The 115,343-nt window shown below is 62.0% G+C and carries 93 protein-coding genes and 11 pseudogenes (2 of these 104 cut by a window edge); 65 read left to right on the plus strand and 39 right to left on the minus strand.

The annotated features are described in order from the left end of the window. Positions 1–281, minus strand: the 5' portion of a protein-coding gene (locus tag D3H54_RS06135) for a cytochrome P450 (protein ID WP_149383367.1). Its footprint begins 961 nt before the window's first position; the window shows 281 of its 1,242 coding nt (coding positions 1–281); the start codon lies at positions 279–281; the stop codon falls past the left edge of the window. 1 nt (position 282) lies between these two features. Then, the gene (locus D3H54_RS06140) at positions 283–1,467 is read right to left on the minus strand and encodes an amidohydrolase family protein (protein ID WP_149378303.1); all 1,185 of its coding nucleotides are present in this window, start codon (positions 1,465–1,467) and stop codon (positions 283–285) included. A gap of 234 nt (positions 1,468–1,701) precedes the next feature. Between D3H54_RS06140 and D3H54_RS06145 the strand changes: the two genes are divergently transcribed. Both D3H54_RS06145 and D3H54_RS06150 read left to right on the plus strand, forming a co-directional pair. Beyond that, entirely contained in the window at positions 1,702–2,727 is a 1,026-nt protein-coding gene (locus tag D3H54_RS06145; RefSeq protein ID WP_149378304.1) for an acyl-CoA dehydrogenase family protein, read from the plus strand. 2 nt (positions 2,728–2,729) lie between these two features. Then, on the plus strand, positions 2,730–3,848 hold the full coding sequence (locus tag D3H54_RS06150) for an acyl-CoA dehydrogenase family protein (RefSeq protein WP_286199132.1): 1,119 nt from the start codon (positions 2,730–2,732) through the stop codon (positions 3,846–3,848). A gap of 64 nt (positions 3,849–3,912) precedes the next feature. On the opposite strand, the gene D3H54_RS06155 is transcribed toward D3H54_RS06150, so the two are convergent. Both D3H54_RS06155 and D3H54_RS06160 read right to left on the minus strand, forming a co-directional pair. After that, entirely contained in the window at positions 3,913–4,707 is a 795-nt protein-coding gene (locus D3H54_RS06155) for an SDR family NAD(P)-dependent oxidoreductase (RefSeq protein ID WP_149378305.1), read from the minus strand. An 11-nt stretch (positions 4,708–4,718) separates the two neighbouring features. Beyond that, on the minus strand, positions 4,719–5,477 hold the full coding sequence (locus D3H54_RS06160) for an SDR family NAD(P)-dependent oxidoreductase (RefSeq protein WP_149378306.1): 759 nt from the start codon (positions 5,475–5,477) through the stop codon (positions 4,719–4,721). Between the two features lie 143 nt (positions 5,478–5,620). Here D3H54_RS06160 and D3H54_RS06165 point away from each other — a divergent pair. From D3H54_RS06165 to D3H54_RS06190, 6 genes and pseudogenes are all read left to right on the plus strand, one after another. Next, positions 5,621–7,339, plus strand: a pseudogene (locus tag D3H54_RS06165) (thiolase C-terminal domain-containing protein). Between the two features lie 5 nt (positions 7,340–7,344). Further along, the gene (locus tag D3H54_RS06170) at positions 7,345–8,574 is read left to right on the plus strand and encodes an acyl-CoA dehydrogenase family protein (protein WP_149378307.1); all 1,230 of its coding nucleotides are present in this window, start codon (positions 7,345–7,347) and stop codon (positions 8,572–8,574) included. Next, the gene (locus D3H54_RS06175; RefSeq protein ID WP_149378308.1) at positions 8,559–9,689 is read left to right on the plus strand and encodes an acyl-CoA dehydrogenase family protein; all 1,131 of its coding nucleotides are present in this window, start codon (positions 8,559–8,561) and stop codon (positions 9,687–9,689) included. The genes D3H54_RS06170 and D3H54_RS06175 overlap by 16 nt, the downstream gene beginning before the upstream one ends. Then, positions 9,667–9,924: an acyl-CoA dehydrogenase family protein gene (locus D3H54_RS06180; RefSeq protein ID WP_286199133.1), complete on the plus strand. Its 258-nt coding sequence runs from the start codon at positions 9,667–9,669 to the stop codon at positions 9,922–9,924. Before D3H54_RS06175 ends, D3H54_RS06180 begins: the two co-directional genes overlap by 23 nt. An 88-nt stretch (positions 9,925–10,012) precedes the next feature. Further along, positions 10,013–10,801 carry an enoyl-CoA hydratase gene (locus tag D3H54_RS06185; RefSeq protein ID WP_149378309.1) on the plus strand — a complete coding sequence of 263 codons (789 nt, stop codon included), beginning with the start codon at positions 10,013–10,015 and terminating at the stop codon, positions 10,799–10,801. Between the two features lie 401 nt (positions 10,802–11,202). Beyond that, positions 11,203–11,637: a pyridoxamine 5'-phosphate oxidase family protein gene (locus D3H54_RS06190; RefSeq protein ID WP_149378310.1), complete on the plus strand. Its 435-nt coding sequence runs from the start codon at positions 11,203–11,205 to the stop codon at positions 11,635–11,637. 240 nt (positions 11,638–11,877) lie between these two features. Here D3H54_RS06190 and D3H54_RS06195 read toward each other — a convergent pair whose 3' ends face one another. The 3 genes from D3H54_RS06195 to D3H54_RS06205 are packed head-to-tail and all read right to left on the minus strand — an operon-like array spanning position 11,878 to position 14,843. Next, positions 11,878–12,804: an alpha/beta hydrolase gene (locus D3H54_RS06195; RefSeq protein ID WP_149378311.1), complete on the minus strand. Its 927-nt coding sequence runs from the start codon at positions 12,802–12,804 to the stop codon at positions 11,878–11,880. Continuing rightward, positions 12,804–13,640 (minus strand): SDR family oxidoreductase, encoded by an 837-nt coding sequence (locus D3H54_RS06200; protein WP_149378312.1) that lies wholly within the window; start codon positions 13,638–13,640, stop codon positions 12,804–12,806. Before D3H54_RS06200 ends, D3H54_RS06195 begins: the two co-directional genes overlap by 1 nt. A 9-nt stretch (positions 13,641–13,649) precedes the next feature. Continuing rightward, positions 13,650–14,843: a thiolase family protein gene (locus tag D3H54_RS06205; RefSeq protein WP_149378313.1), complete on the minus strand. Its 1,194-nt coding sequence runs from the start codon at positions 14,841–14,843 to the stop codon at positions 13,650–13,652. Between the two features lie 102 nt (positions 14,844–14,945). Between D3H54_RS06205 and D3H54_RS06210 the strand changes: the two genes are divergently transcribed. The 6 genes and pseudogenes from D3H54_RS06210 (at position 14,946) to D3H54_RS06235 (ending at position 20,350) form a co-directional block, all read left to right on the plus strand. After that, positions 14,946–15,149, plus strand: a complete 204-nt coding sequence (locus tag D3H54_RS06210) for a ferredoxin (protein WP_149378314.1) — start codon at positions 14,946–14,948, stop codon at positions 15,147–15,149. Between the two features lie 72 nt (positions 15,150–15,221). Next, positions 15,222–16,349, plus strand: coding sequence for an amidohydrolase family protein (locus D3H54_RS06215; protein ID WP_149378315.1), 1,128 nt, complete (start codon positions 15,222–15,224; stop codon positions 16,347–16,349). Further along, positions 16,346–16,657 (plus strand): hypothetical protein, encoded by a 312-nt coding sequence (locus D3H54_RS06220; protein WP_149378316.1) that lies wholly within the window; start codon positions 16,346–16,348, stop codon positions 16,655–16,657. The genes D3H54_RS06215 and D3H54_RS06220 overlap by 4 nt, the downstream gene beginning before the upstream one ends. Positions 16,658–16,666: 9 nt before the next feature. Continuing rightward, positions 16,667–18,183 (plus strand): annotated as a pseudogene (locus D3H54_RS06225) (class I adenylate-forming enzyme family protein). Continuing rightward, positions 18,176–19,345, plus strand: coding sequence for a thiolase family protein (locus tag D3H54_RS06230; protein WP_149378317.1), 1,170 nt, complete (start codon positions 18,176–18,178; stop codon positions 19,343–19,345). Before D3H54_RS06225 ends, D3H54_RS06230 begins: the two are co-directional and overlap by 8 nt. A 12-nt stretch (positions 19,346–19,357) precedes the next feature. Next, positions 19,358–20,350 carry an LLM class flavin-dependent oxidoreductase gene (locus D3H54_RS06235; RefSeq protein ID WP_149378318.1) on the plus strand — a complete coding sequence of 331 codons (993 nt, stop codon included), beginning with the start codon at positions 19,358–19,360 and terminating at the stop codon, positions 20,348–20,350. On the opposite strand, the gene D3H54_RS06240 is transcribed toward D3H54_RS06235, so the two are convergent. After that, positions 20,325–21,410, minus strand: a complete 1,086-nt coding sequence (locus tag D3H54_RS06240; RefSeq protein ID WP_286199134.1) for an NHL repeat-containing protein — start codon at positions 21,408–21,410, stop codon at positions 20,325–20,327. The two genes, D3H54_RS06235 and D3H54_RS06240, sit on opposite strands and share 26 nt — an antisense overlap. Here D3H54_RS06240 and D3H54_RS06245 point away from each other — a divergent pair. The 12 genes from D3H54_RS06245 to D3H54_RS06300 all read left to right on the plus strand — a co-directional run bounded on the left by D3H54_RS06245 (position 21,400) and on the right by D3H54_RS06300 (position 34,199). Next, positions 21,400–21,591 (plus strand): hypothetical protein, encoded by a 192-nt coding sequence (locus tag D3H54_RS06245; RefSeq protein ID WP_149378319.1) that lies wholly within the window; start codon positions 21,400–21,402, stop codon positions 21,589–21,591. The two genes, D3H54_RS06240 and D3H54_RS06245, sit on opposite strands and share 11 nt — an antisense overlap. 11 nt (positions 21,592–21,602) lie before the next feature. Beyond that, positions 21,603–22,877, plus strand: coding sequence for a cytochrome P450 (locus D3H54_RS06250; RefSeq protein ID WP_149378320.1), 1,275 nt, complete (start codon positions 21,603–21,605; stop codon positions 22,875–22,877). After that, the gene (locus D3H54_RS06255; protein WP_149378321.1) at positions 22,877–23,809 is read left to right on the plus strand and encodes an alpha/beta hydrolase; all 933 of its coding nucleotides are present in this window, start codon (positions 22,877–22,879) and stop codon (positions 23,807–23,809) included. Before D3H54_RS06250 ends, D3H54_RS06255 begins: the two co-directional genes overlap by 1 nt. 460 nt (positions 23,810–24,269) lie before the next feature. Further along, positions 24,270–25,013, plus strand: a complete 744-nt coding sequence (locus D3H54_RS06260; RefSeq protein WP_286199255.1) for an MlaE family ABC transporter permease — start codon at positions 24,270–24,272, stop codon at positions 25,011–25,013. A gap of 19 nt (positions 25,014–25,032) precedes the next feature. After that, entirely contained in the window at positions 25,033–25,878 is an 846-nt protein-coding gene (locus D3H54_RS06265) for an ABC transporter permease (protein WP_149383370.1), read from the plus strand. Positions 25,879–25,887: 9 nt separating this feature from the next. Beyond that, positions 25,888–27,165 carry an MCE family protein gene (locus D3H54_RS06270; RefSeq protein WP_149378323.1) on the plus strand — a complete coding sequence of 426 codons (1,278 nt, stop codon included), beginning with the start codon at positions 25,888–25,890 and terminating at the stop codon, positions 27,163–27,165. Further along, positions 27,165–28,190, plus strand: a complete 1,026-nt coding sequence (locus D3H54_RS06275) for an MCE family protein (RefSeq protein WP_149383371.1) — start codon at positions 27,165–27,167, stop codon at positions 28,188–28,190. Before D3H54_RS06270 ends, D3H54_RS06275 begins: the two co-directional genes overlap by 1 nt. Further along, positions 28,190–29,278: an MCE family protein gene (locus D3H54_RS06280; protein WP_149378324.1), complete on the plus strand. Its 1,089-nt coding sequence runs from the start codon at positions 28,190–28,192 to the stop codon at positions 29,276–29,278. Before D3H54_RS06275 ends, D3H54_RS06280 begins: the two co-directional genes overlap by 1 nt. Beyond that, the gene (locus tag D3H54_RS06285) at positions 29,275–30,720 is read left to right on the plus strand and encodes an MCE family protein (protein WP_149378325.1); all 1,446 of its coding nucleotides are present in this window, start codon (positions 29,275–29,277) and stop codon (positions 30,718–30,720) included. The genes D3H54_RS06280 and D3H54_RS06285 overlap by 4 nt, the downstream gene beginning before the upstream one ends. Continuing rightward, positions 30,717–32,063, plus strand: coding sequence for an MCE family protein (locus D3H54_RS06290; protein WP_149378326.1), 1,347 nt, complete (start codon positions 30,717–30,719; stop codon positions 32,061–32,063). The genes D3H54_RS06285 and D3H54_RS06290 overlap by 4 nt, the downstream gene beginning before the upstream one ends. Beyond that, a complete protein-coding gene (locus D3H54_RS06295; protein ID WP_149378327.1) occupies positions 32,063–33,655 on the plus strand; it encodes an MCE family protein in 1,593 nt (530 codons plus the stop codon). Before D3H54_RS06290 ends, D3H54_RS06295 begins: the two co-directional genes overlap by 1 nt. Positions 33,656–33,683: 28 nt before the next feature. Continuing rightward, a complete protein-coding gene (locus D3H54_RS06300; protein WP_286199135.1) occupies positions 33,684–34,199 on the plus strand; it encodes an Rv2253/PknI dimerization domain-containing protein in 516 nt (171 codons plus the stop codon). A gap of 749 nt (positions 34,200–34,948) precedes the next feature. Here the strand turns inward: D3H54_RS06300 and D3H54_RS06305 are convergent. After that, positions 34,949–36,202, minus strand: coding sequence for an IS30 family transposase (locus D3H54_RS06305; protein ID WP_432246501.1), 1,254 nt, complete (start codon positions 36,200–36,202; stop codon positions 34,949–34,951). A gap of 792 nt (positions 36,203–36,994) precedes the next feature. On the opposite strand from D3H54_RS06305, the gene D3H54_RS06310 reads away from it, so the two are divergent. Next, positions 36,995–37,816 (plus strand): GGDEF domain-containing protein, encoded by an 822-nt coding sequence (locus D3H54_RS06310; protein ID WP_286199136.1) that lies wholly within the window; start codon positions 36,995–36,997, stop codon positions 37,814–37,816. A 251-nt stretch (positions 37,817–38,067) separates the two neighbouring features. On the opposite strand, the pseudogene D3H54_RS31675 reads toward D3H54_RS06310, so the two are convergent. Both D3H54_RS31675 and D3H54_RS06325 read right to left on the minus strand, forming a co-directional pair. Next, a pseudogene (locus D3H54_RS31675) lies at positions 38,068–38,828 on the minus strand (Mce/MlaD family protein); the annotation flags it as partial. A gap of 524 nt (positions 38,829–39,352) precedes the next feature. Further along, positions 39,353–40,546, minus strand: coding sequence for an AlbA family DNA-binding domain-containing protein (locus tag D3H54_RS06325; RefSeq protein WP_149378331.1), 1,194 nt, complete (start codon positions 40,544–40,546; stop codon positions 39,353–39,355). 264 nt (positions 40,547–40,810) lie between these two features. Between D3H54_RS06325 and D3H54_RS06330 the strand changes: the two genes are divergently transcribed. From D3H54_RS06330 to D3H54_RS06365, 9 genes and pseudogenes are all read left to right on the plus strand, one after another. Further along, positions 40,811–41,503 (plus strand): hypothetical protein, encoded by a 693-nt coding sequence (locus D3H54_RS06330; RefSeq protein WP_210419655.1) that lies wholly within the window; start codon positions 40,811–40,813, stop codon positions 41,501–41,503. Next, complete coding sequence (locus D3H54_RS06335) at positions 41,500–43,479, plus strand: hypothetical protein (RefSeq protein ID WP_149378332.1); 1,980 nt, start codon at positions 41,500–41,502, stop codon at positions 43,477–43,479. Before D3H54_RS06330 ends, D3H54_RS06335 begins: the two co-directional genes overlap by 4 nt. A 42-nt stretch (positions 43,480–43,521) precedes the next feature. Then, on the plus strand, positions 43,522–45,576 hold the full coding sequence (locus D3H54_RS06340; RefSeq protein WP_149378333.1) for a hypothetical protein: 2,055 nt from the start codon (positions 43,522–43,524) through the stop codon (positions 45,574–45,576). Between the two features lie 149 nt (positions 45,577–45,725). Continuing rightward, positions 45,726–46,463 (plus strand): TnsA-like heteromeric transposase endonuclease subunit, encoded by a 738-nt coding sequence (locus D3H54_RS06345; RefSeq protein ID WP_286199137.1) that lies wholly within the window; start codon positions 45,726–45,728, stop codon positions 46,461–46,463. Then, on the plus strand, positions 46,460–46,969 hold the full coding sequence (locus tag D3H54_RS31680) for a hypothetical protein (protein ID WP_286199138.1): 510 nt from the start codon (positions 46,460–46,462) through the stop codon (positions 46,967–46,969). The genes D3H54_RS06345 and D3H54_RS31680 overlap by 4 nt, the downstream gene beginning before the upstream one ends. Then, positions 46,966–48,534, plus strand: coding sequence for a TnsB C-terminal domain-containing protein (locus tag D3H54_RS06350; protein ID WP_286199139.1), 1,569 nt, complete (start codon positions 46,966–46,968; stop codon positions 48,532–48,534). The genes D3H54_RS31680 and D3H54_RS06350 overlap by 4 nt, the downstream gene beginning before the upstream one ends. Continuing rightward, positions 48,531–49,666 (plus strand): annotated as a pseudogene (locus D3H54_RS32330) (ATP-binding protein). Before D3H54_RS06350 ends, D3H54_RS32330 begins: the two are co-directional and overlap by 4 nt. After that, the gene (locus tag D3H54_RS06360; RefSeq protein ID WP_168214792.1) at positions 49,663–51,327 is read left to right on the plus strand and encodes a TniQ family protein; all 1,665 of its coding nucleotides are present in this window, start codon (positions 49,663–49,665) and stop codon (positions 51,325–51,327) included. The pseudogene D3H54_RS32330 and the gene D3H54_RS06360 overlap by 4 nt, the downstream one beginning before the upstream one ends. 350 nt (positions 51,328–51,677) lie before the next feature. Then, positions 51,678–52,343: a helix-turn-helix domain-containing protein gene (locus tag D3H54_RS06365; protein ID WP_149378335.1), complete on the plus strand. Its 666-nt coding sequence runs from the start codon at positions 51,678–51,680 to the stop codon at positions 52,341–52,343. 107 nt (positions 52,344–52,450) lie between these two features. On the opposite strand, the pseudogene D3H54_RS06370 reads toward D3H54_RS06365, so the two are convergent. After that, positions 52,451–52,741 (minus strand): annotated as a pseudogene (locus D3H54_RS06370) (integrase core domain-containing protein); the annotation flags it as partial. Positions 52,742–52,788: 47 nt separating this feature from the next. Between D3H54_RS06370 and D3H54_RS06375 the strand changes: the two are divergent. Beyond that, the gene (locus D3H54_RS06375) at positions 52,789–54,183 is read left to right on the plus strand and encodes an IS30 family transposase (RefSeq protein ID WP_149378336.1); all 1,395 of its coding nucleotides are present in this window, start codon (positions 52,789–52,791) and stop codon (positions 54,181–54,183) included. A gap of 7 nt (positions 54,184–54,190) precedes the next feature. Here D3H54_RS06375 and D3H54_RS06380 read toward each other — a convergent pair. Further along, positions 54,191–55,065 (minus strand): annotated as a pseudogene (locus D3H54_RS06380) (IS3 family transposase); the annotation flags it as partial. Between the two features lie 259 nt (positions 55,066–55,324). Between D3H54_RS06380 and D3H54_RS06385 the strand changes: the two are divergent. Both D3H54_RS06385 and D3H54_RS06390 read left to right on the plus strand, forming a co-directional pair. Then, the gene (locus D3H54_RS06385; RefSeq protein ID WP_149378337.1) at positions 55,325–56,461 is read left to right on the plus strand and encodes a TniQ family protein; all 1,137 of its coding nucleotides are present in this window, start codon (positions 55,325–55,327) and stop codon (positions 56,459–56,461) included. A gap of 179 nt (positions 56,462–56,640) precedes the next feature. After that, positions 56,641–56,816: pseudogene (locus D3H54_RS06390) on the plus strand (transposase); the annotation flags it as partial. Between the two features lie 16 nt (positions 56,817–56,832). Here the strand turns inward: D3H54_RS06390 and D3H54_RS06395 are convergent. Continuing rightward, the gene (locus tag D3H54_RS06395; RefSeq protein ID WP_149378338.1) at positions 56,833–57,888 is read right to left on the minus strand and encodes an IS110 family RNA-guided transposase; all 1,056 of its coding nucleotides are present in this window, start codon (positions 57,886–57,888) and stop codon (positions 56,833–56,835) included. A 233-nt stretch (positions 57,889–58,121) separates the two neighbouring features. On the opposite strand from D3H54_RS06395, the pseudogene D3H54_RS06400 reads away from it, so the two are divergent. The 5 genes and pseudogenes from D3H54_RS06400 to D3H54_RS06425 form a co-directional block, all read left to right on the plus strand. Further along, a pseudogene (locus D3H54_RS06400) lies at positions 58,122–58,982 on the plus strand (IS3 family transposase); the annotation flags it as partial. A gap of 555 nt (positions 58,983–59,537) precedes the next feature. Then, positions 59,538–60,164, plus strand: a pseudogene (locus D3H54_RS06410) (transposase); the annotation flags it as partial. Between the two features lie 106 nt (positions 60,165–60,270). Further along, positions 60,271–61,581, plus strand: a complete 1,311-nt coding sequence (locus D3H54_RS06415) for an IS256 family transposase (protein WP_432246577.1) — start codon at positions 60,271–60,273, stop codon at positions 61,579–61,581. 63 nt (positions 61,582–61,644) lie between these two features. Beyond that, a pseudogene (locus D3H54_RS06420) lies at positions 61,645–62,070 on the plus strand (IS30 family transposase); the annotation flags it as partial. Between the two features lie 230 nt (positions 62,071–62,300). Beyond that, entirely contained in the window at positions 62,301–63,383 is a 1,083-nt protein-coding gene (locus tag D3H54_RS06425; protein WP_286199142.1) for an IS110 family RNA-guided transposase, read from the plus strand. Positions 63,384–63,905: 522 nt separating this feature from the next. On the opposite strand, the gene D3H54_RS06435 is transcribed toward D3H54_RS06425, so the two are convergent. The 5 genes and pseudogenes from D3H54_RS06435 to D3H54_RS06455 form a co-directional block, all read right to left on the minus strand. After that, complete coding sequence (locus D3H54_RS06435; RefSeq protein WP_286199143.1) at positions 63,906–64,937, minus strand: thiolase C-terminal domain-containing protein; 1,032 nt, start codon at positions 64,935–64,937, stop codon at positions 63,906–63,908. 189 nt (positions 64,938–65,126) lie between these two features. Continuing rightward, complete coding sequence (locus D3H54_RS06440; RefSeq protein WP_149378342.1) at positions 65,127–65,576, minus strand: Zn-ribbon domain-containing OB-fold protein; 450 nt, start codon at positions 65,574–65,576, stop codon at positions 65,127–65,129. Between the two features lie 54 nt (positions 65,577–65,630). Beyond that, entirely contained in the window at positions 65,631–66,824 is a 1,194-nt protein-coding gene (locus D3H54_RS06445) for a cytochrome P450 (protein WP_149378343.1), read from the minus strand. Positions 66,825–66,901: 77 nt separating this feature from the next. Then, positions 66,902–68,160: pseudogene (locus D3H54_RS06450) on the minus strand (acyl-CoA dehydrogenase family protein). 82 nt (positions 68,161–68,242) lie between these two features. Beyond that, positions 68,243–70,726, minus strand: a complete 2,484-nt coding sequence (locus D3H54_RS06455; RefSeq protein ID WP_149378344.1) for a CoA transferase — start codon at positions 70,724–70,726, stop codon at positions 68,243–68,245. A gap of 95 nt (positions 70,727–70,821) precedes the next feature. Between D3H54_RS06455 and D3H54_RS06460 the strand changes: the two genes are divergently transcribed. The 3 genes from D3H54_RS06460 (at position 70,822) to D3H54_RS06470 (ending at position 74,554) form a co-directional block, all read left to right on the plus strand. Beyond that, the gene (locus D3H54_RS06460; RefSeq protein ID WP_149378345.1) at positions 70,822–71,463 is read left to right on the plus strand and encodes a TetR/AcrR family transcriptional regulator; all 642 of its coding nucleotides are present in this window, start codon (positions 70,822–70,824) and stop codon (positions 71,461–71,463) included. 1 nt (position 71,464) lies between these two features. Continuing rightward, entirely contained in the window at positions 71,465–72,841 is a 1,377-nt protein-coding gene (locus D3H54_RS06465; protein ID WP_149378346.1) for a phosphotransferase family protein, read from the plus strand. A 192-nt stretch (positions 72,842–73,033) separates the two neighbouring features. Beyond that, on the plus strand, positions 73,034–74,554 hold the full coding sequence (locus D3H54_RS06470) for an aldehyde dehydrogenase family protein (protein WP_149378347.1): 1,521 nt from the start codon (positions 73,034–73,036) through the stop codon (positions 74,552–74,554). Positions 74,555–75,007: 453 nt separating this feature from the next. Here D3H54_RS06470 and D3H54_RS06475 read toward each other — a convergent pair whose 3' ends face one another. The 4 genes from D3H54_RS06475 to D3H54_RS06490 form a co-directional block, all read right to left on the minus strand. Further along, positions 75,008–75,871: an SDR family NAD(P)-dependent oxidoreductase gene (locus D3H54_RS06475; RefSeq protein WP_149378348.1), complete on the minus strand. Its 864-nt coding sequence runs from the start codon at positions 75,869–75,871 to the stop codon at positions 75,008–75,010. 176 nt (positions 75,872–76,047) lie between these two features. Next, complete coding sequence (locus tag D3H54_RS06480; RefSeq protein ID WP_149378349.1) at positions 76,048–76,245, minus strand: ferredoxin; 198 nt, start codon at positions 76,243–76,245, stop codon at positions 76,048–76,050. Between the two features lie 138 nt (positions 76,246–76,383). Then, the gene (locus tag D3H54_RS06485) at positions 76,384–77,640 is read right to left on the minus strand and encodes a cytochrome P450 (protein WP_168214794.1); all 1,257 of its coding nucleotides are present in this window, start codon (positions 77,638–77,640) and stop codon (positions 76,384–76,386) included. A 1,018-nt stretch (positions 77,641–78,658) separates the two neighbouring features. Next, a complete protein-coding gene (locus D3H54_RS06490) occupies positions 78,659–78,955 on the minus strand; it encodes a hypothetical protein (protein ID WP_149378351.1) in 297 nt (98 codons plus the stop codon). A 654-nt stretch (positions 78,956–79,609) separates the two neighbouring features. On the opposite strand from D3H54_RS06490, the gene D3H54_RS06495 reads away from it, so the two are divergent. From D3H54_RS06495 to D3H54_RS06535, 9 genes are all read left to right on the plus strand, one after another. After that, on the plus strand, positions 79,610–80,428 hold the full coding sequence (locus D3H54_RS06495) for an ABC transporter permease (protein WP_149383377.1): 819 nt from the start codon (positions 79,610–79,612) through the stop codon (positions 80,426–80,428). A 23-nt stretch (positions 80,429–80,451) separates the two neighbouring features. Next, positions 80,452–81,300: an MlaE family ABC transporter permease gene (locus D3H54_RS06500; RefSeq protein WP_149383378.1), complete on the plus strand. Its 849-nt coding sequence runs from the start codon at positions 80,452–80,454 to the stop codon at positions 81,298–81,300. A gap of 12 nt (positions 81,301–81,312) precedes the next feature. Continuing rightward, entirely contained in the window at positions 81,313–82,452 is a 1,140-nt protein-coding gene (locus D3H54_RS06505) for an MlaD family protein (protein ID WP_149378352.1), read from the plus strand. A 5-nt stretch (positions 82,453–82,457) separates the two neighbouring features. After that, positions 82,458–83,474: an MlaD family protein gene (locus D3H54_RS06510; RefSeq protein WP_149378353.1), complete on the plus strand. Its 1,017-nt coding sequence runs from the start codon at positions 82,458–82,460 to the stop codon at positions 83,472–83,474. Between the two features lie 47 nt (positions 83,475–83,521). Then, positions 83,522–84,439: an MlaD family protein gene (locus D3H54_RS06515; protein ID WP_149383379.1), complete on the plus strand. Its 918-nt coding sequence runs from the start codon at positions 83,522–83,524 to the stop codon at positions 84,437–84,439. Between the two features lie 35 nt (positions 84,440–84,474). Beyond that, the gene (locus D3H54_RS06520; RefSeq protein WP_286199144.1) at positions 84,475–85,443 is read left to right on the plus strand and encodes an MlaD family protein; all 969 of its coding nucleotides are present in this window, start codon (positions 84,475–84,477) and stop codon (positions 85,441–85,443) included. A gap of 115 nt (positions 85,444–85,558) precedes the next feature. Continuing rightward, entirely contained in the window at positions 85,559–86,557 is a 999-nt protein-coding gene (locus tag D3H54_RS06525) for an MlaD family protein (RefSeq protein ID WP_149378354.1), read from the plus strand. Continuing rightward, on the plus strand, positions 86,554–87,525 hold the full coding sequence (locus tag D3H54_RS06530) for an MlaD family protein (RefSeq protein WP_432246504.1): 972 nt from the start codon (positions 86,554–86,556) through the stop codon (positions 87,523–87,525). Before D3H54_RS06525 ends, D3H54_RS06530 begins: the two co-directional genes overlap by 4 nt. Positions 87,526–87,566: 41 nt before the next feature. Beyond that, complete coding sequence (locus D3H54_RS06535) at positions 87,567–88,223, plus strand: hypothetical protein (protein ID WP_149378355.1); 657 nt, start codon at positions 87,567–87,569, stop codon at positions 88,221–88,223. A 357-nt stretch (positions 88,224–88,580) separates the two neighbouring features. Here the strand turns inward: D3H54_RS06535 and D3H54_RS06540 are convergent, their stop codons facing one another. Continuing rightward, entirely contained in the window at positions 88,581–88,988 is a 408-nt protein-coding gene (locus D3H54_RS06540) for a hypothetical protein (RefSeq protein WP_432246505.1), read from the minus strand. A gap of 499 nt (positions 88,989–89,487) precedes the next feature. Next, on the minus strand, positions 89,488–90,315 hold the full coding sequence (locus tag D3H54_RS06545; protein ID WP_149378357.1) for a mycofactocin-coupled SDR family oxidoreductase: 828 nt from the start codon (positions 90,313–90,315) through the stop codon (positions 89,488–89,490). A 199-nt stretch (positions 90,316–90,514) separates the two neighbouring features. Between D3H54_RS06545 and D3H54_RS32145 the strand changes: the two genes are divergently transcribed. From D3H54_RS32145 to D3H54_RS06580, 7 genes are all read left to right on the plus strand, one after another. Continuing rightward, positions 90,515–90,961, plus strand: coding sequence for a Zn-ribbon domain-containing OB-fold protein (locus tag D3H54_RS32145; RefSeq protein ID WP_353620053.1), 447 nt, complete (start codon positions 90,515–90,517; stop codon positions 90,959–90,961). Then, a complete protein-coding gene (locus tag D3H54_RS06555) occupies positions 90,958–92,139 on the plus strand; it encodes a thiolase C-terminal domain-containing protein (RefSeq protein WP_149378359.1) in 1,182 nt (393 codons plus the stop codon). The genes D3H54_RS32145 and D3H54_RS06555 overlap by 4 nt, the downstream gene beginning before the upstream one ends. Before the next feature lie 23 nt (positions 92,140–92,162). Further along, positions 92,163–93,467, plus strand: a complete 1,305-nt coding sequence (locus D3H54_RS06560) for a cytochrome P450 (RefSeq protein WP_149378360.1) — start codon at positions 92,163–92,165, stop codon at positions 93,465–93,467. Between the two features lie 93 nt (positions 93,468–93,560). Continuing rightward, a complete protein-coding gene (locus tag D3H54_RS06565; RefSeq protein ID WP_286199259.1) occupies positions 93,561–94,352 on the plus strand; it encodes a maleylpyruvate isomerase N-terminal domain-containing protein in 792 nt (263 codons plus the stop codon). A gap of 2 nt (positions 94,353–94,354) precedes the next feature. Continuing rightward, positions 94,355–95,905: a class I adenylate-forming enzyme family protein gene (locus D3H54_RS06570; protein WP_286199145.1), complete on the plus strand. Its 1,551-nt coding sequence runs from the start codon at positions 94,355–94,357 to the stop codon at positions 95,903–95,905. A 31-nt stretch (positions 95,906–95,936) separates the two neighbouring features. Beyond that, positions 95,937–97,148, plus strand: coding sequence for a CaiB/BaiF CoA transferase family protein (locus D3H54_RS06575; protein WP_149378363.1), 1,212 nt, complete (start codon positions 95,937–95,939; stop codon positions 97,146–97,148). Between the two features lie 65 nt (positions 97,149–97,213). After that, positions 97,214–97,756 carry a TetR/AcrR family transcriptional regulator gene (locus D3H54_RS06580; protein ID WP_168214797.1) on the plus strand — a complete coding sequence of 181 codons (543 nt, stop codon included), beginning with the start codon at positions 97,214–97,216 and terminating at the stop codon, positions 97,754–97,756. Between the two features lie 107 nt (positions 97,757–97,863). On the opposite strand, the gene D3H54_RS06585 is transcribed toward D3H54_RS06580, so the two are convergent. The 9 genes from D3H54_RS06585 to D3H54_RS06625 all read right to left on the minus strand — a co-directional run bounded on the left by D3H54_RS06585 (position 97,864) and on the right by D3H54_RS06625 (position 109,562). Continuing rightward, the gene (locus tag D3H54_RS06585) at positions 97,864–99,039 is read right to left on the minus strand and encodes an aromatic ring-hydroxylating oxygenase subunit alpha (RefSeq protein ID WP_149378365.1); all 1,176 of its coding nucleotides are present in this window, start codon (positions 99,037–99,039) and stop codon (positions 97,864–97,866) included. Between the two features lie 220 nt (positions 99,040–99,259). After that, positions 99,260–99,667, minus strand: a complete 408-nt coding sequence (locus D3H54_RS06590) for a Zn-ribbon domain-containing OB-fold protein (RefSeq protein ID WP_149378366.1) — start codon at positions 99,665–99,667, stop codon at positions 99,260–99,262. Further along, a complete protein-coding gene (locus D3H54_RS06595; protein ID WP_286199146.1) occupies positions 99,664–100,842 on the minus strand; it encodes a thiolase family protein in 1,179 nt (392 codons plus the stop codon). Before D3H54_RS06595 ends, D3H54_RS06590 begins: the two co-directional genes overlap by 4 nt. Then, a complete protein-coding gene (locus D3H54_RS06600) occupies positions 100,839–101,642 on the minus strand; it encodes a crotonase/enoyl-CoA hydratase family protein (RefSeq protein WP_149378367.1) in 804 nt (267 codons plus the stop codon). Before D3H54_RS06600 ends, D3H54_RS06595 begins: the two co-directional genes overlap by 4 nt. Then, positions 101,639–103,084 carry an aldehyde dehydrogenase gene (locus D3H54_RS06605; protein ID WP_149383382.1) on the minus strand — a complete coding sequence of 482 codons (1,446 nt, stop codon included), beginning with the start codon at positions 103,082–103,084 and terminating at the stop codon, positions 101,639–101,641. The genes D3H54_RS06600 and D3H54_RS06605 overlap by 4 nt, the downstream gene beginning before the upstream one ends. A 14-nt stretch (positions 103,085–103,098) precedes the next feature. Beyond that, positions 103,099–105,552: a CaiB/BaiF CoA transferase family protein gene (locus D3H54_RS06610; protein ID WP_286199147.1), complete on the minus strand. Its 2,454-nt coding sequence runs from the start codon at positions 105,550–105,552 to the stop codon at positions 103,099–103,101. Between the two features lie 199 nt (positions 105,553–105,751). After that, positions 105,752–106,507, minus strand: coding sequence for a TetR/AcrR family transcriptional regulator (locus D3H54_RS06615; protein WP_149378368.1), 756 nt, complete (start codon positions 106,505–106,507; stop codon positions 105,752–105,754). Positions 106,508–107,355: 848 nt separating this feature from the next. Then, positions 107,356–108,564 carry an acyl-CoA dehydrogenase family protein gene (locus D3H54_RS06620; RefSeq protein ID WP_286199148.1) on the minus strand — a complete coding sequence of 403 codons (1,209 nt, stop codon included), beginning with the start codon at positions 108,562–108,564 and terminating at the stop codon, positions 107,356–107,358. Positions 108,565–108,569: 5 nt separating this feature from the next. Next, complete coding sequence (locus tag D3H54_RS06625; protein ID WP_149383385.1) at positions 108,570–109,562, minus strand: phosphotransferase family protein; 993 nt, start codon at positions 109,560–109,562, stop codon at positions 108,570–108,572. A gap of 166 nt (positions 109,563–109,728) precedes the next feature. Here D3H54_RS06625 and D3H54_RS06630 point away from each other — a divergent pair, with 166 nt between their 5' ends. Next, the gene (locus D3H54_RS06630) at positions 109,729–110,604 is read left to right on the plus strand and encodes a TetR-type transcription factor C-terminal domain-containing protein (protein WP_149378369.1); all 876 of its coding nucleotides are present in this window, start codon (positions 109,729–109,731) and stop codon (positions 110,602–110,604) included. 164 nt (positions 110,605–110,768) lie between these two features. On the opposite strand, the gene D3H54_RS06635 is transcribed toward D3H54_RS06630, so the two are convergent. The 3 genes from D3H54_RS06635 to D3H54_RS06645 form a co-directional block, all read right to left on the minus strand. Then, positions 110,769–111,497, minus strand: coding sequence for an SDR family NAD(P)-dependent oxidoreductase (locus D3H54_RS06635; protein ID WP_286199149.1), 729 nt, complete (start codon positions 111,495–111,497; stop codon positions 110,769–110,771). A 202-nt stretch (positions 111,498–111,699) separates the two neighbouring features. Next, positions 111,700–112,023, minus strand: a complete 324-nt coding sequence (locus D3H54_RS06640) for a DUF732 domain-containing protein (protein WP_168214798.1) — start codon at positions 112,021–112,023, stop codon at positions 111,700–111,702. Positions 112,024–112,965: 942 nt separating this feature from the next. After that, on the minus strand, positions 112,966–113,262 hold the full coding sequence (locus D3H54_RS06645; protein WP_149378371.1) for a hypothetical protein: 297 nt from the start codon (positions 113,260–113,262) through the stop codon (positions 112,966–112,968). Positions 113,263–113,735: 473 nt separating this feature from the next. On the opposite strand from D3H54_RS06645, the gene D3H54_RS06650 reads away from it, so the two are divergent. Continuing rightward, entirely contained in the window at positions 113,736–114,011 is a 276-nt protein-coding gene (locus D3H54_RS06650) for a hypothetical protein (protein ID WP_149378372.1), read from the plus strand. A gap of 268 nt (positions 114,012–114,279) precedes the next feature. Here D3H54_RS06650 and D3H54_RS06655 read toward each other — a convergent pair whose 3' ends face one another. Both D3H54_RS06655 and D3H54_RS06660 read right to left on the minus strand, forming a co-directional pair. After that, positions 114,280–114,645 carry a DUF4345 domain-containing protein gene (locus tag D3H54_RS06655; RefSeq protein WP_149378373.1) on the minus strand — a complete coding sequence of 122 codons (366 nt, stop codon included), beginning with the start codon at positions 114,643–114,645 and terminating at the stop codon, positions 114,280–114,282. Positions 114,646–114,805: 160 nt separating this feature from the next. After that, a protein-coding gene (locus D3H54_RS06660) for a zinc-binding alcohol dehydrogenase family protein (RefSeq protein WP_168214799.1) crosses the window boundary here: on the minus strand, positions 114,806–115,343 show its 3' portion. 461 nt of this gene lie beyond the right edge of the window; 538 of the gene's 999 nt are visible here — the last part of the coding sequence; the start codon falls outside the window, past its right edge; it ends in the stop codon at positions 114,806–114,808.

Raw genomic sequence — 115,343 nt, forward strand, 5'->3', positions numbered from 1 at the left:
ATGTTGAGGCTGTCGAACCTCTGGCGCATCGACAACGCATCCAGGGTCACACCGTAGGCGCTGCTGAAGGTCTCCCAGTCCCGGTGCGCGGCAACCACATCCGCATTGCGGGAAAGGGCATAAAAGTCCCATCGGTTGCTGTAGTACACCGGCGCCTCATCACGCATCCAGCGGTAGGTGGCATACGGATCGTCGAAGAAGCTGTCGGAGTAGGGGTCGAACTCCATCGGGGCTGAGCCCTCGCGCACGGTGGCTGGTGCGGCGCCTTGATCGGTCGACATCTCAGGCATGCATCCGCATCATGGTCGACAGGGTGCCGCCCATCACCATCGCGACCTCGTCGTCGCTCAGTTCGGGATGGCGGTCGGCGAAGCTCAGCGGGTCGGCCAGACCCTCGGGATGGGGGTAGTCCGAGCCGAAGAAGATGTGGTCGATCGGGACCAGTTTGGCAAGCTCGGCCACGTTCTCTTCCCAGAACGGGTTGAAGTAGATGCAGCGCCGGATCGCTTCCAGCGGATCCTCGCCATAGAGCTGGGGCATCTTCTTGCGGGTCTCGCTGAGGTTCTCCAAAAGCCTGGGCAGCCAGGTGGTTCCGTTCTCCACCATGCCGATCCGGAGCTCGGGGAATCGGGTCAGCAACCCGTGACACGCCAGCGCCGCGACGGCGTCTTCGGCGGGGTTGCGTGCCAGCGAGTAGTAGGACCGGAACGGCGAGGGCTGGAAGGGTCGGAATTCTCCCGAGCCCTCCCAGTCGTTGGCGTATCGGGCGTACCCGCTGTCGGAGGCGTGCATGATGACCAGCACGTCGGTCTCGACGACACGCTTCCAGAACGGATCGAACTCGGGCAGCGCAAATGACCGCGAACCGTGCAGCCCCGGGACCGGCGCCGGCCGGATGAGGACTGCACGGGCTCCACGCTCGACCACCCAGTTCAGTTCGTCGATCGCCTTGTCCACGATGGGCAAGGTGATGATCGGCGTGGTGAAGATGCGGCTCTTGTAGTCGAAATTCCAGGTTTCGTGCAGCCATTCGTTGAGTGCGTGAATGATCGTGTGGGTCGCCTCGGGGTGGTCGCGGAAGCGTTCCTCGACCAGGCTTGCCAGTGTCGGGTACATCATCGACATGTCGATGCCCTGCTCGTCGAGCAGCGCCAGTCGGGGCCCCGGCTCACGCATCGCGGGTGTGGCATCGATCGCCTTGCCGAGGATCTCGCGGTGTGACTTGCCTTCGGGGTTGCCGTTATGGAAGTAATCCTCCTGGGCCCCCGGCGCGGCGACCTTGTCGAACGTCGGATTCGGGATGTAGTCGCTGATCTGGCCCAGCGTGGCGATCTTGGTGCGCCCGTCGACTTCGACGTAACGGACCGCGCCGTGGTACTCCGGCGGCAGGAACTTGGTCAGTGCATCCCGGGTCTCATACATGTGGTTGTCACCGTCGAAAACCGTGAATCCCAACTTGTCTGTCATCGAACTCCTCCTTGTGCCGACCGCCTCTTCACACGATGCGGTGGTTGCGTCCGGTGCCACTCCACCTCAGAGCAGGCCGTGTGCTGTTTTACTCTAGCATCGAGTGCGTTAAAAGAGGATATGCGTTTCCTTTTTTGCTAGGTTGCCCCTTTGATAGAGGTAATGTCGCTTTCCGCACCGCATTCGGCTCGCAGCAGCGAGACAGCAGTGGTGCCCGCATCACGAGGAGGACCGATGGATCTGCGGCTGAGCGAGGAGCAACGCGCGGTCCGGGACACCTTCGCGGCGTTTTTCCGCAAGGAGTCCACGCCGCAGCGGGTCCGCGCGGCCGAGGCCACGGGTTTCGATGAGCTGTTGTGGCGCCGCTACGCCGATTTGGGGGCCCTGGGCATCGGCGTTCCCGCGGACTGCGGCGGCGCCGACGGGGGCTTGCTGGAACTCGCGTTGGTGGCCGAGGAAGCGGGCCGGCGACTGGCTCCCATACCGTTCGTCGAGACCGCAGCCGCGGCTCGGCTGCTCGGTCGGTTGCGGGAAAAGCAGCTGCTGGGGCCGATTTTGACCGGGTCGAGCATCGTGTCAGTGGCACGAGGGCCGGCGGCGGGCCGCCGGTGGCTCATCGACGGGGCGATCGCCGATGGCGTCCTGGCGCTCGACGGGGAATCCCTGCTTTATCTGGCACGGCCCGATGGAGTCTTGAGAGTTCCCCGACGCAACCTGGGCGGTCTTGCCCTCGGGCGCTGGGACACCACGGGGTGTGAGCGCACACCGTTGGTGGAAGGGCCCGAGGCGTGCGCCTTGTTCGCTACCGCACTCGACGAGGTTCGGGTGCTGCGGGCTGCGGCATTGATCGGGCTGGCGGCCGAGGCGGTCGAGATCGGTGCGGGTTACGCGACCGTGCGGGAGGCGTTTGGGCAGCCGATAGCGATGTATCAGGCGGTCGCCCATCCCTTCGCCGATACGCTCGCCGCCCTCGACGGGGCCCGTTTGCTGGTCGCCAAAACGTGCTGGGCCGTCGACGGCGGGCATGCTGACGCGCCCGCGCTGGCCGCGATGGCGTTCGTGTTCGCTGCCGAGACGGCCTATCAGGCGGCTACGCACAGCCTGCATGTACACGGCGGATACGGCTTCATGGAGGAATACGACATCCAGCTCTACTACCGGCGGGCCAAAGCGTGGGCGGCCGCCTTCGCCGATCCGCGCCGCGAGCTGCTGACGGTGGCTGATCGACGCTTTGGATCCGTCTCTCAGGAGGGCAGGTAAGCATGGATTTTTCCGAGCCGATCAGTTGGCGCGAAATCCGGGGGGAAGCTGAGCATTTCGTCGCCACCCATGTGACGCGCGAATCGATTGAGAACGAACGCCGAACCGGCGACGGTGCGGACCGGGTCCTGACCAGGGAGTTGGGCAAGCGGGGATGGATTGCGCCGGGGTGGCCGGTGACGGAGGGCGGTGCCGGTCTCGACCAGTTCGAGACGGCGGTCCTGCGCGATACGTTGCGCCGCGGCGGGGTGCCGATCAGCGGGCCGGGCACGACGATGCTGCCGGCCAATGCGATCCGGGCTGTCGGATCCCCCGAACTGAAGGCGAGGATCTTGCCGGGCGTGGCCGCCGGCGAGACGCTGATCTGCCTCGGCTACACCGAACCGGCCGGAGGGTCGGATGTCTTCGCCTGCGCCACGCGCGCGCACCGGGACTGCGAGACCTGGATTGTGAACGGCCAGAAGATCTTCACGACGTTTGCGCACTTGGCCGATTACTGTTTCCTGCTGACCCGCTCACAGCCGGGGTCGGCGGGTACTCGCGGCCTGACCATGCTGCTGGTGCCGCTGGACTCCCCGGGGATCGAGATCCAGCCGGTGCACACGATGGGCCATGAGCGCACCAACATCGTGTTCTATAACGACGTGCGGGTCGCCGACGCGAATCGGGTTGGCGAGGCGCACGAGGGATTCGCGGTGATGCGGGCGGCCTTGGAAGCCGAGCAGAACGTCGCGCCCGGCTCCAAAACGAGCTGGGTCGCCGCTGACGCGGTGCAGTTCGCCCGCTCCCAGGTCGGTTCCGACGGTGCGCGGCTGATCGAAGATCCGTTGGTTCGTGAACGCCTGGCGCGTATGACGATCGACGCCGAGGTTGCCGACCTGCTTGATCTGCGGGTGGCGTTTCTGGAAGCCGAGGGCGATCCGCCGGGACCGGTGTCGGCGTTGTTCGGTCCCGAAAGCTACGTCCGGGCGTCGGCGGCCGCGATCGACATCGCCGGAATGGCGGGCATGCTGGACTGGACCGACGCTGAAGCGCCGGTAGACGGCAAACTGGATGCGCACTATCGCAGCGCGGTCGCTACCACGATCTACGGGGGTCCAGCGAGGTGTTGCGCAGCCTGATCGTGGAGAACCGGCTGGGCTTCCCCCGGAGCCGCCCCCGCCGGTGACCTGCCAGGAGGGGCGGTCAGGTGAAGTCGCTGCCGCCGTCGACATTGAGGTGCGCGCCCGTCATGTAGCCGTTCGCGCGGGACGCGCAGAAGGCGATCACCGCGCCCACCTCCTGGGGCAGGCCCAGTCGGCCCAGATCCACCGACATGCCGTGACCGCGCTGCAGCAGCCCGAAGGCGGCGACGGTGTCGTCAGGCTCAATGCCGGCCGACGCCAGTACCGGACGGGCCCAGTCCGTCAGGATCGGGCCGGGGGCGACGGCGTTGACCAAGATGCCGTCGGCCGCCAAGCTTCGCGCGAGATTTTTCGTGACGCTGAGCAGCGCGCTCTTGGCGGCGGTGTAGCTGACCAAGCCCGGCGATTGGTGCTGCACCGACATCGCGGTCACATTGACCACCCGCGCCCAGTTTGCGGCCCGCAGCAGCGGCAGCGCCGCCCGAACGCAGCGCACGACCGAGAGCACACCTTGGTCGAACGCATCAGTCCACCCCACGTCGTCGAGGTCCTCGAAGCGGCCAGCCCCGGCCGGGCCGGCCGCGTTGACCAGCACGTTGAGGGAGCCCCAGCGCGTTTGGACCTCGTCGAAAAGGGCTTCCACATCGGAAACCAAGGCTAAGTCGGCCCGCAACGGCAGCACCTCTGGACAGCCGGCGTCGGTCAGCGCACGCGCGGCTTGTTCAAGCCGGGCCTCGTCTCGTCCGATCAGGCCGACCCGGCAGCCGTCCGCGGCCAGACACAGCGCGGTGGCCAGCCCGATGCCCCGGGTGCCGCCCGAAACCACCGCCGTTGCACCGGCGAAACCGAGATCCATAACGGCGTCGCCTACTTCGGGGCGAACCGCTGGCCGGCGTCAAGTCGGATGGCGCCGCCGTTGAGCATCTGGTTCTCGGCGATGGCCACGGCCAGAGCGGCGTACTCGTCGGGGCGTCCCATGCGGCGGGGAAACGCCGCGTCGCGGGTGAGCGCGCCGGCCATGTCGTCGGGAATCCGCGCGGTGATCCCGGTGGCGAACAGGCTCGGCGCGATCGCGGTGACCCGGATGCCGAGGCTGCCGAGGTCGCGGGCCATCGTCAATGACATGCCGGCGATCCCGGCCTTGGCGGCGGTATAGGCGACCTGGCCGATCTGGCCTTCGAACGCCGCGATCGACGAGGTGTTGACGATGACGCCGCGCTCACCGTCGTCGGGTTCGTTGCGGCTCATGTGAAAGGCCTGCCAGCGGTTGAGATTGAAGGTGCCGATCAGATTGAGATCGATTACCGCCCGGAAGGTGTCCAACGAGTGCGGTCCTGTCTTGGCCAGGGTGCGTTGCGACGTGCCGCCGCCGGCGGTGTTGATCGCGATGTGCACGGACCCCATATCTTCGACCGCAGCCTGCAGCGCCTGTTCGGCACCGTCGCTGTCCAGCACGTCGCAGGGATAGAAGGACGCGCCGAGTTCCTCGGCGACGGCCGGCCCGTCGGAGCCCGGCAGGTCCAAGACGGCGACCCGGGCGCCGAGTCCGACCAGCCGCTCGGCGCTGGCCCGGCCCATCCCTGACGCGCCCCCCACCACCACCGCTGTGCTGCCGTTGATCTTCACGCGGAACCCTCACCCCTACTCATTGATCAGATAACTAGTCCTGTGTTGAGATCGCACTGTACATGTAAGTAGAGGCACGCTCTACTATGTGGGCATACGTTGAGTGCCAACAGCGGAGGTGGTCCGCTTGTCTCGGAGGTGTGATGATCGACGCTCGCAGGGACGAGCTGGCCCAGCGGCCGCTGCCGCAGCCGACGCTGAGCAGTGAGAGGTTCTGGTCCAGCGGGGCTGACGGTCGGCTGCGGATCGCTCGCTGCGCCTCGTGCGGCCATCATCACCATCCGCCGCAGCCGATCTGCCCGGAGTGCCGCGGCACCGATGTGGCGATGGTGCCGGTATCCGGACGGGCGACGGTAGCCGGGTTCACCATCAACCATCAGCAGTGGCTGACCCGATTTCCGCCGCCCTACGTGGTCGCGGTGGTGGCCCTCGACGAGGATCCGTCGGTGCGTCTAACGACCAATATCGTGGGCTGTCAGCCCGACGAGGTCACGATCGGGATGCGGGTCCGTGTCGTATTCGAGCACCACGATCAGCTGTGGATTCCCCTGTTCGAACCGGACCCCGAGGCTACCGATGCTGGGCCGGTTCCCGAGCCGCGAAATCTTACCGCCGCGGTGCGGCCGATGGTGTCGGCCAACAAGTTTGAGGACAAGGTGGCACTGACCGGTGTCGGCGCATCGGCGATTGGCCGGCGCCTGATGGTCGATCCGCTGTCGCTGACGATCACCGCGTGCCTGCGCGCCGTCGAGGACGCCGGGTTGTCCCTCGACGAGATCGACGGCCTGGCAACCTATCCGGGCGGGTACGCCGGTGGAATGGCCGAGGGCGGCATTACCGCCGTGGAGGAGGCGCTGCGGATTCGGCCCAGCTGGATCAGCGGCGGCGGCGAAACTCCGGGACCGACCGGCAGCATCGTGTCGGCCATGCTCGCCGTCGCCGCAGGCCTATGCCGCCACGTACTGTGCTTCCGCACCGTATGGGAGGCGACGTACACCGAACTTGTGCGCAGCGGCAAGATCCGGGCTGGCGGCGGACGGGCGTCCGGCATGTTCGAGTGGCGCTCACCGTTCGGTGCGATGTCGGCCGCGAACTGGATCGGCGTGAATGCCTCGCACTACTTCTGGCGGTACGGCGGGGACCGGGCATCGACGCTGGCGCCCATCGCGCTGACCGCCCGGGCCAATGCCGCCCGCAACCCCGCTGGCGCCCATCGCGCTGACCGCCCGGGCCAATGCCGCCCGCAACCCCGCGGCGATCTATCGCGATCCGTTGACCCTCGATGACTACCTCGACGCGCGGATGATCAGCTCGCCGTTCGGCCTGTACGACTGCGACGTCCCCTGCGACGGCGCCATCGCGGTCGTGGTGTCATCCGTCGACACCGCAGCCGACCGGCCCAAAACCTCGGTGCTTGTCGAGGCAGTGGGCACTCAGGTGGTCGACCGAATCTCCTGGGATCAGGACACGCTGACCCACGAACCGCAAGTATGGGGTCCAGCGGCGCATCTGTGGACCAGGACCAGCCTGCGGCCCGACGATGTCGACGTCGCCCAGCTCTACGATGGGTTCACGTTTAATGCCGTCTCCTGGCTGGAGGCTCTGGGCTTCTGCGGCATCGGGGAGGCGGCCGACTTTCTCGACGGGGGCGCAACGATCGCACTCGACGGTGCGTTGCCGCTCAATACACATGGTGGCCAGCTCTCCGCTGGACGCACCCATGGCTTCGGCTTCGTCGCCGAAGCCATCGCGCAGCTGCGCGGGGAGGCCGCCGGCCGCCAAGTCACCGACGCCCGCGTGGCGGTGGTGACGACCGGGGGTGGAACACCCGGGGGGCAATGCTGTTACGGCGAGGGGATTGAGGGCCATGAAGTTAGATCACGATCCGCAGATCGAGGAGTTTCGCCTCGAGGTCCGCACGTTCATTGACGCGAATCGGCCCTCGGTACAGACGATGCGAAAGGCCGGCGTCCGCGCTCCCGAAGCGGATGACATTCCGGCACTTCGCAAGTGGACCGCCCAGCTGTTCGAGGCGGGTTACTACGGTGACGACTGGCCCGCGGAGTGGGGTGGTAGCGCCACGGCGGACCCGCTGCGCGCCACCGTGGTCGGCGAGGAGATGGCTCGGGCGCGGGTGCCCACCCCGATCGGCGCAGGCCTGCTGGCCGCCGCGGCGTTGATCCATTTCGGCAGCCATCACCAGCAACAACGCTACCTCCCCAGAATCCGTGCCGGACAGGACATCTGGTGCCAGCTGTTCAGCGAACCCAGCGCAGGAAGCGACCTGGCTAACCTGACGACCCGCGCCCGCCGCGACGGCGAGGACTTCATTGTCGACGGGCAAAAGGTCTGGACCACCAATGGCCAACATGCCGAACTGGGTTACCTGCTGGCCCGAACCGATCCCGACGCACCGAAGCATGCGGGCATTACCGCGTTCGTGATGGACATGACCAGTCCCGGAGTCGACGTGCGGCCGCTGCGTGAAATCACCGGCACGACCGACTTCAACGAAGTGTTCCTCGACGGTGTACGGATACCAGGGGACAACGTGCTCGGCGCTCCCGGACGTGGCTGGGAGGTGGCGACGACAAGCCTGGTTCACGAACGTTCCAGCGTTGGCACCGCGGGCGTCGTGATGCTGCGCGCCGTCGGTGACGTCGCCGCGATGGCGGGCACATTACAGCTCGCCGGCGAGCCGGCGCTGCGAAACGACGCGGTCCGTCAGGAGATTGGACGTCTGCACGCTGCTGCGCGAGCGAGTTTTCTGCTCGGCCAGTACAACTTGTCGCGCACGATGGCGGGAACCGCCGACCCGGGCGACGCGCCGCTGGCAAAGATTCTCTACAGCGAAACCAATCTTGCGCTGACCGAGTTCGGGCTGCAGTTGCAGGGCACCGACTCGCTGCTGTCCGAGGATGACCCCGACGCGATCGCCGATGGGTGGTGGCAGGACGCCTTCCTGTACTCGAGGGCGCTGACCATCGCCGGCGGCACCAACGAGGTGCTGCGCAATATCGTCGCCGAGCGGTCGATGGGCCTGCCCCGAGAACCGCGGGCGCGTAAACACGTGGAGGTGCTGTGGATTTCTGCCTGAGCGACGAACAACGAATGCTGGTCGACAGCACCCGTCAGCTGATCGGCCGCCTTTCGCCGATCAGTCGGGTGCGCGATATCGCCGACCAGGAAGGGCCTGGGTATGACCCGCGGGTCTGGCAAGCGGGCGGCGAACTGGGTTGGTCAGCGCTGCCGATCCCCGAAGATTACGGCGGACTAGGTCGTGACCTCATCGATGTCGCCTTGATCGCCGAAGAGCACGGCAGGGCTGTCCAACCCGGGCCGCTGGTCAGTAACGCCATTGTTGCCGAGGCGATCTCACGATCGGACAATGACGACTTGCGGGCCCGCGTGCTGCCTCCCCTGGCCGCCGGCGAGGCGGTGGGTACCTGGGCCTTCGCCGAGCCCCGCCAGTCATGGGAGGCGGGCGGCGTCCATGCGACCGCTGTCCACACCGCCGACGGGTACCGGTTGAGCGGCCTTAAGACAGCGGTGCAGGACGCCGATGGTGCTCGCTGGATCCTGGTGACGGCGCGCCTGAACGGACACCTGGGCCAGTTCCTCGTCGAGCGGGATACACCGGGACTGTCGGTACGTCGACAGCGCACCATCGACATCACCCGCCGGTTCGACGAGGTCCGCTTCGACGACGTTGTGCTTCCGGCGTCAGCCCTCGTCACCGCGCCCGCACAGGCGGCGGCCATCGGGCGGCAACTCCGTTGCGGGTCGGTGCTGATCTGTGCCGACAGCCTCGGACTGGCGAGCGCGGTGCTCGACATGACAGTCGAGTACGCCCAGTTTCGAGTCCAATTCGGCCGCCCCGTAGGCAGTTTCCAGGCCGTCAAGCACAAGTGCGCAACCATGCGGATGTGGCTGCAGGCCTCAACGGCCGCCACCTACTATGCAGCGATGGCCGTGGCGGCCGACGCTGATGACGCGTGGGAGGCCACGAGCGCCGCCAAGGCCTATGTCGGGACCGCCGTCGCCAACCTGACCAGCGAAGCGCTGCAAATCCATGGCGGAATCGGCTTCACCTGGGAACACGACCTACACCTGTATCACCGGCGCGCCAAAGCGAATCAGGTCCTGTTCGGCGATCCGTTCCTGCATCACGAGCGCCTGGCGGCGATCGTTGAAGCGTCGGTGGCGTCGTGAATGGAAGGCACCGAATTCCTGGTTGACTTCCGAACAGGCCGCGATGGCCAAGGGTTGCTCGACTGACGCGCAGGTGCGCCTTACCGACCGATGCCTACAACTACCTGGCGGCGCCGGATACAGGCGGCGGGAATGCCCTGTCGCGCGGGCCTATTTGGACTCGCGCGTGCGGACCATCTACGGCGGCACTATCGAGATCATGAAGGAAATCGTTGGCCGCAGTCGTGGTGTGTAGTGGGGGCACGTCTCCGCTGGCCAGCCCGACCACCGGGTACGGACATGACAACGCGCAGTGAGCGCGGCGAGTACAGGAGCCAGATCGAATGTCAACGTCAGATCAAACGACCTATGAGACCATCCTGGTGGCCACTTACGGGCGGGTCGGCACCATCACCCTGAATCGACCGAAGGCCCTCAATGCGCTCAACAGCTTGGTGATGGTCGAGGTCACCACGGCTGCAGCACAATTCGACGCCGACACGGGCATCGGCGCAGTCTTGATCACAGGTTCGGAGAAAGCGTTCGCCGCGGGCGGGGATATCCAGGAGATGACAGGTCTGTCTTTCGCTGATGTTTTCGGCGCGGACTATTCGGCGGCCTGGAGCAAACTGGCGGCAGTGCGGACACCGACGATCGCCGCGGTCGCCGGATACGCCTTGGGCGGCGGGTGCGAGCTGGCGATGATGTGCGACGTGGTGATCGCCGCGGACACCGCGAAGTTCGGTCAACCCGAAATCAAGCTCGGCCTGCTGCCGGGCATGGGCGGCTCGCAACGGCTGACCCGCGCGATCGGCAAAGCGAAGGCGATGGATCTTATCCTGACCGGACGCACCATCGACGCTGCGGAGGCAGAACGCAGTGGTCTGGTGTCTCGGGTGGTCCCCGCCGACACCCTGCTCGCCGAGGCCAGAGCCGTCGCGACCACGATCGCCGACATGTCGCTGCCGGCTGCCCGACGGGCCAAGGAGGCGGTAAACCGCGCCTTCGAGTCGAGCTTGGCGGACGGACTGCTCTTCGAGCGCCGGTTGTTTCACTCGGCGTTCGCGACCGATGACCAGAAAGAGGGGATGGCTGCCTTCACCGAGAAGCGCCCGCCCAACTGGCCACGTTAACTGTGGCGCGTCCTGGGCGATATCAGTGATTGCCCACTGTGTGGGCCGCGGACTGGCGGCCCATTCGGCGACGCGGTCAGGATACTGTGCCGCAGACGACGCTGATGCTGTTGCGCCACAGCGCAAGCCACGGCGTCAGCTCCGGGAACAACGGTGCCAAGACCGCAGAGGCAGTCACCGTTCCCGACGGGACAGTGATGATGCCTCGCGGCGCACATCGTTCGCGCGCCTGAAGCTGTCGCCCGCTGAGAATGCGGCTCGTTTCATCACAGATGCCGCCCAGTCCGGGTATCCTGAGTCTCGATGTCGTTGAATAGCTGCGTAATTCGGGTACCGGGCGCACCGGTCGGCGCCGGACTCGGGCCGCCGATGCGGTCGGCTTCGGCGTGATCTGGAAAGCCATGGATTTCGCCACCTTCCGGCTAAGCGATACCGAGCGAGAGCGTCTTCTGGCAGTACAGACCGAGTGTTCCGTCGGGTGGCTCAACCGCGACGGGTGGCCGGTGTCGGCCTTCCTCACCTACGTGTTTGACCGCGACGCGTTCTGGGTGACTTCCTTTCGCGACCGGCCCCGGGTCAGCTGTCTACTCGCTGACCCACGAAGCACCGTCGCAGTCTCTAGCTCAGGTAAGGATCTCCGTCACGGGCAGATGATCAGTGCCCGCACAACGGCAATCGTGCACGATGACGTGTCCACTGCCGAATGGTTCTACCCGCAGTTCGGAGCAATTTCCGGCCTGGATGCCGCGGTGTTGGCTCGGCAGGATCGTGTCATCATCGAGCTTCGTCCCCACGGGTGGAACAGCTTTGATGCTGACCGAATGCTTCGGCGATAGTCAATCCACGGAGACGATCCGTCCGGCCGCGACCATCAGGGCAAAAACTCGACGGATCAAGGAGCCTGGCGCCCGTTCGAGGTGGGTACCGCGCAGTCGGTCACCTGCTAAGCCAACCTTCACGCGCGGGGTGGGATCCGCGCGGAGCCACGATATGTTGCTGCTGCACCGAGCGGTACGCGGCACTCAACGGGCCATTAGCGGCGCAGGGCCGCTCCTTCGCAGCTGACGAACGGTGTGTCAGGCGAACTGTCGGGCCAGCCAATCGGCGCTGTCGCGGGCAGCGCATTGGGAGACGGCGCAGTCGGTGAACATGTCGAAGCCATGCACTGCGCCGGCGTAGACATGCAGTTCGGTCGACACCCCGGCCCGGCACAGTCGCGCCGCGTAGTCGATAGCCTCGTCGCGCAGGCAGTCGGCGGTCCCCACGCTGATGAATGTCGGTGGCAGGCCAGCGAGGTCGATCGCCCGGGCGGGTGCCGCGTCGGGCGGAACGTCGTCGGTCCGGTAACTCTCGGCCAGATAACTGCGCCACCCGAACTCGTTGGATTCACGGCTCCATACCGGCAGCCCGTCGATCCTGCTCGACGGTGTTTGGCCGCGATCGTCGAGCATCGGGTACTCGAGATATTGAAAGGCCACCGAATGCTGTTCGCTGCCCCGCCATCGCAGTGCGAGAGCCGCGGCCAGTGCTCCACCGGCGCTGCGTCCACCGACCCCGATCCGGCCGCGGTCGATGCCCCATTCGTCGGCGTGGGTGAATACGTAGCGCAGCCCCGCCGCGCAGTCATCCAGCGGCACAGGGTAGGCCACTTCCGGTGCCAAACGGTATTCGGCGCTGACGCACGCGCACGACAGGGAACGGCACCACTCGGTGAGGCGTACGTCGTCCATGTGACGGTTGCCGATCACCATCCCGCCGCCGTGCATCCAAAACAGCATCGGTAGGTCGCCGGCTGCGCCAGCCGGCCGCAGCAGACTCAACCGCACTGCGTAATCGGAGTCCGTCGAGAGCTCGACGCGCTCGATATCAGGTGCTGACACGGGCTCGAAAATCGCGGCCTCCCGCATCGCGGGCAGGGTGTCGGTGGAGAACACGAAGTCCGGCAGATCCCGGACTGCACAACGGATCTGCGGGTCAACGTCCTCGGGACGAAGCCCGGTCATCACCCGACGCCGAGCATGTGCTTGCCCGCGCCGACCAGGCCACCGTCGACGCGGATGTCGCATCCGGAGATGAAGGCCGCCGCGTCGGACTCGAGGAAGGCCACGGCGGCGGCGATGTCCTGGGGCCGGCCAGGCAGCGCCTGCCCGGGTCGCTTCACGGGCGTCATCTCGACCATCACCGGCACTATCGGCTGACGCTGCAGCTCCAGCCTGCCCATCGCGGTGTCGATCAGGCCGGGCGAAAGGGCAATCGTCCGTCCACCTTTCGCACCCCAGGGTGCGGCCAATCGCTCGGCCAGCCGCATCACGCCGCGCTTGGCCAACACATACGCGGTGGCACTGTCCAGCGGGCGCCCCAAGGTCTGTTCGACGGCCGCGAAGAACCCCTCGGCCAGCGGATCGTCGAGCAGCTTCTCCACCGCGGGCTCTACCTCGCTGTAGCCGGCGATCGAGCCGATCAGGATTGCCGAGCTGCCCGGCTCGACCAAGGGAAAAAGGACATCGGTGATGCGGACGCTGCCCGCCAGGTCCACCTCCAATACGGTGGGCCCATCAGCCATCTCGGGAGAGACACCGGCGGTGTGCACCAGGCACCGGAAGCGGCCCACCGCGTGGACCCGCTCGCTTACCGCCGCAGTCTCGGCGGGCGACGTCACGTCGCAGCGCAACGTCTCGACGCTCGCGCCGTCGGCGGCCAACGCGGCGCGGGCAGCCTCGAGCTGATCCTCGTCGAGGTCCACCAGCAGCAGCCGCCCCCGATCGGCCAACGCGTGTGCGCAGGCCAGTCCCATTCCGCCGGCGCCGCCGGTGATCACGAATACGTCGTCAGCTGCCATGACGGGCCCCTACAACCGCTCGATGATGGTGGCGTTGGCCAGTCCGCCGCCCTCACACATCGTCTGCAGGCCGTAGCGGCCGCCTTCGGCTTCCAAATGGTTCAAAAGTGTTGCCAGCAGCCGAGTTCCAGATGAGCCAAGTGCATGGCCCAGCGCGATGGCACCACCGCGGGGATTGAGCCGGTCCGGGTCGGCGCCCAACTCGTGTGCCCAGGCCAACGGCACGCACGCGAATGCCTCGTTGACCTCGTAGGCATCGATGTCCTCCAGCGTCAAGCCACCGCGATGCAGCACCCGTTTCGTCGCCGGGATGGGGGCCGTCAGCATGTACAACGGGTCGTCGCCGCAGACCGCGAAGGCGTGAAACCGGGCCCGGGGACGCAGGCCGCACGACGCGGCCATTTTCTCACTCATGATCAACGCGGCGGAGGCGCCATCGGTGAGCGGCGAGGAGTTGCCCGGCGTGATCCGCCAATCGATCTCCGGGTACCGCGCGGCCACCTCAGCCGAGAAGAACGCCGGCTTCAGCGTGCTCAAGCCGTCGGCTGTGGTGCTGGGCCGGACCGTTTCGTCGACGGCATGGGTGGTGTCGACGCCATCGGTGTCGACGACGGGGATGGTGACGATCTCGTTGGCGAACATCCCGGCAGCCACGGCGGCGGCGGCCCGCTGGTGCGACGTGGTGGCATATGCGTCGAGTGCGTCGCGATCGAGCTTCCACCGGGCGGCCACACGTTCGGCGGCTACGCCCTGCTTGACAAGTCCGTCGGGATAGCGCGCTGCGACGCTTGGCCCGAACGTGTCGGCCCCCGAAGATCCGGTTCCCATCGGGACGCGACTCATCGATTCCACACCGCAGGCGATCACGATGTCGTAGGCGCCGGCCATCACCCCCTGCGCAGCGAAGTGGACGGCCTGCTGGCTCGAGCCGCATTGCCGATCGACGGTGGTCGCGGGAACCGATTCGGGAAACCCGGCGGCCAGCACGGCGCTTCGAGCGATGTTGAAGCTCTGTTCGCCGACCTGCTCGACGCAGCCGGCGATCACATCGTCGATGCGAGCGGGGTCAAGGTCGTTGCGTACGACGAGTTGGCTCAGCACGCGGCCCAGCAGCTCCACCGGGTGGCAGCCAGCGAGCGCCCCGCCCGGTTTGCCCTTCCCGGACGCGAGTCGGACCACATCGACGATTACAGCGTCATTCACGTTGCCTGCCCCTGAGATGTCGGCGGATCAATGCGTAGGCATCATATGCGAAAGACGCCAGTGTGATTGTACAAATTTGCACCTAATGTTCTACTAGAAGGCATGAAGGTGGTTGTGGACCCGTTGCGCTGTGAGGCGAACGCGTTATGCCTGGCTGTTGCCCCGGATGTGTTCGACCTGGTCGAGGGGGAGGATGGCGAGACGGTCCGAATCCTGCTGCCCACCCCACCGCCTGAGCTGGCGGATGCGGTCCACGAAGCGGTCGACGCGTGTCCCAAGCAGGCACTTTGTATCCGCGACGACTGAGTTACTAATTGCGTGGTACGGAAGTTACGTTCTACTCTGACGATGCTGTAGTGGTACTGGAAGGACAAACCTATGCTGCCCGATGACGCGAAGATAATCTCCGTGGACGACCATGTCATCGAACATCCGCGGGTATGGCTGGACCGCGTGCCAGCCAAATATGCTGAGGTCGCGCCCCGCATCGTCAAACTGCCCGACGGCAACGACACGTGGCTGTACGAGGGCGCCCAGTCCGGCAACTTCGCCCTCAACGCGGTGGCGGGCAAGCACCCCCGCGAGTTCGGGATGGATCCACGCAGTTACGAGGACATGCTGCCGGGCTGCTACTCGGTTGCCGACCGCATCAAAGACATGGACGTCGAGGGTGTGTGGGCCCAGCTGTGCTTCCCGAACTTCGGCGGATTTGCCGGCAGCACCTTCCATAAAGCCAAGGACAAAGACTTCGCCAAGCTGTGCATCAGCGCCTACAACGACTTCATCCTCGACGAATGGTGCGCGTACGCCCCGGACCGCCAGATCCCTCTGATGATGATCCCGTTCTGGGACATCGAGGCGTCGGTGGCCGAGATCGAACGCACCGCCGCCCGGGGTGCTAAGTCCATCTCGTTCATCGAGGCACCCCACAAGATCGGGCTGCCGTCATTCCACACTGACCACTGGGACCCCATCCTGCGCGCCTGCGAGGAAGCCGAGCTCCCGCTGTCGATGCACTTCGGATCCGGCGGCATGCCGCAGGGGCTAGCCTCCGACGGTGACTTGTTCATCGGGATTGCACTGTTCGGGCTGAATTCCATGATGGCCACCGTCGATCTGCTGATGTCGGAGGTGTTCTACAAGTTCCCCAACCTCAAAGTCGCCCTCTCCGAAGGCGGTATCGGGTGGATGCCCTACATCCTGGAACGTATTGACTACTCGTGGGGCAGGCACAAGTACTGGTGCAACGTCAACGCCGACAAACTGCCCTCGGAGCTGTTCCGAGAGCACATCTATGGGTGTTTCATCTCAGATCAGTCGGGTCTCGAGCAGCGCCACCGCATCGGTGTCGACAACATCATGTTCGAAAGCGACTACCCACACTCGGACTCGAACTGGCCCCACACCCGCAAGCTGCTCGCCGAGCACCTCGTCGACGTACCGGATGACGAAGCGCGCAAGATCGTCGAGCTCAATGCCCGTACGCTGTACCACTTCTGGGGATGAGCGACCTCACGGCAGGAAAGCGCCTGCGCAGCACCGTCTCGGATGCCGAGGTGATCGTGATCCGACCGCCTCACCGCCCGCTCGAATTGCATTGTGGCGGACATCCGATGGATGCGGTGGATGCCGCATCGACTAGCCCCGCCGCAGTAGGGCACCCCGGCGACGACGTCATCGTGCTCGGAAAACGTTATGTCGACGACGAATCGGGGTTGGAGGTGCTGTGCACCAAATCCGGCACAGGGGTGTTGGTCGCCGAAGGCAGGCAATTGGCCATTAAGGCGCCCAAGGCGCTGCCGGCATCGGATTGAGGGTCGGCGATGAACCTGCTGACGCTGCTGGATATGGCAGCGATGGGGATGCCCGACCGGATCGCAATCGGCCGAACCCGCACCGCTGAATTCGATTTCACCGCAATGACCTATCCGGGTCTGCTCGAGCGTGCCTGCGCTGGTGCCGCGACACTGCGTGATCTCGGCGTCCGTGAACTGGTCTACCTCGGCGTCAACACCGTCGATTTCCCGACGGCGCTGTTTGCGGCCGCCTGGGCCGGTATCCCGTTGGTACCGGTGAACTACCGCCTCAGCGGGCGCTCGCTAACAGAGCTGCTGGCTCACCACCGCGACGCGCTGGTCGTCTCGGACCTTCACCCCCCACCGACGCCCAGGTTTGGAGCGCCGCGCGGTGGCGCACCGCCTGTGCCGGGGCCGCCGACGGCACGCCGCGCTGGACCGACGACGCCGACGCCGTAGCGCTGCTGCTCTACACCAGCGGAACCACCTCCGCGCCCAAGGCGGCCGTGCTGCGCCATCAACACCTGGTGTCCTACCTGCTGGGCAGTGTCGACTTCGGTTCAGCCGCTGAACACGAAGCCGCGTTGGTGAGCGTCCCGCCCTACCATATCGCCGGTGTCTCAAACCTATTGAGCAACGTCTACGCCGGCAGGCGGGTGGTCTATCTGGAGAATTTCACCCCAGAAAGCTGGCTGGATTGCGTACGGACTGAGCAGATCAGCCATGCCCTGCTCGTCCCAACCATGCTCGCCCGCATCGCCGACCATGTGGGCGACGCGGCCACTGCCGAGGTACCGACACTGCGGTCGTTGGCCTACGGCGGCTCGAAGATGCCCGCCCCGGTCCTCGAGCGCGTAATCCGGCTGTTTCCCACGACCGACTTCGTCAATGCTTACGGCTTGACCGAGACCAGCTCCACCATCGCGGTTCTGAGTCCCGATGATCATCGGGCCGCGATCAGCGGAGATGAGCTGGCGCGCGCCCGATTGGGGTCGGTGGGCCGGCTCATCCCGGGAATCGAGGTTGAAATCCGGGGACCCGAGGGAGCGGTGCGCGTCGGCGCGGCCGGCGACATCTTCGTGCGGGGGTCGCAGGTGTCGGGGGAGTATGTCGGCCAGGGCATCGTGCTGGACGACGACGGGTGGTTCGCCACTCGAGACCGCGGATGGATCGACGACGATGGCTACTTGTTCGTCGAAGGACGCACGGACGACACCATCATCCGCGGCGGCGAGAACATTGCGCCCGCCGAGATCGAAGACGTGCTGTTAACCCACGACGCGGTGGCTCAAGCCGCCGTGGTCGGGATACCCGACGAACGCTGGGGCCAAGATATCGCCGCCGCGGTGGTGCTGCGCGCCGGGCGGACCGCCGATTCCGAAGAACTGCGCGACTGGGTCCGGACACGGCTTCGCAGCTCGAAGACACCGGCGCTCGTCGCGTTCCGTGACGCGTTGCCGCACACCGCCACCGGCAAAATCCTGCGTCGTGAACTGCTCGCCGACCTTTCCGAACCTCTACTGCTACGGAGCGACGATGCCTGAAGCACTGATCCTGTCCGCTGCGCGCACGCCGATCGGGCGCGCCCGCAAGGGTTCCCTCACCTCGGTGGACGCCTATCAGCTTGCGGCGACCGTCGTCACCGCGGCGGTGGAGCGATCAACGATCCCGGTCCAGGACATCGATGACCTCATGCTGGCCGAATCGTTGCAGGGCGGTGGTGTGATCGGGCGCTACGTCGCGGTGCAGATGGGCATGACGAATGTGCCCGCCGTCGCCATCAACCGGCATTGCGCCGCCGGCAGCACGGCCGTGCAGTTGGCTGCCGCCACCATCATGGCCGGCATGGCCGATACCGTCGTGGCCGGCGGAACCGAAAGCGCCAGCACGATGCCACGGCTAAGCAAGGTATTACCCGGCGGGTCGGAGCCCACTCGGTGGTCGCCGCCGAGTCACCCCGACGGCCCTGCGGTGCCGGCTTTCGACATGTCGGTGACGATCGGCGAGAACACTGCCCGCCTCTATGGGGTTACCCGTGAGCAGGCCGATGCGTGGGCGGCCCGAAGCCATCAGCGGGCAATCGACGCGATCGCCAACGGGTACTTCGACGATGAGATCATCGGCGTACCAGTGACTGTCGACGACCGCAGGAGCATCTTCGGCACCGATGAACACCCGCGAGCTGGCACAACTCCAGAAAAGCTCGCGGCCCTCGCTGTGCTGCACCCCGAGATTCCGGGGGCAGTGGTCACCGCGGGTAACTCCGCCGGCGTCAACGACGCCGCCGCGGCGCTCGTCATCGGTAGTGGTGAGTTCGCGCGGAGCCATGGATTGGTGCCGCTGGCACGAATCCGTGGTTGGGCCGCGGTCGGTGTGGACGTCGCGCATACCGGGGTCGCCCCGGTGACGGCGATTCCACTGGCGCTCAAGCGGTCTGGTCTGAGCCTGGGCGACGTGGGCCTCTTCGACATCAACGAAGCCTTCGCCACCATGGCTGTGGCGTGTAGCCGCGAACTCGGCCTCGATGAGTCGATCGTCAACGTCAACGGAAGCGGGATCAGCCTCGGACATCCGATCGCTGCGACCGGCGCCAGAATGGTGGTATCGATGGTTCACGAACTCGCGCGTCGCGACGCCGCGATCGGCGTCGTCGCGATGTGCGCCGGCGGGGGCATGGGTTCGGCACTGGTCATCGAACGGCTCTGACCCGGCACCGCCGTGTTCACCCTACGGTTCGATATGCGGGCCCCGCGCACCGGCGCACCGGCCGCCGAACTCTATGCCGCAGCACTGGAGTTGGCGAGTTATGCGCAGAGTCGCGGGGCGTTGGCCGCCATCGTCAATGAACATCACGGGACCGCGGACGGCTATTTGCCCTCGCCGATGATCCTCGCGAGTGCCCTCGCGGCGAGCACCACCACTCTGCCGATCACGGTTGCCGTGCTGCTCCTGCCGCTGTACAACCCGGTGCGCCTCGCTGAAGAGATGGTGGTACTCGATCATCTCAGCAGGGGTCGCGTCAGCTATATCGCGGCCATCGGTTACCGCCCCGAGGAATACGAGATGTACGGAGTGGACTTTCACCGCCGCGGGGCGATCGCCGAAGAACAACTGGGGATATTGCTGCGCGCCAAGACCGGCGAGCCGTTCTGCTATGCGGGACGCCGCATCCATGTCACGCCAACACCGTTCACCGCGGGCGGACCGCGGGTGGCCTGGGGTGGCGGCAGCATCCCCGCGGCCCGCCGGGCGGGGCGTCATGGGCTTGACTTCTTCGGCCAGTCAAGCGATTCCACTCTCGAGGCCGCGTTGCGCGAGGAGGCTCGCGCGCACAGTCAAAACCCTGGCGTGTGTGTGCTGACGCCGCGAGACACGACCACCACCCTGTTCGTTGCCGACGATGTCGATCGCGCCTGGGCGGAATTGGGGCCGTACCTCATGCACGACGCGTTGGGCTACGCCGCGAGCAACAAGGGAAACACCACCACCGCCGGCGTCTCATTCGCGACCACGGTCGAGCAACTCCGGGCGGAGAACCGCAGCCATCGTGTCATCACCGTGCCCGAGGCGGTGGCGATCGTCCGCAGCGGGACGCCGCTTCCCCTGCACCCCCTCGTTGGCGGGTTGCCCCCCGAGATCGGGTGGCGTTACCTGCAGACCGTCGTCGACGACGTCATGCCGGCGCTCAACACCCCTGCACCTTCGGGATGAGCTTGCTGTACCGACCGCCGATCAACCATTCCGACACATAGAGATTACCGTCGGCGTCACAGGCAACGGAATGCGGCGAATTGAATCGGTCGTGCTCAGGCAGATGCGGCGGTACGGGCCGCCCGTCGGTGTCGAGATCGTTGGGCCACCCCGGCCGCTGGGGCCAGCTCTGGGCCGGTGGGCCACTCGCTTCCGCACCGAGGTACCCGACGAAGTTGTCGTGATCATCGACCACGACGAGTCGTCCGTACAGCTCGGCGATGACCAACAGGTCGCCCCATTGTGTGAAATCGCTTGGGCTGCTCAAAAACGCTTCACCGAAGCTGCGCACATATCGTCCGTCCATGTCGTAGACGACCACCCGAGTATTGAGCCGGTCGGCGATGTAAAGCTCGGGTGCCTTGCCGCGCCGACGGTCGATGAAAGCGGCGTGCGGACACAGCAGCGGGCCTCCGGCATCGGTGCCGGTCAACGTCGAGACGTGGTTGCCGTCTTTATCGAAACGGTGAAGCACGCTCGACCCGTAGCCGTCGGCTACCCATAGGTCGCCGCTGCCGCCGAGTCGCTCTTCGTCCACGGCAACGCCACAGGGGCAATACGGGCCCATGGGACCCGCCGCAACGTCAGGATGCACCGGCGGGATCGGCAGTTCGGATCGGATCTGCCCATCCAGGGTCATCTTCACCACCCGGGGCGCGCCCGGATGTCGTCGGACACCCGCGCCGAAAAGCGCACGCCAGTCCGGGTCGTCCTCGTCGGCGCCACAGGTGAATACGAAGCCCGGGTCGCTGACCCACAGCAACTCTTCGCCGCCCTCCTCCACCACCGTGACGCCATGCCCCTCGGTCAGGTCCGTCTCGACGGTGCGCAGGAGCCGACCCGCGGGGTCGAACGCGACCAGCCGCCCGCCGTGGAATCCGATGATCTCGCCGCCGCCGCTGACGACGATGGCGTTGTGGACCCAGCACGAAGCCGATCCGGGGATAGCGGATACCTCCGCCCAGGCACCCAGCACTTCGAACGCGGGAACGGTGTTGGCGTCCTCGCTCGTGATCGACATCCGGGCCTCCTCACCGGCGTGGCCGGCGCAGAACGCCATCCCGCCTGGGCTGTCTTTGACTGCTGCTGAAAGCGTACCGTCATTGCTTCTCACGCAAATCACGTTCTACTATTTGGAAGGTGATCTGATTGACAGATGGCGCGCGGGCGGCGATCTCAACGACTCGGAGCGTGTGAAGTGACAGGAGAGACGATGCCGGTACACGGCGCCGATCTGAAGTTTGAGCCATTTAAACCCGGTCCGCGTGAGCAATTGCCGGCGATCTACGCCGAGTTGCGTGAGCGGTTCCCGGTCTACCGCACCCAATCCAACATCTGGGTGATATCCCGGTTCGACGACGTCAAAGCCGTCCAATCAAATCCCGAGGTCTTTTCGTCGCGGCCCAATCCCTACGAAGGCGACACCACGCCGGATCCGGCTGCCGAGATGAAACCCGAGGTCATCGAGCGGCTGATGGCGTTGGCAGCGGGCATCCCGGTCGATATGAACGAGATGGCCTCGGCCAAGACGATTGCCGCCGCTGACCCGCCGCAGCACACCAGGATGCGCCGCATCGTGAGTCGGGGTTTCACCCCCCCGCGAATCAAGGAGATGGCCACTGCGATCAGCACCATCGTGGATCGCTGCCTGACCGGCATCGCAGACGTGAGCAGCTTCGACGTGGTGGAGCGGCTGGCGGTCCCGTTACCGGTGGAGATGATCTGTCACATTCTCGGTATCGACGCCAGCGAGTACGGCCGTGCCAAACGCTGGTCGGACGGGTTCGCCGCGGCCGCGGGCGGCGAGCTGGCCAGCGCCACCGAGCGCAATGAATTGATGCTCAGCACGATCAAAGAGTTCAGCACATACTTTGTGCCGCTCATCGAGCAGCGGCGCGCAGAGCCGAGGAACGACCTGGTCAGCGCCATGGTGGCGGCGATTGACAACGAATCGTTGAGCAACGTCGAAACACTGATGGTGGCGATCACGATCATGGTCGCCGGCAATGAGACCTCGACCAACCTCATCGGCAATACCGTGGTCGAACTGTTGGCCAATCCCAATCAGCTCAAGATATTGCTGGATGATCCCGCCCTGCTGCCGAATGCGGTTGACGAAGCCAATCGGTTGACTGCTCCGATTCAGTTCGCGTTTCGTGAGGCGACGGCTGAGACCGAGATCGCCGGCACCGCCATACCCAAAGGCGCGATCGTCGCGCTGCACATGGCGGCCGCCAATCGCGATCCTCGACGCTTCGATGACCCCGATCGCTTCCTCATCACTCGGCCAGCCGCGAAAAACCTCTCCTTCGGCCACGGCATTCACTTTTGCCTGGGTGCCCATCTGGCCGGTCAAGAGGTGCGCAGCGCGATCGCCGGGCTGCTGCCCTACCTGGATCGCCTTCGCTTGACCGGCCATCCCCTGCAGCGCAATCCCTCTGCGCTGCTCAACGGATGGCAGAAAGTCGAGCTCGCGTGGGTGTCGTGATGAATCTCGGCCGGCTTGACCCAGTGTTGCGAGACGCCGCTGGCGCCCTGGATTTGCTTCACTTCGATGCGGCGACACTCCCACTCGAACGTGACCGGCTGAACCACGCCAGTTCACGTCGCGCGGCCGTCGACGTGGCCGGTCTCGACATCAGGACGCTTACCATCCACGGCCCGGCGGGGGCGCCGTTGGCGCTTCGCACCTATCGACGGGCCTCGGCCTCGATCGTCGCTCCGATCGTTGTGTATGCCCACAGCGGTGGCTTTGTCACCGGCAATCTCGACACCGATCATGCTCAATGCGTCGAGCTGGTCAGGGCCACCGACTGCCTCCTGGTGTCTGTCGACTACCGGCTGGCTCCGGAGCATCCGTGCCCCGCCGCGCTGGACGACGTCGAGGCGGCGTTCTACTACGCCGTGCGGCACGCACCACAATTCAACGCCGACCCGACCCGCGTCGCGGTGGCGGGACGAGACGCCGGGGCCGCATTAGCGAGTGGCCTCACTCAGCGGGTCTTCGATGCCGAAGGTCCCCGCATCCGTCTTCAGATCCTGCACGAGCCGATGCTGGATCCGGACCCGAGCCGATCACGACGGGAGTTCGCGCGAGCGCCTGGCCTCAGTGGCGCCGCGATGGATCGCGGCTGGGAACACTACCTCGGCGACGCGGCGTCCTCTGCCCGTGACATTCCGGCGCACCGACCGAACCTCGAGGGTTTGCCGCCGGCGTTCATCAGCTGTGCCGAGATCGACCCGTGCCGCGATGAAGCTATCGCGTACGCTCATCGCCTGTTTCGGGCGTATGTCCACACCGAACTGCACGTCTTTGCGGCTGCATTCCACGGGTTTGACGCCGCTGTGCCGGACTGGGAAGTGTCTCGGGAAGTCCGGACCTTGCACGCGCGGAGTCTGCACCGCGCCTTCTCCTACTAACTAATCTGCGCGCTGGCCGCTGTGCTGCCGCGATGGCGAGGGGCGCTGCTTGCGCCCCGGCACCGCCGACCAAGGGAGAGCGGATGGACTTGCCCTTCGCGATCCATGAAATTTGTCGCGCGCGTTAGTGGCGCATGCTCCTGGTGCGCGCCGTTGATACTTGTCAGAAGAGACCTCATGACTACTCAATACGAGAATGACACACTACTATTTTGGCTGATTATGTCCCGCAAATGTGCTGAGGTAGTACGTTTCACGCAGCACCACGTACCGGACAACAGCAACACTCGGCTCGGCCGGGCCGTGATCAGACAAGTAGGAGCACCGATGACCGCGGGACGCCTTGAGGTCCGCTTCAGGTCATCGGTCGAAGCGAGTACGGAGACGCCTTGTGACGGCGAGTAGAGCAGCTGACCGCTGGTCACCCGGCGCTGCCGTCGGGCGAGGCCTCTCCGGGCCGATGCAGGCTGTGGGCGGACTGGCTGCGATGTCGGCCGACGCGGTGAAGTTCGCCTTGCGGCGACCGTTTCAGGGACGTGAGTTCTTCGAGCAGGCGTGGTTCATCGCCAGGGTCTCGCTGGCTCCGACGTTCTTGGTGGCAATCCCGTTCACCGTCTTGATCAGCTTCACGCTCAACATCCTGTTGCGGGAGCTTGGCGCCGCGGACCTGTCCGGCGCCGGTGCCGCGTTCGGTGCGGTGACGCAGGTCGGCCCGACCGTGACGGTGTTGATCGTCGCCGGTGCCGGCGCCACCGCCATCTGCGCTGATTTGGGCTCGCGGACGATCCGCGAAGAGATCGACGCGATGGAGGTCCTGGGCATCCATCCGGTGCAGCGGCTGGTGACACCACGCATGTTGGCCTCCGGGTTGGTGGCACTGCTGCTGAACAGCCTGGTCTGCCTCGTCGGCATTCTCGGTGGCTACTTCTTCTCGGTGTTCGTCCAAGACGTCAACCCCGGCGCGTTCGCGGCGGGTATCACCTTGTTGACCGGTGTCCCCGAGCTGATCATCTCGTGCATCAAGGCCACCCTGTTCGGATTGATCGCGGGCCTGGTGGCCTGCTATCGCGGGCTGACGATATCCGGGGGAGGCGCCAAGGCTGTCGGCAATGCGGTGAACGAGACCGTGGTGTTCGCCTTCATGGCGCTGTTCGTCGTCAATGTGGTCGTAACGGCCATCGGCATCCGAATGACGGCCAAATGACGGACGCGCCGTGGTCGCGATGACCCTCAGAAGCCGCTATCCGCGCGCCAGCTCTCAGCTCGCCAAGCCGGTCGGCCTGATGAGCCGAATCGGTGACCACACCCTGTTCTACGGCAAAGCGATTGTCGGGACACCCTTCGCGGCCACTCACTACCGGCGTGAAATCACACGGCTGATCGCCGAGATCAGCATGGGCGCCGGCACCTTGGCGATGATCGGGGGCACTGTGGTGATCGTCGGATTCCTGACGCTGGCAGCAGGGGGGACCCTAGCGGTCCAGGGATACAGTTCGCTGGGCAACATCGGCATCGAGGCGTTGACCGGATTCTTGGCGGCGTTCATCAACGTTCGAATCTCCGCCCCGGTCGTCGCAGGCATCGGCCTCGCCGCGACATTCGGGGCCGGGGTGACCGCGCAATTGGGCGCCATGCGAATCAATGAAGAGATCGATGCGCTGGAAACCATGGCGATCCGGCCGATTTCGTACCTGGTCAGCACGCGGATAGTCGCTGGCATGATCGCGATCACGCCGCTGTACTGTATCGCCGTCATCCTGTCGTTCGTGGCCAGTCAGTTCGTTACCGTCGTACTCTTCGGGCAGTCGGCTGGACTGTACGACCACTACTTCGACACCTTCCTCAACCCCATTGACCTATTGTGGTCGTTTCTTCAGGCCATTCTGATGGCGCTCGCCATCCTGCTCATCCACACCTACTTCGGCTACTTCGCCACCGGGGGGCCATCCGGAGTGGGCGTCGCCGTGGGCAATGCCGTGCGTACCTCTCTCGTCGTGGTCGTCTCGGTGACACTGCTTGTCTCCCTGTCCATTTACGGCGCCAATGGCAACTTCAACCTGTCGGGGTAGGGGAGCGACGTGACCAATAACCTTGGCCCGGGCCCGATTCACCGCTCGGAGACGGCCAGCGCCGCCGCGCCCGTCGCCGCAGCCGCGGGGCACAGCTTCGGCTCGCGCAGCTACGCCCGCCCAGTAGCCGGATTGGTCACCGTCCTGGCCCTAGGGGTGATCGTGGTCGTTGCCGTCGGCCTGTTCAGGGGCTCGTTCGCCGAGACGGTTCCGGTGACCGTCTTGTCGCAGCGCGCCGGTTTGGTCATGAATCCCGATGCCAAGGTCAAGATGCTCGGGGTGCAGGTGGGCAAGGTCGCCTCCATCGAGGAACGACCCGACGGCCAGGCGGCCATTCACTTGGCGATGGATCCCACGCAGTTGCCTCTGATTCCCGCCAACGTGCTCGTCGACATCACGTCCTCAACAGTGTTCGGCGCCAAGTACATTCAACTGGTCCCTCCCCACACACCGTCGGCGCAGACCATGCAGGCCGGGCAGGTCCTCGACGCAGGGCACGTCACGGTCGAGATCAACACGGTCTTTGAGCAACTCCGGTCGGTGCTGTCCAAGATCGAGCCGGAAAAACTGAATGAGACCCTCGGCGCGATCGCGTCGGCCGTCAATGGCCGAGGTCAGCAGATCGGCCAGACACTGACTGACCTCGATTCTTTTCTTGCCAAGTTGGATCCGAGTCTGCCGAATCTGAGCCACGACATCGCCGTGATGCCGACTGTCACCGCCGCCTACGCTGATGCCGCACCCGACCTCATCAAGACCGTCGACAACTCCACGCGGATCAGCCAAACCGTTGTCGACGAACAACAAAACCTAGACGCGCTCCTGGTCAGTGCGATCGGGCTGGCCGACATCGGCAACGACGTGGTCGGTACCAATCGACAGTCCCTGACTGATGTGCTGCATCTTCTGGTGCCAACCACCGACCTCACGAACCAATACCACGACGGCCTGACCTGCGCGCTGGGCGGTCTGGTGGCGTTCGCGAAGAATCCGCCGCTGCCTGAACCCGGTGCCGAAGTATTGATCAGCTTCGCGCTCGGGGTCGATCGGTACCGCTACCCCGGCGATCTGCCGAAGGTCGCGGCCACCGGTGATGTGCAATGCCAGGGCCTGCCCAACGTGGCCCCCGGAGCGCGTCCACCTTTTCTGGTTACCGACGTGGGCGCCAGTCCCTGGAAGTACGGCAACCAGGGAATCCTGCTGAATTCCGACGGTCTCAAACAACTGTTGTTCGGTCCGATCGACGGCCCGCCGCGCAACAGCGCACAGATAGGACAGCCCGGGTGATACCGAGTGCACGTGCGACGTTCCTCAAGTTCGCGGTCTTCGTGGTCGTGATGGCCGTCCTGACCGCCTTCCTCTTCCTGATTTTCGGCCAATACCGCACCGGTGAAACCAACGGATACTCAGCGGTATTCGCCGACGCGTCGCGCGTGAAGGCCGGAGACTCCGTGCGGGTCGCCGGGCTGCGGGTGGGCACGGTCGACCATGTCTCGCTGCGCCCGGACAAAATGGTGGTGGTGACGTTTGACACCGACCGCAGCGTCGTCCTTACTACCGGTACCCGAGCAGCGGTACGCTACCTCAACCTGGTCGGCGACCGTTACCTCGAACTGGAGGACGGCCCGGGCTCGATGAAGGTGCTGCCGGCAGGATCCCAGATCCCTCCGGACCGCACCGACCCGGCGCTCGACCTCGATCTGCTGCTCGGCGGTCTGAAGCCAGTCATTCAGGGCTTGAACCCGCAAGACATCAACGCGTTGACGACCTCGCTCATCCAGGTGTTCCAGGGCCAGGACGGCGCGCTTGCGTCTCTGCTGTCAAAGACGTCGTCATTCTCAAACGCGTTGGCGGACAACGGTCAAGTCGTTGAACAACTTATCGACAACTTGAACACGGTGGTGGCCACGCTCGCCAAGGATGGCGACAAGTTCTCCGGGGCAATCGACGGCTTGGAGAAGCTGATCACCGGTTTATCGCAAGACCGCGACCCGATCGGTTCCGCCATCGAAGCGCTCGACAAGGGAACCGCTTCCATCACCGATCTGCTGACCCAAGCGCGTCCTCCGTTGGCCGGCACGATCGACCAGTTACATCGGCTCGCGCCGCTGCTCGATCAGGACAAGGACCGCATCGACCTGGCATTGCAGAAGGCGCCGGAGAACTACCGCAAACTTGTCCGCCTCGGTGCATACGGCAGCTGGTTCCCCTACTACCTGTGCGGAATCAGTTTTCGGGCCAGCGATTTACAAGGCAGGACAGCGGTCTTTCCTTGGGTTAAGCAAGAAGGCGGAAGGTGTAGCGAACCCTGATGCTTAAGTACCGCGGATCCAATCTCGTTCGCACCGGATTTATCGGTGTCGTGCTGATCGTCCTCGTCATCGCGGTCGGCCTTCAGCCACAGTCCCTATGGTCGCTGGCAACGGCGGTCAGATACCAGGCGTTGTTCTCCGAAGCGGGCGGACTTACCACCGGCAATATTGTGACCGTTTCAGGGTTCAAGGTTGGCGCGGTGTCGAATGTCGCTCTGTATCACGGGGATGCCCTGGTGACCTTCACCCTCGACGGGACGGTTGTTCTGGGGTCGGACACCACTGCCCACATCCGGACCGGCACGCTGCTGGGTGAGCGGATACTGACCCTGGAGTCCGCCGGCAGCCAAGTTCTGCATCCGTCCCAGGTGATCCCAGTCGGGCGTACCTCCTCGCCCTACTCGTTGACCGAGGCGGTCAGCGACCTCACCAGCAATGCCGCCGGGACTGACACCGATTCGCTGAATCAGTCCCTGGATACGCTGTCGGCGACGATCGATCGTGTCGCACCGCAGCTGGGTCCGACTTTCGACGGCCTGACCCGGTTGTCGCGGTCGCTCAACAGTCGCAATGAGTCGTTGGGTGCGCTGCTCAAAAGTGCCAGCGATGTCACCGGGATCTTGTCGCAGCGCAGCCAACAGCTCAACACGTTGATCCTCAACGCCAACGATCTGCTCGGGGTGCTGGTCGCCCGCCGGCAGGCCGTCATCGAGCTCCTTAGCAACACGTCCGAACTGAGCCAACAACTCTCGGGCCTCGTCCATGACAACGAAAAGGAACTGGCACCGGCGCTGGAGAAACTGAATTCGGTGACCGCAATGCTGGAGAAAGATCGTGACGACATTGCGAAGGCGTTGCCAGGCCTGGCGAAGTTCCAGAGGACACAGGGCGAAGCTGTCGCCAATGGTCCCTTCTATCAAGCGTTCGTCCCCAACCTCTCGCCGGCGGAGTTGCTTCAGCCGTTTCTGGACTACGCGTTCGGGTTCCGGCGGGGCGTCGACGCTGGCCAACCACCGGACAACGCCGGCCCTCGCGCCGAGTTGCAGTTCCCCTACAACGGAATTCCGCAACCAGGAGATCACCCATGAAGTCGCGTAAGCGTGGAACGGCGGCCCTGGCGGTCGTCTTGACGGTCCTTCTCTTCGCCGGCGCTGCTCTGATTGTCCGGCAAACGTTGTTGCGCCCCAGGACCATTACCGCATACTTCACGGCCGCGACCGCGATTTACCCGGGTGACGAGGTGCGGGTCGCCGGCGTGAAGGTGGGTACCATCGCCGCCATCCAGCCCGAAGGTATTCAGGCCAAGATGACGCTGGACATTGACCGTGACGTGTCGGTGCGCGCCGACGCCAAAGCTGTGATCGTCGCCCAGAACCTTGTCGCGGCACGCTATGTCCAACTCACACCGGCCTATCGGGACACCGGCCCCACGATGCCTGATAATGCGGTGATCCCGGTCGAACGCACCGCCGTCCCGGTCGATTGGGACGAGGTCAAGGATCAGTTGATGCGGCTGGCAACGGATTTGGGACCCACGAGTGATGTGTCCAGCACATCGGTTTCCCGGTTCATTGACAGCGCCGCCGATGCGCTGGGTGGAAACGGCGAAAAGTTGCGACAGGCTCTGGTCCAACTATCAGGCGTCGGGCGGATCCTGGCCAACGGCAGCGGCAATATCGTCGACATCATCAAGAGCCTGCAGACATTCGTCACCGCCCTTCGCGACAGCAACACGCAAATTGTGCAGTTCGGTGATCGCCTCGCCACGCTCAGCAGCGTGGTGAACGACAGCAGATCCAACCTCGACGCCGCACTGAGCGATCTGTCGACAGCCGTCGGTGACGTGCAGCGATTCATTGCAGGAAGCCGCAATCAGACCGCTGAACAGATCACGCGGCTGGCCAACGTCACCCAGAACATTGTCGATCACCGGATGGACCTTGAAAACGTCCTACACGCCGCGCCGAACGCGTTCGCCAACTTCTACAACATCTACAACCCCGACACCGGCACGGCGGTCGGTCAATTCGTCTTCAACAACTTCTCCAGCCCGGGAGCATTTTTCTGCTCGGCGATCGGTGCCGTCGAGAACGCCACCGCGCCAGAAACAGCGAAGCTGTGTGCGCAGTACCTCGGTCCCGCCTTACGCTTGCTCAACTTCAATTATTTGCCGCTGCCCCTCAACCCGTACCTCATGAAGTCGGCGAGCCCCACCAACCTCGTCTACTCCGACCCGAGGCTGGTGCCCGGCGGTGCCGGACCGGCCGCTGGCGCGCCCGATCTCCCGCCCGCAGTGTCGGCCTACACGGGACTGAACCCGCCGGGGCCCGCACAGCCGCCGGCGGTGGCTCCAGGCCCATCGGCGCCGCAGCATTTGCCGGCATTTCCCTCGCCCGCGTTGTATCCCGGGGCGCCGCTGCCCGGTCCGCCGAAAACCTTGGGAGAGGTCATCCTTCCGGCCGAAGCACCGAACGCCAGCGGCCCGCAGCCCGGTGCGCCGCTGACCCCGGAAGGGACGCCGCCGTCATGATGGACAAACGATTGGCGCGCCGCCTGGCGGGGGTCGCGTGCACCATCGCGTTGGCAACGACGGGATGTGCTTTTCACGGCGTGAACTCATTGCCGTTGCCCGGCGCGGTCGGGCGTGGCAGTGATGCCCACACCTATCACGTCGAGATCGCCAATGTTGGCACGCTGGAATCGAATTCACCGGTCATGATCAATGATGTGGTGGTCGGCAGTGTCGGCCAGATGAAGCTGCAGGGCTGGCATGCCGATGTCGAGATCTCAGTCAAACCGGATGTGATCGTTCCCGCTAACGCGGTGGCCAGCGTCGGGCAAACCAGCCTACTGGGATCCATGCATCTGGCCCTCAACCCACCGCTCGGGCAACCGCCGACCGGGCAGCTGCAACCGGGCGCCACTATCGGACTGAATAGATCCTCGACCTACCCGTCCACCGAGCAGACGTTGGCGTCACTGGCTGCCGTCGTCAACGGCGGCGGCCTGGGTCAAATCGGCGACATCATCCACAATTTCAACGCCGCGCTATCTGGCCACGAGGACCAGATCCGTGACCTCATCACCCGACTGGACACCTTTGTCGGCATTCTGGACGCTCAGCACGACAACATCATCGCCTCCATTCAGTCGCTCAACCGGCTCGCCACGACATTCGCCGACCAACGTGACGTCATCACCAAGGCGCTGACAAAGATACCGCTGGCGCTCGACGTTTTGAACAAGGAGCGCCCCCGCCTCACCACGGCGCTGGACAAGCTGCGCGTTTTCAGCGATACCACCCGGGGGCTGGTCAACAGTACGCAGGCCGACCTGGTGAAGAACCTGCAAAACCTGCAGCCGACAATCAAAGCGCTCGCTGATGTCGGACCCGATCTGGATACGGCGCTTGCCCAGGCGACCGTGTACCCATATGGCCAGGATTTCGTCGACCGGGCCGTTCGGGGGGACTACGTAAACTTCTACGCCATCCTGGATCTCACCGTTCCGCGGCTCAAACGGACATTATTCGCCGGTACCCGCTGGGGGCAAGAGGGCGCGGCATTGGTGCCGGCGCCGGGCGACCCGTGGTATCTGAACTACACCTACAACCCCCTCGCTACCGGCATCAACCCGCCGCCCGCCGATGCCGCCCCGCCCGGATCCGGGCCCGCGACAGCGGCCGAAGCCACACCGATGCCACCGGTGTCGGAGCCGTTAGTACCCGTGGCTCCACCGCCATCAATGCCGACCACGTCGCCGCCGGGAAGCTCGCCCCTGGACGTCTTCACGGGTCAGCAGAAGCAGCCACCGCTTCCGCCAGTCGAAGGCGCCCCAACTGGGGTCGCGCCAGCTACGAACGCGGGTGGCTGATGCTGACCCGTTTCGTCCGAATCCAGTTGGCGATCTTCACGATTGCCTCCATTGTCGGCGTGTTGGTGATGATCTTCTCCTACCTTCAAGCGCCGACCCTGCTCGGTGTGGGCCGCATCACCGTCACGTTGGAGCTGCCTGCCGCTGGCGGCCTCTATCGCTTCAGCAACGTGACCTACCGCGGAGTGCAGGTCGGCAAGGTCACGGCGGTGAATTTGACGTCGACCGGCCCAAAGGCGACATTATCGCTCGACACTTCGCCGAACATACCGGCTGACCTGCACGCCGAGGTCCGCAGCATCTCCGCGGTCGGCGAGCAGTACGTGGACTTGCGGCCACGCTCCGACGCTGGACCCTACCTGCATGACGGCTCAGTGATCTCGGCCGCTGACACCACGATTCCGCAACCCGTCGGCCCGATGTTGGACAAGGTCAGCGCCCTGATCAACAGCATCCCGCAGGGCAAGTTATCCGGGCTTCTCGACGAGTCGTTCAATGGTTTCCACGGCGTCGGCGACGACCTGGGCTCGTTGTTCGACTCGTCAGCCAAAGTGGTCGGAGACATCAATGGTGTCGCCGAACCCGCCCGCAGCTTGGTGGACGACGCCGCACCGCTGCTGGATTCCCAGGCCGACAGCACCGACGCCCTCAGGACCTGGGCGCACAGCCTGGCCGGCATAACATCGCAGGTGGTGACCGACGACCCGCAGGTGCGGACGCTGCTGCAGACCGGGCCCGGCGCCGCCAACGAGGTATCTCAGTTGCTCAACCAGGTAAAGCCGACGCTACCGGTATTGCTGGCGAACCTGACCACCCTCGGACAGATCGCGGTGACGTATCACCCGTCGCTGCAACAGCTATTGGTGTTGTTACCGCCGTCAGTGGCGTCCACGCAGGCATTCGGCCTGTCCCGGAACAACCCGACGGGGTTTCCCATGGGCGACTTCGCTGTCAGTCTCGGGGATCCACCGGCGTGCACGGTCGGGTTCCTGCCACCCTCACAGTGGCGGTCTCCGGCCGACACCACCACGGTCGACACTCCTGATGGGCTGTATTGCAAACTGCCCCAAGACTCTCCCATCGTGGTCCGCGGTGCGCGCAACTACCCCTGCATGGGACACCCCGGAAAGCGCGCACCCACCGTCGAGATCTGTGACAGCGACAAGCCGTACGAACCGCTGGCGATGCGCCAACATGCCACCGGGCCGTATCCGCTGGATCCGAACCTGATAGCACAGGGCGTCCCACCCGATGATCGAGTCACCCTCGGCGATCACATCTTTGGTCCGATCGACGGAACGCCGATGCCGCCAGGAATGCCCCAGCCGCCGTCGGCGGCGCCTGTCGGTCCACCGCCACCGGCTGATGTGCCGTCGGCGCCGGCCGCGGCACCGCCGCCGACCGGAGCTGACGGCAGTGCGCCGGCCGTCGCGCCGAGCTCATTCGTAACCGGCTCCGAGCCATCGGTCGGCATTGCCGAGTACAACCCGCGGACCGGCATGTACGTCACACCCGAAGGGCAGGTTTATCGGCAGCCGGACCTCGTGGCAGGTGGGGCACCCAAAACATGGAAGGACTTACTGCCCAACTAGATTCGACCTATGTGTGGAGGATGAAGTGATGCACACACATCGTGTGATCGCCGGAACAGCGGCCTTCATGGCGACAGCCATGACCGGCCTCGGCGCGCCGCCGTCTGCCCGCGCGTCCCAAGATGGCCTGGCACTCAACGGAACCTACATCGTTACGGCTAACGGCGACTGGGCGAAGACGAATGACTCCTACCACAACGAGGCGACCGTCAGCAGCACCTGGACCATCACATCGAGTTGCTCCAACCCTGTCGACTGCAGCGGCCAAGTGACCAGCGACCAAGGCTGGACCGCGCCGCTCATCCACAATTCCGACGCCTGGATCGTCGACCGCGACCTCCCGAACTGGGAGCCGTGCGCAGACGGCACCGCCGCCCCTGGCCACCAGAGGTACCGATTCTGGCCCGTCGACGCGACGGGATACGTGGCCACCGGGTCTCCGACGTTAGGCGGCGAGCAACGAACGACCGGACCGAGTGGGGCTTGTGGCATCAACCAGCTGCTTGTCATCAGAATGCCGATCAGACTCGACAAGGTCGACTAGGACGATAGGTGTCTGGCGGCACCTGGCAGCGCTTGTGCCGGCGCTAGCTGGCCAGCCATCGATGTCGATGATGCGGCTTTGCGACCCGCCGCAGCTCGCTACCAGTGCTGGCGTTTCGGCACAGCCGTGCATGCACGGCTACGCCGCCCGTGTTCGGCGGCGGGGAGTCGGGCAAAGAGGTGACGCGCAACAGCACTAAAGCTGTTGGACGACAAGCTTATTGGTTCTCACCCAAGCAGCTTGCTGCCTCACACGCTGGGGGAACCGCACGCGGAGCCACAAGTTGGCATTGAGGATCAAACCGGGTGGGCCCGATGCGAGGTCACACTCGAATTACCATCCGCATCAAAGGTAAACCTAGAGCATCGACCCGCCACAGCCACAGACGCGGGGCGTCAGGGGTAGTCCCGCGGCGCCGAGAATGCTGGTCTCGCCGGCCCGAATGCGGGCGCTCGGAGCGCTGACGGCGAGTCGTCGCCACAGGTCCAAGGGGAGGCGCGAGCTTCGGTGCGGATATCGCTGTGCGACAGTGGATTCGACCTCGGAGCGGACACGTCTACCCGTCGACGCCCGACGCACTACATGGCTTCGGCCATTGATCGGTCAACGGTGTCGAATCGCCATGTACGCCACATATTTTGATGCCTAAGGCACACGGTAGAAATCGCTGAAGACTCGCTCTAAAGGTGCCATTCCGGGCTGTTGACGACGGTTGAAGACCCGGCCAGTCGCGGCGGGGTGGGTTCTAGTCAACGTCGCAACACCGACGGACCACTGGAGGCTAGCAGGGCAGCGAATAGGTCGGCGGGGCAACGGTCTTGGAGGACCATACGGGGACGGTGGTTGAGTTCGTTCTCAACGGCGAACAGGTGCTCCGGTGGATGGTTGACGAGGGTGACACCCTTGGGGAAGTAGTCACGCAGCAGTCCGTTCGTGTTCTCGTTGCTTCCGCGTTGCCAGGGCGATCTGGAGTCGCAGAAGTAGACGGGTGCGCCGAGCTTGTCGGTAGTGGCCAGGTGGCGCGCCATCTCGGTGCCCTGATCCCAGGTGATTGATCGCATCAGCGCCGTTGGCAGATCCTGCATGCGAGCCACCAGGCCGGCGTGCAGGGAGTCGGAGTCGGCGCGGGGCAGATGCACCAGCCGCAGCATCCGGGTCTGACGTTCGACCAGAGTGCCGATCGCCGAGAGGTGGTTGTCGCCGATGATGAGGTCGCCCTCCCAGTGACCAGCTTCAGACCGGTCGATCGCGGGGAAAGGCCGATCTTGGATGGTCAGCATCGGCTGCTGGAACCGCGGCCGCCGGCGCCGCTGGCACTGGTGGGCTCTGCGGTGATCCCGACCGGTGCATAGCGGTGAACGTCGGTGCGGAGCCAACCGCGAGGGTCGCAAGAAGCGCGAATTCGGTTGATAGACAGCCTGATAAATACTCTCATGGCACAACCACATCGATCGATCATCAGGAAAGCGGAGGCGCAGATGACGGCTGATTTGCTGCGGGCTCCAACGCTGACCAAGCAGCTCGGTGACCACACTGCTGAGGCGATCGTTGATGTCGACACGGCGTCGGTGGTGACGTACGCGACGCGCGGTGGCTCGCCGATGGGCATCGAAGGGCTGGTATCCGCGACCTGCCAGCGCGTTGCGCCGTAGCTCCCTGGAAATCGTCGACGCCGATCGACCGAGCCGCTCGGCGATCACGCGTAGGCTCAGCCCGCAGCGACGCAGATCGGCGATTTCGATGCGCTCGTGCTGGGAAAGATATCGCGTACTGATCTGGCGGACCGCGAGCCGATCTAACGGCGGAACGAACCCGACCTCGACGCCGTTGCGGTAGACCTTGTGCCCACGCGACCAGTTCGTCCCTGAGGACCGCGACACACCAACTTCGCGGACCGCAGCCCGGACACTCCAACCCCTAGCCCGCAGCTCCATGAACCGCTGACGCTTGGCCGACTGCGGACGACGCCCCGGCCCCTTCTTCACCCGACGCGACGATGCCAACACAACCTCCAGAATCTAGAGAAGTGTTGCGACCACGCCTAGAAACCACCCCGTCGCTTCTGGCCTACTTTTCGACCGTCGTCAACACGGGCATCGCAACGAGGCGACACTCTGGGGATTGGCGCTCGGTGGGCAATGCACACCGGCGGACGCGAGCGCGCGACGACAGCAGAAGCAACAGGTGCACGCGACTTTGTCGGGCCTCAGTGAGGTATCTCGCGAGGTCTCGATTCCTAGGCGTGCCATCGCAGGAGGTGGAACATTCAGTATCGCCGCGTTCAGATCAGCGTTTGTGGCTCGCAGCACCGGTGTCGAACGCCGCTGCCCCCGCAGCGCACGCCTAGCAGCGGCGGCTCCGCAATGACTCGAGGTTGTCCGCCGTCACGGTCACCGAACCGCAAGATCATTCGATGCGACCACGTAGCCCAGCAAACTTTGTTAGTTTCATGCCACCTGGCTTGGTCCCCCTTAGCAAAGGCAGCTCCGCTTGTCTGCCGGGCCCTGAGAGGATCCGCGATGCGGCGAATCGTCCGGTGGTGGCGCCAGCCTGACCATTTCGACTGGCTTAGTGGCTACCTCCACGCACGTGATCTGACGCGGCCCACCCAAACGATGATGGTCATCGTCTCGCTGTGCCTGGCCCTGATTCCGGTGAACGAACTCTGGGGTCCGCCCGCTGTCAATCAGGCTGTGGCGATCACGTTCGGTGCGCTAGCCGGTCTGGCGGGTCTGGGCTTCGCCGCACTATGGCAGACGCGCTGGCCCACCCGACGCCAGTCCATCGCCTTCGCTATGACCGTCAGCGCCTGCATCGGATTCGGGTGCCTGATCCAGGCCAACCCACTGATCGCCGTCATGGCGTGCACGGCTCCGGCTCTAGCGGGTGGTTACCTTGCCTTCTTTCATACCGCCCGGTTCATGTTCACTAACTTCATGGTTGCTGTCGTGGCCGGGAGTGTTGCCGCGACCCGGCTCGCCGCTTCGGGTGAGGTCCTGCTCGCAATCTCGGCCTACATTCTGGTCGTAGGGTTGAATCTGGCGGTTCCGCTCGCGATCCAGATCGTCGTACACGCACTGGGCATCGACCTGCTGGAATCCGATCGAGATCCGTTGACTGGCCTGCTCAACCGCCGTGCCATCGAGCATGCCGTTGTGGGCATGCTGATCGCGCGACGCGACGCCGACGCCTATCTGGCAGCGGCGGTGATCGACCTCGACCGGTTCAAAGCCATCAACGACACCAAAGGCCACGCCGTCGGCGACGCAACCCTAAAGGCAGTCGGAGAGGCTCTACGCGACAACAGCGGGCAAGGCGCGGTCATCGGCCGGATCGGCGGCGAGGAATTCATTGTGGCCGACATTGCTACGCCCGCTACAGCGCGCGCGCTGGCCGAGCGTCTGTGCGTCGCTATCGCATCCGTTCCGTTGCCAGTCACCGCCAGCATCGGCACCGCCGTCGTCGCACTACAGGGTGTCGATAGCACCGATTTCACCGAGCTGTACAACCAGCTGGTCGCAGAAGCCGACACCGCGATGTACACGGCCAAGCGCGGCGGTGGCAACCAAGCCCACCATCGTGGCCTGACGACGTACCACCGCCGCCCAATCAGCTAGAGCCCTGCCCATCGCGTCCATTCACTCCACGTTGCGCGACAGTGACGTCGCCCTGCGAGGGGAGACGGTTTATAGATAAATGGCACTGCGTTGCTCCAGGTCGCCCCAGCGCTAAACTAACCTAGTTAGCTACGTCAATGATGTGGCCCCAACGACCCATCGCGCCGTCACGAGGAGCTGGACGCGCGCCAGTGCAATGCGATCGCTTCCGATGTTCACGCCACGCCTTCCGTAGATGAGGACATCGTCGATCAGTTGCTGGGCGGCACCATCATCGACTGCCAAGTCTGCGGTCCGGGTCCGTTGTGGGCCAGATTGCCTTGGGTGTAGACCTTTCCGTCGGGTCCCACGTAGTCCCCGGTGGTCGGGTTGTACTGGGCGACAGCGATCGGTGGCGCCGAACCGGGCGGGATTGCCTGCGGTGCAGGCTGTTCAGCGCCCGGCGGCAACTGAGGAACTCCTTGTCCGGTCGAGGTGGCGTTGGGGTCGCCCTTCCAGTTGTAGCCGTCGTTGAGGGGCACGTAATTCTCGTTGCTCTCGCACATCTTCACCGTCGGCGCTCGTTTGCCCGGGACCGTTTCGCACGGAATGTTGGTGCGATGCTGGCCAAGTTGGCCGCCAGGAGCGGCAGGGTCGGCTGCACCCTGTCGAAGAGCGCACGCATCTCGTCGGCGGCCGGGGCTCCGTTTCCCAGGGTTCCGGCCACCGCCGCGTCGTTATCGCGCAGTTGCTGTGTGATGCTCGCAAGATGAGATGACCACGCATGCACTGAGTTCGACGTGTCTGTCTGGGTGTCGAGGATTGGACCGACGTGGTCGACGAGGTTGGTCAGGTCGTCGAGGTTCTGCCGGGCGTCGGTGGCGAGCGCGGTCGAGCCCTTGACGAATCGTGAGATGTCGGGGCCTAGTCCGCTGACCGCGGCGGACGCCTCATCGATCGTGGTGCGCAGGTTGTCTTGGGGGATCGCCAGCAGTCCGCGGTTGGTGGCATTGAGCAGACTGCTGCACGTGGGATAGTCACCGTCGCGATCGCAGATGACGGACATCTTATCGGATACCGAACCAACGGAGCGACGGACCCAGACCTTCTTCTCTGGCCAAACGCAGTGACGCACCAAGAACTTATGGGTGCTCGTGACGTCGGCGGGCGGTCGCCTGGAATGCGTTTCTCTACAGGACAGCGATCAAGATCTGCACAACCGTGTGGTTCTAGGATCCGCCACGAAAAATGGAATTTGGCGTCCGCCATCTTGAGTGGAATTTTGGAAAAGCTCAGGTAGAGGCGACGGCATCCGCCACGAGAAAGTGGAACCTACAGAGACTGTAGGTTCCAAATTTCCGTGGCGGATTCCAAAACAAGATGGCGGATTCTGGCGGATCCGCCACCGACATTGGAAATTGCCTAGTTCGTCTAGCTACTAGCGGGTGCCTCTATGCCGTGGTACTGCACGGAGGCGTCGCTGCAAATCCCTAAACCAAGGCGATCCATCGGACCGGTCGGCGGAGCGCCTCGTCGAAATCATCGTCACAACGGGGGTTATCTCTCTGGCGGCAGCTCACCACGCCTAAGCAGCGCCCGCCCGGCAGCCAGCGCCGAGTGGATCATGGGGGCAGTAACAGGGATTGACGCTTCGCCGCGCCGCCGGACGATGCTGATGAAGGTTCCTTCTTCGTTGCCGTCTACGATCGCTCCGTGTACGAGAAACGGCTTAAGTTCTTCAGGCTGGGCGGGCACGATGACCAAGAGAAGTCCCAGATCACCGCATCCAATGGACTCGATTGACAGGCGATCAGGCGGGGGATAGAGCCGATGCTCGATTGCCTGTTGATAGCGTCGGATAAGACTGCCGTTCAGCGGGACTGGGCAAACACGTTGAATTATTTCACCGCCGGGGATCTTCTTCCCGGCCATGCCTACCACCAGGATTCCCCCGAGCTCGGAGTTCGCGAATTTCGCAACCGATCGAGCCAACTTGATCTGCCCGACTCCCGTATCGAGGTCAAAGTTTTGGCTTTTAACCTCCAGCCACTGGCTCTCTGACTGGCCGACAAGCGCACGAGCGTGGCCCGCCCGAAGGAGGTTGACGGCGGTTTCCTGGGTAAGCCGTCGGGATTGGTTGAACGCGTCGATAAGCGCGATTGCGTCTTCGCCAAGCCGATAAAGATCGTCGAGCTTTCGCCCTCGAGCGTTGATTTTCGCGACCCCACTCCACCACCACGGTGGGGATCGGTTATGTGCATTGAACTCGACCTCGACCAACTGGGTGCGGTTACGATCGAACAGAGGCGCGAGTATTTCCGCCAATATCAACGAGCCAGCGGCGAATTCGTCGAAGTACACCTCGTCGTCTGGCCCTTGTCTCGGATCGACTGCGTGAATTTCGTCCCAAATCCATTCGCCTGTCGAGAACATGAAAGAGATAGCTAGTGTGTCGTCGACAAGGCGGAATGTGATGGGTTCGATTGGGCTGTCTTCCTCATCAAAATAGGCCTCGTCGTCCATACTCAGCTCAAGCGTTGGATCCTCGCAACCAGCACGAACCTCGCGCCTCATCACACGTTGAAGTTCGCTGGCGGAACAGCCGGTGAGGTCTGAGACTCGAGCCACAAAAACGTTTGTGTATACGCCGTTCTCTCGGAGCTTGTCCCCGAAATACCAGCCCTGGCCGCCAGGATCGCGCCGGATTCCGACGGGACTTCCTTTACCAGCATCATCATTGCTCGCAACCACGGCATCATCATCGCCGGTGTGGAACGCGCGTGGGAGGGCTTCCTTTGCCTTGACAAGTTCTGCCCGGAGAGTCCGCAACCACCCCGGGTCGCCGCTATCCAGATCGCCTCCAAAGGTGTATCTACGAGACGGATTCTTCGCCGGCCAGTGTGTTTGCTTGATATTGGGACGACCGAGCCAGGCGGATGTGTCAGCTCGCCGAAAGCAGAACGCGTGCGGCGAACGCTTTACCTAAATCGGGTGCGGAGGCTTAATGTAACCGTCGTGGACGGGGACGGCGGGGGCCGAGGCAACGCAACTAGTCGTGAGCAGGACGCGGTTCGACTTCTTTTGTTAATCGATGGCGCGGCGGAGGCCTTGCCGGGCCCGATTCCCGACGACGAAGCGTTGGCTGACGCAGTTGGAGTCGTCGAGGGGCAAATGCGATTGCAGAAGCTCGACTTCTGGCTCCGAAGCCCGGATTACCTAGCCGACGAATTGCTCAACGATTACGAAAGAAGTGGTGAGCCGCGACTTCTCGAACTGGCGGCACAGATCTTGGACTCCGAAGAGCCGGAGGTGCGTCGATATCCCATGCTGCGCCATCATTTCGGCGCCTATGAGCCGCTGGATGACGCTCTGGCGGTCCTGCGCAGTGCAGGGTTGATCGTGAGGCGTCGGCGCGGGCAGATCGGCCACACCTCGCGCCACGATTATTACTTGCTCAACCGTGGCCGTGAAATAGCTCAGACGGTTGTTGCAGAGGCGCCGCCATTTCGCTATTACGTGGATCGAGTGCAGTTGGTGCTTGACCTCGCTGATGGGCGTGGAGGGAATGACTTGAAGACGCGTCAATACCTCCAGCTGGAGTACGCGACCACCGAGCGAGGGGCGCGCATCGGCAGTATCAGCGCACGCGCTCGCGAGCGACTGTCCCAGCTCCGTGAGGGTTCCACAACTGGAGGGGCACACTTGTGACGAAGCAGGAGGCGAAAGCAACAGGGCAGGTCGGGTCGCTGGTTGGCCGGATCGCTGCTGTGGCGCATACGTCGGAAGATGACGTCCTGGAGGTCTTTACGACCTACGGAATCCCGTTGACTTACCCGCCATCCCGGCCTCGGCGCATCCGCGTTCACCGCTTGCGCCTCCACGGAGTTCGTACAGGCTCCGGTCACGACGGGACTTTTGATCGCACGTTCGTCTTCGATAACGAGTTCACTGCGTTGGTGGCTTCCAACCTGCGCGGGAAGACCAGCGTGCTGGAGCTGATCACCTGGTGTTTGAGGGGATCGCCGCGCGACAGGTTGCAGGCGGATGTTCGCCGGTGGTTGTCGGGAGTCGAGCTTGATGCGACTGTTGCGGGCCAGGCTCTCGGATTCCGACTGTCGCTGCAGGACGGAAGTTTGACTCAAGGAATCGTGCTGACTGCCACGGACCTCGATGCCCTCGGCAATCAAGCCTCGGTGTTGATCGACACCCAAGAATCAGACGACTTCGCCGCGCAGGTCGCGACGTTCATGCTCGATCGCCTTGACCTGCAACCCGTTGTCAATTCGGTCAAGAAGGGGGAAGACGACGTCGGCACGCAAACACACGGTTGGCCCGCATACTTCTCCGCGATAAACCTGCCGGCAGGCCCCGACAAGCCGCTCGTCGGCGAGCAGTCTATGGGTGGCTTGGCTGGCCGATTGCTCCAAGTATTCCTCGATCTACCGGCGGCCGCTGTCCTCACACGGGTGAAGGCCGTACGCGACGTCTTGGAGGCCGAGCAGGATGCCCGCGGAGAGCGCACCCGTGTGGCCACCGAGCAGCGGGCTGCAGATCGAATGCGCGCACAAGCGGCACTCAGCGCGGCCGAGGAGGAGCTCTCCCGACTTGTCGAGAGGTCACCTGGCCCTTCGTTAACCGACCTGGCAGATAACGCAAGCCGGTCTGCCCGAGAAGTCGCCGACGCTCAAGACGAACGGGACGAGCTAAATGGCATCTTTCGAGAAGCTCGACGACAGCGACAATCCGATGAGAAGACGTTGAACGATCTAAGGGAAAATGAGGTTGCGAGGATTTTGTTCCACGGACTGGATCCTCGCGCGTGCCCTCGATGTGAAACTCCAATCACGAAGCAGCGCCGCGAGACTGAAGTCAGTTCCCACCGTTGCGCGGTGTGTACAACCGAGGTTGTTGGCGAAGCAGAGGACCCTCAGGAAATCGTCGAGGAGGCTGCGGCACGGCTAGAGGGCAGCCGTGCCGCGGAGCATCGGGCGAAGGAAGACCTCGAATCAGCTGAGTCGAATCTGCTGCGGCTCACTCAACAGTTGGCAACGGCGCAGGAACAACTGCGGGCTGACGGGACCGCTGGCACAGTACGTGAGCGCGTGAACGCAGAACTCGAGGTCGCCCGATGGAACGGTGCGCTCGAAATGTTGCCAGAGGCCCTAGGGGCGGGCAATGGGGAGCCGGATACCGTTGTGAAGGTCCTGGCCGCAGCGGACAAGGTCCTAGACCAAGACAGCAAGGTCGCAGCTTCTGATCTGCTCGCTGAATTGAACACTGAGATAACGGAACTTGGTCATCGATTTGGTATGACAGCGCTCGAAAGAGTGGAGATCGACCGAGCTGCCCGATTGAAGATCATCAAAGGCGGTGGGGCGCAGTCGTATTTTGGTAAGCAGACCCCGGGTGAGCAGGTACGACTACGAATCGCCGTCGTTATTGCATTGCTGCGCATAGGTGCTCGAAGGGGGATCTCGACCCATCCTGGCTTGATCATGCTCGATAGCCCGAAGGCCGAAGAGGTCCAGGACCTGGACGCGACGGCACTCTTTTCCGAATTGGCGCAGTTGGCAACGGATAACCACATCCAAGTGTTGATCACTACGGCCGACTTCGACGTCAGCCAAGCTGCATTGCCTGCCGACTATTTGATAGCGGCCGACGAAGGCGTTCCGCTGTGGTGAAAACCCCGAGCTCGCAGCCACTTTCGCTCAACGGACTCTGATATGACAGGCCTGACCGAACATCTGCGGGACGCGGCGGCTGCGGGCCTGCTGCCCGAGCTCACCGATATCCGCGCGGAAGGTGCCGACGAGGAAGCTCGTGAGATCGCGGCGGGCCCGTACGCTCCAATCTTGGCAGAAGCACTGGCTGCGGCGATGGAGATGGGCCTAGACGAGTGGCACCTAGCTATCGCGAGATTCATCGACGCACTGCCATATCAACGGAGCCTGCTCGCGCTGGCCGGCAGCGTGGATGCACTTCTTGGAAGCAAGCGGATCCTCGAGACGTATGGACCACAGGTGTCCAACGCGCTTCTGCACGACCTCACCACGTTGATCAGCTCCAAACCTCTGCTCGCCGCAGGTCGCTTAGAAGGAGCAGTCCGTCTTGCGATTGCTGGGGCTAGTCCGCCGTTCGCAGTGCTCAGTCACCTGACGGAACTGCCGAAATCGATACCAGAAGAGTTCGCCGAACGTCTCCCTCGGTTGGTCGGGGCAGCCAGCGATTGCTGGGCGAGTAATGATGTCATCGCCGCGGCGCTGCACGGCGCATTGGAAGAGTTGCGCCACGATCCTGCCGCTGGAATAGACGCCGTGTATGAATTGGGTTGCTGGGGAATACGTTCCGCACTCAATGCGGAATCCTTGCCGTCGGCAATGCATGCATTAACGACCGCCCGGGCGGATTTCACAACTGTCGATGCCGCCGAGGAAGGCCGCCATGACGCGCAGACGTATGCTGCCGCATGTGACGCACTGCTTGCGTTCGCGGCTCAGGATAAGGCCCGGATGGCGGATGCTAGTGGACGACTTGATGAATCGCTGAGTCAGCGGAGTGCGTGGCTCAGCGGGATGCATGCGCCGGCCTGGCTGCAGCCCAGACTTGCTGCGGAACTATCGTGGCGACGACTGGTACTGCTACTGCAGGCAGCAGCGAATCGCTTGGACGAAATCGTCTGGCTCGATGTCTGGGAAGCACTTTCCACTGTTCTCGATGCCTATGCACAATCACGGACAGCACGCCCACTACCCGGCTTGCTTGCGTCACCCGGACTGGCAGCCGTCGTCGAGCCGACGATCGAGAATGCGCTTCTGGAAAAGCAAAGCCTGCTCGCCGCATTGCGGCGTGTGTGCGTTGAGGTGCCGAGTGCGGACCCACTACCCTTTGATCGAGCTACCGCCGATCAGCTTCTCGGTCGAATCGAGGTCGTTGCGGCACGATCGCGCGAAAGCGAATCTGTTACAACAGAATTGGACGGCGACAAGGACGATGACGACGAACCCGTCGACTCGCCTCGGCTGTACCTTCTTGCACCGTCGCTCGTTCATGTCCTTGGTGCGGCACACGCCGAGGACCTCGCAAACGGATTGACCGACAGCAAGCTTCGGTTGTTGGAAGGCGTTGTACAAACGAGGGAACTCGCCCGATCGCGAACCTCGCATCCGGTCCTGGATAGCCTTCTCGACGACTTGCTTCAGCAGATGGCACAGTCACCGGACTTTGTTGGTGAGACACGAAAAAGCTTTGGTCTGCTTCTGGAGCAGACTCTGTTGTTTCTCCTTAGCCGCGCTGACCTCACAACCAAGACATGGGGACTGGGGGAGAAGATTAAGGACTATCGGCGAGTGCTAGAAGACGGTGACCCGCGGCCTGTTGAGGCTGATCTGCAGTACGACTTCCATCAATGGCTCCAAAGCGGTCCATTGAGTGGATTGGTCGCGGTAGAGCGGAGTGATATCGCAATCGGTCGCGCGGACGTCATTGTCACCTTTGGCACCGTTCGATACCTCACCGAGATCAAGAGAGAACTTACCGCTTCGGATCCGAACGATCTGGAAGAAAAGTACCTTCACCAAGCTGCCGAATACGGCAATACAAACGTGCCTTTCGGGCAACTGCTCGTGCTTGACCTGACCCCACACCCCGACGGCACGCTGAGGCTTGACGAGTCGGTATGGCTAGCCAAGCACTGCCCGGCTGGCGCCACTAGAGAGCGCATGGTGGTAGTCGGAGTCGTTGCAGGCAACCGCCTGACTCCCAGCGGTCTCTCCACGTAGCTACCCGTTGGCCGTCGCGGAAGGTCACTCCTCTATCTCTCGCTAGATGGACCGGCAGAAAGGGCGGCGCACGATTTCTCGATTCGGCGACGTTCCGTCACGTGTGGTGCCACTCTCGATGAAGAGCAGTGATGCTCTTGGAGCACGTGATGTCGGTTTGTGTGGATGTCGACGTATCTTCCGCGGTGATCGCGTTTCGGCCCGCCGCGGGGGAAGAGCGGTGTCTGCCGGCCGGTCGTGTGCCTGCGTCGGCGTTGTTGGCGGCGAGTCCGTGGCGGACGTTTCGGTGGTATTTCGGTCAGCGGCACTATTCGGGGACGTATTGGTCGTCCACGACAGGTGATCACGTTATCTATGAGTCGCGGCTGGAGCTGTCGTGTCTGATCCGCGCAGACTTCGAGCCAGATGTACGTGCGATGGTCGCTCAGCCATTCTTGTTGAGCGCCGACGTCGGAGGTCGGCTCCGTCGGCACATTCCGGACTATCTGTGGGACACCGTCGATGGCCCGGTAGTCGTGGACGTGGTGCGCGCGGAGCGACTGGCTCATCCGGATGTTGAGGCGTTGTGCGCGTGGACTAGCGAAGTCATCAGCTCGCTTGGCTGGGATTACCAGGTGGTGTCCGAGCTGGCGCCAGTGCGGTTCGCGAATATCCGCTTCTTGGCGGGCTTTCGGCGCGACTGGTTGGTGTCTTCAGAATTGCGCGAGACGGTCCGGCTGGCGATACCGGTATTCATCGGTCATCCAATTGCACACGCGGCGAGCGCTTTCCCGGAACTCTCGCCTCCGCTGTGTCGCGCTGCGGTCTTGAACTCGCTATGGCGCCACGAACTGTCCGCTGGCCTCGATGAACCGTTGAGTTCGTCGACGATATTGGAGAGGCCATGAAACCTGCTGCGGCCGACGTGCGGATCGGCACCCGGTTTGTGTACGACGGCGAGATCGCGGAAGTGGTCGAATTGCACTACGCGCGGGGTGATGTGGTGCTGGCGACGAAGGATCTCCGCACGGGAACGTTTCGGCGAATCGCTCTGAAAGAGTTGATGTTTTCAGATCAAGTCCGCCTGCTCGGCGACGACCTGAATCCTGAACTATCCGACTATACGACCCCGGCGGCCGTGGTGTGGGATGCGGCCTCGGAAGCCGAACGATGTGTTGCTCGTGAGCGTGCGGCGCATGTACGCGAAGTGCTGACCGGCTATCGCTCGGGCAATGCGCGGACCGCTTCAGCGTTCGAGCCGCGAGCCGCGTACCGGCTCAATACTGCTCGTACCGAGCGCATTGCTGCCAAGGCCCGTGAATTGCATTGCGGATTCCGCACGGTCGAGCGGCCCGGATCATTGCGGACCGAGCTCGTTTCGCAGTCTTCGAGCGCATCGCGCTCGACATCATGATCGAACACACTGACTCATCCCGTCCCAGCAAGCAGCACATCATTGCCCAGGTACGAGCCCGCATCGCCGCTACCTATGGCCCCGGCGTGATTCGGCTGCCCGGAAAGTCCACGGCCTACACAATTCTGGACAACCTCGAGCGACGCCATCCGATCTTTCATCATTCGTCAAAACGTAACCGGGACATCGCTGCTCGACCGCTTGAGGCCTACGGCATGCTGCGCCCAGCGCGGCCGGGGGAGTACGTGTTGATGGATACCACGCGCCTGGATGTGTTCGCGATGGACCCGCAGACGCTGCGGTGGACGAGCGTGGAGTTGACGGTCGCGATGGACTGGTATTCGCGATGCATCACCGGATTACGGCTGACCCCCGGGGCGGCGAAGGCCTTTGATGCCGCCACTGTGCTCTATCAATGTCTGCGGCCGGCTCCGGCGGGGCGGGGTTGGCCGGCTGAGGCGGTGTGGCCGCCGCACGGGATCCCGAAATCGGTTCTGATCGACGCCGAGGCGTTGGATGCTGAGAGTGTCTTCGCCGCGTCACCGGCGATCGCGCCCGAGACCGTGGTGGTCGATCACGGCAGGATCTACGTAGGGGAGGCGTTGACCAGTGCGTGCCGGCAAGCGGGGATATCGATCCAGCCGGCCAGGATTCGCACGGGGCGAGACAAGGGACCGGTGGAGCGGTTCTTCCGCACGGTTCGGGAGGGGTTCTCGCAAGAGCTGCCCGGCTACAAGGGCCCCGACGTGTACTCCCGTGGGCTGTCACCGGAAACAGAGGCCTACTTCTTCCTCGACGAGCTCGAAGCGCTGATGCGGGAGTGGGTGGCGTGCGTCTATCACCGGCGCCCCCATGACGGAATCGGAGAACCGGGGCTGTGGTCGTTGGGCATGTCACCGGCGCAGATGTTTGAACACGGCATCGCTCGGGCCGGCTATCTGCAGGTGCCCCGCGATCCCGACCTGGCGTATCGCTTCCTGCCGGTGGTGTGGCGCACCATCCAGCACTACGGCGTGGAAGTCAACGGCCGGATCTATCGGGGCCGCGTGCTCGTCGACTACGTCGGCAAGAAGAGCCCCTTCACTGAGCAGAAGGGCAAGTGGCCGTTTCAGGTCAACCCCGATGACATCCGCCAGATCTTCTTCTTCGATCTCCACCACACCCGAACATGGCACCCACTGCTGTGGACACACGCATCCCTGTTGACGGCACCGATGAATGAGGACGGCTTGGAGTTCGCGCGCCGGCTCGCCAAAGCAAGACACCCCGTGTTCGACGATCAGTTGGCGCTGGCGGAGCTGTTGGAACGACGCAATCTGAGCCAGGGCCGGACCCCAGCGGAACGTCGCGCCGCCCTGCGGGTGTGTCGCGAACAGTCCTCTCTGGAAACCGATTTGGCCGCTGCGATCAGTGTCAGCGCGCTTCCGACCGCACAGCGGGTCCTGGCCGGCATCGACCCCGCCCAGGCAGCCGCTGATGAGGCCGCATCCATCGGCGACGATCTCGATGATGTCCCGTTCGCTGCCGCCGACGGCGTGTACGACGACACCCTGGAGGACCTGTGACCACCAAGACGGCGGCGCCGCCGCCGGTGTCCCATCTGGACAACCTCACCCTGGCGCGGAAGGAAGGCTGGGGTGACTTCGTGCACGCGCCTGCGCGTGTGCGCCCGGAATCGCTGTCCAAGAGCCAGATTCGTCGACTCGGGGAGGGCGGTGCCGACGAGTACAACCGTCGGCGCACGGATTGGCACAATAACCTGGGCCCGTTCAAGACCCCGATGCTCGTCTCGGTCCACGAAGCGTTGTGGGACATCGTGGACTGCAACCAGCAAGACGGCCAGCACGCCAAAGGCTCCGTCGCTATCGACGGCTACCCCGGCCTTGGAAAAAGTTGTGCCGTCGAAGAATTCGCCAAGAAATATCACCAGCGTGAAGTCGCCCGCTACGGTGACTACACCCGCGCCGGCGACGAACGGTGGCCGGTCTGCCGGGTCGGCTTGCGCGGCAACACCAGCATGAAAGACTTCAACACCGCCCTGTGTGACTTCTACGCCCACCCCGGCCGGCGGCGCGGACCACGACACTATTGGGGAAATGGGCGCTGGACTGTGTCCTGAGCTGCGAGACCCGGCTGTTGATCGTCGACGACGTGCACTTCCTACACTGGCAACAACACGGCGGAATCGAGATCAGCAACCACTTCAAATACATCGCCAACGATTTCCCCGTCACCCTGTTACTCATCGGAGTTGGGCTGGGGGAGCGCGGGATTCTCATGGAAGGCCCGGCCTACGAAGACGCTGTCCTCGCCCAAACGCTGCGCCGCACCACCATGCTCGACATGCGGCCCTACGCGGTGAACACCGAGCGGGCACGGCGCCAGTGGCGCACCCTGTTGAGCACTGTGGAAGAACGATTGATCCTGGCCAACAAGCGCCCCGGGATGCTCACCGACGGCGAGATGCTCGATTACCTGTTCATCCGCAGCACCGGACACATCGGTTCGCTGATGGAACTCATCCGGCGCGGCTGCGCGCGGGCGATCCGCACCGGCACCGAATCATTAACGCGCACAGTGTTGGACGCGTTCCGCATTGACAGCGCTGCCGAGCGCGCTCGGGCCGAGCTGGAGATCGCGTTTCGCGCTCGGCGCCTCAGCGCGCAACCGAAGACAGCCCGCGCCAGGGTGTCGTGAATTCGTTCATGATCGGAGCTCGACCGCCCGACGGCCGGTCACTGTTATCGGATCTTGAGGCCCTGTCCCGGCGGCAATCGGACGCCGATCCGGAGGGTCTGCGGACTCTTCCGCTGCGCACGGATCCGTTGCCCGGTGAATCGTTGCACTCTTGGCTGCAAGCCTGCGCAGTGCGGCTCGGCGTCTGCGTGAGCGATCTGTACGACCATATGGGCCTGCGTGGTGGGGACCTTCGCCGGCGCGTCAATGTCGAGAATGTGATCCTCGAGGATAGGGCCGTGCTCAGTGCTGTCACCGGCTACTCGGCCGCCGACATCCAAGCGCTGACACTGGCGCACTATGCAGCCGTTGCCGCCGAGATCTTCGGGCCACCAGAGCGGTTGACCACGCTGGCTCGATGGCACCGCGTCGCCGGATCCCAATTCTGCCCGCAGTGCCTGGCCGCCAGCGGGGGCCGGTGGAAGCTGGAGTGGCTGCTGATCTGGACGTTCGCCTGCACCCAGCATCGCTGCCTGCTGGCAGATCGCTGCCCGACCTGCGGTCGCCGCCAAGGAACGCGGCCGTTGACTGGGCAGACGCCGCCGCGACCGGGTCACTGCCACTGCCCGGTCCCTGGTACCGGCCGGACCCGCGCCCGCTGCGACGCAGACCTAGGACAGGCCCCCGTCATGGAACTGGGTGCTGATCATCCCGCGCTGGCCGCGCAGAGCGCCATGTCCGCCCTCCTGGCCAGTGGAGTCGTCACGTGGGGTGCCTACCGCCGCCACGCCCGGCCCACAGCCGACGTCCTGGCCGATATCCGGCTGCTGGGACGCAACATCCTGGCCGCGGTGCCCGGTCACTACCTGGACCAGCTTGTTCCGCCCGATCTCGTCGCCGAATACAGCACGGCGCTCAGCCCCCACCCGATGCGCCGCAAGGACACAGCCGTCAGCTCGCACCAGTGGTCCACCGGGCCGCCCATCATCAGAGCCGTGGCCATCTCCGCCGCGCTGCAGGTCTTGGGCTCATCCGATCGTCACACCGCCGCCGCGCCGCTGGCGCAACTTCCCAGCGATGTCGACCGCTACGACCTGCACCGGACATCGATGTCCGACGACCCCGGCACCCAAACGGCAAGTCCGGTCCTGCAAGCGATTCAGCTGATCGCCGCCGAGGCGCAACTCAGCCCTGTCGATCAACTCCACTACCGGCTCGGAACCCCGTTCCCGCAGCGGCCACGTAACGACGGCGCCCGCCGCCACCGCCTGCTGCGGTGCACGCCGTCAATGCTGTGGCCCAGCTGGGCGTTGCGACTGTGCCCCCGGTCGTTCTACCAACCCTCCGCGCGCACCGCACTATCGGTGGCCGTACTGCTGGTATCCACCAGTCTCGACGTCGACGAGGCGGCAGCGATATTGGGCAATGGGGTGACGCCATACAACGTCGTCTTCCTGCTCTGGCGTCTCAAAACATCAGGACGCTGGGAGGACATCCGAACCGCGCTCATCCGCCTCTCCGACCATCTGGACCGCGACGGCGCACCGATCGACTACGACCGCCGACGCCGACTCAACTACACCGGACTGCTGCCTGAGGCGCAGTGGAAGACGTTGTCCGCAGCATCCGGATACAGCCGCAAGGGCTCGCCACTGCGCGCCGATATCTGCGTGAGCAAGTGAGTGGGGTACCTGAGGCTGCCGCGGATGATTACCGAGCCTCAACCATCGGCGCACATCTGAATGAGTTCCCTCGGCGACTCACCCCTGCACTGTCCGAAGGCCTGCACGCCTGCGCAGTGAACTTCCTTGCGGGACAAGGTATCCACGATGAACCCGTCGCGTGGGAGCCGCCAATAGACCTGATAGACACACTAGGCCTGCCCGGATGTGGCATCGACGACATCGACATCACGCGCCTACACCGGCTGGTCCCCAATGAACGATTGCGAATACCGACTATTGCGCGACGCCTTGACGTGAACACTGGCCTCGTCCGGTACGCGCTCGAGCGGTGTCCTGCACCGCCTCGAGTGCCGACACCGCAGACACCGCGCGTCGGGGCCCTGCGACCGGGCCGCGCCTATCAGCGTGCCGTGCAGGCGCTGCCCGCGGACCGTCTGCGCGAGCTCTACGTCGATGAGCGAAAGAGCCTGCGCACCATCGGCGCCATCGTGGGCGTCAGCGACTCCACGGTGAAGAGGCTTGCCCGGGACTACGGCCTCACCCTCCGCAAGCCGGGCGGGAAAGCCAGCCACTCCGTAGACCCCAACTGGCTCTACACCGAATACATCACCAAACACCGGTCCATGAATGACATCAGCCACGAACTCCACATGGGCCCGGTAACGCTCACTACCCTCGCGACCAAACACGGTATCCCGGTGCGTACCCGCAGCCGCCGCACGCGTGCCGAGCTCGCCGCCAATCACATCATCCCAGCCGTCTTGGTCCCTGCTCTGATCGGACACGGCGGCTGGGAGCGACTGCAGCGCTTCGCGGTCATCGCACAGCATCACCGTTTCGTTGACGCGGGCCACGTGCTGGGAACAAACGTTCCTGCCGTCGCCAGCACTGTCCAGCGACTGGAACGCGACTTCGGGCACGACCTTGTGCTCCGATCACCGGTACGGCTCACCTATTTCGGCACAAACGTACTTGCAGCGATCACCGAACTCGCACACCACGGCGGCCCCTAAACACCTACCGCACCACTCACCACGGGGGTCTGCTTTCGCAGACTACCCACCGCTTGTCCAGCGATGACGGGACTGCCCCGAGTTCAGTTGACTCGCGGGGTGTGAATTCAGGCCGCGGTTGCGACTGATGTGTGGAGCAGTTCGAACTCTATCGGGGTAAGCCTGCCAAGTGCGCGTTGCCGGCGGCGACGGTGGTAAGTCCGCTCGATCCAGGACACGATCGCCAGGCGTAGTTCGGCGCGGGTGGACCATCGGTGTCGGTCGAGCACGTTGCGTTGCAGCAGGGCGAAGAACGACTCCATTGCGGCATTGTCACCGCACGCTCCGACTCGTCCCATCGATCCGTGTAACCCGTTGTGTGACAGTGCGTGGACGAACTTCCGAGATCGAAATTGACTAGGTTCAACCGGTCGAAGCAACACCCTGAAAATTTGGAGGGTGTTCGATGGTTCGTCGGCAGCAAGCAGCGGATCGTGCGGTTGCGCGTGCGATGAGGTCGCCGGGGGCGCCGCGGCTTCAGCGCGAGATCGAGCGGTTGTTTTGGATCGAGATTGCCAAGGGCCTCTTGCCGGCGGTCGCTGCCCTCGCTGTCGGCGTGTCGGCGCCGGTGGGGCAGCGGTGGTTCCACAACGCTGGCGGCATGCCACCGTTCGATCTCACGCCATTGTCGGGACGTTACCTGTCTTTCCATGAGCGCGAGGAGATCGCGCTGCTGAGGGTCCAAGGTGCTGGAGTCCGCCGGATCGCTGGGGCGATTGGTCGAGATCCCTCCACCGTCTCGCGTGAGCTGCGCCGCAACGCTGCCACTCGCGGATACACATCGGAGTACCGCGCGTCGGTTGCACAGTGGAAGGCCGAGCTGAGCGCCAAGCGCCCGAAGCCGGCCAAACTAGTCACCAATGAGAGGCTGCATGCCTATGTCCAGGAACGGTTGTCGGGCCAGATAAGCAGACCCGACGGTTCGATCGTGGCCGGGCCGCAGCGACCGCGATGGACCGGCAACAACAAGCCACACCGCAAAGACCGAGCATGGGTGCAGGCCTGGAGTCCAGAGCAGATTGCCAACCGGATCAAGCTCGACTTCCCCGATGATGAGTCCATGCGTATCAGCCACGAGGCGATCTATCAGTCGCTCTACATTGAAGGCCGCGGTGCGCTCAAGCGCGAGCTGGTCTGGTGTCTTCGCACCGGGCGAGCTCTACGCGCGCCACGGGAGCGGTCCCGCCGCAAGGCCTGGGCGCACGTCACACCGGAGACGCTGATCAGCGAACGCCCCGCAGAAGTTGCTGACCGCGCGGTTCCTGGGCACTGGGAAGGCGATCTACTGATCGGACTGGAGCGCTCAGCCATCGGCACCGTCGTCGAACGCACAACGCGATTCACCATGCTCGTCCACCTGCCCCGCGAGCAGGGTTACCGGCACAGGCACACGATCAAGAACGGTCCAGCCCTGGCTGGCTACGGCGCGATCACCATGAAAAACACACTGGCCGAGACGATGTCGACTCTGCCAGCTCAGCTGGCGCGATCTCTGACCTGGGACCGAGGCAAGGAGATGTCCGCGCACGCCCAGTTCAAGGTGGAGACGGGTATACCTGTGTTCTTCGCCGACCCGCAATCACCATGGCAACGCGGAACGAATGAGAACACCAATGGTCTTTTAAGGCAGTACTTTCCGAAGGGCACCGACCTCTCCCGATGGACCGCAGAAGACATCGAAGCCGTCGCTCACGCCCTCAACACCAGACCCCGCAAGACACTCGGCTGGAAAACGCCCGCGGAGGCATTCAACGACCAGCTACTCTTGCTCCAACAAGCCGGTGTTGCGACAACCGATTGAATCCGCCTTGGCTGCCTCTGTCGGAGTGGACAATCGTCGAAACCGGCGAACGCAAGGCCACGGCGTTGGTCAAGGCGGCCACCGCCAGTGAGGACTTCATGCGGGAGTCGATCGAGTAGCCGACGATTCGGTTGGAGTAGACGTCTTTGATGGCGCAGAGGTAGAGCTTGCCTTCATCGGTCCGGTGCTCGGTGATGTCGGCCAGCCAGACCTGGTTGGCGGCCTGGGCGCTGAACTGACGTTGCACGAGGTCGTCGTGTACTGGTGGTCCGGATCGGCGGTTCAGTCCACGCTTCTTGGCGAAGATCGACCAGATTCGTTCCTGCGAGCACAGCCGCGCGACGCGGTTCTCGCCGGCGGTGATCCCACGGTCGGGCAACTCATCAGCGATGAACCGGTACCCGAAGGCGGGATCATCGGCGTGGATGTCGCGGGCGGCGTTGATCAGGTGCGCATCATCCCAATCACGCTGCGATACAGGAGCTTTCCGCCATTTGTAGAACGCCTGGGTAGAGAATCCCAGGACCCGGCAAGTCACCGTGACGGGTATCCCGTCGGCGGCAAGGTCAAGGACCAGCGGGTACATCATTTTGGGTTGGCGTCCCGCGACAAGTATCCGACCGCGCGGCGCATCACCTCAGCCTCCTGCTCGAGGAGCTTGATTCGCTTGTGCGCCTCACGCAGCTGCGCTGCTACGTCCTCGCCGGCTGCGGCAGGACCGGGCCGGTCGACACCGTCCTCGCGGTCGGCGATCTTGAGCCAGCGGTGCAGGCAGGCCTCCGAGATCCCGAAGTCCTTCGCGATCTGGCGCATCGGCGCCTCACCCTTGCGGGCCACAGCGATGACATCAGCACGGAACTCGGCAGGAAACGGCTTCGGCACGAGATTGATCCTTCCAGCAAGGACGAATCCTCACAGGTCAGGAGTCAACCAAACCGGGGGCAGTCCCGACCCAATGCCGAACCGCCACCAGCGCCGCACTACTAGTAATACCCAACGGGTAGTGCACTACTAGTAATACACTGCGTCTGACGTGTCGCGTTGCGTGAGGAAGCGCGCCGCATGGCTTCGGCGACCGACAATCTCCAGCCAAGCCCTGAGAAGTGTCGGCCGCGCAGGTACTCGTGCTAAGGAGCCGTGAGTGCCACAGCAAGCTTCGCCGTACTCTGCCGGGCCCACTCCCGTCCGGACGTTACCGCTGCGGGTACAGCCGGCCGCGGGGGAGTCCCTCGACTCGTGGGTGGACGCCCTGGCCAGCCGCCACGGTGTGACGGTCATCGACATCATGCAATTTCTGAACATCGACCCTCGCGCGACGAGGGGAGCGGCGTGGGCCGAGGCGGAAGCTGACCATCTCGCACTGACTGCCGGGGTGCCACGCGACGAGATCCGGGCCATGACATGGCAACACCTGACCGCAACCGGCACAACAATATCCGGCGGCGTCACGCTGCCCGTGCACACGTTCGTTCAACCCGTTTCCCGGTTCTGCCCCCACTGCCTGAGCGGCACCGGCGGCCGCTGGAAATTGAGCTGGCGATTACGCGCCGCGATTGCCTGCCCGATCCATGGATGCCTCCTCGCGGAGGTGTGCCCACGCTGTCGCAGCCCCCAACGTCGACACCCCGCCTACCGCAACTGCGTTCCGCATCTCGGGCACTGCGCCAACCGCGTCCATCACGGGCGCGACAACCAGCCCTGCGACTACGACCTATGTCACACCACCGTCAAGTACCTGCCCCGCAACCACGTACTCCTCATCGCCCAGCGCCGCCTCGACGCCATGATTGGACCACCGCGATCGCCTCTACCGATCTATGGAGCCGACCGCCCGCCGGCCGCAGCGATCCTCTACGACATTGGCTTTCTCGCCGACCTGCTTGTCGCCGCCGCGCCCACACAAACCCTGTTGGGGTATGCGGTCAGATGCTGGTCGAATACCCCTGAGTGCCCTCTACCAGTCTCGGCGTCAATACCCCGCGGCATACTGGCAGTGGCCTCAGCGGTCGCTCTCTTGTCATCGCACAATGGCGACCAAGCGACCGCGTCAATGCACAAGATCTGCGGCGGCGCACTCGTTGTCGCGTCGCGGAGCTTCGGAAAAGGCAGACGATCGCGGCTGACCCCCACCGTACAGGCCCTCACCGCGCCGATCCACATCACCGGTATCACACACAAACAAACCCCCGGCACGGCGCGCATGCCGGTGCACGCCGCTGAGAAGGTCGCTGCACGCACCGCCGACCCTTCACGGCTGTGCGAAACTCACAACGGATGATGTATCACTAGTAGGGCTGACTTGAATCGACGGTACCGACACGCTGAGCACCGTGCCTACCCGCCCAAGCCAGAACGACCCCGAACGGGTCGCGCAATGGGAATACTGGCGCGAGGTGGTTGGTGCCAACATCCGCAAGCAGCGCCTCAAAGCAGGCTTCAGCCAAGAAGAACTGGCGTTTGTGCCGGCACCTCGAGGTCGCCGAGTCGACGTGGCATCGCTGGCTTGCCTAGTACGGCGGGATGAAGGCCAACGAGGCGAAGCGGCTCAAGAGCTTGAGGCCGAGAACGCCCGGCTTAAGAAGTTGGTTGCTAACCAGGCCTTGGACATCGACATGCTCAAGGATCTCTCGGCGGACGCTCCTATAGATGTCAAATGCTGATTTTGGCGTAATCGGCGCGTAGTGCGTGAAAGATTTCGCGGGCCAGGTAGCGCTTCTGACAGCGAATGATTTCGGGCATGGACAGGCCCTCTGCGGTTCGGCGGTCGGCGTAGGCGCGGCTGCGCTGGTCGTAGCGAAGGCGCACGACGGCGGCGATGTGTAGCGCACTGTTGCCGGCCCGGTCGCCGCCGCGGTGCAGGCGGTGTCGGTTGGTTTTGCCCGACGACGCTGGGATCGGGGCGACGCCACAGAGGTGGGCGAACGCGGCTTCGCTGCGTAGCCGGTCGGGGTTGTCACCGATGGTGATCAGCAACGCGGAGACGGTGTCGGGGCCGAGCCCGAATATGGCGCTGGTGGCAGGTGCGGCCGATTGGGTAAGTTCATCGAGTTGCGTTCGTAGAGAGCGTGTTTCGGTGTCGAGATGTTGAACCCGCAGGGCTATCGACCGCAAGGCGAGTTTTGCGGCTTGGATGGGCTCGGTGAGGTTGGCCAGGTCAGGCCGCAGACGTGCGCAGGCAGCGACAAGCTTCGCTGATGACAGGGGCCGCAGCTGGGTGCGCAACGGCTCGGGGGCGGTGATGACTATCGACCGCAGGGTGTTGAGTGCGGCCGTGCGGGCCTTGACTGCTCCGTTGCGGGCAACGCGCAGCATCCGGATGGCTTCGATCGGACCGTCGGCCAGCTTCGGCGCTCCGCTTGCCGTGCCTGCCAACACGGTTCGTGCAGCCGCTTCAGCGTCGATCGGATCGCTCTTGCCGCGTTGCCGGCGGATGCGACGGTCAGGACGCGGTACCTCGAGCACGTCGATGCCTTGATCGTGCAGGTAGCGGGCCAGCCCTGCCCCGTAGGCGCCGGTTCCTTCGACACCGACCTGCCCAAGCTTTCCGTGTGCGCGCATCCATGTCAGCATCGATGCGTAACCGGTGGGTGTGGCGGGGAATTCGGCATCGGCGATCAGTCGGCCGTTGAGGTCGATGACTGCGGCGTGATGCGTTGCCGTGTGCGTGTCGACGCCGCCGATGATGGATCGTTTGCTGCGTGCCATGTTAGGGCTGGTTCCTCTCGTTGGCCGGGTGTCGTGCCGAGAGGTGGACAGGCCAGTGATGAGCCGCGGACGAGCACGCTCCTATCAGGTCACACCCTTCGCGCCGAAGCCCGAGTTCTTTTCTGTGGTGGGCACCGGTCCGAGGCTCGACAGGTCCTTTGAAAGGCACTCGATCGGCCAGGAAATTTCGGAGTCACAACCTCGGGACGGCGTCCAGAAACCATCATCAGTGGAAACTTCTGACCCCGAACCGCAAGCGCAGTGCCGTCATTGCGCTGCGTGAGCGGTTCGGGGTATCTGAGCGCCGAGCCTGCTTAGTCGTCGGTGTGCACCGCTCCACGATGCGGCTGACACCGGCGCCGGTCACCACCGAGGAGACCGAGCTGCGGGCCTGGTTGCGCCGGTTCTCCACCGACCGACCGCGCTGGGGGTGGCGCCGGGCAGCGAAGATGGCCCGCCGAGCCGGCTGGAAGGCCAACAACAAGCGCATCCGTCGACTGTGGCGTGAGGAGGGCCTGCGGGTGCCTCAGCGGCGCCGCAAGAAGCGGCCGACCGGGATCGGTGTCGCCGTGGGGGCGATGTCGCCGATCCGGCCGAATGTGATCTGGGCGATGGACTTTCAGTTCGACACCACCGCCGACGGTCGCACCCTCAAGATGTTGAACGTCATCGACGAGTTCACCCGCGAAGCCCTCGCCATCGAGGTCGATCGCAGCATCGATGCTGACGGGGTCGTGGCTGTGCTGGATCGGCTGGCTCTGCTTCACGGGGCGCCGTATTACGTGCGTTTCGATAACGGCCCCGAGTTCGTGGCGCACGCCGTGTCTGATTGGTGCCGATTCAACAGTGCCGGTTCACTTTTCATTGATCCGGGGTCGCCGTGGCAGAACGCGTGGATTGAGTCATTTAACGGCCGACTGCGTGACGAGCTGCTCAACCTGTGGCGGTTCGATTCGCTGCTGGAAGCCCGAGTGATCATCGAGGACTGGCGCTGCGATTACAACGCCAACCGGCCCCACTCCGCCCACGGCGACCGCACCCCAGCCGAGTTTGCCCTACAGTGGGCCACGACCCACCAACCGAAAGTCGCATAGCGACTGGACCACCAAACGGGTCCCCCTCACCGCCATGGTGGCGCTGTCACGACAGCTCGCAAAGGAACTCGCACCGCATGTCAGGGTCAACGCACAGTGTCCGGATATCACGAGTGAAGAGGGAACGTTGAAGCTCGAAGCGATGCGTACCACTATTGGACAAGGTGCCATCAAGGCGAATGGGACGTGCTCGGGAGGCAGCAAGTGGTGCCCTGTATCTCGCCTCGGAAGCCTCGAGCGACAGCACCGGGCAGGTGCTGTTCGTTGGTGGCGGGCGAACCGAACTCATTAGCCCGGACTGATCACTCGCTGGGCGTTGCGGCGTTTGCTCATGGAGAGCGCCTTGCAGCAGCGAGCCGTGTCGATGTTCCATTGGGTGTGGTGGAAGAACAGTGGAATCGTGACCACCTTGCTGTTGCGTATGGCGGACTCTTTGGTGAGCCAAGCGTATTGATCGGCCCCACCAGTTGTCGACGACGGTCGAAAACCAGGCCAGACGCGACGGGGTGGTTTCTAGGGACGGTCGCAACACTTCTCTAGATTCTGGAGGTTGTGTTGGCATCGTCGCGTCGGGTGAAGAAGGGGCCGGGGCGGCGTCCGCTGTCGGCCAAACGTCAGCGATTCATGGAGTTGCGGGCCAGAGGGTGGAGCATCCGTGCCGCGGCCCGGGAAGTCGGTGTGTCCCGGTCCGCGGCGACGAACTGGACCAGCGGTTACAAGGTCGTCCGCAACGGCGTCGAAATCAGGTTCGTCCCACCGTTGGATCGGCTCGAGGTGCGCGAGATCAGCCCGCGCTACCTGTCCCAGGACGAGCGCATCGAGATCGGTGATTTACGGCGCGCCGGATTGAGCATGCGGGCGATTGCCAAGCGTCTCGGCCGAGCGCCGTCAACAATCTCCCGGGAGTTGCGGCGCAACGCGCCGACCGGCCGCGGATACCGACCTTTCGATGCTCATCGCCACGCGGCTGCGCGTCGAGCCCGTCGCCATCGACGCCGAGTCGACGTCAATGTTGAGCTGGGCCGCGTGGTCGCCGAGCTGCTCGGTCGGCGGTGGAGCCCACAGCAGATCAGCCGGCACCTCAAGTTGCGCTTCCCCGCTGATCGGTCGATGTGGTTGTGCCATGAGAGTATCTATCAGGCTGTCTATCAACCGAATTCGCGGTTCCTAAGACCATCGCGTTAGCGGAGGTGTCAGATGGTTTGTGTAAGGGGTGTGGTGTCCTGACGGAGAGTCGACACTGATGACTGTGATTGATCCTGAAGCTCGTGAGCAGCGGCGTCGTGAGATGAAAGCGGCCACCGACAAGCTCAGGGCCTCCGGCGCCCTAGATGATTTGTTCGCCAAGATTGACGCCGGTGAGGTTGAACTCGACGGCCATGACGGGCTGATCCAGCAGCTGATCAAAGCCGGGCTCGAACGCGGCCTGCAGGCCGAACTCACCGATCACCTCGGCTATGAACGCGGCGATCCCGAGGCCAGTTTGATCCCGAATTCCCGTAACGGCTCGTATCCGAAAACGGTGGCCTCTCAGGTCGGCGATGTCGAGCTGGCGATCCCGCGTGATCGTGACGGCACGTTCTCACCGACGTTGGTGCCCAAGGGATCTCGCCGCCTTGGCGGCCTGGATGAGATGATCATCTCGCTGTATGCCGGCGGGATGACACTCCGCGATATCGAACATCACCTGGCTGCCACGATCGGCACCGACATCAGTCGCGAGACGTTGTCGAAGATCGTCGATGAGATCAGTGACGAAGTTCTGGCCTGGCAGCGCCGGCCGCTGGAACCGTTCTATCCGGTGATCTACCTCGACGCCCTGGTCGTCAAGGTCCGCGACGGCGCCCACGTCCGCAATAAACACGCCCACCTGGCCGTGGGCGTCGATATGGACGGCATCAAGCACGTCCTGGGGATCTGGGTCCAAGCCGCTGAAGGGGCGAAATTCTGGGCGGGGGTGTGCGCTGAGCTGGCCAACCGCGGCGTGTCCGATGTGCTCATCGTCTGCTGTGACGGGCTGACCGGCTTCCCCGAAGCCATCGAGGCGACCTGGCCAGCGGCGACGGTCCAAACCTGTGTGGTGCATCTGATCCGCACCGCGATGCGGTTCGTGTCCTACAACCAGCGCAAAAAGGTCGCCACCGCCCTTAAACCGATCTACCAAGCCCCCGACGCCGAATCCGCTCTGGCTGAACTGGAAGATTTCGCCAAATCCGAACTCGGACAACAAAACCCGCACACCATCGCCGCGTTCCGCAACGCGTGGGAGCGGTTCACCCCGTTTCTGGCGTTCCCGCCCATGCTGCGCCGGGTCATCTACACCACGAACTCGATCGAATCGCTGAACTACCAGCTCCGCAAGATCATCAAAAACCGCGGCCATTTCCCCAGTGACGACTCCGTGGTCAAACTGCTCTGGCTAGCCATCTGCACCATCGAAGACAAACGAGCCCGAGAACGCGAAAAACAACGAGGCAAACCCCTCACGCAACGCACCGGCCCCGGCCGACTCATCGAAGGCCAAATCACCACCAACTGGAAACAAGCACTCGGCCAACTCGCCATCGCCTACCCCGACCGAATCAACCCCTACCTCTAGCCCACCCGACCTACCCACTTACACAAACAACTTGACAGGCTCCGGTTAGCGCCGCACCGCCGTTCACCGCTGCGCACCGGTCGAGATCACCGCCGCGCACACCAGCGACAACAGCGCCGGCGGGGACGCTTCCAACAACCCATGCTCACCATCCACGACCGGCCGTTCCTGCCCGTCGACCGGTCACAGGCAGGGCACTGGGAGGGCGATCTCATCATCGGTGACAACCACCTTTCGGCGATCGGCACACTGGTCGAACGCCAGACCCGAACACTGCGCCTCATCCATCTGCCCCGCGCTGACTCTGACTCGCTGCACACCGCTCTGGTCGACCGGATGCGGGACCTGCCGCCCGAGCTCATGCGGTCGATCACCTGGGACCAGGGCACCGAGATGGCCCGACACCTCGCGACCGCTGACAAGCTCGGGGCACCGGTCTACTTCTGCGACTCCCGATCACCCTGGCAACGCGGCACCAACGAGAACACCTATTGGTGCAAAGTGAGTCGTGCCCGAACATCTTCGACGGGAGAGGTTCGGGTTGGGCAGTTGGGTGACTCGGAGAACACGTGCCGCTTCAGGCCTTCCGTTGATTTGTCCACAGCTGTCTATGGGGCGAGAGCCCTGACCGAGAGTGACTTGATAGAAGCCTGCTGAGCCGTCAACTCGCAATAGGTCTGTCCCTCGGTCAGGGCCCTCGCCGCTGTCCCGTCATCCGCGTGGGCAAACGAGAGGACATCACGATGGTGACAGTGGGGATCGACCCGCACAAGCACGTTCATGTCGCAGTGGCCGTCGATGCGGCCGGCAGGCGGATCGGCCAACCACTGACCGTGAAGAACGACGCACTGGTGATCACTAACCTGCTCAAGTGGATTCGGTCGCTCACCGATGACGCGCTCATCACCTGGGCCATCGAGGATGGTCGTGGGTTCGCCCGCCGTCTGGCCGATGGCCTACTACTGGCAGGTCATGAGGTGGTCTGGGTCCCGAGCCGTCTAACCGCAGCCCACCGCAAGCTGCACGCCGCCACCGGTTCCAAGTCCGACCCCACGGACGCTGCGGCTGCAGCTCATGCCGTGATCGCGACTCCCGACCTTGACCGGCACCGCATTGATGAACACGTCCGAGAGCTGCGGGTTTTGGTCGACTACCGCTCCGATGTGGTCAAACGCCGCACCATGGTGATCAACCAGATCAAAGCGCAGTTCCATGTCTGGCTCGACCACACTCCAGGCGACCTGTCACGCACCAAAGTGCTGAACACCCTGACTACACGGTTGGGCGCAGCACCGCTGCGCACTCATATCCGCCAGGCGCTCACCGAGATGATCGCCGAGATCGCCGACCTGAACCGACGTGTTCACGATCTGGACGCGACGATCAAGGATCTCGTCACCCCGCTTGCCCCGACACTCCTTGAGATCACCGGGATCAGCCACAACTCGGCAGCGGTGCTGATCTCCGAAATCGGTGACGTAACACGCTTTTCCACATCAGCCAAACTTGCCCGCTACACGGGCTGCGCGCCAATTCCGGTTTACTCCTCCGACAAAGAGCGCTACCGGCTACACCGAGGCGGGAACCGCCGACTCAACAGCGTGCTCTACACAGCCGCCATCGTGCAGAAGAGATGGCACCCCGCCGCGCAAGAACTACTCGCTCGCCACACACCCGCCAAAGGCGCCCGCGGCGCACGACGCATCCTGCAGCGCCACCTCGTCGACGTCGTACATCGGGCGATGATCACCGACCAGGCGTCATGGCAGCATCAGATCACCCGATATCAGCCCGCCGCTTGACATAGAAGCATCAACGGCCTGCTGCGTGACTACTTCCCCAAGGGCGTCACCCTCGCCAACTATTCGCTGGAGCACCTACTGGCAGTCGAGGACGAACTCAACCAACGCCCCCGAATGGTCCTCCAAGACCGTTGCCTCGCCGATCTATTCGCCACCCTGCTAGCGTCAAGCAGTCCGTTGGTGTTGCGACGTTGACTTGAACCCACCCCGTCGCTACTGGCCGGAACTTCAACCGTCGTCAACACCAGTAGTGGAGGTCACGCTAGCCTGGCGCACCGGTTGCGGGTCGGCGGCTGATGCTGTGCAGATTCACAGTGGTGATTACGTTCGTGGTCCGGCTGGAAATGGGGAGCGGTGAGCCTGGAACGAGAAGCCGATCGTCGAGAAGTGCAAGCGTCATGACCATGCCGATGCCGCCGGCTACCAGCCCAGCAAGACGCAAATAGACGCGACTTACGCGCTCTCCGGCACTTCTCGACAACAAGCCGTTTCCACGTGAAACTGTGTTCGAAACTCTTTATGTCAAAGCGTTGCTTGCGTGCCGAGCAAGGCCGAACTGACGTACGTCGAGGCAGGACCACCGGTTATCAGGCACACCTGAGCGTCCGGGACCGGATTTGGGGAATCGCCCCTGATCTGCCGAACTCCTTCGAGGACAACCTCCATGCCATGAATGAATCCTTCTGCCAGACATCCGCCGCTTGTATTGACCGGCAACTTCCCTTGGGGGCTGGTCAAATTCGAAAGCGTCATGACCTCAGCGACATTCTCCGCGTCGAAGAAACCGTGTTCCATCAACGCCCCGACACCCGCTGGGCTGAAGTTCTCGTAGACCTGTACGACGTCGACGTCGGTGGCGCTGAGACCGGTCTGTTGCCAAAGTCTGGCGGCCACCGAGGAGAAACCGCTGAGGCTGTACTCGCCAAAGTTTTCGACAGCGTCCCCGCCTCGGAAGGGTGCGCCCTGCGCGATCCCCAGGAGGTACACGGGTTGGCGCGATCGCGCACGCGCGGCTTCGGCTGACATCACGATCACCGCTGCGGCTCCGTCGGATTCCCGGGAACAGTCGTACAGACGATAAGGGTCGACGATCATCCTAGAGGCACGATACGTCGTCGGATCGAGTTCGTTGCCGTACGCTCTTGCTCGCGGATTGTTGCGCGCATGGAAGTAGTCGGCAAGTACCAGCGCTTCGACAGCTTCCGCTGGTATTGCGTACTTTTCGAGCATGAGCTTGGAACGGAGGCCGACCATCTGCGCTGCGACGCTAACGCCGTGCGCGAGATAGTGTGGGTCCGCGTGTTCCTGTTCGACACCTGTGTTGAATCGACCGAATTCCCGCTCAGCTATGGTTCGGTACACCACGACGATCTCAGCCTGCCCAGAAATTATTGCTGCCGACGCCATTCCAATCGCGGCGGGTATGCCGCCGCCGCCACCACCGGCGACCATGCTTGACCACCGCAGTTCTCGAGTCCCGAGCTCGTTCATTAGAAGCGTGCCGTTATGTTTGTCGTGGTGGTACGTCGCAAAGCCATCGATCTCGCCAGGCATGACTCCTGCCTCCTCGCAAGCGGCTACGATGGCCTGTAGCAACATCTTTCGCTCGGAGTAAGGTGATTCACCTCTGCGATAGAACGGAGTTTGACCGACCCCGGCTATCGCTGTGGCGCCGCGGAGTGTGTGATTAATCAATTCGCTTGTCTTTCATACAAATTGTGGGCGATAAGAGGGTAGGCATAATCAGCGCCCCACCAGCTTCCATCTCAAAACGGCCTCGTTGTTCGTCAACTCCGAAGGCTTTTGGATGACTCCCTCCACTTCCGCGTCTATGGCAAGCTCCTCGTCGTCACCGATGAGAAGACCGAGAAGGCGCCGATTCCCGGCGTCAGGCAATTCGACCAATACGTTGATGTACGGGACTAGACCTGCCATTTCAGGTGCGAATGCGTGATGCGTACGAATCCACGAGCGAACCACGCCGCGCACTGGGGTAGCCTGCCAGTGCAGCGTCCACGATCCACAGTCTCCACAACGCCACACCGGGAACCACCACCATGCGGCGCAGTCGGTGCAACGCTGCATTCGCAGCTCGCCAACACGAAGTCCTTCCCAGAAGGGGATATCGATACCGTCTGCGCGAGGACCGATACTACCGAGGGTGGGCAGCTCGTCTAAGCTCGTTTCGGGCATTGCTTGCCATCTGCCTTTCAGGTCAACGATCGTTCTAGCGTCAGTAATTGGGCTTTAAGGGCGTGCGACTGCTGGCATGACTAGCCACTGATTGACCAGCATGTCCTCGTATCGTTTGCAGTTGGCGCGATCCAACTTGTACTCGGGCATTTTCGTCAGGACGTATTGAAGTGTGTACTCTGCTTCAGCTTTTGCCAACCAGGTACCAAGGCAGGCGTGAGCGCCGACACCAAACCCCACGTGAGGGCGCCGCGGCCGATCTAGACGGAATTCCTCGGGGTCGGCGAACGTGGACTCGTCGTGATTGGCCGACTGCCACGAAACCAGTACGCGATCCCCTTCTTTCACGAGTACGCCACCGAGTTCGACATCACGAGTTGCAGTCCGTGCCACCACTTGGGCCGGTGAGATTAGGCGGACGAACTCGTCGACCGCTTTGGGAATCAATGACATGTCCGCTTGGAGAGTCGCTCGTAGGTTCCGATCAATGTCGAGATACCACAACATGTTCTCAATGAGGGCGGCCGTAGTGCGTGCTCCGCCGAGCACGGTACTAACGACGATATCTCGGATCTCAAGGTCGCTGAGCGGAGGATCGCGTTGGACTAGAAAGCTGATTAATCCGTCGTCGGGGTTGGAACGCTTCTCCAATACGGCAGAATGGAGTGTTTCCCAAACAGATTCAATGTCAGCACGAATACTGTCCTCGTCGCGATCCACATCCTCCTCCACACGGATACCGATCGCGAGTTCAACAGCCCGAAAATACCGCACTGGGTTAGATACATTTAGTTGCAGTAGGTGGAGTACGGCTGCTGATGGTATGGGCAGCGCCAGATCTGCCACTACATCGAAATCGTTGCGCTCGATGACTGCATCCACCGCTTGCTCTGCCAACGACTGTATCCACTGTCGGTCGCCGGCAATGGCCGGACGCGAGAATCTGTCGCGGAGCGCAACGCGATAACGGGTGTGCTCTTCACCGTCGGTCTCGCCGGGAATGATGCGAGGCCGGTCACTCTCTGGAATCGTTATGCCGCCGCGACGACCTGGTAGATACTCTGCAGTGAATGTCTTGTCATCTAGGATTACCTGGCGGACAAGGTCATAACTGGTGATAACCCAATGCCCGCCGTTACTTGCAGTCCACGCGATCGGGGAATTGTGGCGCAAGTTTGAAAGAATCTGCAAGCGATCCGTCGCGTACTCATGCGAATGATGGTCGAACTCTACAATTGGACAAGGCATGTCGGTTCCTTCCCTGGTGGTATTGCTAGCGGGCGGTCCATTCCTCGCTGACGTGATTCGCGGCTACTTTCCGGACATCATGTCAGCGCTGTCTTCACGGACACACCCTTGGGAGCTTTTTGTGTCATGAAACCAAAAAGGTAGCCGGCGACACGACGCATCTGAATTTCTTCAGATCCCTCGGTTATGCGATAGCGGCGGTGATGCCTGTAGATATGCTCGAAAGGCAGATGCCGTGAGTAGCCAAGTCCGCCATGGATCTGCATCGCCCTATCAGCAGCCTCGCAGCACAGCCGATTTGCCCAATAGTTGCACATCGATACTTTGTCAGAGACTGAGAACGCACCGTACTCATCCATTGACCACGCAGTCTTGTAAACCAGCGCGCGCAGCATCTCGCATTGGGTATGTAACTCGACGAGAGGGAATTGAATTCCCTGATTAGACGCTAACTTCCGTCCAAACGGGGCACGCGTGAGTGCGTATTCGACCGATTGGTCTATGCAATATTGGGCTGCTCCCAGACTCGCGGCCGCTTGACGGATACGGTTTTCGTTGAAGAAATGCTGTATTATCTGTAGTCCGTGTCCCTCGTCGCCCAGTATCGCTGACGCTGGAACCTCGACATCGGTCAGTCGCACATAGGCGTGATCAGTCGGCATGTTGAATGTCCACAGATAATTCACTACTTCGAATCCTGCGCTGTCCGGGGGACGAGAAATGCCGTCAGCCCGTGGGCGTCCCCTGCATCGCCGCTGGTGCGGGCCAGCACGAGATCGGCGGATGCAGTGTGGATTCCGGTGTTCCATATCTTCTCCCCGGTGATCAACCAACCAGCACTGGAACGACGGGCCGATGTTGTCATATGGGTAGCGTCGGAACCGTGGTTCGGCTCGGTGATTGCGAACGCCAGACTCCGTTGCCCGCTTGCCAGATCGTCAACCCACTCAGTCTTTTGCGCTTGTGATCCGTATTCGAGCAAGAGGAGTGCCCCGACTTGGTTTCCCACGATCGAATGTTCGTTCTGCAAGTCGTTATGCAGACCCAAGCCCTTACTCGATAGGTGCTCGCGAATAGCGGCCATAGCGAGATTACCTCCACTTTTTCCGCCGTATTCGGCCGGCAGGCCAAAGCGGTAATGTCCCGCTGCATCTGCGCGTCGACGGGCCTCTCCGAGCAACGATTCCCACTCTTCATTTGGCAGGCCTTCACGGTCCCAATCTGTCCGCGAATCTTCGCGTCGATGGTCAAAGAATCGCATATTGTCGTTGTCGAGTTCCAACGGCTTGATCTCGGCCGCAATGAAGTCATCGAGTTGTTGTATGTAGGTAGTTATGTCCGAAGCGAGTTCAAACGATGTACTAGAAAAATTCAAAGTATGCTCCTCTTTGACGCGCACCGCGGGAGAGTGCGATCACCTATTCGATCGTCGTGGCAAGTGACCGCGTAAGCCTTTTTGCTGTCACATTCTCAGGTGGCTGGGTTGGGGCGACGGAAACGACATGCCTATCAACAAGGGATTGAATTTCGGGCTGCGAGTAGCCCAGCTCGCCAAGGATTTCCACAGTCTGTTCGCCGACTGCCGGTATGCCGCGTGTGCTGCCGATGGACCCATGGGCATCTGACCAGAAGCCAGCTGGGTGTTCGAACCAGCCGTAATCCTTGGTGGCAAAGCCGGTGACGAGGCCGGTCTTAAGGCGGATTTCTCGGTCGAAGAAGCCGTCTCGACCGTCGATTACGACGAGCTCGGCGGGGACATCGTCACTACGCAGTCGTGCGAGTATGTCCGCGGCGGGGCACTCAGCTATGACTGGCTCAAGTGCTGATGCGGAGTCAACGCCAAGAGCTTTGTGCAATGCCTGCCTGTCCCGCTCGCTCACCGCCGCAATCGCAATCCATGCGTCGCTTGCTTCATAGATGCGGTAGTACGGCGACACTCCGTGCTGGTTGGCGTCAATCGGTTGGAAGGGAGTCCGGCTGCCGTCGGCTCGAACGAGAGCCTCGCTGGAGGACATGGCAGCGACGCCGAGGAGCGACGTCCGTACAGGACTGGCCTGCCCGGTGACTGCGCGGCGATACAACGCGATAACCGACGCGAGGAAGAGGCTCAAACCCGCTTGTGAATCCATCGCCGAATTACGTAGCCACGTAGGCGGATTGCCGGTCCCGGAGATGTGTTGTTCCCATCCCGACAGTGCGCACGCTGCGGGGTCGAATGCGGCGAACTCACGCCACGGGCCGCGTGCGCCGTAAGCTGAAGAATGCGCGTACACGGCTGCCGGGTTGATCGCGCGGACGGATTCCTCGTCGATTCGCAGCCGCTTTGCGGCTGATTCGCGCATGTTGTGCATGACAACGTCGGCCGAGCGAATTAGCCGCTCGATGATCTCTGCTGACGCGGGGTCGCGCAGGTTGACCGCCAAAGCGCGTTTGCCTCGTTGACATCCCGTGAATTGGTTGATGGTTCGACCCTGTTCGCCCCATGGGGGCTCAACTTTGATGACGTCGGCGCCAAAGTCGGCGAAGCATTGGGCACCCAACGGGCCGGCTACGTAGGATCCGAAATCGACGACACGGATACCGGAGAGGCCCACTCGCGCGGAGTCCACACCATTAGCGGCCGGTGTTTGCTCTGTTTGGCAACCGTTGATTACGGAGTTGCGAAGCGCCGTGAGCGGCTGCGTCGGTGTCCATGGAGCGGGGCCGCGCACCGAAGGGGCCGGTCGGATCTCGAACGGGAAACCCGCTTGGACAGTGGGCCCGAATCGCTGGTCTTCTACGGGTACGGCGTACTCGTTGACTCGCGTCTGCTCCAGGGTAAGGACTTCGCCCATATCCAACACAGGCATGCAGATCACCCCCGCTGGCCACAACAGCGCTGTCCACTCGTCGACGGTCTTCGATGCGATCACGCTCGACCATTCGTGCCGGGTCTCGACAGTAACGGCGGAACCCGCTAGATGGGATCGACCGGCAGCAGCCAAAGCCGTTGTGATGGGCTCGGATTCGGTGAATCCGCCGAGGAGGTGGATCCACCGATCGTCGGCACATCGGAATATCGTCAGATTCGATGGGTGGTCGTCACGCCGCAATGCGTGACGCGTCATCCAATCCGGCGGCCGTTCGGCGCGCTGCCAGTAGAGGCCAGCAGGTACGAGTGCTCCTTGCAATAGGCTGGTGTACACGGGATACGACGCTCCAGAGGCTCGCCGCTGCAGTAGTCGCACCGTAATGCCCGCCGCCAGCAGGTAGGCGGCACACCAGTTGGCGAACGGCATCCGGATGAACATAGGGCCAGGCCCAATCGCCTGCTGTTCGTCCATCGCCCCGAGCCTGGCCTGAACAAGGATCTCGTATCCGGCACGTTCGGCATCAGGATGATGCGGCGGATAACCCGTTACTGCCGCGACGATCAAGCCGGGGAACCTGTAGCTGAGCGATCGGTCGTCGAGGCCTAGTCGCTCCGCTTTGCATGGCGTCAGATCGTGGACGATCACATCAGAGCGCGAAAGCAGATCGTCCAAGGTGCACCTGTCGGCATCGGTATTCAGGTCCAAGGAGATCGAGATCTTGCTGCGATTCCAAGCGGCGAACCCGGCAGGGCAAACCCTGCGAACAACGTCACCATCGGGTGGCTCGACCTTGATCACGTCAGCTCCGACCTCGGCTAGGAGCCTGGTTGCAACAGGCCCTGCGAGCCCGGTGGTCAAGTCAAGAACAGTCAGGCCGGCTAACGCTCCACCCCTATTGGCTTCTTGCCCATCCGGCACCGAGCTGGTTGTCGGACGCTTACGCGAAACCTCCGCGTCTCTCGTCACGTGGCCTTCCTCGTCGTCAGCTCCTCTGCTGAGCGTTCGTTCACCGACATTAACGCCTGACGTCGTCGTTGCGCAACCAGGCATTTCCTGCTTAGGCTATGGCGTCCCGTCGATACTTCAAGACGATCAGTATCGGCCTTTTGAACATATGCTCATCGTCTCAAGGATGGGGTGCGCCTATGAGTGAACTCGTGTTGCCGACTACCACGCCTTCTCCGAGTCCGGTGGTGTTCAGCTCGGATGAGCCGACGGCGAGTGCGATTATCTTGGCCGGCGTTGCGGAGTTTTCGACGCGTGGCTTTCACGGGACTTCGGTACGCGACATCGCTTCCGCAGCCGCTGTAAGCGTCGGAACGCTGTACAACCACTTCGGTTCCAAACATGAACTGTTGAGCACGATCATGAATCGCGGCATGGACGATCTCTTGACCAAAACCGAAGATGCGTTGTTCCACGCAGGCGCGGATCCGGCCGATCACCTGCGTGCAATAGTCGGCGTGCATGTTGGAGTGCACGCGCATGCTCCCCGGGAGAGTCTGATCGGGAACTCTGAACTCAGAAGTCTCGAGCCGGCTGTGCTTTCACTCATCGTGGCGAAGCGGGATGCTCAGCAACGAATGTTCTATAGGGTCATCGAAAATGGCGTCGCCCGTGGCTATTTCACCACGTCGACGGCGCGGGACACGGCCCGCTTCGTGATAACCGCATGTACTGCCGTGGCGTCCTGGTTCCGGCTTGATGGTCAGCTGCAAGTCGACGAGATCGTCGCCCGATATCAAGACATCGCGCTGCGTGCGGTCGGTTACCGGGAGCAGGACTAACATGGACAGCGAGCTTGTCGGCAGTCTGCAATTTCGACTTCAGCAGGTATTCGGCGGAGATCATTCGGTAACGAACCTCCACCGGCTGACAGGCGGAGCAAGCCGCGAAACTTGGGCGTTCACTGCGTCTCAAGGCGATCTGCACCGGGAGATGATCTTGCGGCGGGATCCACCTGCTGCCCCGGACGGCGCGCGAATGGCCTTGGAAGCGGCCGTGTCGACGGCCGCTGGCGCGGCAGAAATTCCGGTGCCTCGTATCTATGACTGCAGTAGCGCGAACACATCTGGCGCTGGTCTCGGCAGCTCCTACATCATCATGGAGAGGATTTCTGGCGAGTCCCTGCCACGGCGTCTGCTGCGTGACGACACGTTTCGCGAGATTCGGAAGGCGCTTCCCTACGAGCTCGGTCGCTTGCTGGCTCGATTGCATCAGATCTCGGGCAGTCAGTTCACGGCCCTTCCAAGTGAAGATCCGCTGGAAGCCTTGTTTCTTCAGTACACAGCTACCGGTTCCGCCGTCCCGATTCTTGAACTGGCGTTTCAGTGGTTGCGGGGGAACCGAGTCACCGACTGCCGAAAAGCCCTCGTTCACGGCGACTTCCGAAACGGGAACCTCATCATCAATGAGCGCGGTGTCGCTGGCGTGATCGACTGGGAACTGGCCCATGAGGGTGATCCCATGGAGGATCTCGGTTGGCTATGCACCAAGACATGGCGATTTGGTTCACCCGAGCCTGTGGGCGGGTTTGGTCCCAGAGAAGCACTCTTCGAAGGTTATTTTGATGAATGCGGAGTTCGGCCGGACCCGGCCGCTGTCCGCTGGTGGGAGGTGTACGGGACACTCCGTTGGGCCGTGATGTGCCGCGTTCAAGCGTTCCGTCACCTCTCGGGGCAGGAGTTCTCTGTTGAGCTGTTAGCGATCGGACGTCGACTCGCTGAATGCGAGCACGACTTGTTCGACGAACTCCTGGCATCAGGGCGGGTTCGGGATTTTGAATACTGCCGGGATCCCCTGTATGACAGTGCATTCAGAGCCGAAGTAGATTCATCGAATCTATACGGATCACCGACATTCGCAGAGATGCTGACTGCGTTGACTCGCTACATTTCCGAACTTCCTCGCCGCAACGACGAGCATGACTACCTTAATCGGGTGGCAGCCAATGTCGCCAAAGTTGTCCTGCGAGAGCAAATTGTAGGCCATGCGGCGGAGGCGGCACACGCTGCGCGACTCTCCCAGCTCGGATTTCGGACCGAAGCTGAATTGGCACTCGCACTACGCGAATCCGCCGTCACGGCTGACGATTCCGATGTGACGGACTTTATGCAGGAAGCGATCCAGGCGCGCCTTCTTGTGGCGAACCCGGCATACCGCTGATGGGAAAGTTGTGGTTGAGGCGGCGGGATTGGCGCAGATGTCCCTGATATTGGCGCGGCGAAACAGCATCTGTGCGGCGAAGCATATTTATCGGTTCAGTGCTGTTCGATGTCATGCGTCACTGGGTAAGCAAAGACGCAGGCGGAAATGAAAGAAAACAGGTCTGGGTCTGAGGCCGAAAGGGGCCGAAATATGTTGCACGAGATAGCTGTTCATTGCCCAGCCGACGGCAGGTGTGTGGGAAGCGTCCCCGCGGTCGGTCCGCTCGAGGTTGCTGCCACTGCTACTCGGCTTCGCGCCGCGCAACCCGAGTGGGAGGATTTGGGGCCTCGGGGTCGTAGCGCTCATCTGTTGCGTTGGTTGGACTGGTTGTTGGACAACGAACATCGCATTCTGGCACTGGTTCAGTCCGAGACCGGAAAGTCATGGGCCGACACGACGCTAGAGATGGCCGTCGCTGTTGATGTAATCAACTACTTCACTAAGAACTCCGAGCGATTCCTTGCCGACCGCAAGGTCAAGCCGGCGGGGCCTGCCAACATCATGCGTCGATTGCGCGTCCAGGTGCGGCCCCACCAGTTAGTCGGACTCATCACACCGTGGAACGGGCCTCTGGCTGGTCCGATGATGGATGTGATTGGAGCGTTGGTCGCTGGCGCTGCGGTACTGACCAAACCGTCCGAGGTCACACCCCTCACCTGGACCGAAGTGGTGCGCGGGTGGCGTGACGATGTCGGTGCACCACCAGTGCTGGCCAGCGTGACGGGCGACGGGTCCACGGGCGCCGCCGTTGTTGACGAAGTCGATATGGTCATGTTCACGGGTTCGGTACAGACAGGACGTGCAATCGCGGTGCGCGCTGCCGAGCGCCTAATTCCGTGCAGCTTGGAACTTGGCGGGAAAGATGCCTTCATTGTCTTAGCCGATGCCGACCTCGAACGTGCATCCAGCGCGGCGGTGTGGGGCGGAATGACCAACTCTGGACAAGCGTGCGTGGGAGTCGAACGGATCTACGTCGAGGCGCCGGCATACGAGGAGTTTGTCGGACTCGTCACCAACAAAGTCAAGGCGCTGCGCCAGGGAATGGATGCACCTGACAGTTTCACCTATGACATCGGCGCCATGGCCACCGCACGCCAGGTCGCCGTCGTAGCAGACCACGTGCAAGACGCTGTCGAAAAGGGTGCACGCGTGCTCATTGGCGGCAGGCCGACTGGACGCGGCAACTTCTTTGAACCAACTGTGCTCGTTGACGTCGATCACTCGATGAAATGTATGCGTGAGGAGACATTCGGCCCAACTCTCGCCATCATGAGGGTCGCCAACGCCAATGAGGCGCTTGAATTGGCGAACGACTCATCCTATGGGCTCAGTTCGAGCCTCTGGACGCGTAGTAGAAGAACTGCAGACCGGTTCTCACGCCGGATCGAAGCTGGCTCGGTCTCGGTGAACAACGCGCTGGTCGCAACGTTCCAAATGCCGATCCCGATGGGCGGCTGGAAGAACTCGGGTCTGGGAACTCGATTCGGCGGCGCGCAAGGAGTGCTCAAATACTGTCGCCAACAAGCTGTAGTCGAAGAGCGGTTCCCGCTCAAGTCCGAGCCGTTGTGGTATCCGGTGGTCCCTGCGAAGGCTCGTGCGATTGCCAAGGCCAGCCGACTGCTTGGCGCCCACGACTGGAGACGACGCTTGGGTGGTTCTCCCCGCGATTAGACGGATATGGGTGAGTGGAATCGAGCTGAGTCTTGACCCGTGGCGTGCGTGCCGGGGCGGCTAACTCAAGTTGGCGAGTCGGTCACCCGTTCTGAACAGCTCGCTTCGACCAGCGGCGAGTGGATGCGCCGGGCGCCGGCGTTCAGGGATCTTCGGCCAGTCTGCGATGTTCGAGTGTTGTCCGAACAGAAGGCACTCCGCGACTCAGGGCCGAGCCTCACCACAGGCGCCCTATGGGGCACGCGAAGGCGGCAGTTGCGCCAAGATCTAGTGGTTCTCAAGGAAATCCGGGCGTAGTACACGGCACATCAATCGACCGTTAAAGTTTGAGAGACAACCCGATTCAATCGAGTGCTGGCACTCTCGGTGATTTTCAGCAGATTCGGCCAGCTGTGTCGTGGGCTCATGTCACGTCGGCTGTGGCCAAACCACCGGCGTGGTGTGTACCTCCGATTAGAGTGGCTGCGGGGATAGATCTTCTTCGAACCACATGCCCACTCGCGCCAGCGACCCTCCGTCGGTGGACCCAATGGTAGCCCCAGATATGTAGGCCGAATCGTCGGAGACAAGGAATAGCGCGATCTTGGCGTTGTCGACCAGCGACGGTGGACGATTCAGCTTGAGGGGGATTGGCGAGACCACCGGATCCCATGGGCCAGCAATCTCCTCATATGACCGGCCAACCACCGGTGCCTCGGCGGCCATTAGAAAATTCGGTGACATCCCGTGTGTGGGTGCAATCGCGTTGACCCGGATGCCGTAACGGCCGAGATCTAGGCTGAGTCCGCGGACAAGGCCGTTAACTCCGGCCTTTGTGGCGCTGTATAGGGCAATGTTGTGATACGCAACTAATGAGGCAGCTGAAGATGTTGCTAGAACATTGCCACCCCCATTGGCTTTCAGATGAGGTACCGCTGCTTGGATCGTGTAGACGACGCCGGAGAGATTGATACCCAAAACGTGCTGCCAATCGCCATCAGTCAGGTCTTCGAAGGGGACGAATTCACCCCCCATCACTCCAGGCACGCCTCCGCGCGAGATAACCCCGGCGTTCGCGAAAATGATGTCGAGTTTGCCGAAGTGCTTGAAGGCTGCGTCTACGGCCGCGGTTATCTCAGTCTTCTGTGCGACGTCTGCGACAAGCGAGATCGCTTCGCCACCTTGCTGATTGATCAAATCAAGCGTCTGTTCAGCACGTTGCGAATCGATGTCCACAATGGCGATCTGCGCTCCCTGGGAACTGAATAGCTGTGCACACTGTCGACCCAGCCCGGATCCCGCGCCAGTGATTAGTGCCACCTTGCCTGCGAGTCGCATGTCGCTCCTTAGATCTAGCAGTTCTCTTGGGGATATTGAGCATTGCGGTGGCTTCCTGCCTAAGGACCGCAAGTGCTTGGTAAGGGTTACGGGTGCGGAATGATGTTGTCCGCGAATGCATGAGGAACGAGCGTAGGGCTACGTTCGGTCAGCAGAATGCCGTGGCGCGAATTCGACTAATCGCCGTTCTCGAGGATCAGTGCCCGCTCGGGACAGACTCCCACGCCATCACGCGTGGCCTGCTCATCACCTGCGTTGACGACATGCTCCTCAAGAATTGAGTATCCGTCATTGTCGATGGGGAATATTTGTGGGTCCACGGCGTAGCACTGGGCATGGCCAACGCACAGCGGTCGTTCTAGGCGGACTTTCATTTCGCACGCTTTCTTCTTCTCGACACCTGTCTTGCCCTACATGTTCTGTTGCTGATGCGTTCGACGACCGGATTCGGTTGCGGGGGAGCGCGATAGCGCCGGCCACATCACTTCACTAAGCCTTCAAAAGGATCACGGCTACCCGAGGCTCGTTGCTTCGGTGGACTCGCTGTCACTAGGGTCGTTTGCGACTGTGGCCAAATTGGCTCGGGTGTGGATACTCTCGTCGGTCGGAGTGAACAACAAGTGAACCTCGTCGAGTGCGCGCACCTGACTGTGGTGGTATCGGAGTTGCTTGGTTGGGTCGAGCCGATAATCAGGAATTCGACGATGTAACTCTTCTAGTGCGATACGGAGCTCGACGCGAGCGAGATGGGAACCCGGGCACCGATGCGGCCCAGTGCTGAATGCGCATTGGGGTGGGACCTGTTTCCGTTCAAGATCCATTTGGTCAGCGTGTGGGAAATGAGACTCGTCGCGGTTCGCGCTCCACAGAACGACAAGAACCTTGTCACCGGCTTTCATAGGCACACCACCGATGGTGGTGTCTTTGGTGACGAGACGCCCAACGGACACCGGCGCATCCAAGCGCAGGATTTCCTCGACTGCGTTGGGTATCAATGTGGGGTCATCGATGATCTTGCGACGCTGATCAGGATTGCTCGCCAGGTGCACGAGTCCGAAGCCGAGCGTTCCCCGGACGGTATGCAATCCGCCGAGCATCAACTCGAACAGCAAGTGCAGTAGGTCGTCGGTCCCAATCCTCTGGCCCGGGTACAGCTCCGATTCGACGAGTGCGCTAGTGGCATCGTCTTCGCCGCCCGTGCGCTTACTGAGCATTTCCCCGAAGTACGCGAACACCGACTCAGCCGCCTGCTGCCCGAGACGCTGCTGCTCCTCGACCGGGAGCTCGGAGTCGGGCGTCAGGATCGTCTTGGTCCAGTCCGTGAAGAGGTCGGCGTCTGACTGCGGCCAACCCATCAGAGCCAGAAAGAGTCTCGATGGAAGAGGATGAGCGAACTGCCTGAGAAGCTCGACCGATCCGCTCGGCGCAAATTCATCAATGAGGCTCGTTGCGATGCTGCGAATCTCGCCCTCAAGAGCGAGCATCCGCTTCGGGCTGAACAACGGAGCGAGTACTTGGCGATAGGCCGTGTGCTCGGGCGGATCCAGCTGACCCGGGATGACCTTTCCGGGAAACGGCGCGATCGAGACTCCGGAGCTGGAGAACACTTGCGGCTGCCGGAGGACATCACGCGCGTCTTCGTAGCGGGTCACTACCCAGTAACCTCCAGTGGCCGTGGTGAAGCCGACCGGTGTCGTCGAACGAATCCGCTTGAGCTCCTCATGCACGTTGCCGGCACGAGATTCGTCGTATACGTCGTAGTCGACCACCAATTCGGCCGGTACACAACTAGGGTGCGAAGGCATTATTTCTTTCGACCTTTCTACGAGGATGTTGCGCTTTGGAATCACCCGTGCGCAACCCGATATCCGAAGAGACTGAATGGATTTTGTGGTCCGCGTGGCGTGATCGCAGAATGATGGGCGTTAGAAGTCCTCCATTCTGTGACGCGCGGCAGTCGTGAACCTTTAAGCTTGAGATCGCGAAGCCCGTTGCGGCCCGCCGGTGTGATGGATAGCTACTCCTCAACAGCGGAAACCGCTGACTCGGCCTACAAAACCTGCCAACTTCCGTTCCCGTCTCGATAGAAGTAGTAAGCACAATCGCCTCCCCCGATGCAACGTGTCCCAGCTTGGGTCGCGATCTTGACAGGCTCAGAAGGAATGACCGCACTCGACTCAAGTGCGTAGGTCGTAGTCACGTTCGCGAGGGCGTAGACGGGGTACATCGGACTGCTGATCAAGAAATGCTGGGCGCAAACGACGCACCATGCATCACCAGGTCTCTCGCGTTCGGTGATGGGGCCGACCATAATCGGGCCGACGAACTGAACGCTGACTTGGGTCCCGAGTGGCTGCCCTCTGGTGTAAAGATCGGTGATCGCTTGCTGGATCTCTGGGTCGGTGGGCGGCGGCCCAGGGTTGCCGGTATCGGCCGCTGCCGTGCCGCCACTGAGGGCGACGATGATGCAGCAGCCAACGAGAAGCATCAACTGCCGGGCTGCAAGGCGCACAACAGAGCTGGCCCGGCGTCGGAGGCGCTGAAAGCCGCCCGGTGCCCCGGATTCACAGGTGGGGAAATCGTGCATCATTGGTTTCTTTGTCGACGCTGGGTGACTGAGCCGCCTCGGTCAATTTCGGCGTGCGCGCCAATGCCATCGGCTGTCGGATGCCATTTTAACAGACCGACTCGACGGCCGGTAATAAAGGCAGAACTTGGCTCCACTTGGGATCAGGAAGTGATCGTGAAGGCGTACCGCGCTGAAGCTCTGGCTGAACAAGCAAACATCTAGCCGCCCGCCAAGATAACGACAGCCAGCGCGTATCCCGCGTCGGCGTCTACGAGTAGGTCCAGGCCGTACTTGGTATACGTGCAATCAGGAATTGAATCCCAGCCCTGCGTGATCAGGCCATGAATTGCTCTCGGCGAGGTATCCCCGTAACCGGAGAGCATCTTCGCCCTGCCTGTGGCGTAGCCCAGCTCGCGCAAGACCGGAATCGGATCTTCAAAGGGTGTAAATCTTGCCGTGTGCTGGATGTAGGCTTGCGTCTCGGTGTTAGCCCTATGGGCAACGTCGTCCAGCACCGTGTCCGATTGCAGCGCTGGACACCCTGTGCGGGCGGCATCTACTGCGGACCTCAGGCTGGTTACCGAGTCGGCTACAGATGCCGGCGCGGAGGCCAAGAGCATGACGGCACTTACGCCCATGCCGAACAAGGCACTGTCCGCGCGTCGACGTACCCCGAGAAACCGTGAGGTGGTGTGCCGGGCAGTCCGACGCAACCTGAGCAAACCCGCCATCCTGGACCGCCTTAGAGGTTCGATTGACATCGTGATGTGCGCAACACTAATGTACCGGACCGACGCGGCGGACGGGATTTGATCTCGTCGGCAATCGCACATCGGACGGCGGTTGGCGCAAATAGCCGATGGGCGAACTAGGGAGGCTCGTGAGTTCACATCCTGCAAGCTGTTGGCCGCATCTCGGCCGGATCCGCAATCTTGCACCGGCCAACCAGCGGCCATCGATGGCCTGCCGACGCATGGACGCATGGCGCCGTTGATGGCACTCGGTAACCGCGGCGTGTCGATGGGGAGCAACTGTTGAGTGAACGTTCATTGGTGACGGCGTCTCAGAGCAGCGGCGGACCACACATCGACGACGACCAGATTGCGCAGCAAAGCGGTGATCGAGCAGCGATCGTGAAAGAGGCTCGCCCACAGCGCCTTCCGGGCAACATGACTGCCAGGCTATGGCGAATGTTGTCGGGAGTCGCGATGGTTCCAGTGAGAAGCGCGGCGACGATCGGGCGCGGAGTGCTCTTGGCGGTAGCGGTGCTGCGCTTTGCTGTTGTTGACGGGTTGTCGCTACGCCTGCCGCTCGGTGAATTGGCCATCCAGGGTTGGGGCCTCTACAAGGTCACTGCATTGCCCGCCATATTGATGGCCATCCCATTTGGCGGCATGGTGGCGGTGCAGACATCTGGCCTAATCAATCAGGTGGGAGCGAATTCACTCGTGGGAGCAACGAGCGGTGTGGGCGTGGTTCGCCAGGGCGCGCCGATCACTGCGGGACTCCTGATGGGTGGCGCTGCCGCCGCTGCCATCGCTTCAGATCTCGGAGCCAGGGCAATACGCGAAGAACTCGATGCGCTACGCGTGATGGGTGTCGACCCCGTTCGGCACCTCGTTGTTCCACGCTTTCTTGCGCTGATCATCTTGGCGCCGATCCTCTGTGCCATCATCATCGCTTCCGCCGTGACGGCATCGTTCGCGCTTGCCGTCACCGTTAGCGACGTCACCAGCGGTAGCTTCTGGGCTTCATTTGGTGCTTTCGCCAAAATGGTAGATATCTGGTTTGCGATCGGGAAGGCGACGGTGTTTGCCGCGATCGTTGGAATCGTCTCGTCGCTGAGGGGGATGGAGGCGAAAGGTGGTCCTCGAGGTGTCGCAACAGCCGTAAACGCATCTGTAGTGATCAATGTCGTCGGCATTGTTATCGCCAATCTTGTGATTACGCAGCTCCAGACCATGTTCTTTCCCATGCAGGTGGCGTAGTGAGCGGGCCATTCGTCGGCCGAATGGTCGGACCTTCGACGTCGTTCGATCGGTGGCGGCGACTTGGGCGCCCTATCCAAGAAATCTTCAGAACCACCGGTCAGTGGATCCTCTTCACCGCTCAGGTCATTTACCTGCTCCCGTTGACGATCCGTCGGTATCGCAAAGAAACCCTGGCTCGGATGAACAGCCTCGCTTGGGGCAATGGATCGTTCGTTGTCGACGGTGGTGTGATCAGTATCCTTGTGATTCTTGGTATCGCGATCGGCGCATCGATAGCAATCGAGGCATTCGCGACCCTCAATATGCTTGGCTTCGGTGCTCTTTCAGGAATCGTCGGTGGTTTGGCGAATGTCCGTGAGATGTCTCCACTGGTCGCAGGGATCGCATTCGCAGCCCAGGCTGGGTGTCGGATGACCGCTGAGATTGGCGCAATGCGGATCTCCGAGGAGATTGACGCCACCGAAGCGCTCGGTTTACGTGCGATACCTTTCGTCGTCGGGACGCGCTTTCTTGGCGGGATGCTGATCGTGATTCCGGGATACGCCGCGACGTTGCTGGTGAGCTTTTTTACGTCGAACACCATGATCAAGATGTTCTACAACCAACCAGGCGGCACCTACGATCACTACTTCATCCAGTTTTTGTCGCCGGCGGATCTTGCATATTCGATCGTGAAGGCCGTGGTGTTCTGCGCAGCGGTCACAATAATCCATTGCTACTACGGATTTTTCGCGTCCGGTGGACCTGTGGGCGTGGGATTGGCCTCCGGACGTGCCGTGCGGGCAAGCCTCGTGGCCATCATGGTCTTGGATTTCATACTGACCGTCACCCTGTGGGGGCTCAGACCGACGTTTGTGTTCAAGGGATAGAAGGCCGGAGAGATGACTTCGCTACTTCGGGCGTCTGAGGAAACCCAGACGCGCATTCTTAGTGGGATCGGCTGTGCATTTGCGATAGTGGTAGCGGCCTCAATCGCCATTTGGTTCATGATCCACTCCGGTGGGCGCAACCCTAGCGGCATCATATCGGTTACGATCGATACCCCTTACGTGGGAGAGGGCGTTGTCGCTGGCACATCGGTGATCATGCACGGTGTCAAAATGGGTGAGGTTGCGGCAATCTCGCGCCAACCTGGTGGCCACGTCGTATTGACAACGAACCTACAAGCGGCGCCTGCAGTGGGATTGACCGACGCCATGGGCATCGATTTTCGTCCCTCGAATTATTTCGGCGTGACAGGCATCAATCTCCTGCCCGCCGACACTGGTCAACCACTACACGATGGCATTCGATTGGAAATCACGCCGAAGGGGAACTTCGCCCTACAGACATTGCTGTACCAACTGGGCACGTTGACGAATCATGTAATTACGCAACAGCTTGTCGATGTGATCGAGCGAACCACCCGATACACAGATGCGCTCAATCCACTGTTGGAAACGATGATCACCGTCTCTACCACCGTCGCCAACGTGCAGACAGTAGGAACTGCGCAACTGCTGCGGAATGCCACCGGCATAAACGTCGCGTTGCCAGGGTTCGTGGACGCGTTGATCAGCACTGGAGACATGTACTTACATACGAAGGTCGGCACGGCGTTCAACGCGGACGAGGAGCGGACGTCCAATCCGTTTGTCGGAGCATATGACTCTGCGCTCTTGAATCAGTACAACGGGGCAGTTGCGCTGTTGGCGTCCAATCCGGATGAGTTCGTCTTCGGCCGGCTCAGGGAATGGCTTAAGGGCGCCGAGACCGACTTATTTAGCAAAGTGGGCCATCTTGAGTCATCGCATGTCTACGAATTGTTCCCTGTCGTGGAAGAGATTCGCACGCTGACAGACACCATACCGAAATTAATTCCGGCCCAGGATATTTCGAACACTTTGCGCGAAGTACGAGAGCGGCTTGAACGTATGTACGCCGGTTCAGGTGAGCAGCGCGCCCTGCAGGTACGTCTCATTCTCGACGAACTGCCGGGTCTCGCGAGTCCTCTCGGTTTGGCACTGGAGGCCGCGGGGTGAGAAGAATGCAACTCCGCGGAAGTGCACCTCTGGGGTCGCTTTGGCGACTAACGCTTGCCGGCGCCGTGAGCGTCGTGTTGCTGATCGTGATCGCGAACGTGATCACCCAACCTGTTGCGGTGACGACGTCTACGTACGACGCCGACTTCACTGACGCGTCTGGGCTCCACGCAGGTGCCGATGTGCGGGTCCATGGCGTACGGGTGGGGAAGGTCGAGGCGCTAGCGCTGAAGCGATCAGACGGGCGAAGTCTCGCAAACGTCAGGTTCACTATGGACAAGCGGTACACGATCGTGCCAACAAGTCGGCTGGCCATCAAATTTCAGGCGCTCACAGGCCTGCGCTACATAGATGTGGCGGGCGCCGGAGAGCAGACAACAGCACCAAGCATTTTGACGTCCGTACCGACGACGATGACACAGCCATCGTTCGACATCACCGTGTTGTTCAACGGTTTGCAGCCGGTGTTGGCATCTCTGAACCCCGACCAGATAAACACGTTCACCGACAACGCTGCTGCGTTCCTCGCCGGGGATGGGGACGGCCTGGGCCCCATGCTGGACAGCATCCGCAACCTCACCGCGCTGGTCTCAGACCGAGAGAGCGTCATCAGCGCGCTCGTACGCAACCTCACCACTCTCGCGGAAGGTGTGGGCGGTCGATCCAGTGAGCTCATTCACCTTCTGGAGTTGATCAAAGTGCCCATCGATTCTGGAATGACGGTGCTCGACGAATTCCGCAAATCTCAGATCTACGGACCCGACTTCGTTGCACCGCTGCTTCGCCTGCTCGACAGCGTCGGCCTGAAGCCGGGCATTGACATCGACAAAGCTATGGACAAGGCATTCACCAATGTTTACGACTTCATCGATGCGGTGAAACGGGTTCCGGTGATCTGGGAAAATATCGGTCCTCCTCCTGTGGAAGGCACGCCGGCCCCGTGCTCCAAAGGACGTGCCGAACTTCCGTTGCCGATGGACGTACTGCTAAACGGGCGGAAGGTGGTGCTGTGCAATCAGTAAGAAAGTCGGTTCAGAACCCGTTGTTCCTCGGTGTCGTCGCGTTGGTCATGGTCGCCACGGTCGGCTTGGGCACCGCCTGGGTGTACGTTAGCCCGCCGAAGCAGCAGCTCGTTACGTTCTACACCGACGACGCAATTTCACTTCACGCTGGAGACACGGTCCGGATCGCCGGAATCGTCGTGGGCAAAGTCAAGGATTTGGCGATCGAGCCAGATCAAGTTCGCGTACGCGCGAGCGTCGACCGTGATGCGTTTGTGGGTGACCAGTCACAAGTCCAGGTCCGAATGCTCACTGTGGTTGGTGGTTATTACGTCAGCATCATCTCACTGGGGCACACGCCGCTGGGCTCTGGCGTGATCCCTCGAGCTCGAGTCACGATGCCCTACAGCCTAATTCGCACCCTGACGGATTCGACCAAGATCACTGACAATGTTGCGCCGAAGCCGATCAAGGAGTCCATCGATGAGATCCAGCGTGGTCTGAATTCCACGAACGCCAACACTGTCACCGAAATTCTCAATGCCGGCAACACGATCACCCAGGTCATGGAGCAGCAGCGAGGCCAGCTGACCCACATCCTTGAGCTCTCTAACGAGTACATCGGTCGCCTTAACGACAATCGCGATCTGCTGGAATACATGACATCACGGATCGCGATACTCGAAGAGACACTTGTTCTCTACGGGCAGGGATTTGCGACGGCGATAGACGGGCTCGGCCAAGTCGGCACTCGATTGCTTCCCGTCGGCAGCTTTTATATGAACCATCGCAACGATTTCCTAGACAGGGTCAGGGGAATCTTGGGCGAGTTTCAAGCGATTGCCGATCGAAATGGCGTTCTGGTGCGGGTGCTGCGCCGGATAAGACAACGTATGGAACACACGTTGGAGGCCCAGAACGGATCTACCCGTCCGGAACTGTTTGCCACCGACCTGTGCATCCCGACGGAGGGATCGCGGTGCTGAGCAAACTCCATTGTCTCGTGAGTAGGTCGCTCCCGGTGGCGGCTGCGTTGGCGGTCATGGCGTGCGCGACGTCGTGCGGGCGCCCAGCCGAAGACCACACGGCGGCCTATTGTGTTCTGCTGTCAGACAGTGTTGGCCTATATGTCGGCAATCCGGTCACTCAAATGGGCTATCAAATCGGCACTATTAGGACCATCGCCCCGCACGATACGCATGTCCAAGTCGCATTCTCTATCGACGAAAGACGACCGATGCCGCAGGACGTCAAGGCGGTCGTGCGCTCACCGTCAATTCTTGCCGACCGGTCATTGGAACTCGTCGGAAACTATAGCGGAGGCCCACAGTTATCACCCGGGGCCTGCATCCCGCTGGGGCGATCGGCCACTCCGCTGAGCATCTCCCGGGTCATCGGGTCGGCGACGAGCTTCGTGAACGCGATCACCCCGGACGGATCATCCAACCTGCAGGATGCACTCAAAGGAATCGACCAGGCTGCTAAAGGAAACGGGCGCGCGGCGAATGAGCTACTGACCCGATCGTCGGCGTTGCTGGACAACCCCGACAGTGTGATTGCCAATCTCGGCGAGATCACCAGGAACATGGCCGAGCTCACCTCGATGCTCAGAGACAACAGGGATTCGCTGAAAACGATCGTCACGGACTTACCGATCACCAGTCCAGACATTGTCACCGCGGTGGCCGGCGCTTCAGAGCTGGATCATGCGCTCCCAGAAATCATTCAGGCCGTCAACGATATCGAGCTCAAACTCGGCCCCGATATTCAGTTGCTCTTGGATTCGATATCGGAGTCTATGCGGATTCTCGCTCCACACTACAGAGGGATTGCCGACCTGCTTAATCCCTTGCCGCGCTTCATTAGTGGTCTCAACGGCGAACCCGCGGGGCCACCGCCGGAGGCTTGGCCAAGCACCTCAACAACCGAATATTCGCGCTGCTTCCGTACCGGCCGCCGATGTTTCGGATTCCGACCCCGAACGGCTTGATCACTTGTGGTGCCATGAATACTGCCATGCCTGGCAGCTGCGCCGACGTGGGCGGACGGCCTTACGTGGTCGATGTGGCGCTGTTGCAGTACGTGCTGGCGGAGGCCCTACGGCGATGAGAAACCATCTCCTGACGGTGATCTGTGCTGCGATTGTGTGTGCCCCGATCCTCACATCGTGCTCGTCGCTTACTATCAACACGTTGCCTTTGCCAGGCAGCAGCTCTCAGGACGGCGCGGAGATCGTGGTGGAGTTTTCCAACGTCCTAAACCTGCCCGATAGGGCGAAGGTGGTGCTTGACGGCACGCAAGTCGGTGTTGTGTCGAACGTCGCTATCGCCGGTGATCACGTAGACGTCACGGCTCGCATCGATCGTGGAGTGGATGTGCCCTCCAATGCCCGTGCGGTACTGCAACAGGCCACTGTTCTTGGCGATATTTACCTCGCGTTGGAGCGCGGCCCGAGCGCTGATATGACACGAACGCCGTTGGCATCCGGTGGACGTATTCCGCTGTCGCAGACGACATCTCCACCCCAGTTGGAGGACACCATTGCCAGTCTGGCGAACTTCATCGGCAGCGGGTCAATCCAGCGCGCGCAGAACACGCTCATCAGAATTAACAACGTGACGCCTCCCAAGCAGGAGGTACGCCGAGTGGTCTCGCAAGTCACAACCGATCTCCGCCAACTGTCGGACAACATCGACAACGTCGATCGACTGCTAACCAGCGTCTCCCAAACCGCTGCGGTGTTGGGTACGCACACCCCCCAACTGAGTGTCTGGTTCTCACCGGCGGGTATGAAGGGGTTCACCCGTGACATGGAGGTAGCCAATACATTTGGCCGGATATTGCCTTCGTTGGGCTCGATCTATAACGGCGGATACTGGCTAGTGCCACTTCTCAAGTCTGCTAGCGAAGCCTTTGCGGCAGTGCAGGGCACCAAACAAGCTGTAGAGGCTGAGTACCCGGCATATCGTCGCTTCATCACGGACTACTTTATGCCGCAGGACAAATATCCAGCCATCAACGTCACATCAATCATCGGACCCGACGGTCGGGAGCTGTCAGGCAACGTCGAGCAGGTCCTCCGCATGCTTGGAGCGGTCCCGTGATCTTAAGAAACATCGTCGGATTCACCGCTTTCGCGGCCATGATAGTTACTTTCGTTGCCTATATCGGATCGCTGGGCATCCGCGTTGTCCCGCCCGACGACCGCGCGAATCTCTCGATGGATGTGTCCAACATCAACAATCTCGTCGTGGACTCGAATGTGCTGCTCCGCGGCGTGGCGATCGGGAAAGTAAGTAGGATTGACACATCGGTCTCCCACGCAACCGTTCATTTCTACATTGAGAACAGATACAAGGTCCCGGCCAATAGTGTTGTGCGCCTGGAGAACCTGTCCGCCCTTGGTGAGTCCTATATCGAGCTTGAACCCACCAGCCACGGGGGACCCGCGCTCCAGGACGGGCAACGCATCTCGATGGACTTAGTCCGCGAGCCTGCCTCGATATCGGAGCTTGCGGTTAGCGTTGTGCGAGTACTCAACCAGCTTGATCCAGGACAACTTGGACGCGTAATTGACGAAGTGGATGCAGCGTTGCCCGATCCGGACTCCGTGTTACCCAACTTGCAACGCGCCAGTGTCCTACTCCATAACACCACGACCGACTTGAACGGTCGCGGTAAACAGGTGCTGGACAACGCACAGAGCCTGCTTGAGAACGCTGGCTTTGTGGGGCCAGCACTGGCCGATGCTACCCCGGCCCTCCGTGAACTCGGTCCGGCCATTCAGCGGCTTTGGAACATGGCCACGAACATTGTCATACGCGATGACTCGCCGGGCAACGTGTATATATTCGGCAAGTTCCTGCAGCGCATCCAGAAGCTACTAGATGATCGTGCTCCCGATATCCGGGTATTGACAGAGCCATTGATGGCCAACGTCAACGCGATCGCCGCGGCGCTGGGAACTATCAATACGGGTGAGGTTCTCTCGAATCTGCTGGCGGCGGTGCCAGAGGACGGTGTGATCAACCTGCATGTAACGAACATCGGTGGACAGGGTGGTGGAAGTTAATGTGTCCAGCCGCCGATCGCAACGATGACGGAGGAACAGAAATGGCAAAGGTAACCGCTACTGCGAACTACGACATTGCTGCCGCTGACCCGGCCAGCGCCGAGAATGGGTCGACGGACAACGGAAATGAAGATGGCTCGGCAAGTTCCGCCGCGCCCAAGGCGGCGGCCACCGGTCGTCGAATTTCGATCTCTCTCCGCGGGCTTGCTGTGGTGGTCGTGATCATCGGTTTGATCGCTGCATTGGGCGTCATGACGTGGATGTACCTCGGCGCCAGGTCTGAGCTCAGAGCTCAAGCGGCCCTGACCGCGGGAGATAAGCGTGCCGAACAGGTCGCGCTTGACTACGCAGTAAACGCCGCGATTATGGATTTCAAAGACCTAGGGCCATGGAAGCAAAACCTGACGAAGGGCACAACACCCGAACTCAATGATAAGCTGACGAAGGCTGCAACAGCGATGGAGCAAATACTGCTTCCGATGCAATGGAGTTCGCAAGCGAAGCCGCTAGCAGCAAAAGTTCGGTCAAGAGACAACGGTGTGTACATCGTCGATGCCTTCGTCAGCGTCATGACGAAAACTGTTCAGGCAGCAGATAACCTGCAGTCTACGGCGACCTACGCGATCACGATCGATAGCAACAACAACTGGCTGATTAGCGACGTCGGCGGGATCGCCTCGGTCGTCGGCGACAAGTGAAGTCCGATTTACCGCCGAGGCCAACCACTTTCATCGAGATTTTCGCCAGGCTCGGACAGATTGACATGGTGACGTTGTGTGCGGCCGTTTAGATGTGGGCATTCCATGGCGACGAACAAACTGCCGCATAGTCTGAGCGGTTCCCGTACAAATCTGAGCGGTTCCCGTATCAATTTTATATTGCTGCCGCGGCGTGAAGAGAATCGGGGTATCGCACGAAGGTGGCGAAAGGATTGGGCGACTGATCGAGTGAACACTCACGAATCCGTTGCTATGGGGTGACCGTTGAGGTATCGGGGTGTATCCCAACCCATAACTGGGGCGGGTTCGGTGTCCGTCTCTACACCCGTCGACCTGTCAGTCGCAGACGTGTGATCGCTCAATCCTGCTGGCCCAGTGTTTGACTCGCTGTTGCGAAGGGCCGTAGATCCATGCCGTGTTTCGAGCTCTGATGCCCACGCCCGTGTTTGATAGGTGTTGCCATAGCCGATAGAAGCTTTCTCCTTGGTACAAGGGGAAATAGGTGTCGCCGGCGAAGTCTTGGCTCTGGGTCAGAGCCTGGGCGCGCGGTGCGAGAAATGCCACAGATTGCTCGATATTCGCCGCAACAGCGTCTGCATGTATCTGGATCCCCGGTACCGTCCAGTCGTTGTTGGCTTGGAGCAGGTCAAATCCAAATTCATCCATCTGGCGACGCAGCAGCAGGTATTGGGCGTTGAACCATTGACACATCTCGCGCTCAGCAGTGATGTCTGCATCGGTCACGTTCTTCTGCGTGGCGTCATATGGAAACGGAAACTTCGGTGCCCACCCGTCGACCGTAGGAGTAAACGACGGAAGTGCCGGAGGGGGCGGCTCCGATGGATCCGCGTGCGCAGTTTCGCCCAACAGCGACAACGTGAGCGCGAGGCCACACGACAAAGCAACCGACATCCTCTTGCCGGCAGCTTTGCACACTGCGACTAGTTGGGGCATACGAACCTCCGGGGACACTAGGGTTGGCAACAACCATGATAGTTCGACCGTCCAGACGGTCGGTACGGATTCGCGTGGTTACACTCAACGCGAGATGGCATCGGCGACCACCCCTGGTTAGTGATTCACGCGGTGCGGCCGTTGCTCAGAACCACCCAAGTCGCTCGCCGCGGGACGGCGCGACCGAATGCGAACCTGTAGCTGGCGGCGCCGAGCGGTCATCGTGCCCAGATGTGGTGCGAGGATTGGGAGATCGCGCTAGGACAGGTCCCGCCGGCGGCGCGACCGGCTACTTGACGGCAGCGCCTCCGTCCACCGGCAGGTTTACCCCGGTGATAAAGCGCGCTTCGTCCGAACATAGCCAAGCGACAGCGGCGGAGACATCGCGGGGTTCCACCCATGGGATGGGCAGTATCTGCAGACTCGAGAAGGCCGCTTCGCAGTCTTCTCGAGTTGGGTTCTCTAGGTCCGGGCGAAACATCCGATACGTCGCTTTATTTAGCACCATGTCGGTACAGACGGTCGTGGGGTGCACTGAGTTGACGCGGATGTTGTACGGACCGAGTTCGATTGCTAGTGCTTTGGTGATACCCACGAGGGCGGACTTTGCTGCTACGTAGGGCAGCGCATTTGCCGCGGGGCGGATACCGACCAACGAGCTCGTCAGTACGACCACCCCGGATTTAGCCTCGATCATCGAGGGGATCACGGCACGCACAACGTGCCAGACGCCGCTGAGATTGACGGCGATGGTGTCGTCCCACTGGTCAGGGGTGACCTCGGGTGCCGGTGCGTAGCTCAAGATCCCGGCGTTTGCACTGAGGATATCGATACGCCCGAAAGTCTCGAGCGTGCGGACAACTGCCTTTTCGACCGCATTTCGGTCGCGCACATCGGCGTTGACGGCCAGAGCACGGCGGCCCTCGCCCTCGACGAGGCGCACGGTCTCTAGCAGATCTTCATTCGTCGCCAGGGGATAGGCAACCGAGCCTATGTCACCATCGAAATCGATCACCACGACGTCCGCGCCCTCGCGCGCAAGCCGGACCGCGTGGGATCGGCCTTGGCCGCGTCCAGCACCCGTAATGACGGCCACCTTGCCTGAGGCGCTACCCATCCGCTGCCCTTCCCCGTTGAGTCGTGCACGTATCCAGAGGGAGTGTGCCCCGCGTCACGAAACGTGTCAAACATCGTTCAATGATTGACAACATGAACCATCGTTATTCTGTGAAAAGGTACTCAACAACGTTGACAGGATGTGTTAGATTCCACTCTCGACGTGATTAGTGACCGGCATCATCGAGGGGATAGCCAGAGTGGCAAGAGACCGCAACTTTCATGCGGACTTCGCCTCGCGAGTCGATTCGCCCTACTGGGCAGGGCTGGCGCGCGGCGAATTGACGATCCAACGTTGCGCCAACTGCGGGCAATGGATCTGGCCAGCAGAGTGGCGGTGCGGCGAGTGCGGTTCGTACGACTTTGATTGGCCCACGCTGCCGATGGTTGGTGAGGTGTACACCTGGACGCGTACCCACTACGCGTTCGTCCCGGATATGCCGGTTCCGCTTACGCATGTGCTGGTGGCGCTTCGCTGGGCGGCCGGGCGTCGGGTTCTGGGTCTCCTAACTGGTAGTGGCGACGGCTTGCGTATCGGGGCCCAGGTCGAGGGCTACGTCGAATCAGCTTCTGCTCGCACACGCGATCTTCCCGTGGTTCGCTGGCGGCTCGTACCCGAAAACCAGCCAGCGCGGGTGCAAGCGTGAGCCCAGCTACACATCATCGGTTTCGGGGCAGGGTTGCTGCCATCGGCCTGGGTGAGACGCCTTACTACAGGCGAGGTACCGCGCCTGATGCCGAACGCAAACTCTGCTTGAAAGCGATCGTCGCAGCCTGTGACGATGCCGGAATCGATCCGCGGGACGTTGATGGCTTTTCGTCGTACGGTGCGGACGAGAACGAGGCACCACGGCTACTGGCCGCTCTAGGTACTCGCGAACTGCATTGGTCGACGCTTATCTGGGGTGGTGGCGGAGGCGGCAGCGCGGGCGCGCTCGTCGCCGCTGCCAGTGCGATCATCAGCGGACAGGCAGAGACGGTTGTCGTATATCGCGCCTCGGCGGAGAGTTCCAGCGGCCGACTGCTGAATAAAGTTAGCGAAGGGTATTTCGGACTAAATTACCTCGCGCACGCGATGGATTCACCAGCGCAGGCCCTCGCGCTGTACTCGCAGCGCCAGATCGAGCATGATGGCGTCGCTCATTCGGCATTTCGCGCACTTGCGCTGGCCTCCTATTACCATGCCCAGAACAACCCGCGCGCTGTTGCATATGGCAAGCCGTTAGATGCGACAACCTACGATCTGTCGCGAATGGTCGCTGAACCGTACCGCCTATTTGATTGCTCGCGGGAGAACGATGCCGCCGCGGCGGTGGTACTGACGTCCGCCGAACGCGCGGCGGACCTGGTTGCAAAACCAGCGTATCTACTTGGAGCTGCGTTCGGTAGCGGACCTCGGTGGGGCGAGCTCGATGGCAATCACGATCCGATCACAAGCGGTGGATTTCGTGAGGTCGCCGCGCGCGTGTGGGAGCAAAGTGGTTACGGCCCAACCGATATCGACGTCGCGCAGATCTATCTAAACTTCACTGGACCCGGTGTCGCGGCGCTGATTGATCATGGTTTCTGCACTGCTGCCGAAACGGCCGAGAAGCTCGTTTTCGAGAACCTGATCGCGCCGGCTGGATGGCTGCCCGTGAATACCTCCGGTGGCGATATCGCCGAGGGCTTTGTCCACGGGATGGGCAACACATTGGAGGCGATCCGTCAAATTCGAGGCGATTCGCCCAACCAAGTTCCCGATGCACATTTATCGCTGCTTACCGGGGGGCCTATGGCCGAATTGGTCAGCAGTGCCCTGTTTGGTTCTGTCGACACCCTCTAAATTTTGGAAAGGACGGTTCAACGATGACCTCTTCTGCGGATGTAGACGAGTTGGCCCGGAAATTCGATCATCACAGCAGCGACTATGCGCGAGACCCATGGAGTATCAACCATGCTTTGGTCCAGCAATGTCCTGTTGCCCACAGCGAACAACACGGTGGTTTCTGGTATGTGACCGGCTACGAAGAGGTGCGGCAGGTTGCAATGGACGACAAGACCTTCTCCGCTCGACATGACCTTCCCAATGGCTCGACAGCGTACGAGGGGATAAGCCTTCCCGGTTATCCGATGAGGACAGGGTTCATCGAAACGGATCCGCCTCTCTCCACCGCATGGCGCAAGCCGTTCAACAGGTATTTCAGTATGGCTGCAGCCGAGGCGATGCGCCCGCAGGTAAGGCGGTACGCATCGTGGTGTCTGGATCAAAAGATCGAATCCGGAGAGATGGACCTGGTTCTCGACTACAGCGGTCCTGTACCGGCCATCGTTACATTGAAGCTGGTCGGACTACCGACCGACGATTGGAAGACATTTTCAGACGCATCGCACCGTATTGTCTCGCTTCCTCCGGATAGCCCCGAACGTGCGCAAGCGATGGCCGATCACGCTGAGCTCTTTGCGCAGATTCCCGAGATTGCTGCGAAACGCAGGAGCGACCCGCGAGATGACTTGATCACTGTGGTCACGCAGATGGAACTGGAAGGTGCCCCACCGAGCACAGAGACTTTGGTCGAGACAATCTTGCTGCTCGTGCAGGGTGGTGTCGATACGACGTCCAACCTAGTTGGCCACGCGTTGCGTTACCTGGCCGAACACCCGCTGGACCGCCAGCGACTGATCGATGATCCAACCCGAATTCCTGCGGCGATCGAGGAGTTTCTGCGTTTCTACTCGCCAGTTCAGACAATCGCGCGCACCGCCACTCGAGACACTGAGCTCGGCGGGTGCCCGATCCGCGAGGGAGATCGACTTCTCGTCTCGTGGGCTGGGGCAAACCTTGACGAACGTGTGTGGGCCGATCCGCTAAAGGTAGTGCTCGATCGCAAGCCGAACCGCCAGACGTCCTTCGGCATCGGTGTACACCGCTGCCTGGGTGCCAACCTAGCGAACGTCATGATCGAGGAAATGCTAGCCGAGGTGCTGCAGCGCATCCCTGATTACCAGATCACTGGCCCGGTCTCAAGTTATGCCACTATCGGAATTATCCACGGAATCGAAGCACTACCAGTCCGTTTCAGAGCTGGGCATCGTATTGCCGAGCCCGGTATCGAACTCAGAGACCTCGATGATGTCTCGTCTGGGCAGCGGCGCGATGGGCTGAGGGGTTGACTCGATCGGTGCACCTCTCACTAGCTGGCGATTACCGGTCGACCATGCAGACGGACCGCCGGTTGTCAGTGCAGACCGCCACTCATGTCTGATATGGCCGTTCGTGGGGCACGGGCCCTCGTGGCGGATGTGCTCTGCGTGATCGATGCTCTCAGTGATCAGGAATGGCAGGCGCAGAGCGCCTGCCCCGGGTGGCAGGTGCGAGACGTGATCACCCATCTGGCTGCGTTCTTCGAGATGCTCGCTGATCCTGCCGCGTTCAAACCGATGACCCCAGACGACTCGGCGGAGGCTGCGAACGAGGACATCGTTGCGGCTCGGCGCCACCACACCATTGCGCAAGTGCGCCACGATTACCGAAGCTGGTCAACACGAGGTTTGGAAGTGCTGGCAGCCTTGGAGAACCCAGCGATCTCAAACAAGGTCGTGTGTATGGGCGACATCGGGAGTTACCCGCTGTCGGCCATGAGCGAAGCAGTGTGCTTCGACCACCTATGCCATGTGGTGCTCGACCTGCTGGAACCGCGAGGTCCGATCGTGCGGGCGCGCTCGCCGATGGACTTTGTTCGGCTAGCGCCCGCGCTCGACTGGATGCTGCGCGGTCTCCCCACGATGTCGGGCCCCGACTTGGCGGCCGCACTCGATCAACCCGTGATGTTGGAACTGTCAGGCCCTGGGGGTAGGCGAATGGAGATTGCTAGGGCTGGTGCTACGGAGGTGCGGATTGCGCCGGCTGAGGCGATTAGTTCAGAAGACATTGTGTACAGCGATGCCGAGGCCTTCCTGGCGTGGGCAACTCGTCGGAGCTCATGGCGCGGGCTGGTTCGCCTCAGCGGAGACAAGAATCGTCTCGTGCGCGTTCTCGACCGGATAAGGGTTGTGTAGGTATGAGTGGGCATCTCGGGCAATTAGTGAGGTTTTGGGGTCGTCGTTTCCCAGACCGTTTGGCAGTGCGGTTTCGCGATCATGAAGTGACCTGGGGTCAATTGGATGCTGACGTTGACGCGCTCGCGGCAGGTCTATCCCAGCGGGGCGTCGGTCTCGGGGCGGTGGTAGGCATCATGATGTCCAATCGGTACGAGTTCATCGAGACCATGCTTGCGGTATTCCGGGTTGGGGGCACCGTCGCGCTAATTAACACGCGTCTCACGCCGACGGAGCTGCTGTATCCCGTAATCGATTCGGGTGCAGATCTTATCGTCACCGAATCCAGCTTCATTGCGCGATTTGCTGCGGTGTTGAAGCATCCTGATGCACCACAGTTGATAAGCGTGGACCCGGCTGGCGGCTATATCGGGCTGGCCGACTTGCGACGCTCAGGTTTGCTCGCGACGGCGGCCTCGTCTGATCCCGGAGACCCAGAAGATATCGCCTTGTTGGCCTATACGTCCGGAACTACGGGCGTACCGAAAGGTGCGATGCTCTCACATCGCGCGATTGTCGCAAATGGGCTCGCCCGTTCATCGGCGGATCTGCTGACGTGGCAGGATCGGGTCCTTTGTTTGATGCCGCTCGCCTTCACTGGCGGGGCGTCCACGTTCTTGCGGGAGGTTGTTTGCACAGGGGCGTCGGCGTTTGTGGAGTCGACATTTGATCCGGCACGAGTGCTCGACCTGCTGGAGTCCGAGCGAATCACGACCTGTTCAGCGGTCCCGGTGATGTGGGAACGGATGCTCGAATTGCCCAACTTCACTTCCGCTGACTTGTCGGCATTGCGGGCTGGAATAGCGGGTGGTGCGACCACGCCGCTGGAAGTCATCCGGAAGTGGCAGGACCGAGGGGTCGGGCTCCGTCAGGGCTATGGCCAGACTGAGTTTGCCGGCGGATTCGCCACAGTCCTCTACGAAGACGAGGCGCAGGCGCGGATCGGCGCCGTGGGCCGACCAATCATAGGTACCCGGATCCGGATCGTCGACGAAGAGGACGTCGATGTTCCTGTTGGACAGGCCGGTGAGATTTTGTTGCGCGGCCCATCGATGATGACCGGCTATTGGAATAAGCCGGATGACACAGCACAGGTGCTCGCCGGTGGCTGGCTACACACCGGGGATGTCGGAATGCTCGATGAAGACGGTTACCTGCGTGTCATCGACAGGGCACGGGACATGCTGATTAGTGGCGGGTTCAACGTTTATCCTGCGGAACTAGAGAAGGTGCTTGCAGGGCTGCCCGGTCTGGAGGAGCTCGCGGTGATCGGGGTACCGGACATGCGTTGGGGTGAGGTTCCGATGTTGGTGGTCCCCAATCTGGAGGCTATTGACGTGAACGAACTACGGTCGATCATCATCGAGCGGCTCGCGGATTACCGTCGTCCAAAGTGGTTAGTCGCGCACGGAGCTGACTTGCCCAGAACAATGAGCGGAAAGGTGCTCAAGCGCGAGTTACGGACCGCCTACCCGGCAGTCCCGCACGATGCTATTGCGCTCAAGGTCTCCTGATGGTGAGCACAATGGGTCCGGTGAAGGCGTGATGAGCGGCTATTCGCTATTGGACGGCGTCCGGGTACTTGAGGTCGCGCAGTTGGCCCCGTCGTCGGTCGGTGGACACCTCGCCGATCTTGGTGCCGAAGTGATCAAGATCGAAAGCGAGCCTCTCGGCGACGGTGCGCGACTTGCGGGGTTCTACGCAATCGGCGGCTCCGACGGCCCTGGATTCCTGCATCTTAGGTGGAATCGAGGAAAGAAGAGCGTTGTGCTTGATCTGCGATCGGATGACGACCGAGATCGTTTCGCGCGGTTGGCTCGCACTTGTGACGCAGTGATAGAGGGAACGCGAGCTGGGTATCTAGACCGCCTCGGGCTGGGCTACGACGAGTTGCGAAAGACGAATCCGGCGTTGGTATTTTGCACGGTATCGGGTACCGGGACAGACGGCCCGTATCGCGCGTTGGCTACCGGCGGTCTCTGGTTCGACAGTTACTCCGGCGTGCGGCCAGTGAACGCCGATCAGCCATCGCCCCCCGGCGTCATGGGCGGCAGCGATGCTACGCCCGTGGGGATGTATGCCGTCGGCGCTTATGGTGCAATGGGCGTGCTGGCAGGCCTGCTGCGGGCGCGTTCGACCGGAGTGGGCAGCCACTTGGAGATCGCCAGTTGCGATGTCGCCGCTTCGTGGGTCCCGGATAAGACGGATCTGGAACTCAATCGCGCTGCGGTATTCCGTCGCCCGGACGGCTGGACACCCGACGGACGTCTGGCCGATTGGGTGAGGATGGAGCCATACCGCACTTCCGATGGCGACGTCATGCTGCTCGGCGCTCACACGGAGAAGTTCTGGCAGCGATTCTGCCTAGCAGTCGACCGCGCTGACCTGATGGATATCGATGTGACCACCGTGGATGACGGTCATGCGGAGCGCTCAAACAAGCTATGGTCGGAGCTTTCCGACGTATTCAAACAGCGCACGAAAGCTGAATGGGTCGAGTTCTTCCTCGCGCACGACATCGCAGGCGGCCCGGTGAATACGCCATCGCAATTGCTCGCCGACCCGCATTGGAAGGCACGCCACAATACATTTGAGTGCCCTTTGTCCGAAGATCTAGTCGTCACGCTGGTGGCCAGTCCGGTTCGTGTTGTGGGAGAGCAGTTCGCCCCGACGCCGGCCCCGACCCTGGGCGCGCATACTGATGAGGTGTTGGGATGGCTGAGTCAGACGGCGGAGGGGGGTCCAGCGTTCCCGTGACACCACCGAATGGACCTCGAGCCACGCCGATTCGCATCGATCCATCAGACGTGGTGCGCGCAGCGATGGCTATCCTCCGCAGTGACGGGATCCCCGGACTGACGATGCGGCGCCTCGCGGCCGACATGGGTGTGGATCCAGCAGCGTTCTACCACCACTTCCGGGATAAGTCAGCCATCATCCGCGCTGCGGGCCGCGCCGCGGTAGCGGAGATTGACGTCCCCCCCGAGCAGGATTTCGAGTCTTGGCGAGACTGGGTGATTCAGGTTGCTCACAATTACCGGGCGGTGTTGCTTATGCATCCGTACCTGCGTGCCCTCGTCATTAACGGTGATGTTCGCTGGACCAGCCTCCCGGTTTACACAACCGAGCGGCACCACCTCACCGAGGAAGGCATTCCAGAGCACCTGCACCACGGGCTGCTGCAGACGCTTCACTGCTACATCCTCGGATCACCGATGGTGGACACCAACGATAAACGTGACGTCGTCGAGGGCGGCGCCACCGACTGGTTTGAACTCGGACTCCGAGTACTGATCGACGGTCTGGTGCAAAAGCTGCGAGCCGATCCGCGCAATGAAGCCCGAACGGTCTCATCCGGCCAATAGCGATCCGGTAGGTGAATCTGGTCGGCGACGAGATGTTTGGTGCTGCATACCAAGCTCTCTGACATCGACGTTCTCCGCAATTACGAGACTCGATAGTGCTGCTGCAGTCAACTGGAACTACCCAAGTCCTCGGTGAGTTGCCGATGCAAGTGAGCGCATGACTGCTCGTTGCGTCCGTATCGAAACATGCCGCGGGGGCAAGCCTCAGCGTTGCGTTGGATGCTGGCGGCCATGGGCCAATCTTCCTGCAAAGCGGCTTGTTCGAGGATTTCCCAGCTGCGGGCCATCCGGGCTCGCATCCTATCGTCGAGTTTCTGATGAGCGATGAGGAGCCTGATGTTTACGGTGGAACGGCCCGTATTCTGCGGGTCTGGCCACACCGTCCAGAACTCGATGTGGTCAGGTGTCGCAATAACATTGACGTTCGGGTAAATAAATAGGTTGGATCCGACATACGACGAAGCCGACTCGATTGGCTCGCAAGCCTTAGCTAGCTTAGTCATTTTCGTCCGAGGGCTGAAGCCTTGGCCATGGCGGCCGTATGTACGCCAGACCGTCGTCTGTGTCTCGATCAGTTTGCCGACACCTTGTGGGTGCAGAAATTTCGGATGCAAGATGTCAATCGAACCATCGAGCACGAGCTTCCAATTCATATCCAGGCAAAATGTTCGATCGAGAAAGATGCTCGACGCGTTCGAAAAGTCGCACAATTCGAGCTGCCGTTCCACTTCGGGCCCAAGATACTCCGCGATCGACCAGCCGTCACCGGCCAAAATTACCCACAGCAGGCCATGAGCTTCCTCGACTCGTACCAGCGTCAGCCCGTCGGCCGACTTATCGATTGACCCGAAGAAATGTTCGTACGGCACACGGGTGAGGTCACCACTGTCAGCGCTATACGTCCAGCCGTGATACGCGCAATGGAAGAATCGCGTCGACCCGCACGGCCGATCTTCGACACGTCCGCCCCGGTGCTTGCACATGTTGACCATGCCCGCGACCGACCCGTCCCGACGTCGCGTAAGAATCAAAGGCACGCCAAGAACGTCTCGCGTGACGAAGGCGCCCGGCTTGGGCAGTTCCGAGCTTAGTCCTGCGACCAACGGTAGCGTCCGCATCAAGGCCTGTTCCGCTGCCGCTCGCCCGGGATCGACAAAGTTAGCGACCGGTACTAGCAAGTCAGCATCGCCGAGATCTGTGGTGTCGTTGCGGAGGTGGGTGATCAGTAGCTCACTGATGTGCGGGTCGATCGCTGTCAACATCGCGCCTTTCGACTTGGACACAGCTGCGCTTCAACGGTGTTGACCTAAACATAGTCAATAAACCTGTGCTGTTCAAGTACTTACAGGTAAACGCGATACAGTGGCGATACACAATTCAACATTGTTGACTACCACAACAGCAAAGAGCGCAGGAATAGTCACGGCGTAGGGCAGGATAGGGACCGAACGGCGCATGGGCACGGCACGTGCGCGGGATGCGATGTAAGCCGCTTCCTCTTGTTTAGATCGGTTCGAAAACCGGCACTATCTCACCGGCTCCGTCGCCTGATGGCACAAAGCGCACCTGCACGGGAGTGCCAATTCGCAGGTTTGCCGGGTTGCTTACAACCAGGCGCACCATTAGCCAGGGTCCCTCGGTTAACTCGACGATGGCGCTGAAGTAGGGCACGTCAGCGGCGAGCGCTGGCAGAGGTGCGCGGTGAACGACGGCCCAGCTGACCAGGGCGCCTGTCCCTGCCGCTGCGTACGGTTGCAGGTCGGTTGATCCCGTCGAAGGATCGGTACGTGCTTCGGGAGCCAGGAAGGTACCCGACTGTGCATCTTGTTTGATTAGCAACTCACCGTGTGCGGCCGCGTCGAAGAACGCAGCGCTTGCGTCGTCGCGCTCTACGGCCGGCAAAGACGTCATGCGACCACTCTTCCATTTGGAAGCGGGCTCAGGACAAGTGTGCTGTGGTGCTCGAAGATTCCACCGTTGCCGCTGACAAGCACGACTTCATTACGGGGGGCCTGACGAGCCCCGCCGTCACCACGAGCTTGGATGATCGCTTCAGACAAGGGTGTCATGCCCCACATGTAATACGACGACAACTGGCCGCCGCCGGTGTTGCAGGCGAGTGTCCCGCCAGGTGCAAGCCTGCCGTCCTCGACGAAGTTCCCGCCCTCACCTTTAGCGCAAAACCCGTAGTCCTCCAAGGTGACCAACACGGTATACGTGTAGCAGTCGTACAGTTCCACGATGTCGACGTCGCCAACGCCGACGCCCGCCATCTGCATGGCCTGCGTGGCCGACCGTACTCCTGGCGTGATTAGCCCCCATGTCGAGTCGCGGCGCATCTGGCGCGGCTCGTGGGCTTGGCCGTGTCCCCACACATACACTGGTGGGCGAGCTAACGAGCGTGCGCGATCCCCGGCGGTCACTACTACCGCGACCGCGCCGTTGCTTACCAAACAACAGTCGAGCAGATGAAGAGGGTCGGCGATCCACCGCGACGATTGGTGCTCGGCGATCGACAACGATTGACGCAGTTGCGCGTACGGGTTGCCCATCGCCCAGGCACGCTGGGCAACCGCGATCTGACCCAGCTGTTCGGACGTTGTCCCGTAAATCTCCATATGGCGGCGAGCGCACAGCGCGTAGAGAACATTTGGATTGACCGCCCCGGAGGCAACCGACAAACCGGACAAGCCTCGCAACGTACCAGCGGACCGCCCGCGAGAACCCCACGCGGAGCCATCAGCGCGTTGTGGCTTTAGCGGTGTGTCGGCAAAAACGCAGGCCACGGCGGTAGCCGCACCGGAGTCGACGGCCTGGACGGCTGCCGCGATCATTACCCCGGCGGTAGCTCCGAATGCGTTGAGCTGGCACAGGACGTTTAGTTCACCAAGGCTGAGTACGGCCGCAAGCCCGACCCCGACGTCCTGCGTTACGCCTGAGCTAACAAGCAAGCCGTCCAGGTCTTTCAATGCGAGCCCCGCGTCGGCCACCGCCCGCTGGACCGCTTCCGCAGCCAAACTCGTCGAGGACCGGCCATAGACCTTGCCGAGCGCCGTCATCCCAAGACCGACCAGTGCTGCGCTCACCGCGCCTCCCACTGAGGGGGCCGCTTCTCGGTGAAAGCGCGAGCGCCTTCACGTGCATCTCGGCTGCCGAACACGACTTTCGCCGATTCCCTGTTGATCCTCCACACCTCGGATTCCCAGTCCGACCCCGCAGCGGCGGTTCGGTGAATGACACGTTTGCTGTGACGTACCGCGAGCGGTCCGTTCCTTGCGATCCGCTCGGCAAGTTCCATTGCTACATCCACGGCCGTCCCTCGAGGCGCGACCTGGTTGACCAAACCCAGCTCGTACGCGCGAGCTGCGCTGATCGGGTCGCCGGTTAGCGTTATTTCCAGCGCGACTTTCATGGGGATCTGGCGTTGCAGCCGAATCACGCCGCCGGCAGCGGCAAAGATGCCCCGTTTGACCTCGGGTAGCCCAAGCTTGGCGGCCTCATCGATGACCGCTAGGTCGCACGCTAGCGCGATCTCGGTGCCACCACCCAATGCATAACCGTTGATCGCTGCGATGGTGGGTTTGTCGATCCAGTGACGCACGATGCCGGCAAATCCCCAGTGCGAATGATCGGGGTCATCGATACGATGATTCCGAGCGAGTTCTTTGAGGTCTGCGCCCGCACAAAATGCTGGCCCGGCACCAGTAATCACGACGACATGAACAGTGGGGTCCTCCGCCGCCTGCTCGAGGGCCGCTCCAGCTGCGGACGATAGGGCCGAGTTGACGGCGTTCATTACCTTTGGACGATTCAGTGTGACCACTCCGACAGACCCGCGACGTCCGTAGGTCACGACCGGTTCGGTGTCGTATTCCGCGTCGCTCATCGGATCGCGGGAGCGCGGTAGATGGACTTGAGCGCGACGTAGGGTGTGAGGCCCTCAGGGCCGAGTTCTCGGCCCAGGCCACTGGCCTTGACGCCGCCGAAAGGTCCGACGATGTCGAGTGCGTAATGATTGATTCCCACCGAGCCGGTGTGCAGTCGCGCTGCCAACGCAGCGCCTCGCTCTGGATCGGAGGTCCAGATCGTCCCGCCCAAACCGTAGTCAGAATCGTTAGCGATCGCGATCGCCTCGTCGTCGTCTCGGTAGGCGATTACGCACAGTACGGGGCCGAAAATCTCCTCACGCGCGATTGTCATCGAGTTATCGACATCGGACAGCACGGCTGGCTCAACGAACCAGCCACAAGGCTGGTCGCTGGGGATGCCACCCCCGGTCGTCAGCTGCGCCCCGCTGGCACGACCGCTTGCGACATAGGCCAGGACGCGATCGCGCTGTTCCGCGCTCACCAACGGGCCGATCTGAATGTCCTTGTCTAACGGGTCGCCGACCCGCAGTTGGCGAACGGCATCGGTTACCGCATCCACGATCTCGCGATAACGTGAGGCTGGCGCCAAGATACGGGTGCTGGCGTGGCAGGTCTGCCCGTTGTTGGGCAAGCAGACATCGGGCAGCGCCGTTACGAATGTGTCCAAGTCGGCATCGTCGGTAACGATTGCCGCAGATTTGCCACCCAGTTCGAGTGTCACGGGCCGCAGAAGCCGCCCGCAGGTCTCACCAATCACCCGCCCCGCCGCAGTTGACCCGGTAAATGCGACCTTGCTCACGCCTGGATGACTCACAAGCGCGCTTCCAGCGTCACGATCCCCGGGTATTACATTCAGCACACCGGGTGGCAGCTCCGCGTTGATGGCCGCGTCTGCCCACGCAAACGCATCCAGTGCCGTCTCTGGCGGCGGTTTGAGAACTACACTGCACCCTGCAGCCAATGCGGGTGCAATCTTCATTGCCGCCAGACTCATTGGGTAATTCCACGGTGTGATGGCGGCGACAACCCCGACGGGCTCACGGCAAACGGTGACGTCTGACAGCGCACCGGGCCGTACATCGGCGCCGTCGAATCGCTCGGCCAGATTCGCGTAGTAATCAAGTGCGAGGGACGGAAAGTAGCCGTTGGCGCCCTGAGAGAGTCGGCGCGGCATGCCGTTCTCACGGCTGACTAAGGTCGCGGTTTCCTTGGCGCGAGCACGTAGTGCGGCGGCCATGCGACGCATGGCTTCGGCGCGCTGATTTGCTCCCATCGTGGCCCACGGCCCCGACAACGCCGTTGAAGCGGCAGCCACCGCGGTGTCTACGTCGGTGTTGCGCGCGAGCGGGGAGGTACCCAGTACGTTCCCAGTCGCCGCCTCGACGACCTCCGCGAGCTTCGTGCCAGCGCTGGGCGGCCTCCAACTGCCTGCAATAAAAAACGCATCACGATCCAGGATGATGTCCACGGGTGTCACGTCCTATCCGACATGGGTTTTCGCCGTTTCGATGGGTTGTCCACCGGGCGATCATTCGTCGCGAGCTCAGGATCTCGCCGCGGGCTCTGCACGACATCAGCAGCGACCAAACGGTCGACTTCGCCAGCTTGCAAACCGAGCAACGAGCTGCAGATCTCGCGGGTGTGTTCGCCAGGCGTTGGCGCCGGACGCAGCTCGGGGTCAGGGATGCTCGAAAAGTGGGCAATACGGGCTGACGTCGGTATTGGACTCGGCAACAACGGGTGCGCAATTTGGTGAAACGAATCTCGAGCGCGAAGCTGCGGATGCGTGAGTTCGTCTGGCAGGCGCAGCATCGCGGCGGCAGGCACGCCGGCCGCTTGGAGTGACTCCTCGACATCATGGGGCGGGAGGCTCGCCGTCCACGCAGCGATCAGGTCGTCCACGGCTGGAATTCGGTCGAACGTGGGCAAATCCAGACGGTCGGCAAATCCTGCGACGTCGACCAGGCGTCGCCAGTCGTCGTCATCGCGGATTGTGACGACGCACCACTCGTCGTCACCTGCGCATGGAAACACTCCAGTCAAGCCTGAGTTGTGGTCGAGGCTAGCTTGGGTGAGTGTAGGGCCGTCCCCAACGGACGCGGTAGCGAGGGTAGGCCCGAGTGCATAGACAGCTACGTCCGCCTGAGCGACTTCAATATCCCGACCCGGCCCGGTTGCACCTCGCCCGATGATGGCTGCGAGTATTGCCACCGCCGCGGCGTGGGCTGCTACGTGGTCAGGATAAACCGTGGATCCGTCGCAATAGGCCGCAGGATTACCTGGATCTGCACTCGGATCGCACCACAGGGCCGAGAGGCCGCACGCCGCCCGTACCAAGGGCCCGTACCCAAGCCGGTTTCGCCACGGACCCTTGTCTCCGAAGGCGCTACTGTCGGCCACCACTACGCGGGGGTTCGACAGCGCCAGTTGAGTATGGCTGAATCCCAGAGACTCGAGCGTGCCCGGCTTGAAATTGGAAGCCACGATGTCCGCAGATGTAACAAGTTTGCGAAATAGCCGCGTGCCCTCGGCGTTACGCAAATTCAGGCCAAGTCCGCGTTTGTTGCGATTCCCCCAGGCGAACGATGCGTTCATGCCGGTGCCGTTCCGGGTTTGGCGCAGCCCATCGGGATACTCGGAGTTCTCGATCTTGATGACATCGGCACCCTGGTCACCGAACAACCGACCCAGCTCGGCGCCGAATACGATCACACCTAGGTCGAGCATGCGCAGACCGGAGAGGGGCGGGGCGCCCTGCGACAGCAGTGGTAGTCCGAGATCGTGATCCGATACCGATTCCCGGGCCGAACTCAGCAGGTGATTATGTTCGCCCGGTGAGGGCGCACCGCGGCGGATGCCCGCGCGCTCGCCACCGACGATGGCGTAACCGGTCGGAATCTTGGCACGGATCCCTTCTGAGATCTGGATGTCCGTCAATGTGCCGGTACTTGCGAAGTGATCGCTGCAAAGGACTTCATCAACAGATAGGACGCCTGCGATTGGGATTCCTCGGGCGGTTCCATCGGACACCAGTTCATCGCGACTGCGCCCGGCGAACAGCGCAGCGATTAGCGGGTTGAGGCGGTCGGCTGCGGCAAAACGCGCCGGAATTGTGTCGAAACGAGAGTCAGCGAACGCTGCAGGTTCGCCGAGCCACGAGAACATGGCCCGCCATTGACGGGCGGCGAGGATGCAAATCCGGACATGGCCATCAGAGCACGGAAAGATTGGATAGAAGTTCTCGGCGCTGGGGCGGCCCCGGAAGAATGTCTCGGCGCGACCGGCTGAGGCGGAACCCTGGGCGCCGAACCCCGGATCAAAACCGTGAACGACTGCCTCGAGCGCAGAGAGGTCAACGTGCTCGCCGACGCCGGTGCGCGCGCGCTTCACGTATGCCACCAGCGCCGCCCACGCAGCATGTACGCCTACGGTCTGAGAGACGAGGCCCTGCGGAGGCAGCAGTGGTTTTGCTGCTCCTGGTAGGCCCGAGCGCGACAGCACCCCGCCGGCCGCTGCAAGAGTCTCCTCAGTAGCGACCCAGTCTCGGCAGGGACCGCTGCGGCCGAAATCAGTAATTGAAACTACTACGAGCCTCGGGTTTGCCTTGAGCAGATCTGCAGGGGTCAGAGCGTAAGAATCGGCGGTCGCGTGGCTAAAAGACTCGAGCAGGATCTCGGCGTCAGACACCAAGTGCAGCAACGCCGCCCGCCCCGCCGGATCGCCGATGTCAAGCGTCACCCCCAATTTGTTCGTGTTGCGGAGTGCAAATCCGATTGAGTCGCGCCGTTGTGGGGAACCCCCCGGCGGCTCGATGCGGATCACTTCGGCACCTAAATCCGCCAGGATCCGGCCGCACCACTCAGCGAGCCCTTCGGTGAGATCAACGACACGCAGCGCGCTAAGTGGCAGCGCCAACGTGGATGTCAAGGACAGTTCCTTCCCCCGGGAGCCCAACGATCAAGTTGTTCTCCTCGGACCCACTTCGAAACCGATAGTCGTGCACGACGACTCTCGCCGCACTCTACGACCGTCTAGACGGTCGGTTATTGGTACGTTAGCGTTGGCCGGGCCTTGGGGTCAATCAGCCCTCGTTGGAACGAGGTCGACGCATGGAGGCGGGATATCCTTATGAGGGTGGCGAGTGTTCGGTATTGATAAATTCTACGTTGGCTGCACGGGGGATCGGGGTTGCGGTCGGGACTGTTCGCCATTCTTCACTGGCAACTCCAATAAACAGCATTTCCCAGTACGCATCGGCTAGTGCGCGATGCGATAGTCTTCCTGACGGTTTGAACCAGTACTGGGCATGATTAATCATGCTAAGTATTGCCTGCGTGACCAAACGGGGATCCGTCGGCCGGATGCTCCCTTCGTCAATCGCGCCCTGCACTGTTGCTGCCATCATGTGAAAGTAGTCGCGCTCGAGCGCTTGGATTTCTTCCTCTCGCTCCGCGATTGACTTCATCTTAAGTTCAAATATGGCGCGATACTTCGCCGGCGAGTCGCTGACCAGTTTGATGCCGTCGTATAGCATTTCGCGGACCAAATCGACGTAGGGACGGCCGCTGTTCATGCGTTCGCGTTGATGAGTAATCAGGCCTGTGAGAGTTTCGAGGCGGATCGCGAACAGTAAGTCATCCTTTTGTTTGAAATAGTGGTAGAGGCCCGATTTGGAGACGTCTAACGCGTCGGCGATGGATTCCATCGTCATATCTTGAAAGGCGCCACGTGCGATCAGCTCTTCGGCTTTGTGAAGTATCTGCGCTCGACGACGCACACCGGCGACAGTTACGCCGGGCTTTCGTGCCATGGTTACCCCACCCGCTTCCTTATCTCCTCTTGCACACACCATTGCGATCGAACCACTGAGCCCGTACCGCACGTGATCATATGCTGCCCTGAGGTTCGAACATGCTATGCCGATGCAGTGCTGCCCCTAGTCAGGCTGCCGAGCACACGCGTTCAGCCGTCGGGTGCGCTACCGAGTCGCTGCACCGAATTAACGGCGATGCCGCATTACGCAGCGGAAGAAGCGATCGGTGGCGGTGGCGGGCAGCGCTTGCTGGGCTCACGCCATCGCGATAGCCCCGCCAAGCAGCTCGTGGAGCGCCACCGTGGTTCTCAGTCGTATCGCGCGGCTATCGACTCTGTGTATGACGGGTGGGTTGCGTTCCCTCGGCGCGGCACCAGTGAATCGGCTCGTTCCGGACATCGACAGATGCTGACTGAAACGAGCGCCGGAGATGAGGAGCCTTATCTTGCGTCAGATCGCGCCACTCGTTGTCGGCCTGTATCAATCAAGGTACGACATCATTCTTCCGCTCATTGGACACCAGGTGGAGTAGCGAATTGGGGGCTGATAATGGTTAGGCAAGTTGCCATTTCGATCGAGGAACAGGATTCGCCCACAGCGTGGGCACTCAACGGCCTGAGCGGTGAAGCATCCCACCACCGTGTCCCATCTGACGCTAGTCATCGCCTTCTCCTGTGAATCCCGTTTCCTGTCCCGCATTCAGACTCGTTGCCGCACGGTCAATCCGACGATGTGGCAAGCGCGCAGCACCAGCGCGACTACCAATGACTCCACTCGCGTTCGGTGAGAACGGTTTACAAGCACCCAGTTTTGTGGCGAAGGGCGGGTAGACACCCTCAACCGCAGGCCATCGTCCGTTCACACATCGCTGAATCTGCTCCATTAACAAGCTCTTTCGACTCCGGCTGTTACCGAGGTCAATGGCGTCGCGCGTTTGTTGCGGTCCGCAGTTCGATGCGTGCGATGGTGCGCCGATGGACTGCGTCTGGACCGTCGACTATCCGCAGGGTTCGCGCCCAGGCGTAGAAGTATGCCAGTGGGAAGTCGTCACTGACCCCGGCGCCGCCGAAGACTTCGATCGCGCGATCGATAACTGCCGTCGCAACTGCGGGCGCCGCGACCTTGATCCCCGCGATCTCGCCGCGTGCGCGGTTGGATCCGTATCTGTCGATGAGCCACGCGGTTCGGTAAACGTAAAGACGCACCTGATCGATCTCAATGCGCGAGCGGGAAATGAGGTCTTGAACGACCCCCTGATCGGCCAGTGGCTTACCGAAAGCCACCCTGGTAGTTGCACGCTCGACCATCAACGCTAGCGCACGTTCAGCCATACCAATTGCACGCATAGCGTGATGCACGCGACCAGGGCCCAGCCTGGCCTGGGATATGAGGAAACCGTCCCCTTCGTTACCCAGCAGGTTGGCTATGGGCACTCGTGCGTTGTCGAAATGAATCTCGGAGTGCCCGTGCTGGTCCTGGTAGCCGAAGATAGGGAGGTGGCGAACAATTTGCACCCCAGGTGTGTCCCGCGGCACCAGTACCATGGACTGTTGTCGGTGCGTCGCCGCGGCGGGATCCGTCTTACCCATAACGATGAACAATCGGCAACGTGTGTCGGCCACCCCGGTAATCCACCATTTGCTTCCGTTGATGACGTACTCGTCACCGTCGCGGACAATTGATGTCTCGATGTTGGTAGCATCTGAGGACGCGACATTGGGCTCGGTCATGGCGAATGCGGATCTGACGTTGCCCTCAAGTAACGGCATGAGCCACTCATCGCGTTGGGGGGGAGTGGCAAACAAATGGAGCGTCTCCATGTTGCCAGTATCAGGCGCCTGACAGTTGATCGCCTCTGGCGCAATTACTGGTGACCAGCCCGATATCTCGGCGACCGTTGCGTACTCAAGGTTGCTAAGCCCACCGAACTCAGGATGGAACAAGTTCCACAAGCCTCGTCTACGCGCGGACGCCTTGAGTTCCTCCATGATTGGGGGATGGGTGTGCTCCCCGTGGTCCCGCAGGTGGGCTGACCACACCGGCTCGGCGGGGAAGACTTCCTCCTCCATGAAATGCCACATCCGGCGGCATGCATCGCTGGCCTTGTCGGATAACTCGAAATCCACCGCAGTCAACCCCTCGATGCGGCAGCGGAGTCGAGAATAGCAAGGCCGGTGCGGGCGAAGTCTGCCACGGAAGCTTCTAGTCCTCCAAAGTCCTGGCCCGCCATGGATCCTGCGGTCACCCGTGCTGCAATTCCTTGGACGATGCAAGCGAACTTGAAATTCGCAAACGCCAAATAGTAGTCAATGCTTTCTAGCGAGACGCCGGTCTGCTCGGAATAACGCTGCGCTAGGTAACGACGACTGGGAAACCCCGGCTGGGTGGCGACCGATGGCACCAGGGTGTGCTGGCATTCGCCCGGCTCACGCCAGTAAAAGAGGAACATGCCCAGATCAGTCAGCGGGTCGCCGACTGTGGACAGCTCCCAATCCAGCACGGCCGCCACACGGTGCGGGTCGCGCTTATCCATAACGCAGTTGTCCAACCGAAAGTCGCCGTGCACGATGGTCGATTTCGTGGCAGGCGGCATCTTCTCTACCAATAGATGGGCCAGCATGACCATTTCGTCGCTATTCGCGATAGCGGTTCGGCTCCATTGATCACTCCAACGACGGATCTGCCTATACAGGAACCCTTCTGGCCGGCCAAAGTCTGTCAGCCCCACCGCTGTCGGATCGACAGCGTGAATAGCTATCAACGTATCGATCAACGCATCGCCGATTCCCCGGCAGTCATCCGCGGTTTCAACGTAACCGTCGGGCATCGCGTCCCGGATGACGTACCCATCGACTTTTGACATCACGTAGCAGGGGGTACCGAGGAGCGATCCCTCCAGATCGACAAGCACAATTGACGCTACTGGAACCTCCGAATCAGCGAGTGCTCGCTGCACTCGGGCCTCCCTGACCATATCGTGCGCGCTGGGGAGAAGATCGCCTCTTGGGGGCCTACGCAATATTAAATTCCCTGCAGTGCAGGTCAATTCAAAGGTTAGATTTGATTTGCCGCCGGCGATCAATGTTGCTGTTGGGCGAGCCCATCTCTCGTCGCCTGTGGCCATCACCAATGCCGGGCCGATCCGGTCCAATCGAGTCAAGTCCGCAATGTCCACCGGTCACCCTCGCAGATACGTCGAACGATCGTTCGGTGATGATCATCGCATATTGCGTTGGAAATAACCACCTCCCAACCAAGCATTGGATTATATGTTCAGGTATTCTGAACCAATGGTGGTTGGTAACCAATCCCACCGACTTGGATCGGTGGGGGAGCAAGTCAGAGCCGTCCGGAAGCAGCGGAATTGCACACTACGGCAACTCGCCGACCTCATTGGCGTCAGCGCCGCCACGATCAGCGCAATCGAAAACGAAAGAGTTGGTGTCACGGTCGCTCGCCTCAAGGTGATTGCGGAAGCGCTGGACACCACTGCCGTCAGCCTGCTGCGTCCTCCTGGTGATCTCATCACTGACGTCGGCGAAAATCCGAAATTCACTCAAGAACCCTTCTCGCAAGACGACTGGCGCAGATTTGCACCGCTTGATGTGGACGTTGTTCTGGCTGCAGCAATTCCCTCGTTTGTTGAGACGGGCTACCACGGCTCCACCATGCGGTCGATTGCTCGCCGCGCGGAAATGAGCGTGCCGGGTGTCTACCACTACTACGCCAGCAAGCAAGCACTCCTCGTACGCATCCTCGACCTGACGATGGATGACCTTGACTGGCGGGTGAGGGCTGCGCGTGAATCAGGCGACGGTCCAATTGCACGCCTATCAGGCCTCGTCGAGGCTCTCGCACTCTTCCATACGCTGCGCGCGGAATTGGCATTCATTGGTGCCAGTGAAATGCGTAGCTTGGAGAACCCCGATCGTGCACGAATCACTCAGCGCCGCAACGCTATTCAGCGATTTCTGGATGAGGAGATTGCAGCGGCATGCAGAGGTGGTCAAGCGATGACAGCAATGCCTTCGGAGGTTGGCAGGGCCATAGCTACCATGTGTACGTCGTTGCCCCAATGGTTTGACAACCACGGTCCAACGACGCCGCGCGAGATAGCTCTCGAATATGCCCGCCTGGCAGTACGCATGGTTGGTGGTTATGGGTAGACATCAGCAGCAGTCGTCGCAAGAGCTAGGTCGATCGATCTGACCGCCCCACGTATAACTGAGCACGGTGGGTCGATGTGCAACGAATCTGGAATACTTGCACCCGATTTGGATCGAATGGTTGTCCTGGCACTCGAGTCAGCTGGCGCGTAGACGGCGACGTGCTAACGAGGGAACTGCCCGTCGTCCACTTTTACGATAGTTCCTGTTACGAACTCTGATGCTGGTAATGCGAGGTAGAGCAGGGTGGTGTCGAGCTGCGTAGGATCACCAATCCGCTTGCGGGGCAGGGAATCAGTGAAGTTTCCAACTCGCTCGATCCGGCCCTCCATCATCTCAGTCATGAATGCACCCGGCGCGATCGCATTAACGTTGATGCCATACCGGACCCATTCGACTGCGAGCACCTCTGTCATTCGGTTGATTGCAGCTTTGGTGATTGAGTAGAGCGCGGCGCCGTCACCTTCGTAGTAGTAAGCGCCCATCGAGGAGATGTTTATGATTCGGCCCGGTAGCTCCTTGACGATCAATCGTCGTGCTATTTCACATGTTAGGGCGAACGGACCGCGCAAGTTCGTATCGATCACGGCGTCGATCAACTGCAGCGGCATGCGGTGTGCCCGTTGTGCGTCTGGGATCGCGGCATTGTTGACCAATATCGTGATGGGTCCAAAAGCCGCCTCGGCGCGATCCAATACTTCCGCGAACTGACAGGGTTGCGATACGTCCACCGCCATCCCCACACACTTGAAGCCGGCTGAGGAGATCTCGTCGGTCACTTGTCGCAGCCTCGCTTCCCTGCGGCCAGCAACCAGCACAGCCGCACCGGCTTCGGCGAGAACAGTCGCGAAGCGGCGACCGAGTCCAGACGTGGCACCGGTCACCAACGCCACCTGACCACTCAGCGCGTGTGGAAGACCGAGTGAAGGGTTGGCATTCAAAATTGAAGCTTTCTGTATGTGCCCCTGTAGGAGGTCGATGAGATTGGGGTGCAAAACAGCCTTGACCTAGATGTCGGATAGATAGGCGCGCCTGGGTGTGCCGGGCCTGGCTCACACACTTTGCGGGGACTAGCGGTCGGCCACAATGGATTGCCTATTTCCGGTCGGTGCACAGATCGCTCACCGCAATGTCGACAACGAGGTTTGCCTGCTCGACGGTCATTCCGTACTGGGGGACGGACCCGGAGTTGTACACTGCTTGCTGCACCACTTTGTCCGGCGGGACGCCCATGGCGAAGAGTGCACAGATCTCCCAGCCCCACTCCTTCATCTCTGCGTCGCCGCCGGGCGTTTTTATGTCCGCAGCAGCCAGCTTCTGGAGGTAGGACTGAGTGTCTGCCTGGGCCGGAGCAGCGGCAACCAATCCCACCAGTGTTGCTGCACCAAAAATCCACCCTGCAGACAACGCGCGCGACACCCGCGCTCGCCGTTCCAGTATCGTTCCCTTCCCCCGCTGAATATCCTTATGGCACACGAACCTATTCATATCGTGCGGTCCGCCGAGGCTCGTGATGAATGGGGCCCAGCCGAGTCCCACAGGGGTCCATCCCGCGAACGTTTCGATGGCCCAGCCTCAGGGCGTCGCTTTCTGTCACGTCAGCGTGTTGATCAGCGGTCCCAGCAGTCCAGCAGTGACAGGCTCCCTGAATGCTGTTGCCGGCGCGGAAGAGACACTGATTATTCCGTCGTGTTCGGTGGACGAGCAAAGTTGGGTCTGCATCCCAAACCGCCTCCTCGATTCGACAAAGATCCTCGTAGCCGGATAGGGCAATGCCTGCCCAGCCTCCCCGAACGGACATTGATAAAGACGACCGTCCCGTCGGTCGAACCTACCTCGGGCTTTTTGAGCTGTCAACTGAATGGACCTGGTTGGAAACAGTCGCTGTCCGGCCGTCTCGTGGGCAGGACTACGTGGCGACCGCGATCCAACGGATAGTTATTGGTGGTTCAACAACGCGAGACACGATCCCACGCGGGCCCTCAATGCCCCCTGCGCCACTGGATAATTCGTCACTGTGACGTATCGCTTGGCGGTAAGCCGCTTACGCCGCCGTCGAGCTTGTCGCCACCGAGGCTGTCTGCGGCGCATAAACTGCGTTGCGCGAAAGGTGATCTCGATACGGCGGCGATCAAACGCGCCTACTATCTGCGTGGCTGAAACCCCCGACCCGATCGATTGGGCCCGACCAGCATCGACACCGTTGCTTGGGATCTTGCGCGAGGCCCTATCGTCGCCGCCGGCGCGCATCTGTGGGTACCGGGTCGCCTCCAGCTACTTAGTTAGTCGAACCGATAATATATCTTATATCAAGTGCTCACCGGGATACGTTGTGCTCCTTTATCTTTCCTTCCCCTCCCCTTACTCCGCATTGCCACTAAGCCTTGGTCGCGTCGCGTCGATCTCCCGTTGGCTTGACTCAGATTGCTGCGTCTTCGCGGCTGCCAGGTCTTCTTGCAGCACGCCGATCTCGGAGAAGTACAGCGAGGCATGATCAGCGCTCCGCAGATCGCCCGTCTCACCATCCGTGTGCTGCGCATGTCGTCGGCAGCTCTTGCAGATGACGGGATCGCTGGCCGAACTGAAGATGAACACCTGCTCGAGCCGACAGCAATGACAAACAGCAATGGCGCGGCGCTGTAGCGGATGACGATGCACGCGGACCTCCTCCAAGGCTCTCGGGCAGTTTCCCACTCGCTACCGACATTCTCGGCCAGACGATGTGTCGCGGCGAACTGCGCAAGTCGAGCAGGCTGGCCGTCGACTCCGACGGCTATTCCGCCTGGTGGCAGCGCGGGGTGTGCCCGAGCGGAAGTGTCCATATGCAGGCATAGGAACCTGTCCAAACCACTACGGGAACTCCCGCAGCCTGCAAGAAAGCCGCCGCGCTGGCTGCGCGACATCACCGGCTTGGCGCGTGGGTGATTCGCTACTGTGCCAGAAGGCCGACGTCGTGTCCGCGTTGCGGACACGACGCGATCGGAGGATCGCCGGTTAAAGGGATGCCACCGACTTTAGGCCGGTCCATGCGGGTCTCGTGTTCGGTGAGTGCGCCGGCAGTGTCGTATTCAGCCCGATGGGAGTTTCTCTGCGAGGCGAGTAAGCTTAGGCCCGTCTAGCTGAGGAAGGCTATGTCTGAGATTAAGAAGCCTGAGGCGAGCTCCACGGTCAGTGACGACCGGGTGCGCGAGGCACTTCGCGGGGGATTGGCTCTCTCAGCCCTCTCGGAAGACGAAGGCGCACTTCTCAATTCGGCCATCGATACCGCGATACAAGACCGTCTCGCCGACGGTAACTACGGCACGGCTCTCGCCGCGCGCGGGATAACCACTGTCGCGCTGGTGGACGACGGACGCCTCATCGAATACCGGACCGACGGAACGACACACCTCGTCTCAAGCCTCTGATCCACGCGCTGGTCCGCAAGGGGCTTGGGCGCTCGTGACCTCGGCGTGGGGTACCGCAATTTGTTCCCGGCACGGAACCATCAAGATCTGGACAACCGTGTGGTTCTAGGATCCGCCACGAAAAATGGAATTTGGCGCCCGCCATCTCGAGTGGAATTTTGGAAAGGCTCAGGTAGAGGCGACGGCATCCGCCACGAGAAAGTGGAACCTACAGATTCCACGACGTAGCGCTGGGCGCGGCGCCCGGAGTCGTCCATGGCCAGGCGGACTAGGTGATGACCAGCGCCAGGGCTGCTGCGGCAGCCACCTCCACCAAGCAGTAGAACCAGTTGGGGTAGAACGGCGTTCGGTCGCCGCATAGCGCCGCGATCACCCGTCCGAACGCCATTCCGGCCAGAGCCACCGCGACGGCGAGCACGATGCCGGTGCGGACCTGCGGTTGCAGCAGGCCATAGCCGAGTACGCCCGCGACCGCGACACCGAAGCCGCCGTAGACCGCACGCACCTCGGCGCGTGCTTCCGGGCGCTCGAGGACGATGCCGAACGGTTCGATGAGGCTCGCCGGTGCCGCCAGGCCGTAGAGACCCATCCCGAGGAAGAACACGGCGACGATGGTGATTACCACAGGGGTCATATCGGCAGTATCGGGGCGAGACCACGACGGCGTCGACGACGGGCACCCCACAGATCAGGCCACGAGCGCGGGGCTGGCGTCCAAGTCGCTGACTACCGTGCGCTTGCGCATTCGTTTCCGGCGCCCAACGACAGGCGGCGCGGATGAAGACTCGCCGCGGTCAGCGGGTGACGACGACCTTGCCGGTCATACGGCCCGACTCCACGAGGCGGTGCGCTTCGCGCAGCCCGGCCGCGGAGAAATCCGTGATCGTCTCGGTGACGGTGCTGCGTAGCTCGCGGCGGTCCACCATCGCCGCCACCTCGGTGAGCAGCCGCTGCTGGGCGATCATGTCCGGCGTCTCGTACATCGACCGCGTGAACATCAGCTCCCAGTGCCACGCGATGCTCTTGGCTTTCAGCCCGACCAGCTCGAGTCCCTCGGGCTCGTCTATCGCGGTGATGTGGCCGAAGGGCGCGACGATCGCGGCGTAGTCGTCGATGTTGCCGGCCGAGTGCGGGGAGAACAGGTAGCGCACGCCGTCCGGTGCCACCGCCAGGGTCTCATCCCGCAACCGGCGGTGGTCGACCACCACGTCGGCGCCCATCCGCTCAGCCCACCGCCGCGACTCGTCGCGGCTCGCGGTGGCGATGACCCGCACGCCGGTCAGCACCTTGGCCAGCTGGATCATCACCGAGCCGACCCCGCCCGCCGCACCG

Origin of the sequence: Mycobacterium sp. ELW1, assembly GCF_008329905.1 — a bacterium.
GTDB lineage: Bacteria > Actinomycetota > Actinomycetes > Mycobacteriales > Mycobacteriaceae > Mycobacterium.

Bases quoted from the DNA above. Each gene is read 5' to 3' on its own strand.
- D3H54_RS06140 (WP_149378303.1), bottom strand. From the start codon at position 1,467: ATGACAGACAAGTTGGGATTCACGGTTTTCGACGGTGACAACCACATG.
- D3H54_RS06145 (WP_149378304.1), top strand. From the start codon at position 1,702: ATGGATCTGCGGCTGAGCGAGGAGCAACGCGCGGTCCGGGACACCTTC.
- D3H54_RS06150 (WP_286199132.1), top strand. From the start codon at position 2,730: ATGGATTTTTCCGAGCCGATCAGTTGGCGCGAAATCCGGGGGGAAGCT.
- D3H54_RS06155 (WP_149378305.1), bottom strand. From the start codon at position 4,707: ATGGATCTCGGTTTCGCCGGTGCAACGGCGGTGGTTTCGGGCGGCACC.
- D3H54_RS06170 (WP_149378307.1), top strand. From the start codon at position 7,345: ATGAAGTTAGATCACGATCCGCAGATCGAGGAGTTTCGCCTCGAGGTC.
- D3H54_RS06185 (WP_149378309.1), top strand. From the start codon at position 10,013: ATGTCAACGTCAGATCAAACGACCTATGAGACCATCCTGGTGGCCACT.
- D3H54_RS06190 (WP_149378310.1), top strand. From the start codon at position 11,203: ATGGATTTCGCCACCTTCCGGCTAAGCGATACCGAGCGAGAGCGTCTT.
- D3H54_RS06195 (WP_149378311.1), bottom strand. From the start codon at position 12,804: ATGACCGGGCTTCGTCCCGAGGACGTTGACCCGCAGATCCGTTGTGCA.
- D3H54_RS06200 (WP_149378312.1), bottom strand. From the start codon at position 13,640: ATGGCAGCTGACGACGTATTCGTGATCACCGGCGGCGCCGGCGGAATG.
- D3H54_RS06210 (WP_149378314.1), top strand. From the start codon at position 14,946: ATGAAGGTGGTTGTGGACCCGTTGCGCTGTGAGGCGAACGCGTTATGC.
- D3H54_RS06215 (WP_149378315.1), top strand. From the start codon at position 15,222: ATGCTGCCCGATGACGCGAAGATAATCTCCGTGGACGACCATGTCATC.
- D3H54_RS06220 (WP_149378316.1), top strand. From the start codon at position 16,346: ATGAGCGACCTCACGGCAGGAAAGCGCCTGCGCAGCACCGTCTCGGAT.
- D3H54_RS06230 (WP_149378317.1), top strand. From the start codon at position 18,176: ATGCCTGAAGCACTGATCCTGTCCGCTGCGCGCACGCCGATCGGGCGC.
- D3H54_RS06240 (WP_286199134.1), bottom strand. From the start codon at position 21,410: ATGTCGATCACGAGCGAGGACGCCAACACCGTTCCCGCGTTCGAAGTG.
- D3H54_RS06250 (WP_149378320.1), top strand. From the start codon at position 21,603: ATGCCGGTACACGGCGCCGATCTGAAGTTTGAGCCATTTAAACCCGGT.
- D3H54_RS06255 (WP_149378321.1), top strand. From the start codon at position 22,877: ATGAATCTCGGCCGGCTTGACCCAGTGTTGCGAGACGCCGCTGGCGCC.
- D3H54_RS06260 (WP_286199255.1), top strand. From the start codon at position 24,270: ATGCAGGCTGTGGGCGGACTGGCTGCGATGTCGGCCGACGCGGTGAAG.
- D3H54_RS06265 (WP_149383370.1), top strand. From the start codon at position 25,033: ATGACCCTCAGAAGCCGCTATCCGCGCGCCAGCTCTCAGCTCGCCAAG.
- D3H54_RS06280 (WP_149378324.1), top strand. From the start codon at position 28,190: ATGCTTAAGTACCGCGGATCCAATCTCGTTCGCACCGGATTTATCGGT.
- D3H54_RS06285 (WP_149378325.1), top strand. From the start codon at position 29,275: ATGAAGTCGCGTAAGCGTGGAACGGCGGCCCTGGCGGTCGTCTTGACG.
- D3H54_RS06290 (WP_149378326.1), top strand. From the start codon at position 30,717: ATGATGGACAAACGATTGGCGCGCCGCCTGGCGGGGGTCGCGTGCACC.
- D3H54_RS06295 (WP_149378327.1), top strand. From the start codon at position 32,063: ATGCTGACCCGTTTCGTCCGAATCCAGTTGGCGATCTTCACGATTGCC.
- D3H54_RS06300 (WP_286199135.1), top strand. From the start codon at position 33,684: ATGCACACACATCGTGTGATCGCCGGAACAGCGGCCTTCATGGCGACA.
- D3H54_RS06310 (WP_286199136.1), top strand. From the start codon at position 36,995: ATGACCGTCAGCGCCTGCATCGGATTCGGGTGCCTGATCCAGGCCAAC.
- D3H54_RS06340 (WP_149378333.1), top strand. From the start codon at position 43,522: ATGACAGGCCTGACCGAACATCTGCGGGACGCGGCGGCTGCGGGCCTG.
- D3H54_RS06345 (WP_286199137.1), top strand. From the start codon at position 45,726: ATGTCGGTTTGTGTGGATGTCGACGTATCTTCCGCGGTGATCGCGTTT.
- D3H54_RS31680 (WP_286199138.1), top strand. From the start codon at position 46,460: ATGAAACCTGCTGCGGCCGACGTGCGGATCGGCACCCGGTTTGTGTAC.
- D3H54_RS06350 (WP_286199139.1), top strand. From the start codon at position 46,966: ATGATCGAACACACTGACTCATCCCGTCCCAGCAAGCAGCACATCATT.
- D3H54_RS06375 (WP_149378336.1), top strand. From the start codon at position 52,789: ATGGTTCGTCGGCAGCAAGCAGCGGATCGTGCGGTTGCGCGTGCGATG.
- D3H54_RS06395 (WP_149378338.1), bottom strand. From the start codon at position 57,888: ATGGCACGCAGCAAACGATCCATCATCGGCGGCGTCGACACGCACACG.
- D3H54_RS06415 (WP_432246577.1), top strand. From the start codon at position 60,271: ATGAAAGCGGCCACCGACAAGCTCAGGGCCTCCGGCGCCCTAGATGAT.
- D3H54_RS06435 (WP_286199143.1), bottom strand. From the start codon at position 64,937: ATGCCTGGCGAGATCGATGGCTTTGCGACGTACCACCACGACAAACAT.
- D3H54_RS06440 (WP_149378342.1), bottom strand. From the start codon at position 65,576: ATGCCCGAAACGAGCTTAGACGAGCTGCCCACCCTCGGTAGTATCGGT.
- D3H54_RS06445 (WP_149378343.1), bottom strand. From the start codon at position 66,824: ATGCCTTGTCCAATTGTAGAGTTCGACCATCATTCGCATGAGTACGCG.
- D3H54_RS06455 (WP_149378344.1), bottom strand. From the start codon at position 70,726: ATGCCTGGTTGCGCAACGACGACGTCAGGCGTTAATGTCGGTGAACGA.
- D3H54_RS06460 (WP_149378345.1), top strand. From the start codon at position 70,822: ATGAGTGAACTCGTGTTGCCGACTACCACGCCTTCTCCGAGTCCGGTG.
- D3H54_RS06465 (WP_149378346.1), top strand. From the start codon at position 71,465: ATGGACAGCGAGCTTGTCGGCAGTCTGCAATTTCGACTTCAGCAGGTA.
- D3H54_RS06470 (WP_149378347.1), top strand. From the start codon at position 73,034: ATGTTGCACGAGATAGCTGTTCATTGCCCAGCCGACGGCAGGTGTGTG.
- D3H54_RS06475 (WP_149378348.1), bottom strand. From the start codon at position 75,871: ATGCGACTCGCAGGCAAGGTGGCACTAATCACTGGCGCGGGATCCGGG.
- D3H54_RS06480 (WP_149378349.1), bottom strand. From the start codon at position 76,245: ATGAAAGTCCGCCTAGAACGACCGCTGTGCGTTGGCCATGCCCAGTGC.
- D3H54_RS06495 (WP_149383377.1), top strand. From the start codon at position 79,610: ATGACTGCCAGGCTATGGCGAATGTTGTCGGGAGTCGCGATGGTTCCA.
- D3H54_RS06500 (WP_149383378.1), top strand. From the start codon at position 80,452: ATGGTCGGACCTTCGACGTCGTTCGATCGGTGGCGGCGACTTGGGCGC.
- D3H54_RS06505 (WP_149378352.1), top strand. From the start codon at position 81,313: ATGACTTCGCTACTTCGGGCGTCTGAGGAAACCCAGACGCGCATTCTT.
- D3H54_RS06510 (WP_149378353.1), top strand. From the start codon at position 82,458: ATGCAACTCCGCGGAAGTGCACCTCTGGGGTCGCTTTGGCGACTAACG.
- D3H54_RS06515 (WP_149383379.1), top strand. From the start codon at position 83,522: ATGGTCGCCACGGTCGGCTTGGGCACCGCCTGGGTGTACGTTAGCCCG.
- D3H54_RS06525 (WP_149378354.1), top strand. From the start codon at position 85,559: ATGAGAAACCATCTCCTGACGGTGATCTGTGCTGCGATTGTGTGTGCC.
- D3H54_RS06535 (WP_149378355.1), top strand. From the start codon at position 87,567: ATGGCAAAGGTAACCGCTACTGCGAACTACGACATTGCTGCCGCTGAC.
- D3H54_RS06545 (WP_149378357.1), bottom strand. From the start codon at position 90,315: ATGGGTAGCGCCTCAGGCAAGGTGGCCGTCATTACGGGTGCTGGACGC.
- D3H54_RS06560 (WP_149378360.1), top strand. From the start codon at position 92,163: ATGACCTCTTCTGCGGATGTAGACGAGTTGGCCCGGAAATTCGATCAT.
- D3H54_RS06565 (WP_286199259.1), top strand. From the start codon at position 93,561: ATGGCCGTTCGTGGGGCACGGGCCCTCGTGGCGGATGTGCTCTGCGTG.
- D3H54_RS06570 (WP_286199145.1), top strand. From the start codon at position 94,355: ATGAGTGGGCATCTCGGGCAATTAGTGAGGTTTTGGGGTCGTCGTTTC.
- D3H54_RS06575 (WP_149378363.1), top strand. From the start codon at position 95,937: ATGAGCGGCTATTCGCTATTGGACGGCGTCCGGGTACTTGAGGTCGCG.
- D3H54_RS06580 (WP_168214797.1), top strand. From the start codon at position 97,214: ATGGCTATCCTCCGCAGTGACGGGATCCCCGGACTGACGATGCGGCGC.
- D3H54_RS06590 (WP_149378366.1), bottom strand. From the start codon at position 99,667: ATGACGTCTTTGCCGGCCGTAGAGCGCGACGACGCAAGCGCTGCGTTC.
- D3H54_RS06600 (WP_149378367.1), bottom strand. From the start codon at position 101,642: ATGAGCGACGCGGAATACGACACCGAACCGGTCGTGACCTACGGACGT.
- D3H54_RS06625 (WP_149383385.1), bottom strand. From the start codon at position 109,562: ATGGCCACAGGCGACGAGAGATGGGCTCGCCCAACAGCAACATTGATC.
- D3H54_RS06630 (WP_149378369.1), top strand. From the start codon at position 109,729: ATGGTGGTTGGTAACCAATCCCACCGACTTGGATCGGTGGGGGAGCAA.
- D3H54_RS06650 (WP_149378372.1), top strand. From the start codon at position 113,736: ATGTCTGAGATTAAGAAGCCTGAGGCGAGCTCCACGGTCAGTGACGAC.
- D3H54_RS06655 (WP_149378373.1), bottom strand. From the start codon at position 114,645: ATGACCCCTGTGGTAATCACCATCGTCGCCGTGTTCTTCCTCGGGATG.